114 protein-coding genes and 1 riboswitch (1 of these 115 cut by a window edge) are annotated in these 111,700 nt (G+C 61.8%); of the genes, 28 read left to right on the forward strand and 86 right to left on the reverse strand.

Annotated elements, in window-relative coordinates:
* Both K419_RS0107020 and K419_RS0107025 read left to right on the forward strand, forming a co-directional pair.
* Positions 1-341: transposase (locus tag K419_RS0107020; RefSeq protein WP_026840964.1), on the forward strand; the 341-nt coding region annotated here is incomplete at its 5' end.
* Positions 342-414: 73 nt separating this feature from the next.
* Entirely contained in the window at positions 415-1,851 is a 1,437-nt protein-coding gene (locus K419_RS0107025) for a DUF6134 family protein (RefSeq protein WP_026840965.1), read from the forward strand.
* A gap of 170 nt (positions 1,852-2,021) precedes the next feature.
* Here K419_RS0107025 and K419_RS23810 read toward each other — a convergent pair whose 3' ends face one another.
* The 12 genes from K419_RS23810 to yihA form a co-directional block, all read right to left on the reverse strand.
* Positions 2,022-2,174: a hypothetical protein gene (locus K419_RS23810; RefSeq protein WP_198013096.1), complete on the reverse strand. Its 153-nt coding sequence runs from the start codon at positions 2,172-2,174 to the stop codon at positions 2,022-2,024.
* A 292-nt stretch (positions 2,175-2,466) separates the two neighbouring features.
* Positions 2,467-3,297 carry an energy-coupling factor ABC transporter ATP-binding protein gene (locus K419_RS0107035; protein WP_035497000.1) on the reverse strand — a complete coding sequence of 277 codons (831 nt, stop codon included), beginning with the start codon at positions 3,295-3,297 and terminating at the stop codon, positions 2,467-2,469.
* 16 nt (positions 3,298-3,313) lie between these two features.
* A complete protein-coding gene (gene cbiQ / locus K419_RS0107040) occupies positions 3,314-4,078 on the reverse strand; it encodes a cobalt ECF transporter T component CbiQ (RefSeq protein ID WP_084154146.1) in 765 nt (254 codons plus the stop codon).
* 1 nt (position 4,079) lies between these two features.
* Complete coding sequence (locus K419_RS24070; protein ID WP_026840968.1) at positions 4,080-4,364, reverse strand: hypothetical protein; 285 nt, start codon at positions 4,362-4,364, stop codon at positions 4,080-4,082.
* A complete protein-coding gene (locus K419_RS0107050; protein WP_226377650.1) occupies positions 4,357-5,094 on the reverse strand; it encodes an energy-coupling factor ABC transporter permease in 738 nt (245 codons plus the stop codon). The genes K419_RS24070 and K419_RS0107050 overlap by 8 nt, the downstream gene beginning before the upstream one ends.
* A 47-nt stretch (positions 5,095-5,141) precedes the next feature.
* Positions 5,142-6,449, reverse strand: a complete 1,308-nt coding sequence (gene thiC / locus K419_RS0107055; protein WP_026840970.1) for a phosphomethylpyrimidine synthase ThiC — start codon at positions 6,447-6,449, stop codon at positions 5,142-5,144.
* The gene (locus K419_RS0107060; protein WP_026840971.1) at positions 6,446-7,828 is read right to left on the reverse strand and encodes a cobyrinate a,c-diamide synthase; all 1,383 of its coding nucleotides are present in this window, start codon (positions 7,826-7,828) and stop codon (positions 6,446-6,448) included. Before K419_RS0107060 ends, thiC begins: the two co-directional genes overlap by 4 nt.
* Before the next feature lie 16 nt (positions 7,829-7,844).
* Positions 7,845-8,441, reverse strand: a complete 597-nt coding sequence (locus tag K419_RS0107065) for a histidine phosphatase family protein (RefSeq protein WP_026840972.1) — start codon at positions 8,439-8,441, stop codon at positions 7,845-7,847.
* 9 nt (positions 8,442-8,450) lie between these two features.
* On the reverse strand, positions 8,451-9,206 hold the full coding sequence (gene cobS, locus K419_RS0107070; RefSeq protein ID WP_026840973.1) for an adenosylcobinamide-GDP ribazoletransferase: 756 nt from the start codon (positions 9,204-9,206) through the stop codon (positions 8,451-8,453).
* Between the two features lie 11 nt (positions 9,207-9,217).
* Positions 9,218-10,270, reverse strand: coding sequence for a nicotinate-nucleotide--dimethylbenzimidazole phosphoribosyltransferase (cobT, locus tag K419_RS0107075; protein ID WP_026840974.1), 1,053 nt, complete (start codon positions 10,268-10,270; stop codon positions 9,218-9,220).
* 178 nt (positions 10,271-10,448) lie between these two features.
* A complete protein-coding gene (cobU, locus tag K419_RS0107080) occupies positions 10,449-10,973 on the reverse strand; it encodes a bifunctional adenosylcobinamide kinase/adenosylcobinamide-phosphate guanylyltransferase (RefSeq protein ID WP_026840975.1) in 525 nt (174 codons plus the stop codon).
* Between the two features lie 89 nt (positions 10,974-11,062).
* Positions 11,063-11,243, reverse strand: a riboswitch (cobalamin riboswitch).
* A 37-nt stretch (positions 11,244-11,280) separates the two neighbouring features.
* Positions 11,281-11,925 carry a ribosome biogenesis GTP-binding protein YihA/YsxC gene (gene yihA / locus K419_RS0107085; protein ID WP_012532243.1) on the reverse strand — a complete coding sequence of 215 codons (645 nt, stop codon included), beginning with the start codon at positions 11,923-11,925 and terminating at the stop codon, positions 11,281-11,283.
* Between the two features lie 144 nt (positions 11,926-12,069).
* Between yihA and K419_RS0107090 the strand changes: the two genes are divergently transcribed.
* Positions 12,070-12,921, forward strand: a complete 852-nt coding sequence (locus K419_RS0107090; RefSeq protein WP_026840976.1) for an HDOD domain-containing protein — start codon at positions 12,070-12,072, stop codon at positions 12,919-12,921.
* A 2-nt stretch (positions 12,922-12,923) separates the two neighbouring features.
* Here the strand turns inward: K419_RS0107090 and K419_RS0107095 are convergent, their stop codons facing one another.
* The gene (locus K419_RS0107095) at positions 12,924-13,121 is read right to left on the reverse strand and encodes a hypothetical protein (RefSeq protein ID WP_026840977.1); all 198 of its coding nucleotides are present in this window, start codon (positions 13,119-13,121) and stop codon (positions 12,924-12,926) included.
* 196 nt (positions 13,122-13,317) lie between these two features.
* Between K419_RS0107095 and K419_RS0107100 the strand changes: the two genes are divergently transcribed.
* The 3 genes from K419_RS0107100 to glgP are packed head-to-tail and all read left to right on the forward strand — an operon-like array spanning position 13,318 to position 18,718.
* A complete protein-coding gene (locus K419_RS0107100; protein WP_026840978.1) occupies positions 13,318-14,724 on the forward strand; it encodes a sensor histidine kinase in 1,407 nt (468 codons plus the stop codon).
* A 50-nt stretch (positions 14,725-14,774) separates the two neighbouring features.
* Positions 14,775-16,142, forward strand: coding sequence for a sigma-54-dependent transcriptional regulator (locus K419_RS0107105; protein ID WP_026840979.1), 1,368 nt, complete (start codon positions 14,775-14,777; stop codon positions 16,140-16,142).
* A gap of 23 nt (positions 16,143-16,165) precedes the next feature.
* Positions 16,166-18,718 (forward strand): alpha-glucan family phosphorylase, encoded by a 2,553-nt coding sequence (gene glgP / locus K419_RS0107110; RefSeq protein WP_026840980.1) that lies wholly within the window; start codon positions 16,166-16,168, stop codon positions 18,716-18,718.
* 47 nt (positions 18,719-18,765) lie between these two features.
* Here the strand turns inward: glgP and flhB are convergent, their stop codons facing one another.
* From flhB to K419_RS0107320, 42 genes are all read right to left on the reverse strand, one after another.
* Complete coding sequence (gene flhB, locus K419_RS0107115; RefSeq protein ID WP_026840981.1) at positions 18,766-19,827, reverse strand: flagellar biosynthesis protein FlhB; 1,062 nt, start codon at positions 19,825-19,827, stop codon at positions 18,766-18,768.
* A 9-nt stretch (positions 19,828-19,836) separates the two neighbouring features.
* Positions 19,837-20,622: a flagellar biosynthetic protein FliR gene (gene fliR / locus K419_RS0107120; RefSeq protein WP_026840982.1), complete on the reverse strand. Its 786-nt coding sequence runs from the start codon at positions 20,620-20,622 to the stop codon at positions 19,837-19,839.
* Positions 20,623-20,625: 3 nt separating this feature from the next.
* Positions 20,626-20,895: a flagellar biosynthesis protein FliQ gene (gene fliQ, locus K419_RS0107125; protein WP_012532251.1), complete on the reverse strand. Its 270-nt coding sequence runs from the start codon at positions 20,893-20,895 to the stop codon at positions 20,626-20,628.
* Between the two features lie 116 nt (positions 20,896-21,011).
* Positions 21,012-21,755: a flagellar type III secretion system pore protein FliP gene (gene fliP, locus K419_RS0107130; RefSeq protein ID WP_026840983.1), complete on the reverse strand. Its 744-nt coding sequence runs from the start codon at positions 21,753-21,755 to the stop codon at positions 21,012-21,014.
* Positions 21,756-21,766: 11 nt separating this feature from the next.
* Positions 21,767-22,231, reverse strand: a complete 465-nt coding sequence (gene fliO / locus K419_RS0107135; RefSeq protein WP_226377648.1) for a flagellar biosynthetic protein FliO — start codon at positions 22,229-22,231, stop codon at positions 21,767-21,769.
* 11 nt (positions 22,232-22,242) lie between these two features.
* Complete coding sequence (gene fliN / locus K419_RS21745) at positions 22,243-22,548, reverse strand: flagellar motor switch protein FliN (RefSeq protein WP_012532254.1); 306 nt, start codon at positions 22,546-22,548, stop codon at positions 22,243-22,245.
* Entirely contained in the window at positions 22,545-23,522 is a 978-nt protein-coding gene (fliM, locus tag K419_RS0107145) for a flagellar motor switch protein FliM (protein WP_026840985.1), read from the reverse strand. The genes fliN and fliM overlap by 4 nt, the downstream gene beginning before the upstream one ends.
* A 12-nt stretch (positions 23,523-23,534) precedes the next feature.
* A complete protein-coding gene (locus tag K419_RS0107150; protein ID WP_012532256.1) occupies positions 23,535-24,059 on the reverse strand; it encodes a flagellar basal body-associated FliL family protein in 525 nt (174 codons plus the stop codon).
* Between the two features lie 495 nt (positions 24,060-24,554).
* Positions 24,555-25,439, reverse strand: a complete 885-nt coding sequence (locus tag K419_RS0107155) for a flagellar hook-basal body protein (RefSeq protein ID WP_026840986.1) — start codon at positions 25,437-25,439, stop codon at positions 24,555-24,557.
* Positions 25,440-25,546: 107 nt separating this feature from the next.
* Entirely contained in the window at positions 25,547-25,939 is a 393-nt protein-coding gene (locus tag K419_RS0107160) for a TIGR02530 family flagellar biosynthesis protein (RefSeq protein WP_012532258.1), read from the reverse strand.
* Between the two features lie 2 nt (positions 25,940-25,941).
* Complete coding sequence (locus K419_RS0107165) at positions 25,942-26,607, reverse strand: flagellar hook assembly protein FlgD (RefSeq protein ID WP_026840987.1); 666 nt, start codon at positions 26,605-26,607, stop codon at positions 25,942-25,944.
* A gap of 17 nt (positions 26,608-26,624) precedes the next feature.
* The gene (locus K419_RS0107170; protein WP_026840988.1) at positions 26,625-28,589 is read right to left on the reverse strand and encodes a flagellar hook-length control protein FliK; all 1,965 of its coding nucleotides are present in this window, start codon (positions 28,587-28,589) and stop codon (positions 26,625-26,627) included.
* Between the two features lie 168 nt (positions 28,590-28,757).
* Positions 28,758-29,252 carry a MotE family protein gene (locus K419_RS0107175; RefSeq protein ID WP_026840989.1) on the reverse strand — a complete coding sequence of 165 codons (495 nt, stop codon included), beginning with the start codon at positions 29,250-29,252 and terminating at the stop codon, positions 28,758-28,760.
* Positions 29,249-29,686 (reverse strand): flagellar export protein FliJ, encoded by a 438-nt coding sequence (gene fliJ / locus K419_RS0107180; protein ID WP_026840990.1) that lies wholly within the window; start codon positions 29,684-29,686, stop codon positions 29,249-29,251. Before fliJ ends, K419_RS0107175 begins: the two co-directional genes overlap by 4 nt.
* A gap of 95 nt (positions 29,687-29,781) precedes the next feature.
* A complete protein-coding gene (gene fliI, locus K419_RS0107185) occupies positions 29,782-31,065 on the reverse strand; it encodes a flagellar protein export ATPase FliI (protein WP_035497003.1) in 1,284 nt (427 codons plus the stop codon).
* A gap of 13 nt (positions 31,066-31,078) precedes the next feature.
* Positions 31,079-31,792 carry a FliH/SctL family protein gene (locus K419_RS0107190; protein WP_026840991.1) on the reverse strand — a complete coding sequence of 238 codons (714 nt, stop codon included), beginning with the start codon at positions 31,790-31,792 and terminating at the stop codon, positions 31,079-31,081.
* Complete coding sequence (gene fliG, locus K419_RS0107195) at positions 31,779-32,771, reverse strand: flagellar motor switch protein FliG (RefSeq protein WP_026840992.1); 993 nt, start codon at positions 32,769-32,771, stop codon at positions 31,779-31,781. The genes K419_RS0107190 and fliG overlap by 14 nt, the downstream gene beginning before the upstream one ends.
* Before the next feature lie 26 nt (positions 32,772-32,797).
* The gene (gene fliF, locus K419_RS0107200) at positions 32,798-34,369 is read right to left on the reverse strand and encodes a flagellar basal-body MS-ring/collar protein FliF (RefSeq protein ID WP_026840993.1); all 1,572 of its coding nucleotides are present in this window, start codon (positions 34,367-34,369) and stop codon (positions 32,798-32,800) included.
* A 117-nt stretch (positions 34,370-34,486) separates the two neighbouring features.
* Positions 34,487-34,801: a flagellar hook-basal body complex protein FliE gene (gene fliE, locus K419_RS0107205; RefSeq protein ID WP_026840994.1), complete on the reverse strand. Its 315-nt coding sequence runs from the start codon at positions 34,799-34,801 to the stop codon at positions 34,487-34,489.
* A gap of 18 nt (positions 34,802-34,819) precedes the next feature.
* Positions 34,820-35,257: a flagellar basal body rod protein FlgC gene (flgC, locus tag K419_RS0107210; RefSeq protein ID WP_026840995.1), complete on the reverse strand. Its 438-nt coding sequence runs from the start codon at positions 35,255-35,257 to the stop codon at positions 34,820-34,822.
* Positions 35,257-35,676 (reverse strand): flagellar basal body rod protein FlgB, encoded by a 420-nt coding sequence (gene flgB / locus K419_RS0107215; protein ID WP_026840996.1) that lies wholly within the window; start codon positions 35,674-35,676, stop codon positions 35,257-35,259. Before flgB ends, flgC begins: the two co-directional genes overlap by 1 nt.
* 110 nt (positions 35,677-35,786) lie before the next feature.
* Positions 35,787-37,895 (reverse strand): tetratricopeptide repeat protein, encoded by a 2,109-nt coding sequence (locus K419_RS0107220; protein WP_226377649.1) that lies wholly within the window; start codon positions 37,893-37,895, stop codon positions 35,787-35,789.
* Between the two features lie 147 nt (positions 37,896-38,042).
* Positions 38,043-39,050 (reverse strand): hypothetical protein, encoded by a 1,008-nt coding sequence (locus K419_RS0107225; RefSeq protein WP_026840998.1) that lies wholly within the window; start codon positions 39,048-39,050, stop codon positions 38,043-38,045.
* Positions 39,051-39,060: 10 nt separating this feature from the next.
* A complete protein-coding gene (locus K419_RS0107230) occupies positions 39,061-39,570 on the reverse strand; it encodes a chemotaxis protein CheX (protein WP_404813195.1) in 510 nt (169 codons plus the stop codon).
* Entirely contained in the window at positions 39,567-39,929 is a 363-nt protein-coding gene (locus K419_RS0107235) for a response regulator (RefSeq protein WP_015839123.1), read from the reverse strand. The genes K419_RS0107230 and K419_RS0107235 overlap by 4 nt, the downstream gene beginning before the upstream one ends.
* Before the next feature lie 110 nt (positions 39,930-40,039).
* Positions 40,040-41,068 carry a sensor histidine kinase gene (locus K419_RS0107240; RefSeq protein WP_026841000.1) on the reverse strand — a complete coding sequence of 343 codons (1,029 nt, stop codon included), beginning with the start codon at positions 41,066-41,068 and terminating at the stop codon, positions 40,040-40,042.
* Positions 41,069-41,238: 170 nt separating this feature from the next.
* A complete protein-coding gene (locus K419_RS0107245) occupies positions 41,239-41,628 on the reverse strand; it encodes a rhodanese-like domain-containing protein (protein ID WP_026841001.1) in 390 nt (129 codons plus the stop codon).
* 26 nt (positions 41,629-41,654) lie between these two features.
* A complete protein-coding gene (locus tag K419_RS0107250; protein WP_026841002.1) occupies positions 41,655-42,485 on the reverse strand; it encodes an MBL fold metallo-hydrolase in 831 nt (276 codons plus the stop codon).
* Positions 42,482-42,694 (reverse strand): YgaP family membrane protein, encoded by a 213-nt coding sequence (locus tag K419_RS0107255; protein WP_026841003.1) that lies wholly within the window; start codon positions 42,692-42,694, stop codon positions 42,482-42,484. Before K419_RS0107255 ends, K419_RS0107250 begins: the two co-directional genes overlap by 4 nt.
* A gap of 21 nt (positions 42,695-42,715) precedes the next feature.
* Entirely contained in the window at positions 42,716-43,144 is a 429-nt protein-coding gene (locus tag K419_RS0107260; RefSeq protein ID WP_026841004.1) for a C-GCAxxG-C-C family protein, read from the reverse strand.
* A gap of 100 nt (positions 43,145-43,244) precedes the next feature.
* Complete coding sequence (locus K419_RS0107265; protein ID WP_026841005.1) at positions 43,245-46,490, reverse strand: efflux RND transporter permease subunit; 3,246 nt, start codon at positions 46,488-46,490, stop codon at positions 43,245-43,247.
* A 59-nt stretch (positions 46,491-46,549) separates the two neighbouring features.
* A complete protein-coding gene (locus tag K419_RS0107270; RefSeq protein WP_026841006.1) occupies positions 46,550-47,647 on the reverse strand; it encodes an efflux RND transporter periplasmic adaptor subunit in 1,098 nt (365 codons plus the stop codon).
* Entirely contained in the window at positions 47,644-48,987 is a 1,344-nt protein-coding gene (locus K419_RS0107275; protein ID WP_026841007.1) for a TolC family protein, read from the reverse strand. The genes K419_RS0107270 and K419_RS0107275 overlap by 4 nt, the downstream gene beginning before the upstream one ends.
* Before the next feature lie 414 nt (positions 48,988-49,401).
* Positions 49,402-50,295 (reverse strand): ATP-binding protein, encoded by an 894-nt coding sequence (locus tag K419_RS0107280; protein ID WP_012532282.1) that lies wholly within the window; start codon positions 50,293-50,295, stop codon positions 49,402-49,404.
* On the reverse strand, positions 50,289-50,735 hold the full coding sequence (locus K419_RS24075; protein ID WP_026841008.1) for a hypothetical protein: 447 nt from the start codon (positions 50,733-50,735) through the stop codon (positions 50,289-50,291). The genes K419_RS0107280 and K419_RS24075 overlap by 7 nt, the downstream gene beginning before the upstream one ends.
* Before the next feature lie 38 nt (positions 50,736-50,773).
* Positions 50,774-51,592 (reverse strand): triphosphoribosyl-dephospho-CoA synthase, encoded by an 819-nt coding sequence (locus tag K419_RS0107290; protein ID WP_026841009.1) that lies wholly within the window; start codon positions 51,590-51,592, stop codon positions 50,774-50,776.
* Positions 51,582-52,046 carry a citrate lyase holo-[acyl-carrier protein] synthase gene (locus K419_RS0107295; RefSeq protein ID WP_264175600.1) on the reverse strand — a complete coding sequence of 155 codons (465 nt, stop codon included), beginning with the start codon at positions 52,044-52,046 and terminating at the stop codon, positions 51,582-51,584. The genes K419_RS0107290 and K419_RS0107295 overlap by 11 nt, the downstream gene beginning before the upstream one ends.
* A gap of 4 nt (positions 52,047-52,050) precedes the next feature.
* Complete coding sequence (citF, locus tag K419_RS0107300) at positions 52,051-53,589, reverse strand: citrate lyase subunit alpha (RefSeq protein ID WP_026841011.1); 1,539 nt, start codon at positions 53,587-53,589, stop codon at positions 52,051-52,053.
* Complete coding sequence (locus K419_RS0107305) at positions 53,576-54,496, reverse strand: HpcH/HpaI aldolase/citrate lyase family protein (RefSeq protein WP_026841012.1); 921 nt, start codon at positions 54,494-54,496, stop codon at positions 53,576-53,578. The genes citF and K419_RS0107305 overlap by 14 nt, the downstream gene beginning before the upstream one ends.
* Positions 54,496-54,972 carry a PPC domain-containing DNA-binding protein gene (locus K419_RS0107310; RefSeq protein ID WP_026841013.1) on the reverse strand — a complete coding sequence of 159 codons (477 nt, stop codon included), beginning with the start codon at positions 54,970-54,972 and terminating at the stop codon, positions 54,496-54,498. Before K419_RS0107310 ends, K419_RS0107305 begins: the two co-directional genes overlap by 1 nt.
* A 1-nt stretch (position 54,973) precedes the next feature.
* Positions 54,974-55,234 (reverse strand): citrate lyase acyl carrier protein, encoded by a 261-nt coding sequence (gene citD, locus K419_RS0107315; RefSeq protein ID WP_026841014.1) that lies wholly within the window; start codon positions 55,232-55,234, stop codon positions 54,974-54,976.
* The gene (locus K419_RS0107320) at positions 55,231-56,232 is read right to left on the reverse strand and encodes a [citrate (pro-3S)-lyase] ligase (RefSeq protein WP_026841015.1); all 1,002 of its coding nucleotides are present in this window, start codon (positions 56,230-56,232) and stop codon (positions 55,231-55,233) included. Before K419_RS0107320 ends, citD begins: the two co-directional genes overlap by 4 nt.
* Positions 56,233-56,434: 202 nt before the next feature.
* Between K419_RS0107320 and K419_RS0107325 the strand changes: the two genes are divergently transcribed.
* From K419_RS0107325 to K419_RS0107335, 3 genes are read left to right on the forward strand one after another with little or no spacing between them, the layout of a single operon-like run.
* Positions 56,435-57,148: a glycosyltransferase family 2 protein gene (locus K419_RS0107325; protein ID WP_026841016.1), complete on the forward strand. Its 714-nt coding sequence runs from the start codon at positions 56,435-56,437 to the stop codon at positions 57,146-57,148.
* 5 nt (positions 57,149-57,153) lie between these two features.
* Positions 57,154-57,435, forward strand: coding sequence for a lipid-A-disaccharide synthase N-terminal domain-containing protein (locus tag K419_RS0107330; RefSeq protein WP_318842529.1), 282 nt, complete (start codon positions 57,154-57,156; stop codon positions 57,433-57,435).
* Positions 57,413-59,035: an ArnT family glycosyltransferase gene (locus K419_RS0107335; protein WP_026841018.1), complete on the forward strand. Its 1,623-nt coding sequence runs from the start codon at positions 57,413-57,415 to the stop codon at positions 59,033-59,035. Before K419_RS0107330 ends, K419_RS0107335 begins: the two co-directional genes overlap by 23 nt.
* A gap of 170 nt (positions 59,036-59,205) precedes the next feature.
* Here K419_RS0107335 and K419_RS0107340 read toward each other — a convergent pair whose 3' ends face one another.
* From K419_RS0107340 to K419_RS0107350, 3 genes are all read right to left on the reverse strand, one after another.
* The gene (locus K419_RS0107340; protein ID WP_012532294.1) at positions 59,206-59,403 is read right to left on the reverse strand and encodes a rhodanese-like domain-containing protein; all 198 of its coding nucleotides are present in this window, start codon (positions 59,401-59,403) and stop codon (positions 59,206-59,208) included.
* Between the two features lie 75 nt (positions 59,404-59,478).
* The gene (locus K419_RS0107345; RefSeq protein WP_026841019.1) at positions 59,479-61,398 is read right to left on the reverse strand and encodes a C1 family peptidase; all 1,920 of its coding nucleotides are present in this window, start codon (positions 61,396-61,398) and stop codon (positions 59,479-59,481) included.
* Between the two features lie 101 nt (positions 61,399-61,499).
* The gene (locus K419_RS0107350; RefSeq protein ID WP_026841020.1) at positions 61,500-62,102 is read right to left on the reverse strand and encodes a carbonic anhydrase; all 603 of its coding nucleotides are present in this window, start codon (positions 62,100-62,102) and stop codon (positions 61,500-61,502) included.
* A 344-nt stretch (positions 62,103-62,446) separates the two neighbouring features.
* On the opposite strand from K419_RS0107350, the gene K419_RS0107355 reads away from it, so the two are divergent.
* Entirely contained in the window at positions 62,447-62,812 is a 366-nt protein-coding gene (locus tag K419_RS0107355) for a hypothetical protein (protein ID WP_026841021.1), read from the forward strand.
* A 130-nt stretch (positions 62,813-62,942) separates the two neighbouring features.
* The gene (locus K419_RS0107360) at positions 62,943-63,338 is read left to right on the forward strand and encodes a bacteriohemerythrin (protein ID WP_026841022.1); all 396 of its coding nucleotides are present in this window, start codon (positions 62,943-62,945) and stop codon (positions 63,336-63,338) included.
* Between the two features lie 96 nt (positions 63,339-63,434).
* Here K419_RS0107360 and K419_RS0107365 read toward each other — a convergent pair whose 3' ends face one another.
* The 3 genes from K419_RS0107365 to K419_RS0107375 form a co-directional block, all read right to left on the reverse strand.
* Positions 63,435-63,896 (reverse strand): YbhB/YbcL family Raf kinase inhibitor-like protein, encoded by a 462-nt coding sequence (locus K419_RS0107365; RefSeq protein ID WP_026841023.1) that lies wholly within the window; start codon positions 63,894-63,896, stop codon positions 63,435-63,437.
* 66 nt (positions 63,897-63,962) lie between these two features.
* On the reverse strand, positions 63,963-65,177 hold the full coding sequence (locus K419_RS0107370; RefSeq protein WP_026841024.1) for a hypothetical protein: 1,215 nt from the start codon (positions 65,175-65,177) through the stop codon (positions 63,963-63,965).
* Between the two features lie 69 nt (positions 65,178-65,246).
* A complete protein-coding gene (locus K419_RS0107375) occupies positions 65,247-65,672 on the reverse strand; it encodes a four-helix bundle copper-binding protein (protein WP_026841025.1) in 426 nt (141 codons plus the stop codon).
* A 267-nt stretch (positions 65,673-65,939) separates the two neighbouring features.
* On the opposite strand from K419_RS0107375, the gene K419_RS0107380 reads away from it, so the two are divergent.
* From K419_RS0107380 to K419_RS0107390, 3 genes are all read left to right on the forward strand, one after another.
* A complete protein-coding gene (locus tag K419_RS0107380; RefSeq protein WP_026841026.1) occupies positions 65,940-66,821 on the forward strand; it encodes a DUF362 domain-containing protein in 882 nt (293 codons plus the stop codon).
* Positions 66,818-68,398, forward strand: coding sequence for a 4Fe-4S binding protein (locus tag K419_RS0107385; protein ID WP_026841027.1), 1,581 nt, complete (start codon positions 66,818-66,820; stop codon positions 68,396-68,398). Before K419_RS0107380 ends, K419_RS0107385 begins: the two co-directional genes overlap by 4 nt.
* Positions 68,399-68,679: 281 nt before the next feature.
* The gene (locus K419_RS0107390) at positions 68,680-70,089 is read left to right on the forward strand and encodes a DUF5666 domain-containing protein (protein WP_026841028.1); all 1,410 of its coding nucleotides are present in this window, start codon (positions 68,680-68,682) and stop codon (positions 70,087-70,089) included.
* A gap of 131 nt (positions 70,090-70,220) precedes the next feature.
* Here the strand turns inward: K419_RS0107390 and K419_RS0107395 are convergent, their stop codons facing one another.
* Entirely contained in the window at positions 70,221-71,828 is a 1,608-nt protein-coding gene (locus K419_RS0107395; protein ID WP_026841029.1) for a methyl-accepting chemotaxis protein, read from the reverse strand.
* A gap of 338 nt (positions 71,829-72,166) precedes the next feature.
* On the opposite strand from K419_RS0107395, the gene ercA reads away from it, so the two are divergent.
* Positions 72,167-73,327: an alcohol dehydrogenase-like regulatory protein ErcA gene (gene ercA / locus K419_RS0107400; protein WP_026841030.1), complete on the forward strand. Its 1,161-nt coding sequence runs from the start codon at positions 72,167-72,169 to the stop codon at positions 73,325-73,327.
* On the forward strand, positions 73,311-75,335 hold the full coding sequence (locus K419_RS0107405) for a hybrid sensor histidine kinase/response regulator (RefSeq protein ID WP_026841031.1): 2,025 nt from the start codon (positions 73,311-73,313) through the stop codon (positions 75,333-75,335). Before ercA ends, K419_RS0107405 begins: the two co-directional genes overlap by 17 nt.
* A gap of 123 nt (positions 75,336-75,458) precedes the next feature.
* Here K419_RS0107405 and K419_RS0107410 read toward each other — a convergent pair whose 3' ends face one another.
* From K419_RS0107410 to K419_RS0107425, 4 genes are all read right to left on the reverse strand, one after another.
* The gene (locus K419_RS0107410) at positions 75,459-76,538 is read right to left on the reverse strand and encodes a class I SAM-dependent methyltransferase (RefSeq protein WP_026841032.1); all 1,080 of its coding nucleotides are present in this window, start codon (positions 76,536-76,538) and stop codon (positions 75,459-75,461) included.
* A 115-nt stretch (positions 76,539-76,653) separates the two neighbouring features.
* Positions 76,654-76,902: a hypothetical protein gene (locus tag K419_RS0107415; protein WP_026841033.1), complete on the reverse strand. Its 249-nt coding sequence runs from the start codon at positions 76,900-76,902 to the stop codon at positions 76,654-76,656.
* A 116-nt stretch (positions 76,903-77,018) separates the two neighbouring features.
* Positions 77,019-77,807 carry a DUF5020 family protein gene (locus K419_RS0107420; protein ID WP_035496993.1) on the reverse strand — a complete coding sequence of 263 codons (789 nt, stop codon included), beginning with the start codon at positions 77,805-77,807 and terminating at the stop codon, positions 77,019-77,021.
* A gap of 165 nt (positions 77,808-77,972) precedes the next feature.
* Positions 77,973-78,293, reverse strand: coding sequence for a PEP-CTERM sorting domain-containing protein (locus K419_RS0107425; protein ID WP_026841035.1), 321 nt, complete (start codon positions 78,291-78,293; stop codon positions 77,973-77,975).
* Positions 78,294-78,723: 430 nt separating this feature from the next.
* On the opposite strand from K419_RS0107425, the gene K419_RS0107430 reads away from it, so the two are divergent.
* Complete coding sequence (locus tag K419_RS0107430; protein WP_026841036.1) at positions 78,724-79,623, forward strand: protoglobin domain-containing protein; 900 nt, start codon at positions 78,724-78,726, stop codon at positions 79,621-79,623.
* A 110-nt stretch (positions 79,624-79,733) separates the two neighbouring features.
* Here K419_RS0107430 and K419_RS0107435 read toward each other — a convergent pair whose 3' ends face one another.
* The 3 genes from K419_RS0107435 to K419_RS0107445 form a co-directional block, all read right to left on the reverse strand.
* A complete protein-coding gene (locus K419_RS0107435) occupies positions 79,734-80,102 on the reverse strand; it encodes a DUF3135 domain-containing protein (protein ID WP_026841037.1) in 369 nt (122 codons plus the stop codon).
* 164 nt (positions 80,103-80,266) lie between these two features.
* Positions 80,267-81,505 (reverse strand): multidrug effflux MFS transporter, encoded by a 1,239-nt coding sequence (locus K419_RS0107440; protein WP_026841038.1) that lies wholly within the window; start codon positions 81,503-81,505, stop codon positions 80,267-80,269.
* A gap of 51 nt (positions 81,506-81,556) precedes the next feature.
* Positions 81,557-82,006 (reverse strand): MarR family winged helix-turn-helix transcriptional regulator, encoded by a 450-nt coding sequence (locus tag K419_RS0107445; protein ID WP_026841039.1) that lies wholly within the window; start codon positions 82,004-82,006, stop codon positions 81,557-81,559.
* Between the two features lie 210 nt (positions 82,007-82,216).
* Here K419_RS0107445 and K419_RS0107450 point away from each other — a divergent pair, with 210 nt between their 5' ends.
* Both K419_RS0107450 and K419_RS0107455 read left to right on the forward strand, forming a co-directional pair.
* Positions 82,217-82,435, forward strand: coding sequence for a hypothetical protein (locus K419_RS0107450; protein ID WP_026841040.1), 219 nt, complete (start codon positions 82,217-82,219; stop codon positions 82,433-82,435).
* Between the two features lie 115 nt (positions 82,436-82,550).
* Positions 82,551-83,474, forward strand: coding sequence for a cation diffusion facilitator family transporter (locus K419_RS0107455; protein WP_026841041.1), 924 nt, complete (start codon positions 82,551-82,553; stop codon positions 83,472-83,474).
* 55 nt (positions 83,475-83,529) lie between these two features.
* Here the strand turns inward: K419_RS0107455 and K419_RS0107460 are convergent, their stop codons facing one another.
* A complete protein-coding gene (locus K419_RS0107460; RefSeq protein WP_026841042.1) occupies positions 83,530-84,129 on the reverse strand; it encodes a TetR/AcrR family transcriptional regulator in 600 nt (199 codons plus the stop codon).
* A 171-nt stretch (positions 84,130-84,300) separates the two neighbouring features.
* Here K419_RS0107460 and K419_RS0107465 point away from each other — a divergent pair, with 171 nt between their 5' ends.
* The 3 genes from K419_RS0107465 (at position 84,301) to K419_RS0107475 (ending at position 87,430) form a co-directional block, all read left to right on the forward strand.
* A complete protein-coding gene (locus K419_RS0107465; RefSeq protein WP_026841043.1) occupies positions 84,301-85,863 on the forward strand; it encodes an acetyl-CoA hydrolase/transferase C-terminal domain-containing protein in 1,563 nt (520 codons plus the stop codon).
* 139 nt (positions 85,864-86,002) lie between these two features.
* Positions 86,003-86,410 carry a PaaI family thioesterase gene (locus tag K419_RS0107470; RefSeq protein WP_026841044.1) on the forward strand — a complete coding sequence of 136 codons (408 nt, stop codon included), beginning with the start codon at positions 86,003-86,005 and terminating at the stop codon, positions 86,408-86,410.
* A 309-nt stretch (positions 86,411-86,719) separates the two neighbouring features.
* Complete coding sequence (locus K419_RS0107475) at positions 86,720-87,430, forward strand: DUF3108 domain-containing protein (RefSeq protein ID WP_026841045.1); 711 nt, start codon at positions 86,720-86,722, stop codon at positions 87,428-87,430.
* A 125-nt stretch (positions 87,431-87,555) separates the two neighbouring features.
* Here the strand turns inward: K419_RS0107475 and K419_RS0107480 are convergent, their stop codons facing one another.
* Positions 87,556-87,864 carry a hypothetical protein gene (locus tag K419_RS0107480; RefSeq protein WP_026841046.1) on the reverse strand — a complete coding sequence of 103 codons (309 nt, stop codon included), beginning with the start codon at positions 87,862-87,864 and terminating at the stop codon, positions 87,556-87,558.
* A 383-nt stretch (positions 87,865-88,247) separates the two neighbouring features.
* Between K419_RS0107480 and K419_RS21750 the strand changes: the two genes are divergently transcribed.
* The gene (locus K419_RS21750; RefSeq protein ID WP_035496995.1) at positions 88,248-90,539 is read left to right on the forward strand and encodes a nitric-oxide reductase large subunit; all 2,292 of its coding nucleotides are present in this window, start codon (positions 88,248-88,250) and stop codon (positions 90,537-90,539) included.
* A gap of 117 nt (positions 90,540-90,656) precedes the next feature.
* Here K419_RS21750 and K419_RS0107490 read toward each other — a convergent pair whose 3' ends face one another.
* The 3 genes from K419_RS0107490 to K419_RS0107500 are packed head-to-tail and all read right to left on the reverse strand — an operon-like array spanning position 90,657 to position 92,622.
* Entirely contained in the window at positions 90,657-91,187 is a 531-nt protein-coding gene (locus K419_RS0107490) for a spore maturation protein (RefSeq protein ID WP_026841047.1), read from the reverse strand.
* Positions 91,184-91,759, reverse strand: a complete 576-nt coding sequence (locus K419_RS0107495) for a nucleoside recognition domain-containing protein (RefSeq protein ID WP_026841048.1) — start codon at positions 91,757-91,759, stop codon at positions 91,184-91,186. The genes K419_RS0107490 and K419_RS0107495 overlap by 4 nt, the downstream gene beginning before the upstream one ends.
* Positions 91,756-92,622 (reverse strand): S66 peptidase family protein, encoded by an 867-nt coding sequence (locus K419_RS0107500; protein WP_026841049.1) that lies wholly within the window; start codon positions 92,620-92,622, stop codon positions 91,756-91,758. The genes K419_RS0107495 and K419_RS0107500 overlap by 4 nt, the downstream gene beginning before the upstream one ends.
* A 429-nt stretch (positions 92,623-93,051) precedes the next feature.
* Between K419_RS0107500 and K419_RS0107505 the strand changes: the two genes are divergently transcribed.
* From K419_RS0107505 to K419_RS0107525, 5 genes are all read left to right on the forward strand, one after another.
* Positions 93,052-94,416, forward strand: coding sequence for a citrate (Si)-synthase (locus tag K419_RS0107505; RefSeq protein ID WP_026841050.1), 1,365 nt, complete (start codon positions 93,052-93,054; stop codon positions 94,414-94,416).
* A gap of 494 nt (positions 94,417-94,910) precedes the next feature.
* Entirely contained in the window at positions 94,911-95,555 is a 645-nt protein-coding gene (gene trhA, locus K419_RS0107510; RefSeq protein WP_026841051.1) for a PAQR family membrane homeostasis protein TrhA, read from the forward strand.
* A 60-nt stretch (positions 95,556-95,615) separates the two neighbouring features.
* Positions 95,616-96,785 carry a tetratricopeptide repeat protein gene (locus K419_RS0107515; RefSeq protein WP_026841052.1) on the forward strand — a complete coding sequence of 390 codons (1,170 nt, stop codon included), beginning with the start codon at positions 95,616-95,618 and terminating at the stop codon, positions 96,783-96,785.
* Positions 96,786-96,853: 68 nt separating this feature from the next.
* Complete coding sequence (locus tag K419_RS0107520; protein ID WP_026841053.1) at positions 96,854-97,477, forward strand: hypothetical protein; 624 nt, start codon at positions 96,854-96,856, stop codon at positions 97,475-97,477.
* Positions 97,478-97,939, forward strand: coding sequence for a hypothetical protein (locus tag K419_RS0107525; protein WP_026841054.1), 462 nt, complete (start codon positions 97,478-97,480; stop codon positions 97,937-97,939).
* 51 nt (positions 97,940-97,990) lie between these two features.
* Here the strand turns inward: K419_RS0107525 and K419_RS0107530 are convergent, their stop codons facing one another.
* The 12 genes from K419_RS0107530 to nuoF all read right to left on the reverse strand — a co-directional run.
* The gene (locus tag K419_RS0107530; RefSeq protein ID WP_026841055.1) at positions 97,991-98,761 is read right to left on the reverse strand and encodes a sterol desaturase family protein; all 771 of its coding nucleotides are present in this window, start codon (positions 98,759-98,761) and stop codon (positions 97,991-97,993) included.
* A 5-nt stretch (positions 98,762-98,766) separates the two neighbouring features.
* Positions 98,767-99,057 (reverse strand): J domain-containing protein, encoded by a 291-nt coding sequence (locus K419_RS0107535; protein WP_026841056.1) that lies wholly within the window; start codon positions 99,055-99,057, stop codon positions 98,767-98,769.
* 79 nt (positions 99,058-99,136) lie between these two features.
* A complete protein-coding gene (locus K419_RS0107540) occupies positions 99,137-99,517 on the reverse strand; it encodes a hypothetical protein (RefSeq protein WP_026841057.1) in 381 nt (126 codons plus the stop codon).
* 506 nt (positions 99,518-100,023) lie between these two features.
* Positions 100,024-101,478 (reverse strand): NADH-quinone oxidoreductase subunit N, encoded by a 1,455-nt coding sequence (locus tag K419_RS0107545; protein ID WP_026841058.1) that lies wholly within the window; start codon positions 101,476-101,478, stop codon positions 100,024-100,026.
* Positions 101,479-101,510: 32 nt separating this feature from the next.
* Positions 101,511-103,118: an NADH-quinone oxidoreductase subunit M gene (locus K419_RS0107550; protein ID WP_026841059.1), complete on the reverse strand. Its 1,608-nt coding sequence runs from the start codon at positions 103,116-103,118 to the stop codon at positions 101,511-101,513.
* A gap of 49 nt (positions 103,119-103,167) precedes the next feature.
* The gene (gene nuoL, locus K419_RS0107555) at positions 103,168-105,171 is read right to left on the reverse strand and encodes an NADH-quinone oxidoreductase subunit L (RefSeq protein ID WP_026841060.1); all 2,004 of its coding nucleotides are present in this window, start codon (positions 105,169-105,171) and stop codon (positions 103,168-103,170) included.
* A 129-nt stretch (positions 105,172-105,300) separates the two neighbouring features.
* Positions 105,301-105,603, reverse strand: coding sequence for an NADH-quinone oxidoreductase subunit NuoK (gene nuoK, locus K419_RS0107560; protein WP_012532342.1), 303 nt, complete (start codon positions 105,601-105,603; stop codon positions 105,301-105,303).
* A 21-nt stretch (positions 105,604-105,624) separates the two neighbouring features.
* Positions 105,625-106,128 (reverse strand): NADH-quinone oxidoreductase subunit J, encoded by a 504-nt coding sequence (locus K419_RS0107565; protein ID WP_026841061.1) that lies wholly within the window; start codon positions 106,126-106,128, stop codon positions 105,625-105,627.
* 10 nt (positions 106,129-106,138) lie between these two features.
* A complete protein-coding gene (nuoI, locus tag K419_RS0107570) occupies positions 106,139-106,537 on the reverse strand; it encodes an NADH-quinone oxidoreductase subunit NuoI (protein WP_026841062.1) in 399 nt (132 codons plus the stop codon).
* A gap of 38 nt (positions 106,538-106,575) precedes the next feature.
* Positions 106,576-107,625, reverse strand: a complete 1,050-nt coding sequence (nuoH, locus tag K419_RS0107575) for an NADH-quinone oxidoreductase subunit NuoH (RefSeq protein ID WP_012532345.1) — start codon at positions 107,623-107,625, stop codon at positions 106,576-106,578.
* A 136-nt stretch (positions 107,626-107,761) separates the two neighbouring features.
* Positions 107,762-110,227 (reverse strand): molybdopterin-dependent oxidoreductase, encoded by a 2,466-nt coding sequence (locus tag K419_RS0107580; RefSeq protein WP_026841063.1) that lies wholly within the window; start codon positions 110,225-110,227, stop codon positions 107,762-107,764.
* A gap of 105 nt (positions 110,228-110,332) precedes the next feature.
* A protein-coding gene (nuoF, locus tag K419_RS0107585; protein WP_026841064.1) for an NADH-quinone oxidoreductase subunit NuoF crosses the window boundary here: on the reverse strand, positions 110,333-111,700 show its 3' portion. Its footprint extends 414 nt past the window's final position; 1,368 of the gene's 1,782 nt are visible here — the last part of the coding sequence; the start codon falls outside the window, past its right edge; the stop codon is at positions 110,333-110,335.

Here is a 111,700-nt window from a genome sequence, read left to right on the forward strand (position 1 = left end):
CTACAACAGTTGTCTCAGACGGATTATGGGGCTTTACAGCTGTAACAGAAGCCGGTTGCACTCACGAGAAGCACATAATCAGAAAAGGCTCCACGAAGAGCCAGAAGATGGAATGTTTCACCTGGGTTAACACCATCCTCGGCAACCTCAAGAATGCCATCGTGGGGACCTACCATGCCTTCGACTTCTCGAAGTACCCACACAGGTATCTCGGCGAATATCAGTATCGTTTCAACCGGCGCTTTGATCTGGCTGCGATGTTGCCCCGTCTTGTAACAGCTGCTGCCCGTACCGGCAGGCGATCAGAGACATGGTTACGTCTAGCGGAAGATTGGCGCTAATCAGGTAAATTAAAACCTCGAGCGCGGCGAGGCCGGAGATCGCCGAAGAGCCGGACCTTCAAGGAACCCAGCCATGACTCTCCCATTAAACCTACTGCGGCTGATTTTCGCCTCGCTGCTGGTGCTGCTGCCGCTCCAGCTTTTCGCTGCGCCCCTTCCCAAGCTGACCGAACTGCCGCTCGGGGAGCGCTGGTTCAGCATCAAGCTCGGTGACGAGAGGGTCGGCTTCAGCCGGCTCACCATCACCCGGACCGATACGGGCTACCGCATCGATTCTGAGGGAAGCGTGAAGATGCGGGTGATGGGGTTCTCCAGGGAGGCCACTTCGAAGGAGTCCTACCTGGTCGCCCGGGACCTCGCGCTGCAATCGTTCTCGGCGGAAAACCGCATCGACGGCAGCCCCGTCACCATAACCGGCGAGGTCACGCCTAAGGGAGTGGCGATCGTTTCCCGGTCGGGCAGCGGAAAGAAGGAGCGGACCCTCAAGTTGAAGGGGGCGCTCTACCCCCCCCACGCGCTGAACCTTTACCCGCTCATGCAGGGGGCGCAGAAAGGAAAAAGCTACAAGCTCCCCATCTTGGACGTGGAAGCGCTGAAGGTTAAGCAGCTCAAGGTGGAGGTCGTCGGGGAGGAGACGCTTCCGCCGGGGCGGCCGGTGGTCCATCTGAAGAACGACGTCTACCCCATGGTCGACAACGATATCTGGGTCGACCCCAAAGGGAACGTGCTCAAGGAGTCGGTCCGCGACGACCTGGTGGTCACCGAGGCCGAGGACGAGGCGACTGCCCGTGCGGAACTTGCGCGCGACGCGCTCTGCAAGACGGACCTGGTGCTGGATTTCAGCATGATCCGGGTCACCCCTTCCATCGAGCGCCCCGCCCAACTGCAGAAGCTGGTACTGGAGATGACGGGCATCCCTTCGCAGCAGCCGCTTTTGCAGGGTAAAAGACAGCAGTTGGTGCGCCAGCCCGACGGCAGTGTCCTCGTCACCTTGCCAAACCCCGCCCCTGCCGCCGAAGCGCCGCCGACCGCAGCCGACCGGGAACCGGCGGATCGGATACCGAGCGATGCCCCCGAGATCAAGGCGAAAGCAGCTGAAATAAGGGGAACAGAGCAGGTCCCGGCGCGGGTGGCGAAGCTTCTTTCCGACTGGGTGGCCCGCGAGATCAAGGGGGCGGTGACCGACAGTCAGTCTCCGCTGGAAACACTCAAAAGCCGCAACGGCAACTGCCAGAGCCACGCAAGGCTCTACGCTTCCCTGGCCCGCGCCGCCGGCATCCCGACCCGGTTCGTATCCGGGATCGTCTACCAAGGGGAGGGCTTTCTCTACCATAGCTGGGCGGAAAGCTACCTCAGCGGAGCGTGGGTCCCCATCGATCCCACCTTCGGCGAGCTGCCGGCCAACCTGAGCCACATCAAGTTCGTGGATGGGGAAACGCTCGACGAAATGGGGGCACTGGCGGGGATGATAGGCAGGGTACGGGCGAAAGTGATGGAAAAGAAGTACTGAGATGGTGCAACAGGTTGGAAAGTCAGAAGCTTTGCACGCGGATCAAGTCTGATGGAAGCGCGGATCAGCGCGGATGAACCTGTAAGAACCGGAGACAAAAGAGGCATGGTAACGACGAAGCGGGGCGGCCAGTAAAGACCGCCCCGCCTTTTTGTTTTTCTATCCAAGCGTTAGGCCTGGCAGCATTCGTGTGTAGCCACCTCGCCCAGGGTTTTCAGCGCCTTCACTTCCGCCTGCTTTTTCACGCTCCCCATGTAGCACAGCGCCTGAACCGCAAGTGCAAGCGCGTAGAATGCTCCCAGCACCATGAACAAAGTCCCCATTCGTCACTCCTCTTGAGCCCGACAACCAGCCACCGGCTGCGCCTGCTCTTCATTGTAATATCCCCTCACCAGCATAGCAGCATCCGTGCCGCCGACGCATGGGGCCGTAACCGCTTAATCTTCTTGAAAGCGATGAGGAAAGGGCTCTCCTGAAGGAGCAGCAATGTTCCAAAGTGGAACTATTCAGGTGTTCCGTAGACGAACGCAAGGCCATCGGGACCGAAATAGCAAAGGGGGACAGGCACCTGGCGGAGCCGGTCCCCTATATTTGCTGCCGATATCTGCCTCGCGGCTATTTCCCCATGGCCTCCACAATTTCCCTGCGGGCTTCGCCGATGGTGAGCGGGATGCGCGCGAAGGGGAGACCCTCGTCGTGCTTCAGCTTGTAGATCAGCTCGGCTATGTGCGGCAGGCGCAGCTTGACGTTGGCGAGCTCATCGGGCGCGGTGAAGACTTCTTCAGGGGTGCCGCCGCGCACCAGCTTTCCGCGGCTCAGGATGTGGAGCTGGTGCAGGAAGATGGGGACCAGGTCGACACTGTGGGTCGCCATGACGATGGTCACCCCCTGCTCCTTGTTGAGCTTGGTCAGGAGCTCCATCATGCGGTACTCCCCCATCGGGTCGAGCCCCGCGGTCGGCTCGTCCATGAGCAGTATCTCGTGCCCCATGGCGAGAAGGCCCGCGATGCAGACCCTCTTCTTCTGGCCGTAGCTCAGGTTGTGGATCCCCTTGGCGCCGAACTCGGCCATGTCCACGTTTGAGAGCGCCTGCTCCACTCGCCTGCGCACCTCGGCCTCGGCGCATCCCATGTTGCGGGGACCGAAGGCGGTGTCCTCGAAGACGTTGCTGGCGAACAGCTGGTCATCGGGGTTCTGGAACACGAGCCCCACCTTCCGGTAGATGTCACGAGGATGCAGGCGCAAAACGTTGTCGCCGTCCAAGAGCACCTCACCCTGGTACCCCTTGATCAGCCCGTCCATCACCTTCAAGAGGGTGGTCTTGCCGGAGCCGTTGGAGCCAAGGATGCCTGTGAATTCCCCCTTCTTTACTGCCAGACGGATGTCGGAGAGGGCAACGGTGCCATCGGGGTACTTGTAGCTATGGAGGTCGACGGAGATTCTTATATCCACGCTTGATCCTTTACACGCTGCTTCTGAGGGCGATCATCGCCAGGAGAAAGAGAAGGGCGGAGGCAACCTCGGCGAGCCGCAGCGGCCGGTGCAGCGTCACCGGCATGTCGCCGTCGTAGCCGCGCTGCACCATGGCGGTGGTGATGCTCTGGCTGTTGTCGAAGGCCTTGATCACCAGCACCCCGGCCAGGGTCCCGAACGAGGAGAGGGAGCGGCGGTAGCCGACGTAACCGAGACGGTTCTTCTGCGCGTTGTAGACCACCTGCGCCTCCTCCAGAAGCAGGAACAGGTAGCGCCAGGCGAAGAGGGCCACGTCGACCAGGACCTGGGGCACCCTGAGCCAGGAGAGCGCGGCCATGAGCTCGGTGAAGGGGGTCGAAAACCCCACCACGGCAAGGAGCGAGACGCCGCCTAAGATGCGGCTGGCGATGAGCACCCCTTCCCTCAGCCCCTCCCGGTAGGCGGACAGCTCGTACCCGGCGACGCCGAACGAGAAAAGAGGGTCGCTACCGGAAAAGAACATCTTCAGCAGGATCACGGTGGCTGCGATGAAGAGCGGCTCGGAAAAGCGCAGGGCGAGGAGGCGCCACGGGCTGCCGAGGGAACGGCAGAGGGCGAGGCTAAGCACCGAAACCAACAGGGGGAAGGCGAAGCCCCGGCAGCTGATCACCATGACCAGGAGCGCGAGGGCGCAGAGGAGCTTCACCCTCGGGTCGATGCGGGTGACCGGGTGCGCGGCGTCGCAGCTATGCGCCTTCAGGTGGTGCATCGCCATCTTACTTATCCTTCTCCGTCAACTGGCGCCAATAGTAGCCGGCGACGAAGCCGCCAGCCGCTCCCGCCACCAGGAACCCGAAAAGGAGCAGGTCCCCTGAGCCGGGATCGATCAGCGGAGCAGAGGCCTCGCGTCCGTGCTCCTTGGCGATCTTCTCCACCACCGCTTCGTCCACCCCTTCCCAGGACTTGGGCGCCAGGGTGAAGAAGTAGAAAGCGAACAACAGCGTCGGGAGCAGCACCAGGTGCATCAGCAGTGTCTTCCATTTTCGTTTGCGCTCAGGCATGGACCGGGAGCTCCTTCTCGGTTATTACCCGCATCTTCACCAGGAGATCGGGGCGTTTGCGGTACAAAAGCGTCACCATACCGGCGGTGATCACCCCTTCCAATATCCCCAGCGGCAACTGGGTCGGGAGGAAGGCGAGCACCACCTTGACGAAGAGCGGCGCAAACGGCGCCTCGCCCCGGATGCCGAGGGACAGGATGAGCGCGGTCGTGGCGTAGGTCGCCCAGTCGGCCAGGATGCCGGCGACGAACCCGGAGACGGCGAGGCTACCCCCCAGGCGCCGGGTCCCCCGGAAAGCAAGCCACCCCGCCAGCGATCCCACCACCCCCATGGAGAAGGTGTTGGCCCCCAGCGTCGACAGCCCGCCGTGAGCGAGGAAGAGCGCCTGGATCAGCAGCGAGACCGCCGCGATGAGCACGCTCACCAAGGGCCCCACCAGGATGGCCGCGACCCCGGTGCCGCAGGGATGCGAGCAGGTCCCGGCGGTCGGGACAGGGATCGGCATGCAGGAGATGATGAACACCACCGCCGCCAAAAGCCCCACCAGCGGCTTGATGGAGAGGTCCTCGCGCGAGACCGAGTTCAGGCGCCTCGCCCCGAGGGCGACGAAGGGCGCGAGCGCCAGGTACCAGAAGGCGGCCCAGGGAAAGGGGAGTATCCCTTCCGAGATATGCATGGCGAAGGCCGGGGTGGCGGAGAGAAGCGGCAGCGACAACGCTAGGAGGGTCATCACGCCGCATCCCCCCGGCCCACCCTTTTTCAAAGCTCCTCTAAACATCAGATCTTGTCACCCCGGAGATCGCCGGCGAAGATCTTGCCGGCGCCGCGGGAGGCGCAAAAGTCGCCGCACATGGTGCAGGTCTGCTCGTCTTCGGGAACGCGGCTCTTCCTGATGGCGGCGGCGTCCTCGGGGAACAGGGCGAGCTCGAACTGGCGCTGCCAGTCCAGGTCCCTCCTGGCCTTGCTCATCTCCTTGTCCCGCTCCCTCCCCTTCTCGGGGTACTTGTTCATGTCGCCGATGTAGGCCGCGATCTTGGCGGCCTTCACCCCCATGCGGACGTCCTCTTCGTTGGGAAGCGCCAGGTGCTCGGCCGGGGTGATGTAGCAGATCAGGTCGGCGCCATAGCGCGAGGACTGCGCCGCGCCGATGGCCGCGGTGATGTGGTCGAAGCCCGGGGCGACGTCGGTGGCGATGGGCCCCAGCATGTAGTAGGGGGCGCCGCCGCTCATCCGCTTCTGCAGCTTGATGTTCCCCTCGATCTCGTCCAGAGGCACGTGTCCCGGCCCCTCAACCAGCATCTGGCACCCCATGTCGCGCCCGAGTTCCGCCAGCTCGCAGTTGATCAACAGTTCCTGGATCTGCGCCCGATCGCTCGAATCGTGGATGGCGCCGGCCCTGAGGCCGTTCCCCAGCGACAGCACGGTGTCGTAGCGCTTCAGGATCTCCACCACGCGGTCAAACTTCTCGTAGAGCGGATTTTCGCGGTTGTTGGCGATCATCCATGCCGCCATGCTCACCCCACCCTTGGAAACCAGGCCGCCGTAGCGGTACCCCTGCTTCCTCAGCCGCTCCAGGGTGTAGAGGTTGATGCCGCAATGCACCGCCATGAAGGCCATGCCGTCGGCGCACTGCCTTTCGATGATGTCGAAGAGCATCTCCTCGTCCAGCTTGTTGGGGTCGCCGTACTTCCTGGAGGCTTCGCAGAAGGCCTGGTAGAGGGGGACGTTGCCGACAGGGAGATCCACCGCCGCAATCACCTCGCGCCGCACCCGGTCCAGGTCCCCTCCGACAGAGAGTTCCATCAGGGTGTCTGCCCCGGATTCCTGCGCCGCGAGCCCCTTCTTCACCTCCGCCGCATAGTCGATGATGTCTGACGAGGTCCCGATGGAGGCATTCACCTTGGTCCTGAGACCCGCGCCGATACCCGCCACCTTGGGTTTTCTGGCATGGTTCCAGGGAATCACTATCTGTCCCTGCGCCACCTTCTCCCGGACGTACTCCGGCGTCAGATTTTCGTCGAAAGCCACCTGTGCCATCTGCGGGGTGGTAATGCCGGCACGCGCCGATTCTATCTGTGTCATCATGTGAGGCTCCTTTTCCGGTATGCCCTTCCCTGTTCCACGAAGTGAGGAGCCAAGTCTGGCGAGCTGCCGAAGTGTAGATGTATGTACGAGGCGAGGCAGTTTTTGCAGCGGTAACCTTCGGGCGCGAGCTCCACTCCCTTGCGAGTGACCCGGTACAGGCGCTCCACGTGGGGGGGCATCTCCTGCATCTCTGAATAGTGGAACTCGTGGCCGCGGGCGATGCTCCCTTTGCGGCCAAGCGCGCAATCCTCCAGCAGCTCCACCTCGCGGTAACCCAGCGCCTTGCGGCGCGGCAGCATCCGGGTCTGCACCGGGAAGATGCCGGCAAAACCGTGGCTTTCCCCTTCCCCGGCCACGCCCTGGGTCAGGTAGATGAAACCGCCGCACTCGGCATAGACGGGCATCCCCCCCTCCACCGCCGCGCGGATCTGCTCCTTCATCGACTCGTTGGCGGCAAGCTCCGCCGCGAAGAGCTCTGGGTAGCCGCCTGGGAGGTAAATGCCGCCGACAGCTTCCGGCAACGAGCTGTCGGCAAGGGGGGAGAAGTAGCAGAGCTCGGCCCCGCTTTGCTCCAGGAGCCGCAGGTTGTCCTCATAGGCGAAGCAGAAGGCGGCGTCCCGCGCCACCGCGATCCTCACCCGTTCCAGGCTGGCTGCAGCGTTGGCGGCGGCCGGCGCGGGATCATCCGGCAGCTCGCCATGCTCCAGGTCGAGGAGCGCGTCGAGGTAAAGGTGCTCTTCCACGACCTCGACCAGGTGGTCCAGGAAGGAGTCAGACAGCGGGTTGTCCTCCGCCGTCACCAGTCCCAGGTGGCGCGACGGGATGGCGAGGGCGGGGTCCCTGGGAAGGCAGCCGATCACCTGCACGCCCGGCAGCGCAGCGCCGAGCGCCTCCCGCAGGATGCGCTCATGGTTCGCGCTGGCGACGTTGTTGAAGATGACCCCTGCCACGTGCAGCGCCGGATCGAAGCAGGCAAAACCGTGCACCAGCGCGGCGGCGCTTCTCGCCTGGCTGCGGGCATCAACCACGAGGACCACCGGTGCGGCCAACTCCTTGGCGACCTGCGCGCTGCTCCCCGCTTCGGAGAGCCCGTCGATACCGTCGAAGAGTCCCATCGCCCCCTCGACGACCGCGATATCCGCACAGGCCGCATGGTAGAGGAAGCTCTCCCTCAGGAAGCGGGGAGCGCAGATCCAGCCGTCAAGGTTCACGGAGGGGACTCCGGTCGCCAGCCGGTGATAGCCGGGGTCGATGAAGTCCGGACCCACCTTGAAGGGGGCCACCTTCAGGCCGCGCCTTTTAAGGGCCGCCATGACGCCCAAGGTCACGGTGGTCTTGCCGCAGCCGCTGGAAGGAGCCGCTATGACGATCCGCTTCAATCGCACGCCGCTCCCTTTAACCGTTCACCATCTGCACCACGGTGTTGCCGTCGGCGTAGTAGTCGATCAGGTTCATGCAGCAGTAGTGCTGGTCGATGCCGAAAAAAGATGAAAGGGGCGCGCCGATGGCGTCCATGAGGATGACCCGGTTCACCCCCCCATGGGCCACGACCAAGACCTCCTCCCCCCTGTGTCTCGCCACGATTTCCTTCAGGGCGGGAAGCACCCGGCCGGCCAGATCCCCAAGGCTCTCCCCTCCCGGCGCGCGGAAGTGCTCCAGGTCCGCAAGCCGCGCCGCCCATTCGTCGGGGCGGTCCCGCTGGATATCGGTCACGGAAAGCCCCTGCCACTCCCCGCAGTTGAGCTCCCTGAACTGGGGCACCTTCACCGGTTCCACGCCGAGATAGGGGCCGAGAATCTCGCCGCCGCGGACGGTCCTGACCAGGTCGCTGGTATAAAGGGCGCTGATCCGGTCCGGATCGAAGCGCGGCTTCAAGAGCTGGTACTGCTCCTCTCCCCGCGCGGTCAGGCGCACGTCGTACTGGCCGTTGTAGCAATGCGAGCGTTCCACCTCGCCGTGGCGGATCAGGTGCAGGCGGGTTCTCTCCATCATCTGCGACTCCTATGCTCCCGCTAACCCCTGGCGCAAAAGGGCCAGGAGGACCAGCAGGAAAAAGATCTCGTTCAATTCGCTGGCGCAGCCGATCACGTCTCCGGTCACCCCGCCGAGCCTTTGGTGCGACCAGAGCTTCACGCACCAGGTGAGGAGAAAGAGAAAGAGCAGGCAGATTACGCCGGTCAAGCCCAGGAGAAGATACCCCGCGGCAACGGTCAAGAGGCAGGCGACGACGAGCTGGGTGAGCCCGGCCCCTCCGACGAAGGCGGAGCCCAGGCCGTCCTTTCTCGCCCGCTTGGCCCCCACCGTCATCTGCACCTGGGCGCAGCGCGCCGCCATCGGGAAGAGAAGGAGCGCCTCCCGCTTGTACTGAAGCGGCACCGCCAGAAGCGCCTGGTACTTGAGCCCCAGCCCCAGCACGAGCGCCACAGCACCGACGGCCCCGACCCGGGAATCCTTCATGATCTCCAGGAAGCGCTCCCGGGAGCCGCGCGCGGCGAGCCCGTCGGCTACGTCGGACAGCCCGTCCAGATGCAGCGCCCCCGTCGCCACGCTCATGAGCGCGATCAAGACCAGGTCCCCGACGCTTCTGGGGAGGAGCGGGGCAAGAAGGTAATCCGCCCCCGCCAGGAGCGCCCCCAAGGCGAGCCCCACCAAGGGGAAAAAGGCCATGGAACGCCCCAGGTCCTCCTCCTCGCAGCGCACCGCGAACGGCAGGGGGAGGATGGTGAGGAACTGGAACGCGATCAGGAAGAGTCTCATCGTAATCCTTCCTAGGAGGAGGCCACTCCGGCCTCTTCGAAGGTCGCCATTTCGTTGAGGACCTTGACGCCCGCCTCGATGAGCCCCATGGCCAAAGCGGCGCCGGTCCCCTCGCCGAGGCGCAGCTGCAGGTCGAGTATCGGCTTGGCACCGATCCGCTGCAGCATCATCTGGTGGCCGATTTCGACGGAGTTGTGGGCGGCGAAGACGTACTCCCTGACGTTAGGGTGCATCTCGCAGGCGATAACCGCCCCCGCGGTGGAGATGAAGCCGTCCACGACGACCGGGATCCGGTTGGCGGCAGCACCCAGGACCAGCCCGGCGATGCCGGCGATCTCCAGCCCCCCCACCTTGGAGAGCACGTCCAGGGGGTCTTCCGGGTTGGGGCGGTTCAGGTCGAGGCCGGCCTGGATCACCTTGATCTTATGCTCCAGCGCCTGATCGCCGATGCCGGTACCGCGATGCGTCACCTCGCGCACGCTGCAGCCGGCGAGGGCCGCGATGATGGCGGAGGAGGGGCTGGTGTTGCCGATCCCCATCTCGCCGGTACCGACCATGGAGATACCCTCTGCCTTGGCCCGGTCCGCCAGCGCGATCCCCACCTCGATCGCGGCCACCGCCTCCTCGCGCGTCATGGCGCTTCCCTTGGCAAAGTTGCGGGTCCCCTTGGCGATCTTCCTGATGATGAGTCCCTCGGTCGGCTCGAAATCGTAATCGACCCCGACATCGACCACCCGCACCTCGGCGCCTGTGTGGCGGGCGAGCACGTTGACCCCCGCGCCGCCGCGCAGGAAGTTGAGCACCATCTGCGGGGTCACTTCCTTCGGGTAGAGGGAGACCCCCTCCTCCACGATGCCGTGGTCGCCGGCAAAGGTGAAGATGACCTTCTTACCCATTTTGGGGGAGAGGTCGCCGGTGATGGCGGCGAAGCGGCGCGCCATCTCCTCCAGGAGCCCGAGGGACCCCGGCGGCTTGGTCTTGTTGTCCAGCTTTGCCTGCGCCTTGGTCAAAAGCGCCTCGTCTACCGGCTGGATTTTTGCCAGCGTCGATTCCAGAAGTTCCATGGTTTCCTCCATTGCAGTGAAAGTTTTGTTCTAAAACCGTTGGCAAGGAGAAATTCTGAAGACATCTGAGAAACCAACGGAGCGGAGAGAAACAAGCTGTGAGACTTTGATTCTCTCAGGCTGTTGCTTATGCTCAGATTTTCTCAGATGTTCTCCTTGCTAAATGGTTTCGTGTGCTCTACCCCTTCAGTTTCAGCGGCAGTCCCGCAAAGCAGACATGCACCTCGTCCGCCCGCGCCGCGATCAGTTCGTTCGCCTCGCCGGAGAGGTCGCGAAAGGTCCGCGAGAGCGGATGCTCCGGCACGATCCCCATCCCCACTTCGTTGGTGACGATGATGAGCGGGGTCTGCAAGCCCTTGAAGCTCTCGGTGAAACGCTCCACCCGCGACAGCGCCTCTGCGGCCCCGCCGTCGCAACTAAACAGGAGATTCGAGAGCCAGAGTGTCACGCAGTCGAGGAGGATGACGCCGTAGCGGCCGTCGTTGGCGCGGATGGTCTCCTCCACCTGCAGCGGCTCCTCCAGGGTCTCCCACTCCTCGCCGCGGCGCCCCTGGTGCCGCGCGATGCGGTCGGCCATCTCCGCGTCCCCCGCCTCGGCGGTCGCCAGATAGCCTCGCAAAGCCGGGTACGAAAGGGCGAGCCCCTCGGCGAACCTGCTCTTGCCGCTGCGGCTCCCGCCGGTCACCAGAATCACTTTGGACATAAAAAAACCCCCCTTCCGATGACGGAAGGCGGGTCAAAAATCGTCCTTTTGGATGCGATTCCGGCTTAGCCCCTCTGCCACGGAGGTTGCGACAAGCTTTCATCCTGGCAGGTTTCCTGACTCACGGGTCATCTTACTCGCCGCGCCTTCCCGATCTTGTCAGTGGCGTAGTTGCGGCTTTCATAACCGTTCACAGTTGCGGGACAGCGAGGGATTTGCACCCTCTTCCCTTTTAACCCCTCCCGGGGCACCCGGATAGTTCTTTATTCGATTGCGGTCTGTTTACTATCAGAGCCGGCGGGGAAAGTCAATCATTAACCGGGGCGGACGGCGCCGGATCGCCCGAAATTTCCGTAGTTTCCGCCGCCGCGGGGGAGAGCAGCGCGTCGATGCGGGCCCATACGGCGTCCTTTCCTTCCTTGGAAAGGGCGGAGAAGTAGTTCAGCTCCTCCTTCTTGAGCTGCATCTTCTCCATGATGACTGCGCTTTGCCGAGCGCGCTCGTTCTTGGACACCTTGTCGCACTTGGTGATCACGACGATCGGGGGGACCGAGAAGGCGCGCAGCCAGGCGAGCATCTGCAGGTCCTCTTCCGTCGGGGTCCTGCGGATGTCGAGGATCAGCACCACCCCGCGCAGGTTGCGGCGTTTGGAGAGGTAGGTCTCCATCATGGGGCGCCACTCTTTCTTGACCGCCAGCGGAACCTTGGCGTAGCCGTAACCGGGCAGGTCCACCAGCATGAAATCGTCGTTCACCTGGAAGAAGTTGATCAGCTGCGTGCGGCCGGGGGTGGAACTGGTGCGGACGAGGTTCTTCCGGTTCACCAGCACGTTGACCAGGGACGACTTCCCCACGTTGGAGCGCCCGGCAAAGGCGATCTCGGGGAGGTTACCCTCCGGGTAGTGGGCCGGTTTAGTGGCGCTTTTAATAAACTCAGTTTGCTTTACGATCAATGAGAAGACCTATCCTTATTTTTCAGCGCAGTATAGCCCCCCGCGCCCCCCCTTTCAATCATTAAATCCCCGCTTGCCTTACGCTAACGTTTTGGTATATTTTGAAACCTGACCTGCAACCGGCCAAGCGAGGACAACTCAGGCATGAACAAAGAACTCGAAACAGCGATCATGAACGCGGCGGACCTGCCGACCATTCCCATCGTCGCCATAAAGGTAATGCAACTGATCGAGAGCGAAAACGCGACGGCGGAAGAGCTGGCGAAGATCGTCTCGACCGACCCCGCCGTGGCCGCGCGGGTGCTCAAGATCTCCAACTCCTCCTTTTACGGCTGCCGCCGACAGATTCAGACCCTTTCCAGCGCCATCGTCATCCTCGGGTTCAGCACGCTCAGAAGCCTCGTGGTCGCAGCCTCGGTAAAGCAGGTCTACAAGCCTTACGGGCTCACCGAAAAGATGCTCTGGGAGCACTCCTTCGCCGCAGGCCTCGCCGCCAGAATCATCGCCAACCGCACCCGCATCGCCAACGAAGAGGAGGCGTTCCTGGCCGGGCTCTTCCACGATATCGGCAAGATCATCATGAATACGCTGGACCGCAACAAATTCCAGGAAGTGATGCAGCACTGCTATAACGAGGGGATCTCCTTCGGACAGGCGGAACGGACCATCTATCCCTTCAGCCATGACGAGGTGGGAGCGTACGTGATAAAGAAATGGAACTTCCCGGAGGTTCTCACCAGCGCCATCCTATACCACCACACGCTGGAGTTCGACGAGTTCGAGGATCCGACCGTAGTGAACCTTACCGCCATCACAGCTTTGGCCGACCTTTTCTGCCTGAAGCTCGGTATCGGGATCAGGGAACCCGAGGAGGATATAGATCTGGCGAGTTCGAAACCGGCGCAGCTGCTGAACATCGCCCCGGAGACTGTGCAGCAGCTACTGGAGACCTTCGACAAGGCGTTCCAGGATGACAAGGCCCTGTTCGTCAGCTAGCTTCAGGAGTCGGGCCCGCCGTCCCCGCGGTCCGCTCCATCTTCCAGTGAACTGCGCCGCCTCGCTTCTTCTGAGATGCTGACGCTGTCCATCCGGTCCGGTTGGCGCGCCGGCCGTTCCCGCTTGCGCTGACGTTCCTGCCCACCCGCGTCCGGGTCGATCTTGATGGTGCCCGGAATCCTGTCGACCGTGTAACTCATGAGCGCACCTCCCCCCGCCGCTGCCGGCCCTGACAAAGCCTTGCCGAACGGCATCTTAACAGCAACCAAACCCTAATGGAAGAGAATTAACCAAGTTTTTCATCCAGGCGTGCCGGTGTAGGACATTCCTCTTGCCCAGCTAGCGTGAGCGCAGTATACTTCCGAGCTTAGTGAAAACTCATACGGAAAGGATCTCATGAAACTCAATACCAAGCTGGTGATGATCATGCTCACCATGCTTATCGTGGCGACGGCGATGCTCTTCGTCCTGAATCAGGTCAGCCAGAACGACCTGGTGGGGGAGATCCAGGAGAGTTCCACCGTGGTGTCGAAGGCCATTCAGCTCAGCGTGGAAGACCTGACCTCCGAGGTCGAATCATCGCGCCTGACCGAGTACCTCCAGCAGGCGAAGAGCAAAGGGGTCAACGAGATCAACATCATCAACAACGAGGGGGAGATCATCAACTCCTCGGATCCCGCCCAAGTCGGTAAAAAACGCGAAATCAAAAAGCTGGAGAAGGGGCTGCGGGCCTCGCGCCGCGGCGGCGGCGGGGGATCGCTCAAGCCGTACGACCTGGTGGTGCCGGTCATCGTGGGCGACGAGCAGCTGGGTTACGTGCAGGTGAACCTCCTTCTCGACAACATACGCGACATCCAGCACGCCAACTTCGTCAGGCGCCTGGCTGCAACCACCATGGTGTTCCTGATGGGGATGATACTGATCATCTTCCTGGCGCGCCGCTACACCTCGCCGATACACCGGCTGGCTACAGGGGTGAAGCACGTCTCCGGGGGGGACCTGAGCGTCACCTTCCAGGGGGGGAGCGGCGACGAGATCGGGGAGCTTGCCGAGAACCTGAACGAGATGGTGGAGAAGCTAAAAGAAAAGGAACTGCTCGAAAAGAGGCTCTACGAGGCGGAGCACCTCTCCAAGGTGGGGCAGCTGGCCGCGGGGATCGCGCACGAGATCAGGAACCCGCTCAATTACATAAGCCTCGCCATCGACCACCTGAAGAGCGAATTCCTCCCCTCCTGCCCCGAAAAGGCCCAGGATCTGGAGTCGATCGCCAACAACATCAAGGAAGAGGTGCGCAAGGCGAACTACATGGTGCTCAACTTCATGAATTACGGCCGACCCTTGAAGCTGCGCCTGCAGCGGGTAAGCTACCCTGAACTTGTGGACAAGGCGATGCAACTCATGAAAGACCGGCTCGACGAAAGGGGAATCGAAGTGGTGCGGGAGATACCCGAGGACCTGCCGCCGATGCTGGCGGACCCGGAGCTGATGCGCAACTGCCTGTGCAACTTCATCAGCAACAGCACCCAGGCGATGCCGGAAGGGGGAAAGTTCACCATCGGCGCGAGCATCGCCCCCGAAACCGGCGAGTTCCGCCTCACCTTCAGCGACGAGGGGACGGGGATCGAGGCGCAGGACCTGGAGAAGGTGTTTCAGCCCTACTTCACCACCAAGGAGGCCGGGATCGGCCTCGGGCTCGCCATCACCGAACGGATCGTGAGGGAGCACGGCGGCAGCATCGCGGTTCAAAGCACGAAAGGGGAAGGGACCACCTTCTCGGTCACCCTCCCGGCGGCAACGGCGTAAAGCACCGCCCCGCTCCCAGGGCACGGGAGCAAAAGGAGCAAGGAGTCGCAATGATCGGCAGCATCCTGATAGTAGACGACGAGAAGGGGCAGCGGGACATACTCACTGCCATACTCACCAAGATGGGGTACAAGATCCAGACCGCCTCGGGCGGTGAAGAGGCGCTGCAGCAACTGCAGCACGAAGAGTTCGACCTCCTCCTCACCGACCTCAAGATGCAGGGAATTTCAGGGATGGAGCTCATGGAGCGGGTGCTGGCCGACAACCCCTCCCAGTGCGTGGTGATGATGACCGCCCACGGCACCATCGACTCGGCCGTGGAGGCGATGAAGAAGGGGGCTTTCGACTACCTCGAAAAGCCCCTGGAGCGCGAGGACCTGATCCTCACCGTGCAGCGGGCCTTCGAGCGGATCGGGCTTTTGAAGGAAAACAAGGCGCTGCACAAGAAGCTCGCCGAGACGAAAAGGCTTCCCAACATGATCGGGGAGCACCCGAAGATGCACGAGGTGGTCCGGATCATCAACAAGATAGCCCCCACCTCCACGACGGTCCTCATCTACGGCGAGTCGGGGACGGGGAAGGAACTGGTGGCGCGCGCCATCCACGACGGGAGCCCCCGCAGGGACAAGGCCTTTTTCGCCATCAACTGCGCGGCGATTCCCGACTCGCTGATGGAAAGCGAGCTCTTCGGGCACGAGAAGGGGGCCTTCACCGGCGCGGGGACGCGGGAGATCGGCCTTTTCGAGGCAGCCGAGGGGGGGACCGTCTTCCTCGACGAGATCGGCGAGATGAACATCGCCATGCAGGCGAAGCTCTTGCGCGCCATACAGGAGAAGGAGATCCGCAGGGTCGGGGGGAAGGTGAACATCCCCGTCGACGTCAGGATCATCTCCGCCACCAACAAGGACCTGGAGCAGGAGACCCGGCGCGGCAACTTCCGCGAGGACCTCTTCTACCGGCTCAACGTGATCAGGATCCCCCTCCCTCCCCTGAGGGAGCGCGGCAACGACATCGTGACGCTGGCCGACTTCTTCCTGAAGAAGTACAGCGCCTCCTGCGGCATTCCCCTGAAAGGGATCGCCAAACCGGCGCTGAAGATCCTGCTCGACTACAACTGGCCCGGCAACGTGCGGCAACTGGAATCGGTCATCGAGCGCGGCGTGCTCATGGCCGAGAGTGAGTACATCCAGCCCGAGGACCTGCCGGCCGAGGTGCACCACGAGGCCTCCCCCGCGGGGAGCCTCCCCTTCGACTTCCCGGCCGAGGGGATATCCATCGACAACCTGGAACGGGACCTGATCGTCAAGGCGATGCAGAGAACCGACTGGGTCATCGCCAAAGCGGCACCACTACTCGGTATGAGCTACAAGACGCTGCAATACCGGTTGGAAAAATTCGGCATCGGCAAACCGGAGTAGCCTCAAGTAGCCAGGAGCGCGGTATGAACCTGAGCTCAACGCTGCACAGATTTACCGTCGTCCCCTCGCTTCCCAAGGAGCTTGCTGGGCTGCAGCGCATCGCCTACAACCTCTGGTGGAGCTGGGAACCCGAAGCCATCGGCCTTTTCAAACGACTGGACCCCGAACTCTGGCGCCTTACGCGCCACAACCCCCTCGAGGTGCTGGGAAGCCTGCAGCAGGCGACCTTCGAGAGCCTGATGGCCGACGAGGGGTTCATGTCCCACCTCTCGCAGGTAGCAGAACGGCTTACCGAATACCTCTCCTCCCACACCTGGTACGAGCGGCACGGCAACTCCGGCGCCCGCATCGCCTACTTCTCCATGGAATTCGGCCTGCACGAGTCGCTCCCCATCTACTCCGGGGGGCTCGGCATCCTCGCGGGCGACCACCTCAAATCCGCCAGCGATTTGGGGCTTCCCCTGGTCGGGGTCGGGCTTTTGTACCGCCAGGGGTACTTCCGCCAGTACCTGAACCTGGAAGGGTGGCAGCAGGAAATCTACCCGGAAAACGACTTCTACAACCTCCCGCTGCACCAGGAGAAGGACAGGGACGGAAAGCCCCTGGCGTTCTCGCTGGAGTACCCGGGGAGAAACGTGCGGGTGCAGGTCTGGCGAGTGCAGGTAGGCCGCGTCAACCTCTACCTTCTGGACACGAACCTGGAGGAGAATGCCCCCGCCGACCGTGAGATCACCACCAGGCTCTACGGCGGCGATCAGGAGATGCGGATCAGGCAGGAGATCCTGCTCGGCATCGGCGGCATCCGGGCGCTGAGGCTTTTGGGGGCCGAGCCCAACGTCTGCCACATGAACGAGGGACACGCCGCCTTCCTGGCGCTGGAGCGGATCCGCTCCCTGATGGAGCAGCGCCAGCTCACCTTCAGGGAGGCGATGGAGGCGGTGAGAGGCGGCAACGTCTTCACCACCCACACGCCGGTCGAGGCCGGGATCGACCATTTCCCCCCCGACCTCCTCGACCAGTACATGGGCCATTACTACCGAAACCTCGGGCTCTCCCGCGATCAGTTCATGGCCCTGGGGATGCAGAACCACGGCAGGAGCAACGAAAGTTTCTGCATGGCGGTGCTCGCCATGAAGCTCTCGCTCCACTCAAACGGGGTGAGCGAACTGCACGGGGAGGTGTCGCGCAGGATGTGGGCGGACGTCTGGCCTGACCTCCCCGAGGAACAGCTGCCGCTTACCTACGTCACCAACGGGGTGCACCAGAAGAGCTGGCTCTCGGAGGAGATGACCGGCCTGTTGATCCGGTTCCTCGGCACCAGGTGGCTGGAACAAAGCGCCGACCAGCTCTGGCGCAGGGTCTCTCGCATCCCGGACACGGAGCTTTGGCGCACGCACCGGCGCGGCACCGAGCAGCTGGTCGACTACGCCCGCCGCAGCTTGAGGGCGCAGCTGGAGAAGCTCGACGCCTCCGCCAAGGAGATCGACGCGGCAGGCGACGTCCTGGACCCGGAGATACTCACCATCGGCTTCGCGCGCCGCTTCGCCACCTACAAGCGGGGGACGCTCCTGTTGCACGACAAGGAGCGGCTCTTCAGGATACTGAACCACCCCGAGCGGCCGGTGCAGATCGTATTCGCCGGGAAGGCGCACCCCGCCGACCACCAGGGAAAGGAGCTGATCCGCCAGATCGTGCAGCTGTCGCAGCAGCCCGAGTTCCGGCGCCGCATCGTCTTTTTGGAGGATTACGACATCTCGGTGGCCCGGCGCCTGGTGCAGGGGGTGGACATCTGGCTCAACACGCCGCTCAGGCCCCTGGAGGCCAGCGGCACCAGCGGGATGAAGGTCGCCTTCAACGGCGGCCTCAACCTGAGCATCCTGGACGGCTGGTGGTGCGAGGGGTACCGCGGGAACAACGGCTGGGCCATAGGGCGCGGCGAGGTGTACGACGACCTGGCCTACCAGAACCAGGTGGAGAGCCGCGCCATCTACGACCTTCTGGAGAAGGAGATCGTCCCCCTTTTCTACAACCGGGGGAACGACGGCATCCCGCGCGGCTGGACCGCCTTCATGAAGAGCTCGATGCAGACGCTCTGCCCGGTGTTCAGCACGGACCGGATGGTGCAGGAGTACGCAAGGCGCTGCTACCTTCCCGCCTTCGAACACTGGGAGCGGCTGAACCGCGACGACCTGAGGCTTGCGGTGGAGCTGGCGCGCTGGAAGGAGCGGCTGCACGGCATGTGGGGGGAGCTTTCCATCGTGGCGGTCCACGCCGAGATCCAGAAAGAGGTGATGGTGGGGGAGATGCTACCCATCTCGGTGCAGATCACGCCGGGGCGGATCCCGCTTTCCGAGATCGCGGTGGAGGTCTATTTCGGGGTGCTCGATTCCCGAGGCGCCATCATCGGGGGGGAGATCGTGCCGCTTACGCCGGCGGCAGACCCGGAAAAGGCAGGGCACTTCGGCGGGGAACTGGAGTGCCGCTTCTGCGGGCGGCACGGCTTCATGCTGCGGGTAATGCCCAGGCACCCGGAGCTTGGGACCGTGTACGATCCGGGGCTGATACTCTGGGGGTAGCGGGAAGGTTCAAGGAGAGGCGAAACGGAAAAGGTGGGGCGCGAGCCTCACTTTTTTTTGAGGCTGTAGACGTAGGCTAGGATCTCGGCGACGGCGGCGAAGAGCGCCTCGGGTATCTGGTCCCCCTCCTCCACCTGGGCGTAGAGCTCGCGGGCCAGGAAGCGGTTCTCCACCAGGGTGACGTTGTTCTCCCGCGCCGTGATCTTGATCTGCAGCGCCATCTGGTCCACCCCCTTGAAGAGCACCACCGGCGCCGCCATCTTGAGCCGGTCGTACTTGAGCGCCACCGCGTAGTGGGTCGGGTTGGTGACCACCACGTCGGCGGTGGGGATGATCTGCCTCATGCGGCGGCGGGCCATCTGGAACTGCTTCTGCTTCATCTTCCCCTTTATGGCCGGGTCCCCCTCCATGTTCTTGTGCTCGTCCTTGACCTCCTGCTTGGTCATCTTCAGGTTCTCCATGAAACGCCACTTCACGAAGGCGAGATCCAGCACCGCCAGCACGATCAGCACGCCGCAGGTGTGCAGCACGAGCTTGAAGGAGATGTGGCCGATGAACTGCATGATCCCCATCAGGTCCTGGTCGACGAGGTAGACGATCCCGTCCATCTCCTCGGTGAGGATCTTGTAGGCCATGTAGCCGACGATCGCCATCTTCAGGAACGACTTCGCCACCTCGAAAACTGAGTCCTTGTTGAAAAGCCTCCCCACCCCCTGTATCGGGTTCAGCCGTCCCAGGTCCCACTTCATCTTCTCCGAGCTTACCGTCACCCCCCCCTGGGTCACTTCCACCGCTATCCCCACAACGATCCCCACCAGGATAAAGGGGGCCAGCATGATGGCCAAGTAGCCGAACTCCTTGATCATCAGGGTGTGCACCGCGGCATAGGTGAGCTCGGGGCGCGCCAGGCCGCCGAAGATCTCCTGCATGCTGGTCTTCATGGTCCTCAGGAAGAGGCCGGAGCTGGCGTAGAGGGTAACCATGGCGGTGATCAGGCTCACGGCGGAGGTCATCTCGCGGCTGCGCGGGACCCCGCTCTTGTTCCTCGCCTCCTCTATCTTCTTACTGGTAGGTTTCTCTGTTTTTGAATGTTTATCTTCGTCTGCCATGGGCTTTTCCTAGGCCAAAAGCCTGAAGAGGGTCCTCATCTGATCCACCACCTGCCCGAAACTCCCCTGCAGCACCCGCACGAAGACGGGAAGGGAGATGCCGAGGATGACGAAGCCGATCCCGATGTTGAGGGGCATGCTCACCATGAAGACGTTCATGGCGGGGAAGCTGCGGGCGACGATGCCGAGGGCGACGCTGGTGGCCAGGAGCGCCACCGACACCGGGGCGGCGAGCTTGATGGCGATGATGAAGATACCGGTGCTGGTCTCGACCAGGAACTTCAGGAGCCCGCCGCTTACGTGCCAGGCCCCGAGCGGGACCACCCGGTAGCTGTCCACGATGCCGCGGATGAAGTACTCGTGCACGTTGAAGGCGAGGAAAAGCAGGGTGGCGAGCGCCCCCTGGAAGATCGCCATGGTGGGGACGTTGTTCTGGGTGGCGGGGTCGAACTGGGCGGCCATGCTGATCCCCATCTGGGTCCCGACCAGCTGCCCGCAGAACTCGACCGCGGCGAAGATGAACTGCGAAACGGCCCCCAGGGTGAGCCCGATCAGGGTTTCCTGCAGCACGAGGAGCATGAGCCCCAGCGCGTCCGAGACGTTGGGCACGGCATGGGGTTTGATGACGGGGAAGATGAGGAGGGTCATGGCGAAGATGAGCCCCATTTTGACCCGGGCGGGGACGAGCCTCGCCCCGAACATGGGGATCGCCGAGAAGAGCCCCGCCACCCGCGCCAGGACCAGGGCCAGCGGGATCAGGTCGGCGAGCGATGTCAGGGGCAGGTTCTGGAACACGCGCTAATGCCTCATGTTGGCGATCATGCCGTAGATTTCGCGGGTGAAGTCGCTCATGTACATCATCATCCAGGGGAAGAAGACCACCATCGCCACCATGACGGCGACGATCTTCGGGGCGAAGGCGAGGGTCGCCTCGTTGATCGAGGTGACCGCCTGGAAGATGCTGATGAGAAGGCCCACCACCAGGGCGCAGATGAGCAGCGGGGCCGAAAGGAGGATCACCGCCTCGAAGCTTCTTCTGCCGAGTTGGACTACCATTTCCGGGGTCATACTAAGCTCCAGTAAAGCAGATAAAGATTGAGATTAAGATTGAGAAAAAGACAAAGACCAAGACAAAGTCGACGGCCGCCTGGATAGAGCCGGCAGGAGGCGCGCACCGGGTAGGGTCACCCGAAGCTCTTCACCAGGGAACCGATGACGAGACCCCAGCCGTCCACCAGGACGAAGAGTAGGATCTTGAAGGGGAGGGAGATCATCACCGGCGGCAGCATCATCATACCCATGGACATCAAGACCGACGCGACCACCATGTCGAGCACCAGGAAGGGGATGAAGATCAAAAAGCCGATCTGGAAGGCGGTCTTCAGCTCGCTCACCATGTAGGCCGGGATCAGGGTCAGGGTCGGGATGTCGTCGGCGTTTTTGGGCCTGGGAAGCTTGGAGAGGTTGATGAAGAGCGCCAGGTCCTTCTCGCGCACCTGGGAAAGCATGAACTTCCTCAAGGGGGCCACCCCCCTTTTCACCGCCTCCTCCTGGGTTATCTGCGAGGCCCGGTAAGGCTGCAGCGCGTTGGCGTTCACCTGCTGCCAGACCGGCGCCATGATGAAGAAGGTAAGGAACAGGGAAAGGCCGATCACGATCTGGTTGGAGGGGGCCTGCTGGGTCCCCAGCGCCGAACGGAGGAACGAGAGCACCACGACGATCCTGGTGAAGGAGGTGGTCATCATCAGAAGGCTCGGGGCCAGCGAGATGACCGTCATCAGGAAGAAGATCTGCAGCACCACGGAGACGTCGGCAGGCTTCGTGACCTTGCCGACCCCGACGCTCACCGTGGGTAAGGAGAGGGGTTCAGCCAGTGCGGTACCGGCCATTACCAGGGTTGCCAGCACGAGGAGCAGCGCTCCCGCCATAAATTTCTTTCTCACGCAAAGTCACCACTTTTTTTTAACTGCCCCAGAGGCATCTTCCCGCGCGCTCCCGCGCCTGGAATGTTTTTCAGCTTGTTTCTCAAAGGGAACGGGATCAGCGTGCCGTAGCCCCGCTCTTCCACCACCTCTATCTCCTCCAGCATCTCCACCTGCTTGATCAGGCTGACCCCCTCGCCGCTGTTGCTCAGAAGGAGGTACTCACCCCCCACCTCGACCAGCATCAGCGACTTCTTAGGCGCGAGGTGCCTGGTCTCGACCACCCGGATGTAGCGCGCCCCTCCCCCCTGCGGCACCTTCATCAGGCGTCCGGCCAGGTAGTAGAGGACGAGGATGATCCCGATCACCAGGATCAGGGACCCGACCATCTGCGCGAGGCTCCCCATGAGCTCCGGGCCCGCCTCCCCCTGCTGCGCCAGCGCCGCGGCCGGCGACAGGGAAACCGCCGCTGTAATCGACAACGGGAGCTTTCTCATAGCACCTTGTCCACCCTCTCGTTGGGGCTCACGATGTCGAGGAGCCGGATGCCGAACTTGTCGTTCACCACCACCGCCTCGCCCCGGGCCACCAGCTTCGAATTCACGAAGACGTCCAGCGGTTCGCCGGCGAGCTTGGTGAGCTCCACCACCGACCCCTGGTTCAACTGCAGCACGTCGCGCACCAGGAGCTTGCTTCTACCAAGCTCCACGGTCAGCTGCAGCGGTATATCCATGATGAAATCCAGATTCTTCGGCTGGGGTACTTCCTTCTCGTCTTCCAAAGCGAGTTTTTCGCTCAATCTTCACCTCCTGCAGTCAGGGCCCGGGTTATCTGTACTGCCTTGTTGCCGCCGCTTACCCCGGCGATCCCCATGAACTTCTTGGTGCCGCCCACCTTCACCGTCAGTTCGTCCTTGCCGCTTGCCTCCAGCATGATGGTGTCTCCCGGCGTCAAGTGCAGCAGGTCCGAAAGCGAGATGGTCGCCCCCCCCATCTCGACCGAGAGGTCCATGGGCGCACCCATGAGCTCCTCGGAGAGCCGGTAGGACCAGAGCGGATCCACAGCCATCATGTCCATCTGGACGCCACGCTTCAGCTTGTCGCGGATCGGCTCGATAGTCAGGAAGGGGATGGCGAGGATCATGCTCCCCACCGTCTCTTCGATCTGGATCTTCATCGACATGGTCACCACCTGGTACTCGGGGGGGACGATGTTGACCAGGCGCGGGTTCATCTCCAGGCGGAGCAGGTTCATGGTGGCGGGGCAAAGCGGCGCCCACGCCTTCTCCAGGTCCGCCAGCGCATCCTTGACGATCTTCTCCACGAGCCTCAGCTCGATCGAGGTGAAGAGCCGGTTCATCCCCTGGGGCTGGACCCCGCTCCCCCCGAGGATGCTGTCCACGATGGTGAAGACCAAGGTGGCGTCGAAGGCGATGAGGGCGGCCCCCTTCAGGGGGTCCATCTTGTAGATCGCCATGCAGACGGGGTTCGGGAGCACGCTCAGGAAGTCCCCGAACTTGTAGGGGACCGCCTCCTCCTTCTTGATGTCCACCATCCGCCCCAGCCGGTTGGACATGGTGACCCTGTTGTACCGGATGAAGCCGTCGTAGACGATGTCAAGGTTCGGAATGGCGCGGTGCGCCTCGATGTCCAGCAGGTCGAACTGCTCGGCCTGCGGCCCCTCCTTGGCCAGCTCGTTTTCCGGGACCAGGGTCCCGTCGAAGACGGCCGCGACCAGGGCATCTATTTCTTCCTTGGTGAGAAGTTTTTCCATCGCGGATACCTTTTACTGCACCACGAAATCCGTGAAGTAAACCTTGGTTATCTTGCTGGGAGGCACCACCTTCGAGACCGCCGCCAGGATCTGTTCCCGCAGCTGGTTTTTCCCCTGCAGGTCCTGGATCTCCTGCATGGTCTTGGTGGTGAGCAAAATGAGGATGGCATCCCGAAGCGGGGCCATTTTCGCCTCCAGCTCGGGCTTCACCTGCGGGTTGGCCATCTCGAACTCGACCTTTACCTTCAGGTAGCGCAGCTCAGCGCCGTCGTAGATGTTGACTATGAACGGTTCCAGCGGATAGATAGTCGCGCCGGCTGCGGCGCCCTCTCCTTCCTTGGCGGGCGCGCCGTGCCCTCCCCCTTCCGCCTTGGCCTCGACCTTGGCGCCTTCCGGAGCCTTCTCACCCTTCTTGCCGCCGAGGAAAAGAGCCGCTCCCCCCCCGATGGCGAGTACCGCCACCACGGCGCCGATGATGATGAAGAGCTTCTTGTTGTCCTTCGGTGGGGCGTCCTGCGCCTTCGCCTGTTCGGCCATACCCGGTTCTCCTTTTAAAGCAGCTCAAGCTGGTGTATTCGGAATGAACACCTTTGCAACGGCGGTGCCAGATCGCGGCGGGAAGGGGATAAATCCGGGGGACTATGGTTTTCGCCAGGGGGCGCAGGCGAAAACTCCCCTTATTTTACGGAAGGTTGCAACGGGGATTAGCAGCGTGGAATTAACAGCGGGAAAGCGGGGGAAGTCCCGGGGAGTCAACATTTTGACCGGGCAAAAGAGTTGCCAATAACCTGACCGGGAACTGCGCAGCCAAGGCCCGGGGCCGCGGCAGGCAGGGTTTGGGCGCGCAGCAGACGCGACAAGGCGCAGAGCGGCCGGAAGCCACGGGACGCCTGCAGGTGGTGACAAGGGTAAAGATACAGGGGGTGCGGGAAGGCGAGGAGCGCGTCAGGGCTCCGACAACGCCGGCGGCGCAGCTCCAGGTGGGGGGGCGCGGCTTGCGCCGCGCCCCTTCGGTTCCTGCTGGATCCGCCGCTAACGGATCAGGTTCAGCACTTCCTGGGTCATCTGGTCGGAGGTGGTGATGGTCTTGGAGTTGGCCGAGTAGGCCCTCTGGGTGGTGATCATCTTGACGAACTCGTTGGCGAGGTCGACGGTACTCTGCTCCAGGGTGTTGGAGAGGATGGTCTCGCTGACCCCGTTGGGCTTGTTGGCTGCCTGCGAGAAAGCCGCAGTCGAGACGCCGGCATCGGTCGTCGCCTGGTACAGCGAGCCGCCGACCTTCTTCAGCCCTGAGGTGTCGGCAGCGGTTACCACGGCGATCTTCTGCGCGGCGAGTGCGGCGGCGGGGGTGGTGGCGACCCCTGCCGCGCCGGAGGTGCTGTAGTAGTTCTGGGTGATCCCGTCGGTGGCGAGGTAGGTGATCAGGCCGGTGTTGTCGATGCTCAGGACCTTGCCGAAGTCGGTGGTGGGGGCGGCCTTGGTGTTGAGGAACTGGATCGGGTTGCCGGCGGTATCGAGCACCTGGTACCCGTCCGGGTTCACCAGGTAGAGGTTGCTGTCGGTTTTGAAGGCGCCGGCGCGGGAGAGGAAGGCGTCGCTTTGCCTTGCCACCGGGGCGGCCGCGGTCGGCGGCTTCAGGGCGAAGAAGCTGTTCCCCTGGATGGCCAGGTCGGTGACGTTCTCGGAGGTCTGGGTGGAACCCTGGGAGAAGACGTTCTGCACCACCTGCATCTGCACCCCCTTGCCGATCTGGGAGTCGTTGCCGATGTTCTGGGAAAGCATGTCGGAGAAGAGGGTGCGCGCACCCTTGTAGCCGACGGTGTTGACGTTGGAGATGTTGTTGCCGATCACGTTCATGGCCTCGCCGTTTTGAAGCAGGCCGCTGACGCCGGTATAAAGTGCGGAAGTTACGCTCATTTTTTGCCTCCTCAGGCTGTTCTTGGTTTTCGGGACGCGTCAATCGGTCGGCGTCCCTTGGGCTTTCCTTCTGGAGGGCCAGCCCGTTGCAGTTTGGATCCCGGTCTCTAGAAAAAAACCGCCGAATCGATGTTGGTGAAAACGTTCCCTTTCATGCTCTGCCGGTCCATTGCGGTGACCACTGTCCGGTTTTTGACGCTGACCACCAGCGCCGCGTCCCCCATCATGATCAGGGATTCCTTCCCCCCCTTTTGCGCCACGCTGTCCACCGCCCCCTTAAGCTGCTCCATGTCGCTGTCGGAGAGGGTGATGCCGCGGGACTTGAGCCTTTCCTGCGCGTGCTGGGAGAGGCGGACCGGCTGCCCGGTCAGTTTCTGGTCCAGTACCTGGGCGAAAGGGGTGCTGCTCCCGACGCTTTTACCGGCCGGCTGGTTGACGTTTGGCCTGGGCTTGACCGGAGCCTGGATCGGTTGTGGAAACAGGATGCTGTTGTCGATCATGGCTAGGCTCCCCCGCTAACGGAAGTCACCTCGGTAAGCTTCAGCTTGAGCGCCCCGATGGAGAGCACCGGGCTCGCGCCGGACATGTCCACGCCGTCCACCTTGCCCGAAACCAACCCCGCGGCGGTGACGTTACTGCCGGAGGCGGTCTTTGCGGATACGCTGAAGCTGTAGGCGCCCGCCGCCAGCTGATTCCCCGCATCGTCGGTGCCGTCCCAGGCGACGCTCCCAACCCCGGCGCCCTTGCTGCCGCCGGAAAGTGTCCTCACCACCTTGCCGCTTTGATCGGCGACCGTTACGGTGACCTGGTCCGCCGCGCTGTCCAGCTTGTACTGGATGGTGGACGGGCTCCCCGATTTCAGTTCCAGCTGGTTTCCCTGTGCCTCCACCTGCTTGCCGATCAGGGTGACGGCGGCTAAAGTGGCCGAGTTGCTCCCCTGGTTCAGCATGTTCTGCAGGTTGCTGTTGGTGTTGTAGGCCTGCTCGACCTGGGTCAGTTGGGCCAGTTGCGAAATGAACTGGGTTCCGTCCTGCGGGTTGAGCGGGTCCTGGTTCTGCAGCTGGGTCACGAAGAGCTTGAGAAAGTCGTCCTTGTTCATGCCGGTCGACTTTTTCATCTCCGCCTGCGCCGCTGCCGTGGTCGCGGTAGATGTTACGTCTGTAACCATTTTCTTGCCTCCTGTGATCAGAATCTCACGTCCAGCAGGTTGTTGACCTCCGCCGTCAGATAATTGACTTGGGTCTCCTGCGGGGCGCCGTAACCTCCCCCCCGAGCGAACCTGGAGGCGGATTGCTGCCGCTGGTTCGCCCTCTCCTCGTAAAGCGGCTGCTGGAAGCCGCCGCTGCCGGTGGAGACGTTGAACCCGTCCATGGCGAGATCCTTGCCGGAAAGGGCCTCCTTCAGGGAGTCCAGGTTGCTCATCAAGAGGTCCTTGACCATGCGGTTGTCCGCCTGGACTTCGACCTTGAGCCGGTTGTCCTCCATGCGCACCTGGATCTTCAGCTCGCCCAGTTCCCCCGGGTTGAGCCTGATGCTCATCTGGCCGTTTCCTTTGCCGTCATGGGTCACCACACCTTCCTTCACCTGGGAAAGGATATGCTCATGCAGCGCGCTGCGGGTGGCGGTCTGGTGGGATTCGGGTGCCGCCGTTTCCGCCGTGCTCCCCTGCGCCCCTACCGCGGCGCCTTGAAGCTGGGCGTTCTGGCTCTCCTGCCCTTGCTGCTGGTGTCCCTGCTGCTTGAACTGGGACCCTTCGGCCCCGCGCAGTTGCTCGGGTGTTATTGCCGCGGTTACGACCGGGGCTCCCTTGGCGCCGGAGAGATCCTGTACGGCTGCACCGGCCGCCGCCGGTTGGCCGGCGTTCTCGGCTCCCTGAACCGGGACGCGCTTCTCGTCCCCGTGCTGCAAATCCCTTCTAACCGCCGTCCTTTCGGCGGTCTGGGCCGCCTCCGGGCGGGATGCCTCGGGGTTTGCCCCCTGCTGCGGATGGATTACCTCGCCCTGGACCTTCGCCTTGGGGGCGGCCTGCGCCGTCACCTCGGCAGTCCCGGGGTTGCTGCCGGTCGTTGCCTGTTGCTCCTGCGTTGCATCCGGCGCCGGTTCACCTACCGGGGCCGAGGCGGCACCCTTGAACTGCGTTGCCACGAACCCCGCTGCCGCTGTCGTCCCGGCTTCGGGAGCCCGGGTTGCCATCGCCTGTGCCGAAAGTTCAGGATGCGCAGCGCCATCAGGCTGAGGCGCTTTCGCCTGCTGCGCCGCTTCTGTGGCGCCGGTCAAGGCTCTCCCTTTCCCCTGCGGGAGTTCCGCCTGCTCTGCCTTCTGGCCGAGCTTCATTGAGGCGGGCTGCTGCAGCTGACCCGCTTCCGGGAGCACCGCCTTTTCCTCCTGTGCAGCGGCTATCTGCGCCTCAGGCCGCTCCACCGCCTGCCGCTCGAGAGCCTTTTGCTGCAATCCATCCAGCTGAGTGAGCGCGTTGGCGCCCGCTGAGACCTGAGCCTCGGTACCTCTACGCTCCCGGGCGGCCTCCACCTTTCCTGCGGCTACTTCCAGCCCGCGCGGTACTGCGCCCGGTTCCACTGCTGCCGCCTTGGGGGCGGGTTGTGCCACCACTGCTGCTGCCGCCATTTCCTGCCCGGCCGGCGTGGGCGAAGCCGCCTGCACCGGCGCCTCTTCATCCCCTTCGCCGTCCGTAGTGACGGTTTCCAACTCCGGCAGCGTCTTCCCTGCCGTCGCCACTTCTGACGCAGCCGTTTCCGCGCCGGCAGGGGTCGCCCCCTGTTCCGGTTTCGCCGCCAGGCCGCTCTTCAGCGCCTGCCAGGTCATCACCAGCTGCAGCCTGGCACCGCCGGTCGCGGACCTTTGCCCTGCCAGGTTCGCGGCGGATCCTTCCTGCGCCGTTTCGGGCAGGACGAGGTTTGCCGCGTACATCTGCTCCGCAACCTCCTTTTTAGCGGCGCCGTCTTCCGGCTGCGCGGCAGGAACTGCCGTGGCCGCAGCTCCCTTTTCCCCGGAGCCGGCCGGTTGCATCCCCTGCAGCAGCTGCTGAAAGAGGCCGCCCCCTTCCCCCGCCGTCGCGGCGGTTCCCGATCCCGGCGCCGATGCGGCGGCCGGTACTGCTTCTGTTGCCAATGTTGCGTTTGCTATCATCATGGTTCTTTCACCTCCTCTTTTTCCGACATAAGCGGGGCGCTTTCCATCGCCCACGCTGAAAACCGATACTTGCAAGCCGTCGGCCAGCGAAGAGCCCGATTCCGAATCACCCATACCAGGTTTACCGGTTGTTCCCGGACTCCTCTTCCCTGACTGACGGCTTTAGATCTATTGCAGGTTCAGGCGGGTCCACTCCAGCACCCTGGGCTGGGTGAGTAGCGGGATCAGCTTGACCGCCGTCTTCTGGTCCATGAGGTTCAGCATCTCGATCACGATCTTGTCGTCCAGCTTGTTCAGGAGGTCCGCCGCGTCCTGGGGCTTCAGCCCCTTGTAGATCTTGATCATCTTCTTGTAGCGTTCGTCGTCCTGCTTCTTCTTGGCGACCAGCGACTCCTCGATCCCCTTCTTGGCCAGGTTCAGTTCCTTGACCCGGGAGTCCAGCTGCGCCGAAAGCTGTTTCAGCGCCGCCTCCTTCGCCTGCAGTTGCGCCTCCTTCTGGGCCAGTTGCTGACGCTTCGCCTCCAGGGCGGCGGCGTCGTTGGCGGGCGGCTTCGCCGGCACCGTTCTCACCTCGGCCGCATCGGCCCCCGGGCCCATATGGAACCCTCCGAAAAGGTTCAGCGCCAGGAAAACCAGCGCCAGCGTGAGCAGCACCTTCGTCACTTCTGCCCCCTCTGCACCGCTATCTCGTCCAGGAAAGCCCGCTCCTTGTAGAGCTGCTCCATCCTCAGGTCGCGCATCTTCTTCTCCTTGAACACCTCGAGCGCCTTCTTCTCCTTGGAGGCGACCAAAAGCGCCTCCCGCTTCTCGTGCACCGCCTTCTCCAGCGTGGTCAGGGATTCCCTCAGCTGCTGGATCTCGTGCGCCTTGCGCCTGGTGAAGTCGCCGTAGAGCTGGAGGTCCTTCGCCTCGATCCCCCCCGCCTGCCGCTGGGCGCATTCCTGCGCGAGCCGCTCCATGAGCGCCTTCTCGCTCCTGAGCCTTTCACGCGCCGTCTCGTGCTGCTGCTTTGCCGTCGCAAGTTCCAGCTGGTGCATCTTTTCGACTTCCTTGCGGAACTTGAGCACCTGTTCCAGCCTGAATTCCGGTCCAGCCATGGCCAACCCTCCCCTTACACCAAGCCCACCTTCTTGCCAAACATCTTGCTAAATCCACCTTGTTCCTGCAGGGTTCGAGCCGAGCCGGTCTCGATTCATTCGAAAATCCGCTCCAGGGCGGCTATCGATTCCTCGAAGTTCACCTCGTCCCCCACGTCCTGCTTCAGATAGCCGATCATCTGCTCCATCTTGGCAACGGCATAGTCTATCTTCGGGTTGCTCCCGCTCTTGTAGGCGCCGATGTTGATCATGTCCTCGGCCTGCCGGTAGGTGGCCAGGAGCTCCTTGAACCTCCCGGCGAGCGCCTTGTGCTCCTTGGTGGCTACGTCGGACATGACGCGGCTGGCGCTGTTCATCAGGTCGATCGGGGGGTAGATGTTGCGCGCCGCAAGCTCGCGGGTCAGGATGATGTGCCCGTCCAGGATGCTCCTCATGGCGTCGGAGATCGGCTCGTTGAAGTCGTCCCCCTCGACGAGAACCGTGTACAGGCCGGTGATGCTCCCTCCCTGGAAGTTGCCGGTCCGCTCCAAAAGCCTCGGCAGCGCGGCAAAGACTGAAGGGGTGTACCCCTTGGTGGTGGGAGGCTCGCCGATGGCAAGCCCCACCTCGCGCATCGCCATGGCGAACCGGGTAGCCGAGTCCATCATCAGGAGCACCTTCTTCCCCTGGGCCTGGAAGTACTCGGCTATGGTGGTCGCTATGTACGCCCCGCGCATGCGGACCAGGGGGGGCTGGTCGCTGGTTGCCACCACCACGACCGATTTCCTCAACCCCTCCTTTTGCAGGTCCTTCTCGATGAATTCCCTGAGCTCCCTGCCGCGCTCGCCGATCAGGGCGATCACGTTGACGTCGGCCTCGGTGTAGCGGGCGATCATACCCAAAAGGGTCGACTTGCCGACGCCCGAGCCCGCCATGATCCCGACCCTCTGCCCCTCGCCGCAGGTCAAAAGCCCGTTGATGGCGCGAATGCCCAGGTTCAGCGGCTTCCTTATGGGACGCCTTTTCATCGGGTTCACCGGGAGCGCGTAGATGGGGTATTCGTCGGCGACCTCTATGGGACCCTTGTCGTCGATCGGCTGCCCCAGCCCGTCGATCACCCGCCCCAAAAGGGCCGGTCCCACACCCAGCGCCGCCTTCTCGCGCCGGACCGAGATCACCGAACCGAGCCCTACCCCGCGCAGCTCGCCCAAAGGCATCAGGAGCGTCTTGTTCTCACGGAAGCCGACCACCTCGGCGGGGATCGGGGCGTGCCCCTCGGAATGGACCTCGCAGACGCTCCCGACGGCGGTCTCGGGGCAATACCCCTCGATGACGAGCCCCACCACCTGGGTCACCTTGCCGTGGAAGCGCACCGGCTTCGCCCCTTCGACCACCGGCATGTAGCGCGAGAGATTAATCACCAGGTTCCACCTCGCGCTGGGCGTTGCGCTCCTCGCAGAGCCTGCGGAAGATCTCCTCCAGTTGCGCCTCGATCCCGGCCTCGATGTTGCCGCGCACCGTCTCCACGATGCAGCCGGCGGGGGGGAGGATGGGATCTTCCCTCAGGGTGATGCGCTTTCTTTCCCGGGAAAGCGCCTCGAACTGCGGCGAGTAGGCCACCACCTGGTACTCCTCGGGGTTCAGCCGCACCAGGATCTCCCCCTCTTCCGAGGCGAGTTCCAGGGCCCCCTGCACCAGCCCAATCACCATCCCCGGGTCGAGCGTCAGCTCGCGCATCATCACCTTGCGGGCGATCAGCACCGAGAGCTTCAGGAGGTCTTCCTCGGCCTCGCGCAATAACTGCCCCCTGAGCGTTCCGATGGAGAGAAGCCCCTGGGCCAGCGCCTCGCCGACCTTGGCCAGATCCTCCTCGGCCTGCTGCCTCCCCTTCTTGAAACCTTCGGCGTGCGCCTGCTGGATGCGCCTCACCGCCTCCTCCTCCGGGATGCAGGGGGGAGGGGGCTCCGGCTCCTCTTCCAGCTCGGGCTCGGGCTCGGGCTCCGGGGCTCCCAGCCGGACCGCGCGGAACTCCTCCTTCTCCGGGGCCGGCGCCAGGGGGGCGCCCAGCGGTCCCAAGAGAAACGGGGACGATTCGCAACCCCTTCTGATGATCTTAGACGAGGACATCTTCCGCCCCGCGTCCCGCGATGACCACCTTCCCTTCCTCCTCCATCTTCCGGACGATCTTGATGATCTCGCTCTGCGCCTTCTCCACGTCGGAGAGGCGCACCGGCCCCATGACCTCCAGGTCCTCCTTGATCATCTCGGCGGCGCGGCTGGAGATGTTGCGGAAGATCTTGTCCTTCACCTCGTCCACCGAGGTCTTCATGGCGAGCGTCAGCGTGTCGTTGGATATCTCCCTCATGATGGACTGGATGGCGCGGTCGTCCAGCTTGAAGATGTCCTCGAAGGTGAACAGGTGCTTCCTGATCACCTCCGCCAGCGGCGGGTTCATGGTGTCGAGCTTGTCCAGGATCTTCTTTTCGCGGCTTCTGTCCAGGTGCGCAAACATGTCGACCACCTTCTCTACGCCGCCGACCTTGAACCGCTGCACCCCGCCCAAAGCGGTGAGCTCGACCCGGATCACCTCGTCGATCTCGGCCAGGATCTCCGGGGAGACCTGGTCCACCTCGGCGATCCTGATCACCACCTCGGCCTGCAGCTCCTGCGGCAGGAGGGCTATGATCTCGCTGGTCTGCTTGGGTTTCAACTTGGCAAGAACCACGGCGATGGTCTGGGGATGCTCCTGGGAAAAGAAGTTGGCGATGGTGCGCGCGTCCATGGTGGAAAGGATGTCCGCCATGTCGCCGATGCCGGAGGTGCGGATCTCCTGCAAAAGCGTCTCGGCGCGCAAGGGCCCCAGCGCCTTCTCGAGGATCTTCTTGACGAACTCCTCCCCCTGCGAGAAGAACCCGGTTTCCGGGTTGGTGATATCGGTGAATTCGGCCACCACCTGCGCGATCTCCTCGCGCGGCACGTGCCCGAGCTTGGACATGCTCTGGCTGATCCTCTTGATGTCCCCGTCGTCCATGTGGGAGAACACCTTCGCGGTCGCCTCGGGGCCCAGGTACAAAAGGAGTATGGCGGACTTCTCCGCTCCGGTCATGCGGGCACCTCTCTTATGGCTTTCATCTAGTCCTTGCGCGTTAGCCAGTTCTGAAGGATCTGGGCTGCCTGGTAGGGGTCCTGCTTCACCTTCTCGACCAGCTCGAGCTGGGTGACTCTCATCTTCTCGTGCTCGACCTTCTGCATCTCGAGCATCTGCTGCTGCTCCGCGTCGTCCTGGATGGGGAGGAAGTGGTGGGCCGCTTTCTCGATCTTGAGCATCTTCATGAGCGGACGGATCACGTAGAAGAGCAGCGCCAGGAAAGCGAGCCCGATCAGCCCGTTTTTGATCAGCGTCTGCACGATCGGTGCGTCGTACCAGGCCGTCTGCTCCCCACCCTGGTCCCCGGTCTCCTGGAAGGGGATGTTGGCCACGGTGACCTGGTCGCCGCGTTCGGCGTTGAAGCCGACCGCGCTTTTCACCAGCGACTCGATCTTCTGCATCTCGTCGGGGCTCCTCGGCTGGTACTTCGGGGTGGCGCCCGGCTTGGCCCCCGGCGAGAGCTCGTACTTACCGTCCACGAGGATGGCCACCGACACCTTGGAGAGCGACCCCACCGGCTCGATGATCCTCGCGGTGGAGCGGCTCACCTCGTAGTTCAGCGTCTCGTCGGTCTTGGAACCGCCGCCGGTGGTGGCCCCCGCGGCACCCTGGGCGCGCCCCATGTTGGACTGGACGCCGGGGACGCCGCTGGCGGTGCTGCTGGTCCCCCCCTTCTCCTCGCTTCTTTGCTCGCTTCTCACCGCAGCGCTTTCCGGGTCGTAGCGCTCCTCGTACTTCTCGACCTGCTTGAAGTCGAAGCTCGCCGAGACGCGCGCAACGGATTTCCCCGAGCCTACCACGCGGTCCAGAAGCGACTGCAGCTTCTCCTCCTCCGTCTTCTCGAAGGCGCGCTGGGTGTCCTGGCGGGCGCCGGCCACCTTGCTGGTCGGGTCGTTGGGGGAATGGGAGGAGAGGACCTTGCCCCGGGTATCCAGGACGGTCACCTGCTCCGGGTCCATCCCCTCGATGGAGGAGGCGACCAGGTGCACGATCCCCTGCACCTCCCCCTCCCTAAGCTGCCGGTTCGACTTCATCTTGAGCACCACGGAGGCGGTGGCGGGCTTTTCCTGATCCTTGAACAGCGCCTTCTCCGGCAGGGCCAGGTGCACCCGGGCCGACTCCACGCCGGCGATCTGGGCGATGGTGCGCCCCAGCTCGCCCTGCAGCGCGCGCTGGTAGTTGAGCTTCTGCACGAACTCGGTCATGCCGAAGTTCTTCCGGTCGAAGATCTCGAAGCCGACGCCCCCCCCCTGGGGGAGCCCGTCGCTGGCCAGAGAGAGCCGCAGGTCGTAGACGTTGTCCGAGGGGACGAGGATCGCCTTGCCGTCCGGGGATATCTGGTACGGGACCTTTTGTTCCTTCAATTTTTTGACGATCTCGCCGGCGTCCTCCTGGGTCAGGTTGGCGAACAGCGGACGGTAGTCGGTCTTGTTGGCCACGGCGATCAGCGCGGCGAAGCCGAGCAGGGAGGCGAGCGCCACCCCGCCTACCACGAGCCGCTTGGCGGTCGAGAGGGCGAGAAAAGGTTCCAGCAGTTTTTTAAGGCCTTCCGGCATGGTGTCTCCAAAAACTACAGATCAAGATTGAGATTGAGATTAAGAGAAAACCTTTCAGGCACCAGCCCAACCAAGGTTTTCCTCAATCTTAATCTTAATCTCAATCTCAATCTGCCTCTAGACAGGCATCCTCATGATCTCCTGGTAGGCCTCTACCGCCTTGTTCCTTACCTGGGTGAGCATCTGGAAGGAGATGCTCGCCTTCTCCACCGCCAGCATCACCTCGTGCAGCCCCTTGGACTCGCCGGTGGCAAGCCCCTGGATCGACTGGTCCGCTGTTTTTTGCAGCTCGCCCACCTTTCCGACCATCTCGTCCAGGAAATTGCCGAAGCTGACGGTGGGGCTTTGCTGTACCCCCGCAGCGCCGGTTGCCCCGGCGGCGAGAAAGGCCTCGGAGAGGCCGCTGACCTTGGTAAGTGCGGAAATTTCCATCTAATGCCTCCTGAATGTCTAGCGCATCAACTCGAGCGTCTTCAAGGCCATGCTCTTGGACGCCTGGGTCGCGGTGATGTTGGCTTCGTAACTGCGGCTGGCCGTGATCATGTCCGCCATCTCCTCCACCACGTTGATGTTGGGGTAGGCGACGTAGCCGTTCGGGTCGGCGTCGGGGTGTCCCGGCTCGTACTGCAGCCTCGGGGGACGCTGGTCCTCTTTGATCTGGGTCACCTGCACGCTCCTGGCGCTGGCGGCCTTGGAGAGGGCGGCACCGAAGGAGGCTCCTTCCTTGAGCGGCGTGGCGGTGAATACGGCGTCCTTGCGGCGGTACGGCCCACCCTCCGCGGTCCGGGTCGAATTGACGTTGGCCAGGTTGCTGGAGATGAGGTTCATCCTGGTGCGCTCGGCGGCGAGCGCCGTGGCGGAGATGTCCATCGAGGTGAAAAAGTCCATTATAAGGTACCCCTGATAGCCTGTTTCAGCCCCTCGAACTTCTTGGCGAGGAGCTGAACGGTGGCGTTGTACATGATCTGGTTCTCGGCCATGCGCCCCATCTCGCTTTCCATCTCCACGCCGTTGCCGTCCGGGCCCATGTTGCTCCCGGTGACCTGGACCAGGTCACCCTGCACCCGGTCGAGGGAGACCGACGCCCCCTTGAGCAGGATGTGCCTCGGGTGCGGCGTTGCTGTCGGGGTCGCCCCCTGCTTCAGCGCGTCCTTGAGCCTCCCCTCGAAGGAGAGGTCGCTCGGGGCGTAACCGGGGGTCTCGACGTTGGCGAGGTTGGAAGCGATCACCGACTGCCTCTTGGCCCTGAGATCCAGGGTCTTGCCCAAAAGTTCCACCGTATTTCCGAAAATTCCTTGTACCGGCATGGCTACCTCCTTGTGGCAAGGCTCTGACAGCAAAAGCCGTACCATTGTCACAGCCGTGTGTTATCGGGCGTTTAAGCGCGCAGCGGGGCGCAAAGTCATCTTTTTGACAGTCAGGGAAGCTCCTTGGAGATCTTCATGCGCCACTTGAGGTCACTGAGCGCCTCGCCGGCGAGTTTCCCCCAGGTCCCCCCGGAAGCTGCCGCCTTCTCCCAGCTCGCTTGAGCCTTGGCCACCTCCCCCTGCTGCAGGTAGAGTTCGCCGGCCTTGTACTTGAACTGCGCGGCACCCTCTCCGGCTGCGACCCTACCCCCGACCTCGCAGGCCGCCAGCGCCCCGTCGTAATCCTTGCAGACGGCAAGCGCACCGGCCAGGGTGAAGTAGCCGTCGGGAAGAAGCGGCGAGTCCTCCCTCACGTTCTGGGTGAACCGGGCGAGGCTCCTCACCGCGCCCCTGTGGTCGCCGGCGGCCAGCTGCGCCTTGCCGAGATAATAGTCGCTGTCGGGAAACTGCGCCTCCCTTCCCTTGGCGGCGAGGAAGCGAAGCTCAGCACCCGCCGCCGGCAGGTCCCCCTTCTCGAAGGCGATCCGCCCCAGCTGCTCCTTGACCCTCGCGGCGCGCGCGTCGGCCGGGAAGCGCTGCAGGAACCTGCGCCCCACCTCCTCAGCCTGCGCTTGGTTCCCTAAGGTGGCGGCGTCGTCCACCACGCGGGAGAGCATGAAGGGGGCGCCCGCCGCGGCCCAGTTCTTCTCGTCCAGGTAACCGAAAAGCTCCATCTCCTGGGTCAGCTTCCCGGTCCGTTCGAAGGCCTGGGAGAGCCTCTCGGGGAAGGCGGGGTCGCTGAAGCACCGGGCGAGATGCTCCCGGTTCTCCCGCGCGAGCTGCACCAGGGCCTCGTCCTTTCCTGCCGCGGCGAGCTCACGGTAGGAGGGGAGCAGCAGCTCCTCGCGCATCTGTTTGACGATGGTGCTGAAGATGCCGCGCGGGTAGCGCCGGTCGTAGCTGATGGCGGCCTCCAGCGCCTCCCGGGGGGGGGCGTAAAGGGCCAGTAGAAGCGCCGTCTTGAAGAGCGCCTCGTCCCTCGTGTCGAAGTCGCCCGGCGCCTGGTAGATCCCCTGGTACTTTGCCAGAAGTTCCCGGTAGCGGTCACGGGAAAGGGTGAAGAGTTCCCGGTCGGCAAGCTTCAGGCGCGCCCTCGCCGCAGCGGCGCTCCCCGGCGCGTGCACGACGACGCTTCGGTACAAAGCCGCCGCCGCAAGCTTTCTCCCCTGCCGCTGCGACAGGTCCGCCAGGCGGCTCATCAGCTCGCTCTGATAGGGGGTGCCGACGTAGCGGTCCATGAGCTGCAAGAGCTTTCGACGCCCGGCGGCGAAGTCGCCGCTTCGGGCGAGGGCATCGGCATAGGATTGCTGGATGTCGGCTGCCTGCTCCAGGTATTGCGGCCAGGCCGCCTCCCCCTGCTTGAAGGCGCCCAGCGCCTCCTTGACGCGCCCAAGCCCTAACTGCGCCTCCCCGAGCCGGTAAAAGGCGAGCGCCCGCGCCCCCCGCGGCTTCCCCAGGAAGGTGGTGAAGACCCCTGCAGCAGCCTCGGCCTGCTCCTCGTAAAGGAGGCTCTCCCCCTGCTGGAAGAGCGCCAGCTCCTCGGGGGCGAAGAGCTCCTTCAAAAGCTTCGCGTCGGTGGGGGCGAAGGGGACCCCTCCCGGGTCCGACTCGAAGGCGCGCACGAACTGCTCGGTCCCGGCGAGGATCGGCTCGCGCCCCGGCGCAATGTCGACCCTTCCTGCCCGCTTCACCCCAGGCCCGATGTCGAGCGAGAGGACCGAAGGGTTGCCGTAGGAAACCGCCTGTACCCCCGGCTCCGACTCGCGCACCGGAATGGAGAGGCTCAGGACGCCGGCTCGCAGCTCGGTGAAGATGCCGGAGAGCCTGGCGTCCGCGTAGCCGCGCAGCTTCCTGAAGCTCGGGGCGTCGGCCCCCCTCACCTCGAGGCGGACCCGTCCCGGAGAGAGCCTGAGCGTGTAATCGGGGGGGGACTGGAAATAGAGGTTGATCCTGGTGAATTCCTGGTGGGGACGGACAGCGATACGGCGCAGGCGGTTCTCCTGCTGCGCCTCCGCGCGGCCGGGGAGCGCGCAGGCGACAACGAGCAGGAACAGCAGGGCGAGCCCTGGGCGGGGTGTGCGCAACGTGTAGGTCATAGCGGGGAGCAAGGCAAAAGGCATGCCGTTATCTCACTCCTGCGAGCCGGAACTTAAGTGTTTGGAATAAAAGTGGTTTTAACTGCGATACGGATCCGGTCGGGGGAAGAGGGGGTCCTGCGCGGTCCGGCAGTCAAAAAAACTGCCGGCCGGGATGTTTTTTTGACTCGGCTACGGGGTGTGCAGGATCTCCCCCACCTTGGAGTTCAGCTCCTGCGGATCGAAGGGGGGCATGAGGACACCTTTCACCCCCGCCTTGAGCGCCTTGAGGACCGAGCTGCGGGTCCACTCCGGCGCGCAGAGCACCACGGCGCCCCCTTTGCGGTCCACCATCGGGACCACCCTCTTGCAGATGGCGAGGTCGCGGTCCGTGGTGTGCTTTAAGGTGATGAAGGCGATCTTGACCTCTCCCTGGGAGAAGAGCCCCGGGAGGTCTGCGCCAAGCGGCGCGTCGATGAGGTTGAGGCCGGTCCCGGCGAGCCCCAGCACCAGTTCGTGGCGCGACTCGTCGTCACCCAGCACCAGGATGGAGTCGGCTACGGCCTCATCCTCCGGCGCCTCTTCGGCCGCCTCCTCCGCCACCTCCTCGGCCGGCTGTTCGGGCTGCGGGTCGAAGAGATTCGCCAGCGGGTGCGGGACCATGATGTCCAGCATGCTCATCTCGTGCCCCTCGATCTCCAGGGGGGCGCGGTACATCATGTACTCGCCGTCGGGAAAGGGGGCTTCGTCGCTCAGTTCGTCCGTTCCGGGAACGTACTTCTGCGGCGGGAGGAGCTTCAGGTGCACCTTCTCGGGGAGGTTCGGCTGGAACACGGAATTGAAAGAGCCGATGATCTGGTTGGCGATTTCCCCGAAGGCATCCACGTCGTCCGGCTCCTGGATGCTTAGCCTGCGCTTCTCCTGGATCCTGGGCCCGGGGATGCCGAGCAGGATGGAGCTCATCACGATGGTGTCGCCCAGCGAGAAGAGGAGGTAGAAGCGCCCGGGATAGGCCTCGCGCGACTCGACCCCGACCACGTAGATGGGGTTGTCCTCGTCCCCCAGGTAGCTCTTACGGTCCGTGTTCAAGACGTCGGAAGCTGCCACCGTCATGCTCTGGCCGAGGAGCATGCTGCTCTCCTCGCCGGCCTGCTTCATGGCGGCGTCCAACATGGATTGTAGCTTTTCGTATGCAGCCATCGCCTACCGCCTAGATTTCCTTTCTCAGCTTCAGCCCGACCAGGAAGCGGTCACCCTCGTTGGTGAACGGGATGATGACGCAGTCGCTGTCGGCCATCGAGTTGACCGTATAATCCTCGCCCGAGATGACGGTCGGGATGGAGAGGTTGATGTCCAGCCCCCCCTTGGAGAGTATCTGCTTCACGTAGCCCCCCAGCATGTTGGCGATCTCGCCCAGGGCGTCGTTCACGTCCTCCCCCACCTCCTCCACGTCCATGCCGAGCATGTTGGAGGTTATGCGCAGGGCGAAGTTCCGCGGGCAGTGGATGGAGAGGATGCCGGTGTAGGTGCCGGCCAAGCCGACCATCCCGGTGACCGAGCAGTGGAACGCGGTGACAGGCTCCTTGATGGGGTAGCTGTCCTCAAGCGCCATCATCACCATGGTGTCGAAGACCTCCTTGGTGGCGTTGATCACGTAGCCCGCCAGGTCCGCCTCCTCCAGATGTGTCGCGTGCGCGATTTCCTGGTTCAGCGACATCATAACAAGCCTCCCAGCTTCTCGTTGAGCTGATCGGGCGTGAAGGGCTTCTTGATGGAGTCGCTCGCGCCGTTGGTGATGGCTTCCTTGAGTATGTCCTCCCCCCCTTCGGTGGTGATCATCACGATGGGGGTCTTGACCCCTTTGGCCCTGACGCTCTTGATGAACTCGAGGCCGTCCATGTTCGGCATGTTGATGTCGGAGAGGATGAGGTCGATGCTCTTTCCTTCCATGGCGGCGAGCCCCTCGATGCCGTCGCCCGCCTCGTAGATGTCGTCCACGGCAAGACCGGCCTGGCGCAGGCTGCGGGAGATGATCTTTCTCATGGTCGAGGAATCGTCCACTATTAATACGTTGCCCATGTTTTGCTCCTCCTTGGCTGATAGGTGGTATCGGTCGCAACAGCGTCTTTTCGCTGCTGTTTTAGGCTCGATGCTAGGCTAATCGGTTTCTTGGCCCTGAACTTTAACGCTTAAATGACTTCCTTTTCCTCCCGCAGCGGCAAAAGGACGGAGAAGCGGCTCCCCTTGCCGGCCGTGCTCTCCACGCCGATGCTGCCGCCATGGGCTTCCACAATCGCCTTGCTGATGGTGAGGCCGAGGCCCGTCCCCTTGAAACCGTGCGCGCCCTGAGCCCGGAAATACTTGTTGAAGATCCGCGGCAACTCCTCGGGCGGAATCCCTATGCCGGTATCGGCGACCTGTACCCGGAGAAACCCGTCCCGGACCTCGCTGCTGAAGGTAATGGTGCCGCGCCTGGGGGTGAATTTCACAGCGTTGCCGATCAGGTTGGCGAAGACCCGGCTGATCTGCTTCGAGTCGAGTTCCAGCGGTGGTATGTCGTCGCAGAGCTCGCTTTGGAAGCAGGAGCCGTGCACCGCCGCCTCGCGCTCGCCGTCGCGGCTGCAACCCTCCAGCAAGGGGCGGATGTCGCAACGGCAGCGGTCGATCGGCAAAAGGCCCGCCTCCAGCCGGTAGGCGTCCAGCACGTCGTCGATCATGGAGAGCATCTTCACCGAACTCTTGTCCATCTCCCCGAGGAACAGGTGCAGAGAGGCGTCGATCTTCGCCTTTTCCCCCACAAGCGCCTGGATGTACCCCATGATCACGGTAAGCGGCGACTTGAGGTCGTGGGTCATCATGGCCACGAACTCCTCACGCTGCCGCCTCTCTTTTCTTTCAGCAGTTATGTCGCGCAGTTGGTACAGCTCCCCCCCGCCGCATTCGGCCGGCAGGACAAAGGAGCGGACCTGGACCACAGTCCCTTCTAAGCTCATCTCCACCGGGGCGTCCAGCGAGTCCTCGCTCAATACACGGTAAAGCGGGGTACGCAAGGGGAGCATGTCGACCCTGCGCCCTTGCACCTTGCCGCGCTGGACGTGGAGCAGCTCTTCTGCCTTGCTATTGACGAGGCGCACCTTGCCGGTGTCGTCCAGATGCACGACGCCGCAGTCGATCCGCTCCAGCAGCATGGCTGCGTTTTTTTCAGGTTCCACCTGCATGGCACCTCCGCCTGGACCTTAAAACCGTCCTTGGCTTATCGGAAATAGGTGTGCATATCTTGAGCCAAAAAGGCCTGCAAAATTCTACCAGATTGTGGAGAGGTTCCAGGGGAATGGGAAGAAGTAGCGGGGAAGAAAAAAGAGGACCGCCGGGTCGCCCCGGCGGCTTGTCAGCGGGAAGAGCCGGTCTGCAGCGGGAGCCCGTTTTTGTACCATCCCACCAGGCCGTCGGCCATGTTGTAAACGTCGCGGTACCCCTTCGAGGCAAGGAAGCTGGCTGCGCTCTGCGAGCGGGCACCGACGGCGCAGTACACCAGCACCGGCCGGTCCCGCGGGATCTCCTGCACCCTCCTGCCGAGGTCCCCCAGCGGTATCAGGAGCGATCCTTTCAGGTGTGCCTGCCGGTACTCCTCTGGGGTGCGGACGTCCAGGACCACCATCTTGGCGTTCTTCGCCAGGAGCGCACGGGCCTGGGCGGAGCTGACGTTGACCGCACCGGTGGCAAAGGAGGGGGCAACGGCAAAAAGCAGCAGGGAAAAAAGTACGGCAAAGACTCTCATAATCGATGAACCCCTTCGTTGTTAATTTATTCGACTTCGAGCAGGTATCCTACCTGCAGAGGCTTGAATCCGCCAGGGAATTCGCGGGCGAGCCGCGCCGCCGCGTGGAAACCGGTGCAGTGGCCGGGGGAGACCTTCTTCACCTTGTACTTCTTGAGGGCCTTGATGGTGGCATCGATCTGGGACTGGGAGGAGAAGGCGAGATGGCATCCTCCCACCACTCCGTAGACCTCCCCCACCCCAGTCTTCTCCCGGGCGAACTCGATAGTGTTGACCACCCCGGCATGGCAGCACCCCAGAAGGAGCAAAAGCCCCTTCTCCGTCACGATGACCAGGGACTGGTCGTCCGGGACGGTGTCGCGCCGGCAGCCGGCTAAGTCGCAGAAAAGGCCGGCGTCCCCCTCCTCGAAGCTCGAAAGTCTGGGCACCTCCCCGGTGAGGAACACCCCCGGAAGGATTTCCCTGAAGGCGTCCCCGTAGGAAAAGGTGGCCCCCAGGCCGGCAAGGAAATCCTCTGAATAGGGTATGCCGACCGAGCGGGTCGCCCCCTCGCGGAACACGTAGCGCCTGGAGAAGACGTCGGGATGCGCCAGCACCTTTTTGGGGCCGGCCGCCTGCAGGAGCGGCCAGAGCCCTCCCGCGTGGTCGTAATGCCCGTGGGAGAGGACTACCTGCTCGACGCTCTTAAGGTCGACGTTCATGCGCTGGGCGTTGTGCAACAGGGTTTCCCCGGCGCCCGTATCGAAGAGGAGCGACTCTTCCCCCTGCTGCACCAAGGCGGCGAAGCCGTGCTCGCCGAGGGTGCCGGAGAGCGGCCCGGCGCTGTTGTCGCAGAGAATCCTGATCCGGCAGCTCACCTGGACGAAGCCTGCGGCGGTAGCTTCGGCACCCCGAGCTTTTTCAGGATGGTCATCATCGGGCACCATTCGGTGAATCCGGACTGCAAGAGGTTCAGCCCGATGAAGGCGGTGAACCAGAGCCACCGGGGATCATGGTAATGGGCCAGGGCCAGCGAGATGAGGGTGAAGCTCCCGGCAATGAGCCTTAAAAGCCTGTCGATGTACATGGCGTTCCTCCTATCGTGCGCCTAGGCGCAGCTACCCTGCTGCAGCAGTTGCGCCACCTTTCCCGCCACCTCGGCGGTGAGGGTGGGGCACCCTTCCTTTCCTTTGGCCGAGAGTACCTTGCAGCAGGTGACGCGGTACTGGGCCTTGAACCAGCGGTGCAGCTCACGGGTCAGCTCGGAGGCCTTGCGCCGGTCCGCGTCCAGGACGAGCCCCAGCGCCATGGTGCCGCCCGCCACGGCCCCGCAGATGCAGCCGGAGCCGGAGCCCCCGCCGAACCCGGCGGCGAGCCGCACAACCAGGTCCCCCGCTTCCGGGGCGAACTCGTTCTTCACGGCCGCGAGCACCGCCTCGGCGCAATGCATCTTCCCCGAGCGGTAGAGCGCCTCGGCCTGTGTGGCGACCTTGCCGGCCACCGTTTGATCAAATTGTTCCGCAACGTTTTGTAACAAGAAGCCTCCTTTACGACAGGTGAAGGTCGGGAGGGTAAACCCCGGTCCGCCTCGCTGCACCAGCGTTACATCTTAATATACATATCTCCCACTTCTCAACCTAAACCTGAACCTCGACCTCTTTTTCCGCCTCGCTCCCCGCTTCGCCACCTTTTTTGTGTTTCTCCTTCCAGGACTCCACCATGAAGTACAGGATGGGAATGGTGATACGGGAAAGGGTGGTGGAGGCGATCTCGCCGCACATCATGGCGAGCGCCAGCCCCTGGAAGATCGGGTCGAAAAGTATCACGAAACTCCCCACCACGACCGCCGCCGCCGTCAGCAGCATGGGGCGGAAACGTATCGCCCCGGCGTCTATGATGGCCTCGTCGAGCGCCATTCCCTCACGGCGACGCAATTCGGCGAAATCGATGAGGATGATGGAATTCCTGACGATGATCCCGGCGAGCGCGATGAAACCGATCATGCTGGTGGCGGTGAAGAAGGCTCCCATCAGGGCGTGCCCCGGCAGGATGCCGATCAGGGTGAGCGGGATGGGTGCCATGATCACGAGCGGCGTGGTGAAGTCCCGGAACCAGGCCACGACGAGGACGTAGATGAGTACCATGACCGCCGCAAACGCCACTCCCAGATCGCGGAAGACCTCGTAGGTTATGTGCCACTCGCCGTCCCACTTGATCCCGGGGCGCTCCTCGCTCCAGGGCTGCGTTGCTGCGCGCTGCTCGATGCGGTAGCCGCCGGGAAGCGGTATGTTGTCGATATCCTTCTGCATCTTGAGGATGGCGTAGACCGGCGCCTCGATCACCCCGGCGACGTCCCCGGTGACGTAGACCACGCTCTTCAGGTTCTTTCGGTAGAGCGATTTTTCCTCCACCCCCTTCACCACGCGCACCAGCTCGGAGAGCGGGACGTTACCCTTCGTCCCTGCGAGGTAGATGGAGGAAAGCGAGGCTATGTCGCTTCTGGAAGCAAGCGGCAGCCTCAGGTTTATGTGCACCGGTTCCTTTTCCTGCGGGGCGTGCATGATCCCCACGTCCGTCCCCCCTACCGCCATCTTCAGGGTCTGCACCACCTGGGCCGCGTCGACCCCGGAGAGAGCGGCCTTCTCGCGGTCAACCTCGAAGCGCAGGTTCGGCTGGTCGTCCTCCTGGTACCAGTCCACGTCGACGACACCCGGGGTAGAGGCGAAGATCCCCTTGATCTTTTTGGCGATCTCCACCCGGCTCTGCTGGTCGGGGCCGTAGACCTCCGCCACCAGGGTGGAGATGACCGGCGGCCCGGGGGGGATCTCGGCCACCTTGATGCGCGCGCCGTAGCGGTCCGTGATCGCCTTGAGCGCGGGGCGGATCCTTCTGGCTATGTCGTGCGACTGCCCCTTTCGCTCGTCCTTTCCTACCAGGTTCACCTGGATCTCGGCGACGCTCGGCCCTTTGCGCAGGTAGTAGTGGCGCACGAGGCCGTTGAAGTTGAAGGGGGAGTTGGTCCCGACGTAGCTCTGGAAGTCGGTCACCTCGGGGACCTTTCTGAGCGTCTCACCCAGTTCCGCCACCATGCGGGCGTTCTCCTCCAGCGTGGTCCCCTCCGGCGCGTCCACGATCAGCTGCAGCTCGCTCTTGTTGTCGAAGGGGAGCATCTTGACCGTCACCGCCTTGAAGTAGATCAGCGAAAAGGAGAGGAGCAGCAGGAGCACCACCGTGGTCAGGAAACCATAGCGGACCTTCTTGTCGTGCAGAAGCCTCCCCATGAGGCGCCGGTAGAAGCGGGTCATCCAGCTTTCGTCGGGCGGCGCCTCGCTGCCGTAGTGGGACTCACCCTTCATGAAGCGGTAGGCGAAATAGGGGGTGACGATGAGCGCGATCAAAAGCGAGAAGACCATCGCCATGGAGGCCCCCACCGGGATGGGGCGCATGTACGGCCCCATGAGCCCACCCACGAACCCCATGGGGAGGATGGAAGCGATTACGGCCAGGGTAGCAAGCATGGTCGGGTTGCCGATCTCGTCCACCGCCCGCACCGCCGCCTCCAGCGGCTTGAGTCTCGTCGTCGTGAAGTAGCGGTGGATGTTTTCCACCACCACGATGGCGTCGTCCACCAGGATCCCGATGGAGAAGATGAGGGCGAAGAGGGTGATCCGGTTCAGCGTGTAGCCGATCCGGTTGAAGATGAACATGGTGAGGGCGAGGGTCACCGGAATGGCGATGGCCGCGACGGCGCCCGCACGCCAACCCATGAAGACGGCGATGAGGATGGTGACCGAGATGGCCGCGAGGAACATGTGGAAGAGAAGTTCGTTGTTCTTGTCCTTTGCCGTCTCGCCGTAGTTCCTGGTCACCGTGACCTGCATCTCGGAGGGGATGATCTTACCCTTTTGGAACTCGACCCGTTTCAAAAGGTCCTCGGCTACCCAGGTGGCGTTGGCCCCCTTCCTTTTGGCGATCGATATGGTCACCGCCGGGTAATCCGCCGCTCCCCCCTTGAGCCCCTTATGTGCAGCCGCCGGGCCCAGGCCGAAGAAGACGTAATCCTTCGGCTCCTGTACGTCGTCGGTCACCGTCGCCACGTCCGAGAGGTAGACCGGGCGGCCGTCCTTCACGCTCACCACCAGCCTGCGGGCGTCCTCCGGGGTCGAGATGAAGCTTCCCGCGTCGAGTTTGTAGTCGCGGTTTCCGGAGGAGACGGCGCCTGCGCGCTGGGCAACGTTCCCCCGCTCCAGGGCGCCCATGACCGCGACAGGCATGAGGGCGTAGGACGAGAGCCGGGCGGCGTCCAGGCTCACCTTCAATTCGCGCGAGACTCCCCCGCGGATTTCCGAGTTGGCGACGTTGTCCACCTTCTGCAGGTCGTCGCAGAGTTCCCTCGCCACCCTTCTCAAGGCATGGTGGTCGTAGCGGTCCGACCAGAGGGTAAGGGAGAGGATGGGGACGTCGTCGATCGATTTCGAGACCACGAGCGGCTCCGCGGCGCCGGGGGGGAGGAAGTTGCGGTTACTCATCACCTTGTTGTAGAGCTTGACGAGCGAGTTCTCCATATCCTCGCCCACCAGGAAGCGGACCGTGATCATCCCCATGCCCGGCTTGCTCACCGAGTAGAGGTACTCGACCCCCTTGATCTCCCAGATCTTCTTCTCGAAGGTGTTGATCAGGCGCTCCTCCACCTCCTTGGGCGAGGAGCCCGGCATGGGGAAGTAGATGTCCACCATGGGAACCACGATCTGCGGTTCCTCCTCGCGCGGCGTGGCGACGATCGAGTAGAGCCCCAGCAGCAGCGAGGCGGCCACGATGAGCGGCGTCAGCTTGGAGTCTATGAAGGCGCGGGCGATCTTCCCCGCGAAGCCCAAGTTATTCATCTGTTTCTCCAGTGGTTAACAACAAGCCTTCGTTGCGAGCAGGGGCGACAACTCCCGAATCACTGCACCCGCGCGCCGTCTACCATGCGCTCCATCCCCTGGGTGACCACCTTTTCGCCGGCGGCAAGCCCGGAGATCACCTCGACCCGGCCCTCCAGGTTCCTCCCCAGCCGGATCAGCCTGAGCCTCGCTATCCCTTCCGGGGATACCGCCCACACGGAGGTGAGCGAGCCCCGCTCCACCACGGCTTGGGCAGGGACGGCTACTCCCTGCCGGGAACCTGTCTTGAAAAACGCCTTGCCGTAACTGCCGGAGCGAAGCGCACCGGTGGAAAGGTCAAGCTTGACGGTGAAGGTGCGGCTGGCCGGATCTACGACAGGCACCACCTCGGAGACGGTCCCGAGCGCGTGGACCCCCTCGACCGACACCGGCACCCGATCTCCCTGCCTCACCTTGCCGAGCAGCCCTTCCGGCGCGGCAACTTCAAGGCGGAACCCGGTCTCCTTCTCCACGGTCAGAAGCGGCGTTCCCGGAAAGACGGTCTGGCCGGCCTCCGCCTGTTTCGATACCACCACGCCGGAGATAGGAGCGGCCACCCGGCCATAACCGGCAACGGCGCCTGCCGCTCTTGCGCTCTGGCGCGCCTGCGCGAGCCTTGCCTCGGCACGGGCGACGCCTTGCGCCGCCACCTCCTGCTCGGTCCTCCTGGTGTCCAGTTCCTGCCGGGTCAGCGCCTGTTGCTCGAAGAGCCTGCTGTAGCGCTCGAAGGTGACATCGGCGAGCTTCTTCCGCGCCTGGGCCTCGGAGAGTGCGCGGGACGCCTCGTCGACGCCGGAGGCCGCTCCCGCCGCCACCGCGCCGCTTTCCACCGCCTCGATGGCGACCAGAAGCTTCCCCTTGCCGACCCGGTCCCCTTCCCGGACATAGACAGCGGTCACGCTGCCCGAAAGCCTGGCGGAGATGGCCGCGCTGGAGCGCGCCCGGACCGTGCCGACCGCCTCCTGCACCTCGGGGAGCTCCTCGGCAGCCACGCCGGCGACCGTCACCCCGGTAACGACCGGCGGCGCACTCTGCTGAACGGCATGCTCCTCTTTCTTCCCGCAGCCTAGAGCCGACGCTATCATGAGGGCGAGAACTGCGGCCCGGTAGCTTCTCATTGGATGACCTCCTTCAGAAATACCCCCGCACGGAAATAGACCTCGCCGGTTGAGGCAAGGAGGTTGTTCTCCACCTCGACCAGGCCGGCGCGGGACCGGTTCAACGCCGCTTCGACATCCATCAACTCTACCAGCGGGGAGAGCCCGTTGCCAAAGCGCAGAGCCACCAGGCGCACACCTTCCTCGGCGTCCTGCACCGCCCGCCGTGCGCTCTCCAACCTGAGCAGAGCCTCCTGGCGCCTAAGCACGCTCTCGGTTACCTGGAGCGCCACTTCCCTGCGGTCGTTTTCCAGCACCGCCGCTGCAGCCTTGCGGGAAAGCTCGGCTTTCGCCTTCTCATGCGAGCGCCTGGCACCGTCGAAGAGCTCCCAACGCAGATTCACCCCCACGTTCCAGGAATCCTTGTCCATCCCCAGCGGGAGGTCGCGGTCGTTTACCTGATAGGCGCCCCGGGCATAAACGGTAGGGAGATAGGCATCCTTTGCCTGCCGTACCGCGAGTTCGCCCAACTGCACTGAGGTCTCGTCCGCTTTCAGGTCCGGGCGGCTTTGCTGGGCCAGTGCCACCAGGTCCCGCTGGGCCAGGACCGGTTCCTTGATTTCGGGGAGTTCGCCTATATCCAACGCTCCACCCTGCTCGCCGCCGGTCGCCAGGTTCAGCCTCATGCGTGACAGCAACAGGTCGTTTTGCGCCGACACCAGCCGCTGCTCCGCCTCGGACAAGGCCGTTGCGGTGCGCAGCCGGTCGGACTTGAGCCCCAGGCCGTCCTTTTCCCGCAGCCCGGCCAGGCGGTCGTGCTCCTTCGCGTTGGCCAGCGCCTGGTCGGCGATGCTGCGGTAGGCCTGGGCGCGCCGCACCCCGAGATAGGCGAGGTAGACGCGGAAGGCAACCTCCTCGCGCCTCCCCTGGAGGGAGAGATCCGCCGCCTGGGCGCTCATGTCCGCCATGCGCACGCCGTTTCCGATCCCCAGATCGAAAAGCGGTTGCTCCAGCGAGACCGAGGTGCGGAAATCCGCGCGCGGCGACGGGTTGTTGAGGGTGTCGGCGGCAAAGTCGCCGGAAGGGTTGATGCGCCCCTCGTCCAGCTTCATCATGAAGACGCTCGAAGGGGTATTGGAAAGAACCACGCCACTTTCGGCCTGAACGCGGGGAAGGTACCGGCTCTTCACCACGGCAACCTCCTGCTCCGCCGCGCCCCGCTGGAACGACGCCGCCTTCAGCAGGTTGTTGCTCTCGAGGGCCCGGTGCACCGCCTCGCGCAGGGTGACCGTCTCCCCCAAGGCAGGCGCCGCGAGGAGTGCGAAGTACATCACGATCAGCGGCATTATCTTTCGGCTCACCAGGCGTCCCTCCTTGGAACCATTTAGTTCTTGAATTAATATATATGTGAAGCTGAATATAAATACTCCACCGGGGTATGTCAAGGCAATTTCTGTTCAGCCGTCATCTCCCGGAGAGCTTCCCACCGCAACGGCTACTAACCCTGCTCCGCATCCGCTTCCGGATAGCAGCCCTATCTAGAGTGAGAGGCACCTAGAGCCGTCAAAGATGCGTCTGTCCCGGTCATTCAGAAAAATACCAAGTGTAGCAGGTCGGCCCTCTTTGTCTTTTCGCAGAAGGACTTGATCTCTCGTTAAACCTATGCAGAAACTTCCCTGTATCAAAAAAAACCGGCGCCCATCGATAACGATGGACGCCGGTCGCCTTCTTTCATAGTAAAGCTGCTAAGCCAGTGGCTTCGGCTCTTATCCTTGTTACGCACCCGCCTGTGTCAGCAGGTAGCGCCCCACCCAGTTCTTGGAGAACTGGAAAGCGGTGCGGCCGCAGCGTTTGGTCTTGTCGTGCGACCACTGGATAGCATCGAGTTCCAGCTCCTTGGTCCAGGGGATGGTGAGGTTGCGGGTCGCCGCCTCACGCTCGACGCACTGGCGCACCGCGTCGATGTAACGGTCCTGGGTGAAGACGTGGAAGGGAACCCAGAGACCGAAGCGGTCGGAAAGGGAGACCTTCTCCTCCATCGCCTCGCTCTGCTGCAATTCGCCGTTCACGTATTTGCCCCCCAAAAGGTCGGTCTCGTACTGGGGGAGCAGGTGGCGGCGGTTCGAGGTTACGTAGATCAGCACGTTTTCCGGCGCCGAATAAACGGAGCCGTCCAGCGCGCTTTTCAGCATCTTGTAGGAAAGCTCCCCCACCTCGAAGGTGAGGTCGTCGCACAAAAGGATGAAGCGGTACGGCTCGTTCTCGACCGCGCTGAAGATCTCAGAGAGATAGATCAGGTCTTCCTTCTCCACCTGGATTACGCGCAGCCCCTCGCGACCGTACTCGTTCAGGAGCGCCTTCACCATGGAGGACTTGCCGGTCCCGCGCGAACCCCACAAAAGGGCGTTGTTGGCCGGGAGCCCCTTCAGGAACTGGCGGGTGTTGTTGATCATCACCTCTTTCTGCTTCTCGCAGCCTAAGAGTTCTTCCAGCCTGGTGTTGTCAGTCACCTTTACCGCCTCGAGGTATCCCGAGAAGGAATGGCGACGCCAGTTCGCGGCGTGGCACTTGGTCCAGTCCACCGCTTTCACGGCCCTGGGGAGCAGCATTTCGACAGAGCTGAGCACTCGCTCAAGCTGGGCAACGACCTCCGGTTTCAGATTCAACATGTGCTGTTTCCATCCTGTGTGTGGTGGCGACGGGCCGCGAAAAAGCGTACCGGGCCGAAGTGATCTTTCCTGCAGCTGCCGCTAAGGCGCGGGACGCCGGGTAAAAAGTCCAACCTGTATACGTCATTACACGCCCCGCTGTCAATTAAAACAGCGTTCAATTTGGCCAACATGATATGGGAAACTGCGGGCAAGAAAGGGGTGCGGGGAATTGCGGCGGGAGGAAGCTCGGTCCGGTAGGCGATGCCGCCCCCCTCTTCCCGCAGCATGGCGAGTTGCTCCGGGCTCAGGTTCCTGAGATAGCCGTCGCCGCAAACCAGATCCAGCACCGACACCCCCTGGCGCAGGTACGGCTCCAGCAGTTTGGCAACGGCTGCGGCTCGCGCCGACTCCCACGGATGCCTGCAGGCCTGGGCGCCGCTCATTTCCCTGAGATCCATCGGGCCTCCCTGGAACAGCAGATTGCAGCAAAGGAAAACTAGGAAGCGGCGAGACCCAGCTCGCCGGTGTGGGCGAGCCAGGCGAAAGCGAGGGCAAGGAGGTCGGCGACCCCTCCCATGGTGAGATTGCGACTGATATACGCCTCGTTCCTTTCGGCGAGAAAGCCAAGGAAGTCGCCGCGCTGCAGCACCAGGAGTTCCAGCTTGCGCCCGTCCTCCCTGACCGTCGCGAGCCCTTCCCTGCCGCAGCGGTGCAGGGACGTGCTGTCCTCGACGGTGGCCATCAGGCGCCCAAGCATGGCGTAGACTGCGGTGCCGCGGTTCCCTCCCCTGGCGATCTCGTGCCTGAAGGCGGGGAGTGCGGCGCCGAAGAGCGAGGGGAACCCCGCCAGCGCCTCCCCCATCACCCCCTGCGCTTCGGAACTGTTGCGGATGCGGCTTCCGTTGGTCGGCTGGGGGTGCGGACGGTCGAAGAAGCACTTGGCCAGGCGCCCGACGGCGGCGCTGAGCTCCCCCTCGTCGCGGCGCGCCACCTGCGAGCCGGCGCAAAGGAGGAGCCCGGAGAGGAAGATGTACCCCTTGTGGCAGTTGGTCCCCGCCCTCTGAAGCATCGCCGCCTCCGCCGCCACCCCGAGCCGTACCTGGGCGGCCAGTTCCTCCCCCCGAGCGAGGCTGTCGGTAACTTCGGCGAGATAAGCGGAAACGATCATCAGGGAGGTTTCCATCCGGCGCAGCGTGAGGTCGCGATGGGAGCCGGAATCGTTCAGGTCGACCAGTCCCGGCTTGGGGGTGAGGTAGAGCTCCATGAAGGCGCCGCGCACCAGGTTCAGGGACAGCGTGGGCAGCTCAGAGCGCATCGATGATCCTCCGGGCGCGCAGCATCAGCTCCTCGCTTTGGTGGCGCCTGGCATGGATGCAGGCAAGGGCGGGTTCGGGGCAGATGAGGCAGGTGCGGGGCGCGATATTCAGCCCGGCCCTGGAAACGGGGCGGCCGGCATGGTCGTAGATGTCGAGGTCTAGAAGCCTTCCCGCCGGGTGCATCGACTCCAGGGAGATCCCCAGCCGCTTCACCTGTGTGGAGGGGAGGCGGGTGCGGTAGATGCCGAAGGGACCCAGGTCGTCGCATCCGCGCACGACGCCCGACGTCTTCAGCACGCCCAGAAGGGCCTTCTCGCCCCATTGGAACAGGCGCTCAGCCCGTTCCCCGGTCTTCTCCGTCCCCGGCAGGTTCAAGGAGAGCATCACCGTGGCCGGGAACGGGGTGGGGAACATCCCGTCCATAAGGGCCTGCCGGCAGTCTCTCGCCTCCAAGAGGCTATTCCTTAACGCGTCTAACGGCATCTATGATGCTCCCGTCCCGGTACTCGATCACCGCCACCACCTGGTCCTCGAACTGAAGCGGCCGCGGGGTGCCGGTCACCCGGCAGATCTCCCGCTGCAGCTCGCCGATCTCCTTGACCGGCAGCTTCCTCCTGATCAGCTCCTCCTTGAGCTCGGGGTGCCGGTCGTTCACCGCGATCCCCCGCTCGGTCACCACTACACCTATGGTTTCGCCGGGGGTGGTGACGGTGGTGACCCGGTCGCGCACGATGGGGAGGCGCCCGCGAATGGAGGGGGCCACGATGATGGAAAGCTTGGCACCTGCCGCCGTGTCGGAGTGGCCGCCGGTGTTGTGCAGCAGATAGCCGTTGGACTCGGTGTTCACGTTGACGTTGAAGGAGGTGTCCACCTCGGTCGCCCCGAGGATCACGCAGTCGAGCCGGTTCACCACGGCGCCTGCGTTGAAAGGGTTCGCGTACATGTCGGCGCCGATCTCCTGGTGGGCGCGGTTTCGGGCAATCGATTTCACCGCCTCCTGGTCGAAGCACTGCACGTCCATCAACGCGCCGAAGAGCCCCTCTTCCAGCATCTCCACGAAGTAGCCGGTGATGCCGCCGCAGCCGAAGCTCCCCTTGATGTTGCCGCGGTGCATGGCGCCTCTCACCTTGTCCGAGACGGCGAGGGAGATGCCGCCGCTGCCGGTCTGGAAGGAGAAGCCGTCCTTCAAAAGGCCGGAGGCCTCGATGACCTGGGAGGCGAAGCTGGCGATCTGGAGCCCTACGGGATCCGTGGTGATCCTGGTGGTGGTGGAGACGATCTTCGCCGGATCCCCCAGCCGGTCCACGGTCACCACGTAGTCCACGAGGGTCTGGGGGATGCTGACCGGCACCACCGGGAAGGGGACCAGGTTGTCGGTGACCGCGACGACGCAGGCGGCGTGCAGGGCGTCGGTCTGGGCGTATCCCAGGCTGCCGCAGGCGGAGGGGCCGCTGTAGCCGTTCATGTTGCCGTACTCGTCGCAGCAGGGGGCGGCGATGAAGGCCACGTCCACCTGCACCGACCCTTCCATGATGGCGCGGGCCCGGCCGCCGTGGGTCCTGACCACGATGGGGCAGGAGAGCTCCCCCCGGCTCGCCATCTCGCCGATCAGACCATTCACGCCGCAGTGGAAGCCGGCGATGACGCCGCTTTTGATGTGGGGGATGATCTCGGCGTGCACCGGGTGCACCGAGGAGGAGGCGATCCAGATGCCGCGGATCCCCATGCCGGCGATCTCGGCCACCAGCCGGTTCAAAAGGAAATCGCCGTTACGGAGACTGTGGTGGGTGGCGATGGTCATGCCGTCTTTCAGGCCGCTCGCCTCGATCGCCTCCCTGAGGCTGGAGAGGAGCTTCGAGGCGCCGGGGTTGACGCGCCTCAAGCGCCGGGCGGCGACCTTCCCACTCGGGGTGATCGAGTAGGGGTCGCCGTAGGGGACGAGCTTTCTCCCCGCGTAACTTTCCGGAATCTCGCGTCCCAGGCTATTGAGCGCCATGTATCGCCTCCTCGTCTATCAGGGTGTCGACCATGCCGTGGGCGTACGCGGTCCTGAGCACACGCGCCGCCCGCTTCACCACCGGGGCGTCCACCATCTTTCCGCCAAGCGAGATGACGCCGGTACCTAGCTGCCGCGCCCGCTTTATCGCCTCGATCACCTGCAGGGCGTAATCCACCTCGTGCTGTTTGGGGGCGAACACCTCGTGCACCACCTCGATCTGGCGCGGGTTCACCAGGCACTTGCCGGTATAGCCGAGCCTCTTGGCCAGCTCGGTCTCGGCCCTAAGCCCCTCCATGTCCCCCACGTCGGCGAAGATGGTATCGAGCGCCTGGATCCCGTTCGCTTTCGCGGCCCAAAGGACCCGGGTCCTCGCGTTGAAGAGCTCCTCACCGCCGCGGCTTCTCTCGATTTCCATGCTGGCCGTGTAGTCCTCGGCGCCGAAGGCGAGCGCGAAGATGCGCTGCGAGCTCCGGGCGATCCCCACCGCGTTGATGACGCCGAGCGCGCTCTCCAGCGAGGGGAGGATGCCGAAGCGCCCGATCTCCACCTCGAGCTCTTCCTCGAACTCGGTCAAAAGCGTGTCCAGCCGCTCCACGATCTCCGGGGTGTCGGCCTTGGGGAGGCGGATACCGTCCGGCATGGCCGGGAGCACCACCTTCAGGTCCTCGTACCCCCAGCGGGTGTCGAGCGGGTTGATCCGGACCAGGAGTTCCTTGTTGCGGTCGGTGTACTGCATGAGGAAGCGCTTCACCAGGTGGCGCGCCGCGTCCTTTTCGGAGAGCGGGACCGCGTCCTCCAGGTCGATGATCACGGAATCGCAGTTGAAGATGGGGATGTTTTGCAGCATGGAGGGCATGTTGCCAGGGACGTACAGAAGCGAGCGCCTGAGCTTGTAATCCGCCATCAAGGTGCCTCCTCGTCGATGTAGATGGTGGGGATCCCCCCCACCTTGGAGACGTGGCGTTCGACCCCCGAGACGTCCAGTTCGGTGAGGACTATTTCGCAGGTGGCGAAGACCTCGGCGTCGTAGAGATGCCCCCCGACGACCTCGCCGGAGGACTTGGACATCATGATATGGAAGTGGCAGTCGAGAAGGTCGCTCTCGCCGGGGACGATGTTCCCCTGCAGCCCCAGGAGCTCGCACGGCCCCTCGATGTCGTGGATGGTGATGCGGGGCTCGGTGATGGGAAGCCTGGCCCCGGTCTTGATGCCGCGCAGCCTCACGTTCTTCACGCTCCCCAAGGCCGAGACGATCATGGCGTAGCGCACGTCGGTGAGGTGCGCGAACTGCAAAAGCCTCGTGGTGAGGCTTTCGCCCGGGGTGATCTTGATGATGAAGCGCCTGCCGTTGGAGCACTCCTTGTACCAGAGACCTTCCATGTCAACCCTCCGCCCGCATCAGGGCCGTTTCCAGGCGCGCCTCGATGGCGTAGTCGAGTGCGCCGCGGTCGGTGATGCGGACCTCCCCCGCCTCCACCCCATGCTTGGCCAGCACCTCGTCGACCTTGGCGCGGATGAGATCCCCGAACTGCTTCAGCACCGTCGACTCGATGGTCACGGTGAGGGTCTCGGCCGGCTCCAGAAACACCATCAGGTCGCTCGATTGCAGCGTTCCCGCCTGCACCTTCTTCATGATCTTCATTTGTCCCCCCCTTTGTCCCAGATCTTGATCCCCTCGCTGGAGAGGAGAAAGTCGAGCGTGCTCACCGGCACCAGCTCGGCGATCCCCTCCAGCTCGCCGCGCGCCAGCATCTCCCGCACCCTTGAGGCGCTCACTGCCGCGCCGACCGCGCTCTTTCTTTCCAGCTCCCGCACCCCGATCCCCATGGGGGGGAGGATCCTGTGCATGGCGCGGTTATATTCCGCCGTGGTGCGGCTGAACGGCTCGGAGCCGATGAAGCGGGTGGCGATATGGAAATAGGGTGCGATGCGGGTGGCGAAGAGGAGCAGGTCGAGCTCCATCTGGATGGCGCCCGCCGGGTCGTCGCATTTCAGGAAATAGGTGGGGAAGGTGACGCTGGAGACGGCGTACCAGGAGGTATCGAGGACGGTGACGTTTTCGAGATCGGCGGTCCCTTCCTGCACCATCCGAAAGCGCGCCGGGAAGGGGAACAGCGAGCGCTCCTCGCGCACCACGAAGAGGTAGAGATGGTCGACGCTGGAAGCTGCCTCTTCCACCAGGTAGCGGTGCCCCACCGTGAAGGGGTTGCAGTTGGCCACCACGGCGCCGTTGCTGCCGGGGAAGACCTGCCGGCTGTACCGGGCCAGGTAGCGTCTCAGCCCGTCGCCGTACTCCAAAAGCGCGGTCTTTCCCGAGGCGACCAGGAGGTTGAAGTTGAGCGACTCGAAGCTTGGGACGAGTGCCGGCGAGGTGAAGACGAAGAAGGAATCGATCCCCTCCTGGTAGCCGCGTCCCACCAGCTCGGTCACCACCTCGTCGAGGAGGGTCCCACCCTGGTGCGAAGCCGCCACGACCAGCATCTTGAGCACGCGCCCCTGCCTGGCGCCGACCGCCACCAGCCGCCCGGCCTCGAACACCCCGACCAGGTCGCCGTAGGGAAGCTCGAAGCGCAAGCCGCTTTCGGCTACCAGCGCCTGCGCCTGTTTCAAATCGTCGGTGGATAGAAGTGAAGTGACCATGCCGGAAAGACTAGCACCATTCCGCGGTAAACCAAATGGTGTATACCGCAAAACTCCCCATCTTCCCGCGGACCTGGGAGTTTTGTCACGGTTATCGCCAGAGGTGAGAAAAATCTAGAATTGTCGGTGGAGGTTGTGCTATTTTGCCGAGTTGCCGATTTCCACGCAAGGCAGTAGTAAACGACCAAGAACCGAGGACTTAATGAGCACGATCTCCATCGTCATACCTGCACATAACGAGGCAGGCAACATAGGAACGCTGGTGCAGGAAATTCTGGCCACCCGGCTTGAATGCGAGATCGTCGTGGTCGACGACGCCAGTACCGACGAAACCCACCAAACGCTCCTCGCGCTGAAAAGGACGGTCCCCTCGCTGAAGATCGTCCAGCACGACCGCTCCTACGGCCAGAGCGCCGCCGTCGCTACCGGGATCAGGCATGCCAGCGGAGAGCTCATCGCCACCATGGACGGCGACGGGCAAAACGACCCCGCGGACATCCCGAAGATGGTGCAGGCGCTCGTCAAAAGCGGCGACAAGAACCTCAAGATGGTCGCCGGGTTCCGCAAAAAGCGCGACGACGCCGCCTGGCGCATCATCTGCTCCAAGATCGCCAACGCCTACCGCCGCTTTTTCTTGAGGGACGAGACCCCCGACACCGGCTGCGGCCTCAAGGTGTTCTACCGCTCGGCGTTTTTGAATCTCCCCTTCTTCGACCACATGCACCGCTTCCTCCCGGCCCTGATCAAGATGCAGGGGGGCAAGGTGATCTCGGTCGAGGTGGGGCACCGCGCCAGGACCCACGGCGTCTCGAAGTACGGGACGCTGAACCGGCTCGGGGTCGGCATCGTCGACATCTTCGGCGTCTGCTGGCTGCGCATGAGGGTCAAGAACGTGAAGATCACGAGGTGCGACTGATGGTAATGTCCGAAAAAGTTTGGGTAGGGATAGGGCTTGCCGGCCAGTTCTTCTTCACCATGCGCTTCGTGGTGCAGTGGATCGCCACCGAAAGGAACCGCCGGAGCGTCATCCCGGAATCATTCTGGTACTTCAGCATCTTCGGCTCCCTGATCCTGCTGGTGTACTCGCTCTACCGCAAGGACCCGGTCTTCATCCTGGGGCAGGCCTTCGGCACCACGGTGTATCTGCGCAACCTCTTCTTCATCCACAAGGAAAAGAAAGATGCCTCGAGCGCCGCAAGCTAAGGGGCTCTGGCTCCCCTTCCTGATCCTGGCCGGGACCTGCCTCCTTTTCTCGCTGGCACTCCCCTTCTTCCCCGTGGACGAGACCCGCTACCTCTCCGTGGCCTGGGAGATGAGGGTGCACGACTCCTTCATCGTCCCGATCCAGAACGCGCTCCCCTATTCGCACAAGCCCCCCCTGCTCTTCTGGCTGATCAACCTGGACTGGCTCCTCTTCGGGGTCAACGAGGGGACGCTGCGCTTCATCCCGCTCATCTTCAGCCTTTTCAACGTCTGCCTGGTCTACCGGATCGCCCTGCAGCTCTGGGAGGACCGCAAGCTCGCGCTGAACGCCGCTGTCATCCTCGGCTCCACCTTCTCTTACCTCCTCTGGTCCTCGGTGATCATGTTCGACGTGATCCTCTCCTTCTGGGTCCTCGTCGCCGTACTGGCCTTCATCCGCGCCGGCAGGGAAGGGAGATTCGCCGATTTCGCCTTGGCGGGCGTGGCCATAGGAGGGGGCATCCTCACCAAGGGGCCGGTGGTGCTGGTCTACATCCTGCCGGTGGCGCTCTTCGCCTTCTGGTGGCAGCCCAAGGGCGAGGTCACCCCCAAGTGGTACGGCTTCGTGCTCCTCTCCCTGCTGATCGGTATCGCGGTGGTCCTCGCCTGGCTCGTCCCGGCGGCGCTCACGGGGGGGGAGGTTTACCGCAAGGCGATCCTGTGGGGGCAGACGGTAAACCGTATGGCCAACTCGTTCGCCCACAAAAGGCCTCTTTGGTGGTATTTCCAGTGGGTCCCGGCCCTTTTGGCCCCCTGGATCTTCTTCGCCCCCCTCTGGCGCGGCTGCCGCCGCCTGACCCTGGATGCCGGAACCAGGCTGGTGCTCACCTGGATCGTTGCCGGCTTCGTAGTCTTCTCCTTTTTGAGCGGGAAGCAGGTGCACTACCTCATCCCCCTGATCCCCGCTTGCAGCCTGCTGGCGGCGAAGGCGATCGCCAGCTCTGAGGATTCCCCAAGGCGGTTCCAGCTGCCGATTGCCATCTTCTACCTGGTTCTCGGCGCAGCCATCGTCGGGCTCACTTTCCTGAAGCAAAGGGACGCGCTGCAATATTTCGATCCCGTCGAGCTGAGAATCGCCGCTGCCGGCCTCATGCTCCTCGGCGCCGCGCTCTCATTCCCCAAGCCGCGCGACGTCTCGGCGGCACTCAGGCTGGTAGCCGTCTCAGCGCTCCCCTTCTGCGCCCTGGTGGTGGTCGGCTGCCACACCTTCTCAGGGCGCTACGACCTCCACCCGGTATCCGCGGCGGTACTAAAGAAGCAGCAGGAAGGCTACCAAGTGCTGCACCAGGGGAAATACCACGGCCAGTACCATTTCATGGGGCGGCTGCAGTTGCCGCTGGTGGAGCTGGAGGATAGCGAAGAGATCCGGCGCTACGCAGAGACTCACGACAAGGTGGCGCTGGTAAGCTACACGCCCCCGGGCCAGGCGGTGCAGCCTGAAGAGGCCTTCTTCCGGCAGCCGTTCAGGAGCAAGCAGGTGGTCCTTTGGAACAGCCGGGGGATCATGCAGAACCTCGACGGCGCCAAAGCCGCCGCACCCCCGCACCAAGGGGAGCAATAAAAAAAGGCCCGCCAACTTCAGTTGGCGGGCCTTTTCCATTACATGGCGAGGGTGAATCACCGGTACCCTGCTTCCTTCCACGCGTTCAGCCCGCCCTTGAGGGCCGAAACGTTGCGGTATCCCTTCTCCTCGAACTCAGCTGCCCGACCGGCAGACGTGTGTTCCTGCGGTCACTGGCAATAGAAGATCAGCTCCTTCTCCTTCGGTATCTCGGAGAGCCGTGAGTTCAGCTCCCCCATGGTCATCGCCTTCTCCAGCCTGATCCCCCCGCACATCTCCTCGCTGTCGTAGGCGCAGACGAAGAGGGCCTCCCCTCCCTGCACCTTCCTGCGCGCTTCCTCAATCGAGATCCGTTTTGCCTCTGCCATGTCATCCTCCTTTGGGCACGCTGAAACCAGACCGTGAAAGAGTAGCAGAGAAAGCCACTGCGTATAGGGGAGCAATCATCGCGAAAGGTTCGCCCGCCTCTGGCGCGAGGACGACTTGGTGACCTCGAAGCTGAACTCCCCCTTGAGTTCCGCTTTCCCCAGCATGCGCGCGAGGGTCGCCTTGACCGTGGCCTGGTCGTCGTCGAAATCCCCATGGTGGCGTGCCGTGGAATAGTCGCAGGGGGAATCCTTCAGGTCGTTCGGGGCTCTCACCCAGTCCGCTTTCTTTGCGGAGAAGAGATCCCTGAGCCTTGAGTCGCGCTCGATGCAGCGCTCCATCCCCAATAGCGGCACGCCGTCCTTGAAGATCGGGATGTGCGGCTCGGCCTCGAAGGCGTTCGACACCAGGTACAAGAGCGACTTGTTGTAGATGCGCGCGCAGTTGTCGCACTGCTCCGCCTTGTCGTTCAAGGTGAAAAGGGTGAAGCGCCCGATGTGGCCGCAGTCGATGGAAGGGAGATAGCTCTGCTTGAAGAGCGCCGTGGTGCATGCCGGCGCCCAGAGGGTGCAGCTCCCGATCGGGCGCCCCATCTTGGCCAGCCCCTCGACCACCGGGGCGTGGAAGATCGATCCGGCGCTGTGGCCGACCAGGTGGATCTCCACATCGGCGGGGAGCCTATTGATCTGCTCGAGGACCACGCGGGCGCCTCCCTCATAGGCGGTACCGGCCGCGAGCGCGTTTTGCTTCATCTCGCTCCAAAGCGGCTTTCCGGCCAGCCGCGCCACCGGCTCCAGTGCGTCGTCCAGGCGGTCCAGCATGAAGTCCTTACTGTCGTCCAGGAACCCTTCCGATCTCCGCTTGTGCATGGCATCGGTGAGTATGTTGCAGATGGTGGTGAACATGTCGCTGTGCCAGACGAAGGCCAGGGGATATATCTCCGCCTTCAGGAGCTGGGTGCAGTATTCGGCCACCCGCTGCACCGCCGACGCCTCGTCCACAAGGCCCCCGTGCGCGTAAAGGAGCAGCCTTTTCTTGTTCCACCCCGCCGTGAGCGCAGGGAAGTCCCTGGCGAAGATGTCCTCCACGTCGTGGCTGGTGGTGCCGTAGCTTCCCCCCGGCCGCAGCACCCCGTTGTTGCCGATGCTGACGATATGGCGGCGCAGCTCCGTGCTGGAGTAGGCGCCGGAATGGCTGATCGCGGCGGAGCTCCCGATGGCCGCCGACTCCGGCGCATGGAGGTTCATCGGCACCCCCAGCCGCGCCACCCAGACGTCGTCTCCGTTGGCAAGCCAGTCGTCATAGCCGATGCGGGCGAAGCCACCCTTGCCCCAGTCCTTCCCCCAGGAGTTCTGCATCCAGAAGCCGTCCTCGTCATAGCCCACGATGGCGAAGGCGTGCCCCCCGATGATGGTGTCGGATCTCTTGATCACCCCGTCGGAGCCGACGCGTTCCCAGCCGCTGTGGACGCTCGACGTGGCGAAGAGGATCCCGACCTCCGCCAGGGCGCTGTGCATCGCCACCAGGTCCTTGTGGTTCACCCGGAAATAGGCCCCCAGCGAGCGCTTGGGAGCATCCTTCAGCGCCTCTTCGCTCAGGCGCCCCCCCTTCTCGCACAGGCCGGTGGCGCAGACCCCGTGCTTGTGCCACCCCTTCATAGCGCCCCGCGCGCTCGACCCCTCGTACTCCTCCCCGGGCCACTCGTCGTAGCGCTTGGCCAGCTGGTACAGCATCCAGGGGCTGACGCTGACCTTGTCCGGGATAACCCTGCGTCTGCGCAAAAGGTAGTTGACGCTCGTGGCCAGGCCGAACCCCGTACAAGCCCCTTCGGTCCCCTGGTCCAGGATGGGAACCTCGTATTTGAGGTAGCTTTCCAGCTCCATCCGCATCGGGACCTCCAACAGCGTCGGCACGAACATCCTGTCCCTGAAATCCAGCGTGTCCGGCCTGACGTACAACTTGCGTCCATCCTTCGTCACCAGTTTCGGCTTGCTCATGGCGCCCTCCTCCGTTGTTGGTACCCCCCCAGAGCCGGCAACCGCGATGGCGCCCTTTGGGCGCCTGACTCAACCCGACGCTCCGGCCACCGCCCAACCGGTCACTGCCCCGCGATGGAATTCTTCACCACCTTGATCTCGCCCGAACTCATGTCGTACACCCAGCCGTGGATTTTGAGCTTCTTGTCCGTCATTGCCTTCCGCACGAAAGGATATTCCTGCAGATGCTCCAGTTGCAGCCTTACGTTCTCCTCGACGATCAGGTTCATCCGCTGTTCGTGCGGCATGTCGATGTGCAGCGCGTTGATCTTCTCGTCCACCCGTGCCTTTGCCTTATAGGCGTTGTTCAGCCAGATGGGGATGTACTTGTCGTCGCCGTCCTCCTCCAGGAGCGCGTTGATCCCGCCGCAGCCGTAATGACCGCAGATGACGATGTCCGGAATCTTCAGATGGTTAATGGAGAATTCCAACACCGCGCTCAGGTTCCAGTCGTTGTTGGCCACGATGTTGCCAACGTTGCGATGCACGAACACCTCCCCCGCCCTGGTCTGGGTGATGGTGTTCACCGGCACCCGGGAATCGGAGCAGCCGATCCACAACACGGTCGGTTTCTGGTCCTTGGCGAGTACGGTGAAGAACTCCTTTTCCTTCTCGAAGGTCTCCGCGACGAAACGCTTGTTCCCCTCCAGCAAGGTAGCGATCATGACATTTCCCCCCCATACACCGGACGCCTCAGCAAAACGGCTGCAAACTCAGGCAAAGAACCCGGCGGGAAGAGAACTTCCCGGGGAAGGTTCCTCATGAGCTATGCAGTCTGGTGCTATTAAGGTACAAGCTGATCGGGAAATGTCCAGCGAAGCAGGAAGGCAAAGTAGCTGATTTCCTGACATATTCGTTTTCTCCCGAGGTAAGTAAGCCCCGGGTCCGGCGCCTTTTTGCGCGGGATTAAAAATAGCGTCGAATCGTTGAGGAAGGGGCCGACACTGCTAAGATAACCTTCGGCTTGTGCAACAAAGCATGTCGCGACTCGAACCAAAGGAGGGATACGATGAGGCTTTCCCGAAACAGCGACGAACCGCTCAACTACGCGGTAGACCAGCAGTCGAACCTCACCCCGCAGTTGCGGCGGATGAACCTGAAGCTTGGCCTGGAGACGGCGCTGGGGGTCGTTTCCGACCCTCCGGCCACGCTGCTTTTGGGCGGGGCAGTCGCCTTGCTCCTCAAACGCAGGTTCGCGCTCGCCTCTCTCTGCGCCGCCGGATTTCTGCTCCGGCAGACGATAACCAAGCGCCCGACCGTGCCGAGGTGGCGCCTGCTCACCGCCAGGCAAATAAGAGAGATCGAGTTCGAGCGGAGCGTCATTAAGGCACAGCGTGGCGACTACGGCAACCTGGAGGTCATCGCCTTCAAGTGACCCGGCGCAAAGGGGACAGGCTGCTTTTGGGTCTGGGAAAGTTGCCTGTCCCTCTTTGATTTCGCTACAGTCTCGCCGCGGCTGCGCCGATACGGTCGGTGAGGAAACCAGCCAAGGAAGGAGCGACGACATGTTAGTTGAATGGGACGGGACACTTGAACTCGGTGTTAAAGAGATCGACGAGCATCATCGCAAGCTGATCGAGATATTGAACCAGTGCTACCAGGCGCTGATGCTGAACAATCACACGCGTCAGCTTAAAGAGGTCGTACAGGAGTTGCAGGATTACACGCAGTACCACTTCGGGACCGAAGAAAGGATCATGAGCGAGCTCGGCTATCCCGCAGCGCCGGCGCACCTGGAGGCGCACCGGCAGTTCATCGCCTCCATCGCCGAATTCGACCAAAGGGCCAGTGCCGGGGAATCCTTCGTCGCCATCGAAGTGCTGTCCTTGCTGCAGGAATGGCTGGTGGCGCACATCCTGAGCACCGATCGGGCTCTGGCCGACTGCATCAAGCCCGGCTGACCAGACGAAGGGCGGCGCAAACACGAAAGGGGGACAGGCTACTTTTCCAATGGAAAGGCAGCCTGCCCCCCTTTTTTAGTTCGCGTTGCCGGCGGTTCAGGAAGCACCGTCGCTTTCGGAGCAAAGACCGGTCAGCGATGCCTCCGCCTTGATGTGCTGGTCCATCGCCACATCTAGCTGCCCTTTGCTGGCCGTACCGGCGAGATCGAGCACTACGTCGAGGGCGTAGAGCCTGAAGATGTAGCGATGGGTGCCGGAAGGCGGACAGGGGCCGCCATACTGGTTGTGCCCCCAGCTGTTTTTGCCTATCACCGACTCACGCGGCTCGGAATGCTCGACAAGTTTCCCGATGTTGGGCCGGATGTTCCAGACTATCCAGTGCACCCACAACCCGTTGGGGGCATCCGGATCCTCCATAACCAGCGCCAGCGACTTCGTCCCGCGCGGGACGTGCTCGATGACCAGTTCTGGGCTGATGTTTTCCCCGTCGCAGGTGAACCTAGGCGGGATCTTCTCGTTGTCCCGGAAGGCCGGGCTGATCAATCGCATCTTTTCCATGTCTCCCCCCCTTATTGTTTGTGCTGCACCTTTCATCCGCACCGCAACACCTGCGGCGCCAGCTCGTTAACGGTCGCCCCTCTGCGGCTGGGGCACCCCTGCTATCTTCATCTCTACGATCAGGTCGTCGACCTGGGCGAAAAGCTCGGTCGCCGAACCGGTCGGCCTTAAAAGCTCCAGGGACCATTGCCCCTCGGCCGTGTTCCCGCCGACCGGACTTGCGTTGGCATGGGAGACCATGCCGCAGAACTCGGAACGGCGCACCGAGCGCCGGTTTTCCACCCGCCCTAACAGGCAGGCGGGGAGCCGCGACTGGTCCACCTCCACCTTCTGCCCCCCGCGGACAAAAAGCGCCGCCTCGGGAAGCCTCAGGATCAGGGACCAGGGGACCGTCCCAGCCTCCCCTATCAGCGACGCGCTCACTCCCCGCAACCGGCAGTTGTCGAAACCCTGGAACAGTTCGGAAGGGACCTGCAGCTTCACCGAAAAGCTGTCCCTGGCGTGCCGGAGCTGCCCCCAGGCGTTGCGGTTCATAAGGGCGCGCACCGAGAAGGCCCTGGTGAACGACTGCTCCCAGCGCTGGTATTTACCCAGCCATTCGAGCGTGTTGCGGGTCCAGATGGAGAAGCTGGTGATCGAGGCGCTCAGAGTTTCCGCCCAGGCGGTGAGGGGGGAAGGGTCGCCGTCATAGCCGTAGATCAACCGGATACCGTCCTCCGCCACGCTGATCCGGTTCACCGCCTCCTCGTAATCCCGGCAGACCCGCTTCAACACCAGATCCCGCTGTTCGTCCAGCGCAAACGGGCGGCCCGGTCCCGCCAGGTCCCTTTTTCTGCGCACCGACTCGGCCCGCAGTTCCAAAAAGGTGGTGATCTCAGCGGCTGGGGGCTCTCGCAGCTCCTCGCCCTCTCCCTCCTCCGGCTGTTGCTCTGCCTCCAGCTGCGCCTCGCGCTGCTCTTCGCCGCGGCTAGCCTCCTCCCCGGGCTGAGGCTCGGCAGTCGCCTCGGCGGCCTGCGGCTCCTGCGTCGCCTCCTGCGCGGGTTCCTCCACTGTCTCCCGCTTCCGGTCCAGCTCGATCTCCTTCTCCAGGATGTCTAGGTCGTTGCTGTACCCCTGCCAGGCGCGGTCCAGGGATGCGTACTCTTTGAGATCGGCCAGGCACCGGTCCAAGAGGGTCGCCGCCTCGCAAAGCAGCGCTTCGGCCTGCCACGGGCTGAAGTTGGCGGCTAGCATAGCCGGGTCGGGACGGTAGGCTGCCACGTTGCACGCCAGCTTGGTCATAGGATCACCTCCTGTTCACCGGCGAAAGTTGAACCGCGAAGGGGGCGGCCTGCGCCGCCCCCCAATTCTTTACAACAGGCTGGTCCTGCTCCCTTCGGAGAGGCGGGAAAGCATCTCCTGGCAGATCTTTTCACAGTTGAGGCAGGATGCGCGGCAGATCCTGCAGTGCTGGTGCATTTCGGAGTGCACTTCGCATTCCTGGGCACAGGCCCGGCAGGCGATGGCGCAGCTGTCCAGTTGGGCCCGCAAAAGGAGCGGCGCCGGCTCGGTCTGGCGCGACAAAACCCGCGCCGTCGTCTGGCAGATGTCCGCGCAGTCGAGGTTCAACCTGATGCATCTGGCCAACGTCTGCACCTGCTCCTCCCCGAGGCAGGCATCCGCGCAGGAGGTGCAGACGTCGGCGCATTCGACCAAGGCATTGACGCATTCGGTGACGACGGTGAGATCCAGGCTGGTCCTTTTCGGGTGGGCGTTCAGCATATCCATTGTTTTCATTGAGCTTCTCCTGTTAATGGTTGGTTTGGCCGTGAAACAATTAGCCAATTCTAACCATCCAACGGAAGAATTCAACGAATAAACCTGTAAAAGCTCCCTTTTCCTGAGCGGGTCGGCTGTCGCTTTAGCCGCCGCGCCCGCCGCCAATCCGCAGATACGCTGGGTCCGCAGCGGGGCCACGCATTTTTTCCGCCCGGATTGTCATGGCGCGATTTGTTCCTATAATGAGAGCTGGAAAAAATCACGCCAACCTGCTCCGGAGGCTCTATGGAAAGAAGAAGTTTCATCAAGCTGCTCGGTCTTTGCTCGATCTTGCTGCCCGGTTCGCTGCGGGAACTTTTCGCCGCCCAGGGTCCGGTGGTAGCCGTTTCCCAAGGAAGCGACCATGCAGCCGCCGCGCGCAAGGCGATCGCCGCGCTGGGGGGGATGCCGCGCTTCGTCAAGGCGGGGCAGACCGTCGTGGTCAAGCCGAACATCGGCTGGGACCGGGCGCCGGAATTCGCCGCTACCACCAATCCGGCCGTAGTGAAAGCCCTCGTCGAGGAGTGCCTGAAGGCGGGGGCCAAGAAGGTGAAGGTCTTCGACCGTACCTGCAACGACGCCCGGCGCTGCTACGCCAGTAGCGGCATCGAGGCGGCACTGAAAGGAATGAAAAACGTCGAGGTGAAGCACCTGGAAGAGGAGCGCTTCAAGAAGCTGGCGTTGAACGGCAAGGCGCTCAAGGATTGCGAACTCTACGGCGAGGCGATTTCCGCCGACGTCTACATCAACGTCCCGGTGGCAAAGCACCACGGACTGAGCCGCCTCACCCTGGGGATGAAGAACGTGATGGGGATCATGGGGGGCAACCGCGGCTCGATCCACAAGAACCTCGACCAGGCGCTGGCCGACGTGAACAGCCATTTCAAGCCCCAGCTCACCGTAATAGACGCCACCAGGATTCTTACCGCCCACGGCCCCCAAGGGGGGAACCTGGCAGACGTGAAGGTCCTGAACCAGGTGATCGCCTCCACCGACATGGTCGCGGCCGACGCCTATGCCACCACGCTCTTCGGTCTGAAGCCCTCCGACATCGCCGTCACCAGGACCGCCTACCAGCGGGGGCTGGGGGAGATGAACCTGGACCGGATCAGGGTGGTCAAGGCATGAAGCTTCCGCGCACCCCCCGCATCTCGCAGCTTTTCTTCCTCCTCCTCTTCCTGATCCTTTTCCTGATGACCGAGTACCGCGGCAGCGACCGGATCGTCGCCGCGGTGAACGGCTTTTTCCGGGCCGACCCGCTCACCGCCGTGAGCAGCATGCTGGCGGTCAAGGGTTACCTTCCGCTGCTCTTCCCCGGGCTCCTGGTGCTGGCCCTCTCCTTGATCCTCGGGCGTTTCTTCTGCGGCTGGATCTGTCCACTGGGGACCCTCCTCGACCTTGCGACCGGCAGGATCGGGAAGCTCGGCCCGGTCAGGGCGCTTCAGGGGAGCGCCAAGTACTGGCTCCTTTTCCCGTTACTCTTCGCTTCCCTTTTCGGGCTCAACCTGGCCGGGCTTTTCGACCCCATCGCCATCCTGTTGCGCGCCCTCACCTTCTTCTTCCATCCGCTTTTGGGCGAGACGGCGCGCGGCGGCTGGAAATCCCTCTACGGCTTGATCGGGGACCGCCGGGACTTCCTCGACCCCGGCTACCACCTGCTGCGCGACTACCTCCTCCCTTTCCGGGAGACGCTCTACCCCCTGGCCTTCCTATCCGCGCTACTCTTCTTCCTGGTCCTCTTCCTGGAGCGCTACGAAAAGCGCTGCTGGTGCCGCCGGCTCTGCCCCTTGGGGACCCTGTTAGGCCTCGTCTCCCGCTTCGGCCCACTGCGGCGGGTCCCCGCGAAGCTCTGCCCCGACTGCCGCGCCTGCCGCGAGCATTGCCCGACCTCCTTCGACCGCGAGCTGCTGCAGATGGACGAGTGCATTCTCTGCCTTCAATGCGCGCTCAACTGCCCGTCGCAGCGGGTCTGCTTCGATTTTAGGGGGATGCGGCCTGAGGCGGGACCGGTAATGGAGCGGCGGGTTCTGCTGGGAGGGCTTCTAGGAGGCTTCGTCCTTGCCAGGACCTTTCGTTTCCGGGAGCCGGAAGCCAAGGCGAGGATGCTGCGACCTCCGGGGGTGCGGGCGGAGGGGGAATTCCTGGAGAAATGCGTGCGCTGCGGGGAGTGCATGAAGGTCTGCCTGAGAAGCGCCCTTTACCCTGCCCTCCTGCAGGCGGGGCCGGAAGCGCTCTACACCCCGGTCCTGGTGCCGCGGCTGGGATACTGCGAGTACAACTGCACCCTCTGCGGCCAGGTCTGCCCTACCGGCGCCATACCCGACCTTGCCGTCGGGGCGAAAAGGCGCGAGGTGATCGGCAAGGCCGTCTTCGACAAGAACCACTGCCTCCCCTTCGCCAAAAGGGTGGACTGCATCGTCTGCGAGGAGCACTGCCCTATCCCGCAAAAGGCGATCCGCTCCGAACTGGTGGAGCTGACCGGTTTCCAAGGGGAGAAGCTGCAAGTGAAGCAGCCGTACGTGGTGAGCGAGCTCTGCAACGGCTGCGGCATCTGCGAGAACGTCTGCCCGCTGGAAGCAAAGTCCGCCATCGAGGTATTCGCGGTGAAGGACCGCACCCCTCTGCCCCCTCCCGCCGACGCGCCGTCCGCACCCGCACCCCCCTCCCAGCCCGGCGGCGCCCCTCCCGATCCCTATGGGAGGTAACGGCTGATCCGCCTCCCCCCAATCCTTTCCTTGGCCCGGGCAACCCGCCCAGCGCCTGCGCCCCTAATTCCCGCACAACTCGCCGGTAATCGAGCTTTGGCTTTTGTCGTTAAGAAAGACATCCTCTTTATCCCTCCTGCCCCAAAACTTTCCCCCTAAGTAGTTGTTTTAGCTCAACCCCACGTGGCGGCACCACTTTGGCCTGCCAGTTGCTCATTTAGGTTATGAAAGGTCCTATGGACCCGTATTTTGAGCCTGTGGCTACCACAAGGAGGATCGACATGAAAACATCCATCAGCAGCCTGACCACATCGTTCGTAATAGCAGCGCTTGCGGTACTCTCCGCCTGCGGCGGAGGGGGCGGCGGCAGTAGCGCCCCCGCGGGGCCTGCCGTAAGCAAGGGGGTCATCACCGCCAAGGGGAGTGTCTTCGTCAACGGCATCAGGTTCAGCACCACCGGCGCAACCATAAGGGTGGACGACAACCCCGGGACGGAAAACGATCTGAAAGTCGGTATGGTGATCAAAGTGCGCGGAGTGAGCGACGACGCGACCAATACCGGGACCGCGACGCTCATCGAGGCGCGGGACGCATTGGAAGGGACCATCAGCTCCGTCGACGCTGCAGGCAACACCATAACCGTGATGGGGCAAGTGGTTAAGATCGAGGACAACGTGACCCGGTTGAATGACGATGACACCGTCAAGGTCTTTGCCGGGGCCAATTTCGTGGTGGGGGACCGGGTCGAGGTCGACGGTTTCCCGGACGACAACGGCGGGCTGAGGGCCACCAGGGTAGCCAAGAAAACCACCGGGGAATTCGAGGTGAAGGGTTACATCAATAGCCAGGGCGCCAATTCCTTCACCCTGAGCCTTACTCCCGGCGGCGCCGCAACCCTCACCGTCAACTTCGCCAACGGCGCGCTGCCGGCAGGCGCGGTAAACGGCTCGCTGGTAGCGGTCAAGTCGAGCGCAGCGCCCGTGGCGGGCGCCATAACCGCTTCCCTCATCAAGCTGGAGGAGAGGTTAGGTGCAGCCGGCGAGAAGGTGGAAGCCGAGGGGGTCGTCACCAGCGGCACCGTAGCTGACTTCATGATCAACGGGCAACGGGTGATCACCAACGCCTCTACCGTTTTCGTAGGAGGCGTAGCAGCCGATTTCGCCGTTGGCGGGAAACTTGAGGCCGAGGGACCGCTCGATGCGGACGGCACCATCATCGCCACCAAGATATCTTTCAGGAGCAACATCAGGCTGCAGGCAACCGCCACAGCACTCAATGCAACTTCGCTCACGCTCCTCGGAAAAAGCGTCGCCATCAACCAGCTCACCAGGGTGGATAACGGCCCCATCGTCAACGGGGATTACCTGGAGGTCCGCGCCGGCCTGGACCGGGACGGCAACCTTCTCGCCTCCCGCATCATCAAGAAATCGGCATCGACGCAGGCCTTTCTGCAAGGGCCCGTCACAGCGGTAGATGCAGGCGCCGGGTCCCTCACCATCCTGGGGACCGCGCTTACCACCAACGGTCAGACCGAGTTCCGGATCAGCACGAACTCGAGCGAGGCCGCGGTAGGCGCCGCAGCTTTCTTCGCGGCGATTACCCCCAACGTCACCGTCGTCAAGGTCAGATGGGACAACTTCACCGCGTTAACTAATGCAATAAAGCAGGCCGAGATCGAGCTCGGCAAGTAGTGCCGCAAAAAAGGGGGGGGGGCGTCAATGCCCCCCCATCCGTTGCCTCTCTTTTCCCACCGCCGCACGCCCATCATCCGTCGCGCTCGGGCAGCAGGACCGCTGCTCTTTTTTCCACTGCGCTCCCCTCGCTACAGTTTGAACTGCTGCACCAGCCTTTGCAGCTGTTCGGCAGTCCCGTTTAGTTGATGCGCCGCGGTCGCGGATTCGTGGGCTCCCGACGCGGTGTCCCGCACTACCTGGGATATCTGCTGCATGCTGCTGGAAATCTCGCTGGTGGTGGCGGTCTGCTCCTCCGCTGCGGTAGCGACCTGGTTCACCTGCATGGCGACGTCGTGCACCTGCTCCAGGATTTCGCGCAGGGCGTCGCCGGACTTGGCCGCCTCCCTGGTTCCCGCCTCCACCTGCCCGACCCCCTGCTCCATGGCTGCCACGGCCCCCTTGGTCTCCCTCTGGATCGCCTTGATCATCTCGTCTATCTCCCTGGTGGCCCGGGTGGTGCGCTCGGCGAGGGCGCGGACCTCGTCCGCCACCACCGCGAAGCCCCGCCCCTGTTCGCCGGCGCGGGCTGCTTCGATGGCGGCGTTCAGCGCCAGGAGATTGGTCTGGTCCGCGATGTCCTCGATGGTCACGATGATGGCGCCGATCTGATCGCTGCGTTCACCAAGGGTTTCCACCGTCCGGGCCGATTCCTGGACCTTGGCGGCGATCTCGCCCATGACCGAAACGGTTCTTTCCACCAGGCTTGCGCCGCCGCTGGCCGATTCGGCGGCAAGCTTCGCTCCCTCGGAGGCTTTCTGGCAGGTGAGAGCTATGTCCCCTGAAGTCGTCGACATCTCCTCACCCGCCGTGGCGACGGTCGAGGATTGCGCCGCGACCTCCTCCGCGCCGTTGGCGATACGTTCCGCAGTCGCGCTCAGCTGTGCGGAAGCGGCCACCACCTGGTTGGAGGTATCGGAAATATGATTGATCATCTCGTGCAGTCTCCCGATGATCCCGTTGAACTCCCGGCTCATGATGCCGAGTTCGTCCTTGCTGTCGATCTCCACCCGCCTGGTCAGATCCCCCTCGTGCACCGCGGTCATGACCACTCTCATGGCATCGATGGAGCGCATGATGCTCCTCAGCAACAAGAGCCCCACTACCATCAGCAGCAGCAGGCCCGCGACTCCGGCCACAACCGCCTCCACGATGGCCATCCTGCGGTCCGCGTCGAACTCCTCGTCAGCCGCGTCCATCTCCTTTTGCATGGAAGCGACAATTTTGTCGACTCCCACCTCGACCTTCGCGACCTTTTCATCGATTTGAGCGTCGAGCGCGCGCAGCTCCGGCGTGACGCCGTCGGTCGTCTTCAGGAGAGGAAGCATCTGCCCCTCGAACAGGTTCACCACATCGTTGAGAGCGGCCTTGACGTCGGCCGCTATCTGCTTCTCCTCCGCTGTATCGACGGACGTCTCTACGGCTGCGATGTTTTTCAAGACCTCCGTCTTTGTCTCATTCCAGCTCTTCGCGGTCTCGTCGAGGTTCCGGTTTATCTCCGCGTCGGCGATGATGCGGTACAACGCGAGCCCCCCCATGGAGGCCTCCTTGGCCAGGACTGCGTCTTTTGAGCGTTTCGCCCCCTCATCCTGAAGCCGGCCGAGCTTTGCTATGTTGCTGTACTCGAAAGCAACGATGCCAACTACGGTGAGCAACAAAACCACGAGATTGAGTATGATCTTGGACCTGATGGTGGACATATGGCCTCTCCTTTGTCACTTTCACTTAAAAAATCTTCAGTCACAACAAACGATATCGGTGCATGGCAGTACCACTGCATGGGATATAACGAAAACGGATTGCAACAATCTCCCGACTATCTTAAAATCACGGGGACTGTCAGATCTGAGCGTGGCCATGGGAAAAGATCAAGTCGCCAAAGCAAAATGCGATGGAGTCAGATGATTGGCTCATACCAATCTGACAGCCGTCTTGTTGGCAATGCCTGTGAAATATTGTTGTAGTGACCGGCGGTTCGAAGCAGACAGTGCGCCTTTGGTCGACAAACAATGAACAGCGGAGCAGGGGAGACGGGAGCATGGCGGAAGGTCTCGAACTGAGGAAATTTCTGGCCCCCGAGTTTATTTTCGGCGCCGGAGCGCGGCAACTGGCCGGCAGGTACGCCAAGAACCTCGGCGGGCGCAAGATACTGGTGGTATCGGACCCCGGGGTGGTCGAGGCGGGGTGGACCAAGGACGTCACCGACAGCCTGGAGGCCGCCGGTCTTTCCTATGTCCTCTTTACCGCCATCACCCCAAACCCCAAGGTCGAAGAGGTCATGGCCGGGGTGGCGCTCTACCAGGCGGAGCGCTGCGACCTGCTGGTCACGGTCGGCGGGGGAAGCCCCATCGACTGCGCCAAGGGGATCGGCATAGTCAGCACCAACAAGAAGCACATCCTGGACTTCGAAGGGGTGGACATGGTGACCTCCCCCATGCCGCCTCTGATCTGCATCCCCACCACCGGGGGAACCTCCGCCGACGTCTCCCAGTTCGCCATCATCAGCAACCCCATGGAGAGGGTCAAGATCGCCATCATCAGCAAGTCGGTCGTCCCCGACATCGCCCTCATCGACCCGGTCACCCTCACCACCATGGATCCCTACCTGACCGCCTGCACCGGGCTAGACGCCATGACCCACGCCATCGAGGCCTTCGTATCCACGGCCCGCTCCAGCATGACCGACCTGCATGCCCTTGAGGCGCTGCGCCTGCTCTCGGCGAGCCTCGTCCCCAGCATCCGCAACCCCGATGACCTGAACCTGCGCGGCGACGTCATGATGGGGAGCCTGCAGGCAGGGCTCGCCTTCTCCAACGCCATCCTCGGGGCGACCCACGCCATGGCGCACAGCCTGGGGGGCGCGCTCGACCTGGCGCATGGGGAGTGCAACGCCATCCTGCTGGACCACGTCATAGAGTTCAACTTCGCCGCGTCGCCGGAGCGGTTCGAGCGGATAGCGCAGGTCATGGGGCTCGACCTGCGGGGCCTCCCTCTCAAGGAGAGGAAAAAGGCTCTCTTGCGGCATGTCAGGGAGCTGAAGGCGCAAGCGGGTGTGGCCCGGACCCTGGCCGAGGTAGGGGTGGGGTTGAGCGACCTCTCCCTTTTCAGCGAGCATGCCCTCAATGACCCCTGCATGGCGACCAACCCGCGCCGCCCCTCCAAGAGGGACATCGAGGTCCTGTATGAAGAAAGCCTCTGACCCGCCCCAACCAGATCCCCAGGACGTCCTGGCGGCGCTGCAGCAAAAGCTCGCGGGGCTCGGGGAATCCTCGATGCGCAAGAGCTACTACCCCGAACTGCAGGAGCGCCTTGAGGAACTGGAGCGGTTCAAGGCCTTGCTGGATCACAGCAACGAAGCCATCTTCCTGATCGAGGTCTCCACCGGGCGCATCGTCGACCTGAACGACTCGGCCAGCCGCCAGACCGGTTGGAGCCGCGATGAGCTGCTGCAGCAATCTCTCTTCGATCTCTCCGAACTGCGGCAAAGCTCCGCCGCGGAAGCGCTGATCCGCTCCCCCGAGGAGACGGGGAGCGTCCGGATGCTCGCCGTCACCGAACTCCACCGCAAGGACGGCGGGCGTTTCCCCTCAGAAATCACCCTGAACCGGATGCAGTTCCGCGATAATTCCTACGTGCTGGCGGTCGCCCGCGACATCACCCAAAGGAAGGCGATGGAGGAGGCGCTCAGGGAGAGCGAGGAATTCCTGAAGAACATCGTGGACCACATCCCTGCGCTGGTCTTCGCCAAGGAGGTGCAGGGACTGCGCTTCGTCACCATCAACAAGGCGTGCCAGGAGGTGTTCGGCTTGAGCAGGGCGGAGGTGCTCGGCCGCACCAACTACGACCTCTTTCCCAAGGAGCAGGCCGACTTCTTCACCGAGATGGACCGGGAGACCCTCGCCAAGGGCGAGCTGGTGGAAGTCCCGGAGGAGACCATCAGCACCGGAAAAGGCGACCGCATCCTGCGGGTGAAGAAGATCCCGCTCTTCGACAACCAGGGGAATGAGCGTTTCCTGCTGGGGATCGCCGAGGACATCACGGAACGGAAGCAGCTGGAGGAAAAGCTGCTGCAATCGCAGAAGATGGAGGCGATCGGGCAGCTGGCCGGCGGGGTGGCGCACGACTTCAACAACATCCTGATGGTGATTCTCGGCTACGGGAGCATCCTGCTCAACGAGGGGGCGCTGCCGGCGCGGCAAAAGGGGCAGGTGGAGCAGATCATGAACGCTGCGGACAAGGCGGCGAAACTCACCTCCGACCTCCTCGCCTTCAGCCGAAAGCAGGTGATCAAGCCCGCCACCATGAACCTGAACGACATCATCCTGCACGTGGAAAAGTTCCTCTCCCGCATCATCGGCGAGGACGTCCAACTGAGGGCGCGGCTTACCCCGCGCGAGCTGCAGGTCGACGTCGACCGGGGGCAGATAGAGCAGGTGCTGATCAACCTCGCCACCAACGCCCGCGACGCCATGCCCAAGGGGGGGCTGCTCACCATCGAGACCTCGTCGCTGCAGATCGACGAAGCCTTCGTCCAGGCCAACGGCATCGGCGCCCCCGGCCCTTACGCCGTCATCTCCATCTCCGACACCGGCGTCGGCATGGACGAACAGACCCGCAGGAGGATCTTCGAGCCTTTCTTCACCACCAAGGAGGTGGGGAAGGGCACCGGCCTCGGCCTGTCCATCGTCTACGGCATCATCCAGCAGCACAGCGGCTTCGTGAACGTCTACAGCGAACCGCAGCTAGGGACCACCTTCCGCATCTACCTCCCCTTCAGCGCAAAAAGCGCCGAGAGGGCGCTGGAGCCCCAAGCCCCCGACACCACTCCGGGCGGGACGGAGACCATACTCGTGGTGGAGGACGAGCCGGACCTGCGCCTGCTTTTGCAGAACATCCTTTCCGGCGCCGGGTACCGCGTGCTCCTGGCCGAAAACGGGCAGGTGGCAGTCGAGCAGTACGCGGCCGGGGCAAGGGGGGAGATAGCGCTGGTGCTGATGGACATGATCATGCCGGGAATGAGCGGCAAGGAAGCCTGCCACGCCATCCGCGCCATCGAACCCGCAGCCAAGGTGCTTTACACCAGCGGCTACACCATGGACATCATCAAGAGCCGCGATCTGTTGGAGGAAGGGACCGAACTCCTCATGAAACCCGTCCGCCCCCTGGAGCTTTTGAAGAAGGTGCGGGAGATGCTGGACAGGTGGTGAACCAATTGACAATTGACGATTGACAACGGGTTTGCTTTTGACTGGTCGCAGCGTCAAAATTAGCCGCCGGCGGGACAGGGGTAGTTGAAATACCATGCGGCACTGCTGCGGTAAAGCTGGGGGTCAGCTGCGGCAGCGCAAAAGGAAGAGCTTGTCGGCGTAGTGTTTCGCCTTGGTTAGTTCCTCGCTTGAGAGCGCGGCGGCGTGGACGGGCTTTTTGAAGCGGCGCAAAAAGCCGCGCTCGTCGCGGGTGAGCGGCGGGTTTTCCTGTCCCAGGCGCCCCGGTATCGGCAAGGGCGCCAGACGCGGCCGCGACAGCGCCCCCGCGAGGCACGGGTTGAGCCGGAAAGATCCCCCCTCCCCGCACCCACCCTTTACATCCTTCCCCAGGTAGAGCACGAAGTTTCCCGGCGACTCGCGCCGTGCCTCCAGCTCCCGGATCCTGGCCGCCTCCTGTTCCGGATCGGACAGGGCGCCGCTATGGGCGAACAGAAGCGGCTTCAGCCCGCTCTTTCCCACCAGCTCCAGGAAGCGGTCGATCTTGAAGCTGGTGGCTAAGGGGTGGAGCAGCGCGTCGGCGAGCCCCGAGCGCGACGACACCTCCTGCGACTGCTCGAAGAACTCTCGCAGGCGCGATCCTTTCCTCGCCCGGGCCACCATCTGCCGCACCTGTTCCGGTGTGCGCACCTTTAATAGACGCAGCGCCCGCCGGATCGAGTCCTCCTCGAAGCGGGTATAGGTGCTGTAGACCATCACCCGCAGTATCCCCCCCTCTCCCAGCCTCTGTTCCAGGGCCCTTAGCCCCGCCAGCGGATCTTCCAGGTGGTGCAGCACGCCGTAGCTGTCGATGAAGCCGAACGGCCCCGGCGCGGTCAGAGGGTCGAGCAGGTCCCCCGCCACGAACTCGGGGTGCGTGATGCCGTGCAGCAGGCAGTGCAGCCGGGCCCGGCGCAGGCTTTTTTGGGAGAGATCCAAGGCGGTGATGGCGCTGTCGGGGTTGGCAAGGGCGAAGGGATAGGGGGCGAAGCTGCCGCAGCCGGCGATGAGGATGCGGCGCAGGCGGTCGGGGGGAAGTTCCCCGTTGAACCTGGCCCAGAGGGTGTCCAGGTTGTTGGCGTAGGTGTCGCAGCGGCGCACCGAGGCCAAAAGGGGGTAGTCCGGGTAGGGGTAAAGCTCGTAATGGCGGCGCACGCTTGCTGGCATGGCGGGCACTCTAGCAAGTTACAGGGTTCAGGGCAAGGGCCGTGTGGCCTGTCTGGTCTGTCTGGCCTGGCCGACCTGGCCGAGGGGGACAGGCACCTTGCGGAGCCAGTCCCCTTCAGAAGCTGAACCGGTTCACCATGGTGGAGAGCTTGGCGACCTGCGCCTCCAGCTCCTTCGCCGCCATGAGCGAGTCGGCCGCGCCGGAGGCGTTCTTCTCGGTGACGCCGGTGATGTGGGCCGCCCTCGCGTTGATCTCCTCGATCCCCGCTGTCTGCCCTTCTATGCTGGTCAGTATCTCGTTTCCCGTGAGATCGACCTGGAAACTACGGGGACGATGCTCCCCCTGAGACTTTGAAATACACAAAGCCAATCGCAGTGAAGTCTTGGTTGCAAGCTCACAATTAAAAAGGCCCACAGGCGTTTTGCCTGTGGGCCTTTATCTTTAACAGTATGGTCGGTACGACGAATGGGATCAGCTTGCTACAGCACCCATTTCACCATGACCTGCGGCGCGTACTCGTTGATGCCGCTGAAGCCGTACTTGTTGCGCCAGTAGATGAACTCGGTCCCGACGTAGAGGTTGCCGGGTGAACCCCAGAGCTTGCCGGCGTCGAGCAAAAGGCGCGGCTGGGCGTCGATGTTGAAGGCGGAGTTCCCTTCGCCACCCGCGATATCGACGAACCCTTCGCAGACGAAGCTGGCCTTGCCGATGTTGAACGGCACCTGCCACACCGGGGTCACCTGGTAGGTCACACCTTCTTTATCCATGCTGTTGCGTACGTAAAGGTTCAGGTCCGCGAAATTGAACTTGGGGAGGTTGAGGCTGAGACCTAGGCCGTAGAGGTAGTTGTGGAATCCCCCTCCGGAGGGGTAGGTTCCGACCTCGAGGGTGCCGGCCAGGAGCACGTCCTTAATAAACGGAGCGGAAAGGTCCAGCCCGGTGATCTTGCCGATGCTGAGCCTCGGGGAGATCTCGCCGTACATTGCGATCTCTTTCTCGGTGGGGTTGGTAATGTCCAGGAAGAGGAAGTTGTCGCCGTACTTCCAGGCATCGGCGTGCTCGATGGTGATGGTCGCCTGGTTGTTGTCCTTCTCTTTGGTCGAGGCGATCCTGAAGTTGTCGCCCCACAGGTACTGGAGGTTCGTCTCCTGCCACAGTGCGGCGCCGGCGCACGCCTTCTGGGGCGCGGCAAACGGCAGCAGCAGGGCGCCTGCAAGGGTAAGGGTTTTAATGCTGCGGGACAGGGAATTGCGGCTGGATCTTTTCATTCAGGTGCTCTCTCCTTTGGATTCCATGCTTACGCCTGCGGCAAAAGGCGGCTGAAATTAGCATATTTTCCGTTTGAGTTCACCTTTTTTTGGTCACATTAAACAAAGCCTCGAGTTAGGCCGGCTCCCCGGGGGCGGAGGCTGAAAAAAAAAGGCGCTGGGATGCTACCGCTTCTTGGAACGGCGCCGGTTGATCCTCCTCGCGATGAAGAGCCCGACGAATCCAAGGGAGAGAAGCGCGATGGTGGCAGGTTCCGGCGCCAGGATCCCCGTCGGCTGGAGCTTGGTGGCGCCAATGGGAACCGAGGGGGCGTAAGAGTCGGGAGTTTTCCCCGGCTCGGTGAAGTCTGTCTTCGTGTCGAGCGCTTGGGCTATCTCAGGAGCAGAGGCAAGTTCTTGGAGATCCATTTCCTGATTGACGGTGAAGGGTGCTGCTGACGCGGAGGCCGCCGTAAGAAGAAGGACGGCAACGACGAAACTTTTCATTTCAAAAAACCCTCCTGGTGCGTTGGAATTAGAACCGGAGGGTATGAGCAACTGTTGCGCATAAAATAACAATATTTAATTATCAAGCACTTGCCAGTTCCCACGGCGGTTGGCCCTCGTCGTGATTCTGTGATTCCGACAGGTTATGACGGAGCTGCGGCGGCAAGAGCGCCGGAGAATCAAAAGGTTGAGGGCCGCGGCCGACGGCGAGGCTGTATGTCGGGAATCTTTACAGGCTGTTTTGGCCACCAAGAGGAGACCAGCCTTGCCGGCACCAGAACCAACGCGCCAAGACCAAAGCGGCAGCGACTTTAGATGCCTTGTTCATTCGTCACCAGTATACACAGGTGGTAAAAGCCATGAGCCATGCTAGTATTTACGCCTGCAAGTACTGGTTGAAATAAGGGAGTCAAAGCAACAGGAGCGTCAAATGCTGACAATGCAGGAAATAAAAAGCCACTATTACTTCACCGATACAGATGCGAAGCTTTTAGAAGAGTTACTTCCCCTGGCCGAGAAGAACTGCGAGGCTATGGTTGAAGAGTTCTATGGCTACCTTCTCAAGATACCGGAGACGGCAGCTTTCCTGCGCGATCCCAAAGAACTGCAGAAACTGCGCAAGACCCACGCGCAGTGGTTCCTCTCGCTGTTTTGCGGCCGTTATGACAACGGCTATATGATCACGCTGCAGAGCATCGGGCAGGCGCATGTCCGCATCAAGGTGAGCGCGCACTACGTGAGCGCCGCCATGAACGTGGTGCGCAGGTTCCTCATCGAACTGCTCCAGGCCAACTTCCCGGAGATCGAGAGAAGGCGCAAATACCGCATCGCGGTGGAAAAGATCCTCGACATAAACCTCGACATCATGAGCACCTCCTATCAGGAGGAGGAGCTGCGCAAGGTGTTCGTTTCGCACCGGCTGGAGTCAAAGCTCATCCACGCCGCCGAGCGTTTCACCTATGGCCTGAACCTCGTACTGGTCGTCGCGCTGATCATCGTTTCCCTGTCGGTGGTGGGGTTGTTCTTCTGGGACTTGGTGCACGTCTTCAGCGGGAGCATGGAGAAGGGGATCCTGTCGGCACTCGGTTCTTTGCTCATCCTATGGATGATGATCGAGCTGATGGACAACGAGATCAAGACGCTGAAGGGGGGGAAGTTCAACATCCTCATCTTCATCGGCGTGATCATAGTGGCGCTGATACGCGAAATCCTGATCTCGACGCTGCGCCACGACGCGCTGGAAACGCAGGCCTTTTTGGCGGGGACCCTGCTCATCCTGGGCATCGTCTACTTCCTGGTCGCCAAAAGCCAGAACGTCAACGCCCACTAGGGCCGCGCCCTTGGCCCGGTTGTCAACGATCTGCGCCTAAAAAAGGAAAGGGCACCTTATCCGGGTGCCCTTTCCTTTTAGCGTCTTTTCAGCTGCGGCTGGTTTTCGTCTCAACCCACATACTTCAGTTTCCGCGGTTCCTTGCCGCTTCCAGGTTCCGCCTTTTCCCCCGTCACCGCCTGCACCAGCTTCTTGCAAGTGGAGACCAGCTTGGACAGCTGCCCATCCTCGCCGTAGATCTTGCCGTAGAAGATGTTCTCCATGGCGTGCATCCTCGCCACCGGCGTCTTCGCCTTGCGGAGCTGCATATCGATGGTCCATTGCAACTGCTGCAGCTTCAGGCTCTGCTCGGGCGTTCTCGCCGTGCAGGCATTCTTGATGGCCTCTTGGGCAAGCTGATCGAACAGTGCAGGATTTTCCTGGTACAGCTTGCGCAGTTCTGCCGGAGTGTAAAGGCTCAAAACAGATTTAGTACTCATGGCATCCTCCCTCGTACCCCTGACTCAGTATCGGGTGTCGGGATAACACGTGCAGAAGCATTTATTTTTTCTAACTGTGCCTGAATACCAAAATTAAATCCAGCAATTTTCGAGGGACGCCGGTCATTAATTCATTACCGGCGGCTTTGCCGCGCGGCGCGCTCTTACGCGGCGCTGGTACATACGACCTCCGGGGCGCTCCCCGCACCCAGCACCGCCGTCAAACCGAGGACGCCGCACACCGCCATGACCGCGGTCATAGGGAGGGCGCTCCCGTCGTGGAAACCCCCCACCAGCGCCCCGGCGGACGCGCCCAGCGTGTACTGGATGGTCCCCAAAAGCGCCGAGGCGCTTCCCGCCGCCTTGTCGAATGGCGCCATGGCCAGCGCAGTCAGGTTCGGGTACAAGAGCCCGGTCATGCATAGGCAGATGAAGATGAGGACGGCTTGGGCAGGGAACCCGCCGACCCCGGTGGCGCCTGCCGCGGTGAGCAAAAGCGCAGCGGCCGCGCTGACCAGGAATGCCGCGGACGCTATCTGCTGCGGAGAGAAGCGGCGCAAGAGCCTGCGGTTGACTTGCGAGGCCCCGATGAGGCCGCAGGCGTTCACCCCGAACAGGAGCCCGAACTGCTGCGGGGAGATGCCGTGCAGCTCGATGAAGATGAAGGGGGCGCCGGAGATGTAGGAGAAGTTCATGCCGGCGACGCACCCGATTGCGACCGCGTACCGGAGATAATGCCGGTTTTTCAGCAGGTGACCGTATACCTTCACCATGCCTGCAAGGCTGCGGCGCTGGCGCCTCTCCGCCGGCAAGGACTCAGGCAGCCCCACGGCGGCACCCGCCAGCGAAACGACGCCGAAGAAAGCCAGGAACCAGAAAATACCCCTCCACCCCGTAAGCAAGAGCAGCTGGCCGCCGGCGATCGGCGCCAGGATCGGGGCAACCCCCATGATCAGCATGAGCAGGGAGAACATCCTGGCCGCCTCGGCGGTGTCATAGAGGTCGCGCACCACCGCCCGGGAAATGACCATCCCGGCGCCCCCTCCCAGCGCCATCAGCACCCGCCAGAACAGCAGCTCCGCGCCGCTGTGCACCGCGGCGCACCCAAGACAGGAGACGACATAGAGGGCGAGCCCAGCCAGGAGCGGAACCCGCCTTCCATAGCGGTCGGCGAGCGGCCCGTAAAAGAGCTGCCCCGCGGCGGACCCGAAAAGGAAAGCAGATACCGAGAGCTGCACCGTGCTGAGTGGTTCCCCGAGATCCTTCGCCATCTGCGGGAAGGCGGGGAGATACATGTCGATGGACATGGCGCTGAAAGCGGTCAGCGCAGCCAGGATCAGTACGAACCCGGCCAGTTGGCGTTTGCTCATGTCCCTAGGGTGAAGGGAAGCGGTACGCTTCATACTTTCAAGCTCCTTTAGTTGCTGTAGGCAACTAATGTCAGAAAAAAATGATTACCTGTTCAGGTTAGCGCAGGCACGACGCAGGACGTCGCGGCATAGGTCGAGGTCGCTCTCGCTGATGCCCCGCTGTGCCTCTTCAAGGATCCCGCGAGCCAGGTCCGTGGCCTGATCCATCAGGAGCTTACCCTGCTCGGTCAGGTAGAGCAGCCGCTCCCTGCCATCGCCCGGGCTCGGCAAACGCACGATCAGTCCCCGCGCTTCCAGCCCCGCTGCCAGGCGTGCCATCGTGGTCTTGTCCTTGGCAGTCTTCTCGGCGATAGCTCCCTGCGGGAGCCCGTTATGTTCCCACAACTGCACCAGGAGCGAATACTGCTCCGCGGTAATGGGCAGGTCGTGCTGCGCCAGGACCAGGTTGAAGCGTCGCAACACCACCCGCGACAGGCGGGAGGCAAGGTGTCCCAGTGATTTGTCCAGCCGGTATTGTGACCTTGAATTCTTCATATAGTTGCAACCTACAACTTGTTGAACCGCCGGTCAATGAAAATCCGGCGCGGGGCCACGGCCTTTGCGCATAGTCACCATTAAATAAACCTATTGCGCAAAAGGCCTCCTCGGTTTATATTCCCGCACCGCTTACGTGGAAAAACCCCCACCGTACGCGTTGCGAGATTTGCACTGACGACGGTCAATTCAACACAGGAGTGAAAGTAAATGCCCGACTGCGAGCTTCTTTCCGGTTGCATCTTCTTCAACGACCGGATGGCAAACATGCCTTCTACCAGCAACGTTTTCAAAATGATGTACTGCTACGACAACTTCGAAGGGTGCGCGCGCTATACGGTCCGCAAGGAAGCTGGCAAGGAAAGCGTGCCGGAAGACCTCTTCCCGAACCAGATCGATAAGGCGAGGGAGATCCTCGACAAGCGTTGACATTTATTTACGGCAGATGTATTGAAAATCAGGCAAAGGCCACGGCAGTCCCGGGGCCTTTTTTTCATGCCGAAGCGGCCGGGTCCACGCGACCCCGGCCGCAGGAAGGGTAAAGATGGTTTCTAAAGAACATGACGCTATGAAACGGAGAGCGGCGCGCTTCTCGGTGCTCTCGAACTCCTTGCTGGTGGCGGCGAAGCTGGTGGTCGGCCTCGTTTCGGGTTCCGTCTCGGTGCTTTCCGAGGCGATACATTCGGGGATAGATCTCATCGCCGCCGTCATCGCCTGGTACTCGGTGAGGGAGTCGGGCAAGCCCGCCGACGAAGATCATCATTACGGCCACGGCAAAATCGAGAACGTAGCCGGCACCATCGAGGCCCTGCTCATCCTCGGCGCCGCCTTCTACATCATCTACGAAGCGGTCCACAAGCTGCAGACGGGCGTGGTCGCTATCGAGAACCTGGGGCTTGGCGCCGCGGTAATGGCGGTCTCCGCCATAGCCAACTACCTGGTCTCCAGGCACCTGCTGAACGTGGCCGCCGCCACCGACTCGGTAGCGCTCGAAGCCGACGCGATGCACCTGCGCACCGACGTCTACACCTCGGCCGGCGTCCTCGCGGGATTGATCCTCATCAAGCTGACCGGGATCGTCCTGCTCGACCCTATCGTCGCCATCCTGGTCGCGCTGATGATCGTCAAGGCCGCCTGGGACCTCACGAAGAGCGCCTTCTTCCACATCCTGGACGTGAGGCTGCCGGAGGACGAGGAAGCAATCATCCACGACGTGCTCCAGAACCACCGCGAGCACATCATCGAGTACCACAAACTGCGCACGCGCAAGTCGGGCCACATCCGGCACATCGACATGCACCTGGTCGTCCCAAAACAGATGACCGTCGAAAGCGGCCACGCGCTAAGCCACGAGATCTCCGAGGATATCGAGAAAAATCTCCCCTACAGCCACGTCCTGGTCCATATTGAACCTTGCCCCGGCGGCTGCGAGCGTTGCGCCGTCGAGTGCCCGAAAGTCAGCAAGTGACCTCTGCTCCTGAGGGTGCGAAACGACCGCAGGCAGCACCTCGCCATCGGTCGGGTCATACGCTTGAGGCGCCGATCCCCCGCGTGAAGATGTCCAGGTACTGCTGCACCAGCATTTCGTCCTTTTCGGGGGAATGGCTGATCAGGTTCCTGGTCGCCAGGCTGCTCAGGAAGAAGTAATTCACCATCCCCGCCAGCGCCAGGGCCGCGTTGGTGGGATCGACATCCTCCCGGAACTTCTTCTGCCGGATCCCCTCCTCGATCGCCCCCGCCATGGTCACGATGACCTCGTCGATTACCGGCATCACCAAGGGCTCGAAAAACGCCGTCGGGTTGGTCAGTTCGCTCGTGTAAAAGCGGAGCAGGTACGGGTTGTTTCTGTGGCGCCCGAAGGTCCAGAGCAGATAGCTCTTTACCATCTCCACCGGGTCCGTCACGCGCTCCCTGATCTCATGGATTTCCTTGAAGCAGGCGAACTGCTGCTGCAACACCGCCTGATAGAGCCCTTCCTTGCTGCCGAAATGGTAGGAGATCATCGAGATGCTGGTCCCCGCCGCGAGCGAGAGCTCACGGATGCTTACCCCCTTCAGCCCCCTCTCCGAAAACAGCTGCGTCCCCACCTCCATAAGCTTCTTGTGACATTCCGTTTTTTCCATGATGACTCCGGCAGACTGGGTATTGGCGCGTAGACAGTAGCAAAATCGCAGGGGAAATACCAATTTTATTGCAATCAAAACAGCGTGCTGTTATGTTGTATTCGAACGAACGTTCGATTCCTATCACCATGGAAGCTATGCCACAATAGCTCGTCAGGAGGGTTCCGGAAGATGTCCGAATTGCACAGCAGAATCAGGAAATCCAGCCTTCGCGGCAGGATCAAGACCGTCGATGAAGTGATCCCGATGTTCAAGAACGGGATGAACGTAGGGTGGTCCGGGTTTACCCCCGCCGGTTACCCGAAGATGGTCCCCATTGCCCTGGCGGACCATGTGGAAAAGAACCAGTTGCAAGGAAAGCTGAAGTTCAACCTGTACATCGGCGCATCGGTCGGGGTCGAGACCGAGGACCGCTGGGCGTCGCTCGACATGATCGACCGCCGCTGGCCGTACCAGACCGGCAAGAACATCCAGGCCGGCATCAACGAAGGGCGCATCAGGATGGGTGACAAGCACCTCTCCATGTTCGCCCAGGACTTGGGCTACGGCTTCTACACCAAGCACAACGACGGCCGCCTCGACATCGCCATCATCGAGTGCTCGGCCATCACCGAGAACGGCGAGCTGGTCCTCACCGCATCCTGCGGCGCCGTCCCCGAGATCGTGCAGATCGCGGACCAGATCATCATCGAGATCAACACCTCGATCCCGAGCTTCGAGGGGCTGCACGACATCGTCGAGCCGATCGCTCCGCCCAACCGCCTCCCCTACCTGATCTGCCGCGTCGACGACCGTGCCGGTTCCCCGTACGTCCGCGTCGATAACGACAAGATCGTCGCCATCGTCGAGTCCAACCGCCCCGACAACGGCCGCGCCTTCAGCGAGCAGGACGACACCTCCGAAGCCATCGCCAACAACATCATCGACTTTTTCTCCCACGAGGTGAAGGTGGGAAGGCTGCCGAAAAACCTGCTGCCGCTGCAGTCCGGCGTCGGCTCCATCGCCAACGCGGTCATCGGCGGGCTTGCCAACGGCCCGTTCACCGGCCTCAAGGTCTGGACCGAGGTGCTGCAAGACACCATGCTCGACTTCTTCGACTCCGGCAAGCTCGACTTCGCCTCCACGGTCTCGCTTTCATTCTCGGTCGACGGTTTCAAGCGCTTCTACGACAACTGGGACAAGTACAGCGACAAGGTGATGATGCGTCCGCTCTCCATCGCCAACCACCCCGAGCCGATCCGCCGCCTCGGCTGCATCGCGATGAACACCCCGGTGGAGTTCGACATCTACGCCCACGCGAACTCCACGCTGGTAGGCGGTACCCGGATGATCAACGGCATCGGCGGCTCCGGCGACTTCCTCAGGAACGCGTACCTCTCCATCATGCACACCCCGTCGGCGCGCCCGACCAAGACCGATCCGACCGGCATTACCTGCGTCGTTCCGCACGTGCCGCATGTCGACCATACCGAGCACGACCTTGACGTGCTGGTCACCGAGCAGGGTCTTGCCGACCTGCGCGGCCTCGACCCGAAAAGCCGCGCCAAGCTCATTATCGAGAAGTGCGCGCACCCCGATTACAAGCCGCTTTTGCAGGACTACTTCGAGCGCGCGGCAAAGGACTGCCTGGCACGCAAAGCAGGGCACGAGCCGCAGCTTCTGGACCGCGTCTTCAAGATGCAGGTGAACCTGGCACAGAAAGGGACCATGAAGATCGACAGCTGGGACATCTAGTTTCCGGGCATCGCGAATAAGGACGGCAGGGGGCCTCAGGCCACCCTGCCGTTTTTTTTTGTGCGCAGCATCAGCAAAATGTTTGACGGGCGTAAGGTAAAAGAGTTAAAACACCACCGACTTAGAGGGAGGGTGCCCAATGGCTAGCAAGATCGATCCGGCGACCGTGGAATCCGGCAGCGCCATATCCATGCTGAAGACGCTGAACATTCACCTGAAGGAGATCGGGCCGACTTTCGCCTTGATGGAGGTGACGGTCTCCGATATCCACAAGAATTACTTTGGCGGAGCGCACGGCGGGCTGATCGCGGCCCTTATCGACACCGTTTCCTTCTTCCCGCAACCGCTGCTCCCCTCCGGCAAGCCATGCACGACCACCAACCTCAACGTCACCTATGTGAGACCCGCCGCCGTCGGCGACCTGCTGACCGCTCGCGCTGAACTGGTGCACCTGGGACGCAGGATGGCGAGCGTCACGGTGACCGTTTCCAACCAGCATGGCAAACTGGTGGCGCACGGCACAACCACCCTGATGATCGAGCCGTAGAGCCGTCTACTTCGAACCAGATCTGGCCCTGAGGGAATGTCATAAGCCAAAGAGGGAATCTGAATCAGCAGCTCCATTTCAGGTTGTACGCGTTGTTACCGTTTTCAATCGCCTCTGGTGACCTTAGTTCCGGATACGGCTCCTTATTTCGATACCCGTACATCCTTTGCCGGACTCCCACAAAAGTATTTCCCTCTGCCTTTGTCTCATCCTGGACAGTACAGGAGCAGCTCAAGCTGTATATCGGAAAAAATTTATCAACTGCAATTTCTACTTTCATCTTCCGTATACAATGGTAAACTTCGCAGGATGAAATTTCTCGCCCTTTTAATACAGTCCATACTGCTTGTCACGATATGGTGCTCCCCGGCCGCCGCGATAGGTCCCGAGAGGCTGGTTTACGACGTCAGCTGGTCCGGTTTGAACGCCGGAACAGCCGTACTCGAGGTGGCAGCCCAGGGTGACGACTTCCGCATCCTCAATACCATCGCATCGAATTCCTTCGTTTCGGTCTTCTTTCGCATCGATGACAAGACCGAATCGACCGTCTCCCGCTCGGTGAAACCGAAGTCGTTCAAGGAGAAAATAAGCGAGGGGAAGTTCCGCGCCCATAGGGAAGCGACCTTCAACTTCACCACCCACCAGGCCGAGAGCAAGGACCTGCTTACCAACGCAGTCAAGCGGGACGCGATAACCGCAAGGACTTACGACAACCTCTCCAGCATCTATTTTCTGCGCTCGCTGCAGTTGGCGCCGGGACAGTCGATCTCCTTCGAGATCTACGACACCAGGCATCTATGGAAAGCCGAGGCGAAAGTGGGGCATCGCGAGGAGATCACCACTTCTTTGGGCAAGTTCAAAACCATCATGGTAACGTCGCAGCTGACGCGAGACGGCATCCCCGCCAAGGTCGGCAACCCTACCTTCTGGTTCACCGACGACAACCAGCACATCCCCGTCCGCATCAAGACCCAGCTGAAGGTAGGCGAAATCACCCTCACCCTGGCAAAGGAAAAGTAGCCGCAGCAACCGCAGCAGGAAGCGCTGCCGACGGCCGGAAACAAAAAGAGGGGGAGCTTTGACTGCGTCGCGGTCAAGGCTCCCCCTCCTGTTTTAGGTACTAACGGCGGCGATTGCTTTGAATCTTAGTTGCGTCTGCCGTGTTTGTCGTAATGCGACATGGTCGTATTAAGCAAGCTGCAGAGCTTGCAGACGTCCCCTCCGGATCTGGGGAAAAGTTCAAAATAGGTGGGCGCTTTTGGTTTTTGCAGGAGGTGAGCGCAGGAGACCAGCATCAACAGAGCAACGGCAATAGCGTGATATCCAAGGAGGGCGCTGTCGTTGCTGTAGATTTCCAGGAAGGAATCGTACCAAGAAGGCATACTGAAATTAGCGTTTATCGTGCCGAGTGTTTCCATGACGACCGAGCCGATCCTGCTTGCTAAGACATGCATAGCTGTTCTCCTAAGCGCTTTAAACCTATTGATTTTACAATGAAACTGACCCCCTGACTGCTTCTACTGTTTCGTCCAATGCGGGCGCCGTCGCAATCTGTTTTACCGTCCTCGCTTCCTTCTGTTCTGCAATCTGTTTATTTCACTAGACGTATATCGGCGTACCCCGCGAAAAGTAAAGACTTTTTTTCTCTACCACGAATTTTTCTCATCTCCCCGGTCATTCTGCCCCCCCTACCCCCTTTTTTCGCCTAGTGAACTCCCCACAGCGGCGCAATGAATAACCCCTTGCAATCGCTTGCATCACCGGGAAGGCAACCTAGAATATCCTCGTAGCGCATTAGAGAAGACACACAATACGGTTGACAGATCAGGAGGTCGGTATGCATGAACGCGAGCAGAACATGGTGCTGGGAAAAGGATGGCTCATCGCCGCTGTCCTCACTTTCATCTTCGGGTTTGCCGTCCTGGGCTACCTCGCCTTGCGGAACAACACAGACGGACCGCCCATACCCCGTGAGGTCAGGACCGCCGACGGGAAGGTACTTTTCACCGGAAACGACATCAAAGAAGGCCAGCACCTGTTCCAAAGGTACGGCCTGATGCAGTACGGCACCATCTTCGGGCACGGGGCCTACCTCGGGCCCGATTTCACCGCACAGTACCTGCGCATCAGCGGGGAAAAAGCCAGGCTCTCCTACACCGAGCAGAGGCTCACCCCGGCAGAGGCGAGCGAGAGGGTGCGCTCCGAGGCAAAACAGAACTCTTACGATCCCGGGCAGAACGTGATCACCTACACGCCATCCCAGGCAGCGGCTTACGGCGAAATGATCTCCTACTACCGCGACTGGTTCGGCCCCTCCTCGACCCAGCAAGGGCTGCGGCGACCCTACCTGAAAGACCCGGAAGAGGTCCGCAAACTCACCTCCTATTTTTCCTGGGCAGCCTGGGTCTGCTCCGCGACGCGCCCTGGCACTAACCACTCCTATACCAACAACTGGCCCCCCGACAGCCTTGCCGGAAACCAGCCGACTCCTGGCGTCTTGATGTGGAGCGTGATCAGCCTGGTCGCCCTTCTCTGCGGGACCGGCCTCATCCTCTTCGTGTTCGGTCGCTTCGAGTGGCTGGGCTGGCATGCCACGGACACGGAACTTGCCGCTACGCACCCCGTCCCCGAAGAAGTCGCGCTGACCCCGTCGCAGCGTACCGTCACCTGGTACTTCCTGGTGGTAGCCCTGCTCTTTTTGCTACTGGGGCTCCTTGGCGGAGTCAACGCCCACTATCACGTCGAGCGGGCCGGGTTTTACGGGCTCTCGCTTGCCGAATGGCTCCCCTACAACCTCTCCAGGATGTGGCATGTCCAGCTGGCGCTCTTTTTCGTCGCTTCCAGCTTCCTCGCCATGGGGATCTTCCTTACTCCCATGATCGCCGGCAAAGAGCCGCGGCATCAGGACAAGCTCGCCCTGATCCTTTTGGGGGCGCTGGTCGTGGTCGTCTTCGGGTCGATGTCAGGTGAAGCCGTCAGCCTGCAGGGGCTTCTCGGCACCAACAGCCCCTGGTTCTGGATGGGTTCCCAGGGATGGGAATACCTCGACCTCGGTCGTCTTTGGCAGATCCTTTTGACCGCCGGGATGCTGATCTGGTTGCTGATCCTCGTCCGCGGCATGATGGACCGGTTGAAGGGCGAGCACCCGGGCAACATGCCGTGGCTATTCATCTACAGCGCCATTTCCATACCTCTTTTCTATGCCGCCGGCATGTTCTACGGTAAGGGGACCCCCTTCAACCAGATCGAGTTCTGGAGGTTCTGGGTGGTCCACCTCTGGGTCGAGGATTTCCTGGAACTCTTCACCACCATCATGGTCGCCTACGTCTTCATGCTGCTCGGCGTGGTCAGGGTGCGGGTGGCAACGACCATCGTCTACCTCGATATCATCCTCTACTCGCTAGGGGGTGTCATCGGGACCATGCACCATCTCTATTTCAGCGGAACTCCGGAGATACACATGGCGCTGGGCGCCTTCTTCTCCGCCATGGAAGTAATCCCCCTGCTGCTCCTCACCTACGAGGCCTGGAAGTTCATGCGGCTCGGAGCGCCCGCGGGAGGTTCCATGTTGAGCACAACGGCCGAGATGTTCCCGCACAAGTGGGCCGTGATGTTCCTGATAGCCGTCGGATTCTGGAACTTCCTCGGGGCGGGCGTCTTCGGCTTCCTTATCAACCTCCCCATCGTCAGCTACTACGAGATCGGCACCCAGTGGACCGCCAATCACGGACACGGCGCGATGATGGGGGTCTACGGGATGCTCTCTCTCGGGTTCTTCATGTTCGTGGCCCGCTACTTCCTCCCCCTGGACAAGGCGAGCAACACCGCCATGGGGATCGCCTTCTGGTGCACGAACCTCGGGCTTGCCCTGATGCTGTTTATAAACCTCTTTCCCGTCGGGATGCTGCAGATCAACCAGATCCTCGCCACCTCGTACTGGGAAGGGCGCGAGCCTGCTTTCTTCATGCTCCCCATGGTTCGGATCTTCGAATGGCTGCGGTTGCCCGGCGACGCGCTCTTCATAATCGGCGTCTTGCCGGTGGTGTATCTCGCCGTCCGCATGTTCCTGAACCGCAATCGTGGAGTCGTGAGGCCCGCGGAAAAAACGCAGGGGAAAGTAGCCCCCTGACCGGCGCGAGAGGGAGAACCGCCCCAGGCGGTGCACCATTCCGTGGATCCAGCAACAGAACTTTAAAAGGCCGCCTCTAAGCAGAGGCGGCCTTTTTCATTGGAGCAGATCTGCAGATCAGAGCAGCCACTTAACCACGGCAACAGCCACGACGATGCCGATGAAGTCGGCGGTCAGGCAGACGGGAACCAGGTATCTGGTCTTCTTGATTCCCACGGAGCCCAAGTAGACCGCCAGCACGTAAAAGGTCGTTTCTGCGCTTCCCATGATGACCGCCGTCATCTTGGTGGCCACGGAATCGGGACCGGTGGTCTTCACGATGTCGGTAAAAAGCGCCGTAGAGGCGCTCCCCGACAGCGGCTTGATGATGGCCATGGAAACGACTTCGATGGGGACCTCGGCGAAAGAGAAGAGCTGGTAGAAGCCATTTCTCACAGCGTCGAAGGCGCCCGAGGCCTGAAAGCCCTTGATGACGATGAAGATGGTCAGAAGGTACGGGAAGATGTTCAGGATGATCCCCGGTCCTTCCTTCGCCCCCGCTACGAACGAATCGTAGACGCGAACCTTTTTGAAGGTGCCGTACCAGATGGTGAACAGTATGAACAGCGGGATGATGAGCAGCGAGAGGTAATTGATGCCTTCGATCATTTGAGCACCTTCCTGAACGAGAACAGTATCACTAGCGCCGTCAGCGCGGATATCACCGTGGCGATCAGCACCGGGAGCACTACCCCTGCAGGGTTCACGGCATTGTAGCTGGCCAGTATCCCGATGACCGAGAAGGGGATCAACTGGATGCTGGCGGTGTTGAGGACGATGAAGGTCATCATCTCGAAGGTGATGGTCCCCTTCTCCTCGTTCAGGGTGTCGAGCTCCTGCATCGCCTTGATCCCCAGCGGCGTCGCCGCGTTGCCGAGGCCGAAGAGGTTCGCCAGCACGTTCAAGGTGATGGCGCTGATCGAGGGATGGTCGCCGGGAATATTACGGAAAAGGCGGGAGATAACCGGCCTGAACAGGTGCGCGATGCGGTAGATGAGTCCTGAATCCTCCAGGATCCTAGTGATCCCCATCCAGACCGACACGATGCCCAGCAGAAAGAGCGACACCTCGACCGCTGACTTTGCGCCTTCGAAGATCGACTTTGTGAACGCGTCCAGGTTGCCGGTGAAGATGGCGAAGACGATGCTTACGGAGAAGAGGATCAACCACACCGCATTCATGACCGCCCCCCCGGAAGCGCCAGCTTCCTTATCACCAGTTGCTTCTTCTGGGTGTTGAGCTCCACCTCGGCTCCCACAGGGAGGGTGATCTTGTCGGGGACATGGCCGATATTGGGGCAATGAACCACCGGAAAGTTCAGTTCCATCTGCGAGGCGAGGATCTGGTAGACCTCCCTGCTCTTGAGGCCGCCGAAATCCCCGAGGATGATGCCCCTGACCCCCTTGAGCTTTCCGGCAAGAATCCACTGGGTCAGCGCGCGGTCCACCTTGTGCAGCTTTTCGTCGATCTCCTCCAGAAAGAGAATCGAGTTCTCCGTCTCCATTTCCCACTCCGTATTTATCAGCGCGGTAAGCGTGACCAGGTTGCCCCCCTTGAGAATGCCGGCGGCAGTGCCGTGACGGTACACCTTCACCGGTGCCCCCTGGAACAGGTTCTTCTCCGGGTAGCCCCTCACCGCGTTCATGAAGGAGCCGACGGTGAATGCGGTCGGATCCTTCAGGCTGGCCACCATAGGCGCGTGTAGCGTCACCATTCCGGTCCGTTCGTGAATGGGATTCAAGAGCGCGGTCAGGTCGCTGAAGCCTGCAATAATTTTCGGGTGATTCTTCAGGTGATCGAAGTCGATAAAGGGGAGCGATTTCATGGCGCTGTAGCCGCCGCGCAGGGCGAGGATCATGTCGGCGCCGGAATCGGCGCACGCGCGATGGATCTGCTCAGCCTTCTCTTGAGGCGAGGGGAGCACGGTCTGGAAGTGTGGGTTCAGGACGTTGAAACCAAGCTTTGACAACTGCTTGATCCCCGCGGTGAACTCCCGCTTCTTCTTGATCAGGTAGCTAGGTGAAATAATATAGACATTATCCACTCAAAACCTCTCCAGTTGAAAGTACCCTTGCCAAGCAAGCCTTTTGAGGCGGCTTCACCGCATCCGACTGCCGGCAACTCCCGGTATTCTTACATTCTCGCCTCGTTGACCGCAAGGGCAAAAAGCCCCTACCTTGCACCAGCCTCGCCTTCTCCAACGCAAAAGGCTCATAGATGCCATACCTCCTGGCCATCCTCCTGTATCTGATTCTGCGGATATTCTCAGAGCGGAGTCCATTGCTTTCACCGCGTACTCTTAAAGTTGCAGCAAAATATGCCTTAAACTATTTACATTGGAAAATTTTATTATATCGTATGTGTGGTGGCTGAGCCGCCTGGCGCGGGCTGACACGAGGGGTGCCAAAAGCGTGTTAAATCTGTCACGGGCGGACCTTCGCCCTAACCTTAAACGAAGAAAGGAGAACAGGACATGACACAGCTGAAAGACAGGCTAAAGGAGAAGATCGAGGCACACCGTCCCCGCATCGCCCGGCTGACTAAAGAGTTCGGCTCAGTCATAATCGACAAGGTAGATATAGCGCAGTGCATCGGCGGCGCCCGCGATATCAGGTCCCTTGTTACTGACATCTCCTATCTCGATCCGCAGGAAGGGATCCGTTTCAGAGGCAAGACCATCCCCGAGACTTTCGAGGCCCTCCCCAAGGCCGCCGGTTCCGAGTATCCCACAGTGGAATCTTTCTGGTATTTCCTGCTCACCGGCGAGGTTCCGACTCCCGAGCAGGTTGCGGACGTTGAGGCCGAGTTCAAGACACGGCAGCAGCTTCCGGAATACGTGTTCCAGGCCTTGCGCGCGCTCCCGCTGGACAGCCACCCGATGGTGATGCTCTCCTCCGGCATCCTTGCCATGCAGAGGGATTCCAAATTCGCAGCCTTCTACAGCAGCGGCAAGTTCAACAAAATGACCGCCTGGGAACACGTTTACGAGGATGCGAGCGATATCGTGGCGCGCATCCCGGTACTGGCAGCTTTCATCTACAATCTCAAGTACCGGGACGACAAGCAGATCTCCATCGACCCGAAGCTGGACCTGGGTGCCAACTTCGCCCAGATGATCGGGCAGAGCGAGCAGTACAAGGACGTGGCGCGCATGTACTTCATCCTCCACTCCGACCACGAGTCGGGCAACGTCTCGGCCCATGCCACCCACCTCGTCCACTCTGCCCTGTCCGATCCCTATTACGCATATGCCGCAGGTCTCGCCGGTTTGGCCGGCCCTCTTCACGGCCTGGCGAACCAGGAGGTACTGGGGTGGATCCTGGAATTCCAGAAGAAGCTGAACGGCGCCGAGCCTACCACGGAAAACGTCACCGCAGCTCTTTGGGATACCCTCAATGCCGGGCAGGTGGTCCCCGGTTACGGGCATGCCGTGCTCAGGAAAACCGACCCGCGCTACATGGCTCAGCGCGAGTTCTGTCTGAAGACCACGGGGCTCAAGGACGACAAGCTCTTCAAGCTGGTTTCGATGATTTTCGAGACCGCACCGGGCGTTCTTACCGAACATGGCAAGACGAAGAACCCGTGGCCCAACGTCGATGCGCAATCGGGCGTAATCCAGTGGTATTACGGGCTGAAGGAATGGGATTTTTACACGGTGCTCTTTGGAGTGGGGCGCGCACTGGGGTGCATGGCGAACATCACCTGGGATCGTGGCCTTGGCTACCCCATCGAGCGGCCCAAATCCGTCACCACCGACATGCTGGAGACCTGGGCTGCCGCCGGAGGCCGGGATATCGCCGCCCCCGCTTCCCCGCAACCGCCAAAGCCAATGGCTTAAGCGCAGTATGCATAAACAAGGAGGGGCGACCTGTGCCAGAAGTTTTCTGTCCTGTCCAGGTCGCCCCCCTTGTTGTTTAGCTGCCTATTCCGCTGATCCGTTTGCCGGATAAAATCCACCCATTTCAGTTGCCAGGGTTTCTGACACATCTGGGTTCAAGTCCGATGTAGCACCTATACCCTGGACAGCACTCGTCGTTCAAGGTGCTGCAAAGCTCGCCCTCTTTTAGACACTTCCTCTCGGCGGTGTCTAGAAACGCCGGGGACTTTTCCTGTACGCCTGCGCATCCTGCGTGGAGCAGCAGCAACATTCCGAACAATAGTTTTGATAACGCTCGTACCCTACCGGCTTTCATCATCTGAGCCTCCTCGGTCAGCGCGGACAACGGCAACTCTAGTCCAACTGACGTGACAATTGATTCTCGCACAACTTGGCCGCAATGCAGCAACTCTCTACGCCGGCAGCGCGCTGCAGATGGTGAGGAAGTAATTTCGATGGAGATAATCAAGCGTCAGCAGTCAGCAGAGGAAGAAATCGCCAACAGCATCAGCCATGCTGTCGGATTGATCGCGGCCATTGCCGCGACCCCGCCGCTTCTGTCGAAGGCTTTCAGCTATGGAGAGACCGGGTACGCCGTCGGTACCGCCATATATGCCGCAACCATGGTCCTGCTCTACCTTGCCTCCTCCGTCTACCACGCCATGCCTCCGGGGAAACTGAAGGAGTTGTTCAAGACCATAGAACACTCGGCGATCTATCTGCTGATAGCCGGGACCTACACACCCTTTTCGCTTGGTGCGCTGCGTGGCCCTTGGGGATGGACTCTTCTGTTTCTGGTTTGGACTTTCGCAACCGTCGGGGTCGTCTGGAAGTTCTGTCAAAAGATGCCACGCCCGATAGCGTCGACGATCTTGTATCTGGCTATGGGCTGGCTCATCATCGTCGCTGCGAAACCCCTGTTCACCCTTGTGCCGCTGGCCGGCCTTCTGTGGATAGCGGCTGGCGGCGCGGCATACACGTTAGGCGTTGTTTTCTTCGCCTACGATTCCCGCCTGCGCTTCGGCCATTTCATCTGGCACCTGTTCGTCATGGCGGGCACCGCCTGTCACTTCTGTGCAATAACCTGGTACGCCTTGTGACCCGCGGCTTCAGGATGCCGCTTTGCCCTACTACGATCGGTTGAAGATTCCCACCTCCGTTTGCGAAGCAATGCTGCCGAGACTCTGCTCCGCTGCGCGACGATACCGTCGTCAGAGCAGATCATCTCCGCCATCAAGAAAGTCAACCCGACCCGGCTCTGCCTGTCAGAGGACGACAGGCAGCGGGGCTATGATCTTAAGAACCGATTGCAGAACCTGCTGCTGCAACATTACGGCGAGGCGTTCGAGCTTATCCCCCACCCTTGCAGCCCCGACGTGGTCCTCATCAAGCACCTGTTCCTCCCCAGCATCGACGCTTGCCATGCGAACCTGAACGCGCTTTCGCCGCAAGCGCTCGACTCTGTCCCGGATCCGGGGGGCTATGCCCGCGAAGTCAAGGGGAACATGACGAAGGTATCACGCAAAAAAATCGACCCGAATCAACGCGCGGCTGCCCCGGCCGAGCAGGAGCTGGCCGGAATGCGGCTGAGTGCCAACTCCGACCTCAATGCTTTCTCCAAAGGGATCAGAATGCTCTTTGAAGAGATGGGAGCTTACCAGACCGCTATCGACACGCTCCAAGCGCAGACTGCTCGCGTACTGCAGGACAAATCGATTAGGGAACTTCTGGCACTCGCCTACCATGGAAACGGGTCCTTGGCCGAGGCCGGTGCCGTATTCGACTCCATTCACCCCGCCGATCTTGGCAAGGATGCCCTCTACGCCTACGCGAGCCTCTCCTGCATGAACGGGAATCACAACTTCGCTCTCAGGTTGGTGCACATGGCTGAAGAGAAGCCAGGTTTTATCGGTGGACTGGACGGTCTCAAAATTGAGATCGAGAAGGCGCTGAGTACCGAGGCGGAACCATTGCAGGACGAGGCAGCGGCGACGTTCGCCCGCGGCGACCTCGACCTGGCTCGAACCCTCGCGCAGGAAGCCCTTAAGTCCAGCAAAAACCTCCATAAGGCCCGCAGAATCGTTGCACTCACCGAATGTCTCCACCTGCAGTCGGAGATTTCCCGGCTGTGGCAGGCGGTGGAACAGCAAGCCGACCGTAAATCCAGAATTCGGCTCCTGTCGAAGCTGCAAGAGATCGACACTCATAACGTCGGTAAAATTGAGGAGCAGCTGCAGAGCGAGAGGGATTCCGAACGCAAAGAAGAGATCGCAGAGCACCTTGCGGCCCTGCAACTTGCCCTGAAGGAGGAGCGTTGGCCCGACTGCTAGGACGAGATGATGTGGCTTTCATGCCGGCGTGACGCCGCTTACTGGCAGGTGCGATAGGAGATCCTGCCGTGACTGAGACAATCGACGCCGAGGTCGAAGCCACGATGAAAATAGAGGCTGAGGCGATGGATCTATGTCTGTCCGACACCCTTGAAGTTGATTTCAGGCGGGGAAATAGCCCCTTGACCCTTCACTGGATCACTGAACGTCACACCTGCCTCAAAAAGGATCCAGAAACCATCATCGTTATAGACCTGAAGGAGATGACAGCGTGGCGGCTGAAGTCGCAGTTGCTACCAGGGCTCGATTTTATAGACTGCATCACCGAAACGAATCAATTTCTATTTCTTGATCTGGAAAGAGAAAGGTACTGCAGAGCAGTTTTGGACGGTGTTGATAGTAGATTCACCTCCATATTCAGCTTCCCACCCGACGCTTTCGACGGAGAGGACCTTTATTACGAAATCCTGTTTATGTCCGAAAGCAAGGAGTGCGAATATTATTTATCGCTTTCCGATCCCGAAGAACACTTGAGCCGCAGGGTAGCGAGGTTCTCCATCAACAACAGCAGGAACAACATGCATCGATGTTCCTTCCCGAGCAAGATGCTAGACATCAAGCGCCTCGCAGATCCCGATTCTTTCGCCATTGCCACGGAGGACGAACTGATGCTGTGCAGCCGGAGCCTGTGATTGTCAAACCGGATGAAACTACAGGCGCGCATCCTTGCGGTCGATCGCCACAGCCAGGTTGTCTACCTGCTTCTCAATGGCTTGTTGACCACTCACCATTTCGACTTAAAGCCCATAGGCGGTTTCGCTGACGCATTAAGCATTTGGCTCTTTCCTCCCGAGGCCTTGTTCGGACTTAATCCTGAGACAGACACGGCCTTTTATCTCACCGCATCTGGAAAGGGGTTCTTTTACAACCTGGGCAGCAACATGCTAAGCGGTCTTGTCAGCACCTCGTCCGTAGTTTTCACAGCACCCCCCACTGCTGCGTTGTATTTCCTGGAATATGACAGGTCTGCCGCTTCCATACGTCTTAGGGACATAAGCCACAGCCTTGGAACATTGTTGCAGTGGAGGGAAGTTTTCACTTCAGGGCAAGCATTTGAGGAATTCTCGAAACCGTTGGAGAAACTCTTTGAGTGAGTAGACGTGGTGCAAGAGATGTGCGGTGCCTGAAAGACTTCGCCGGATCTGCTAAGACTTGCCCGTGAACGGCTGGACAAGAAGGTGAAACAGGGTCAACCTCGCCGGGTTGCGGAAGTCGTTCAATCCAATGGTCATCCCTTCATGTCCTTTCTCGGGTTGAGGCCGGTACGTTCCGCAAAGGCGGTCCCACCAGGGGAGGTTGAAGCCAAAGTTGCTGTTCGTTTCCCTGGGGATCACTGAATGATGCACACGGTGCATGTCGGGGGTCACCACGAAGAGGCGCAAGTACTTGTCGACTGCGACCGGAATGGCGATGTTCCCATGGTTAAACTGGGAGGTTGCATTCAGTAGAATCTCAAAGACGACAACCGCCAGGACCGGTGCCCCAATCAGAGCTACGGCGGCCATTTTGATGCCGAGAGAAATGACGATTTCGAAGGGATGAAAACGGTTTCCGGTGGTCACATCAATGTCGAGGTCGGTGTGATGCATCCTGTGGAGGCACCAGAATACCGGGACGAAGTGGAAAAGCACGTGCTGGAGGTAGATGACGAAATCAAGCGCGATGATGGATAGGAGAACCTTCAGCCAATAGGGCAACCCTCCCGGTTGGTGGGTCATTACGGCCATGCCGACCGGGAGCAGCGGCAGGATAATGCGGGCAAAGGCGGTGTCGACGGCTACTATTGCGAGGTTGGTAAACCAGCGCCTTCTTTTGCTGTCTGTAAGCACGCGACGAGGCGCCAGGATTTCCCAGGCGGCCACGACAGCTAAGGTACCCAGGAAAAAGGCCAGGCGTATGATGTCTGCGTTCGCCATGCCGGTTATCCCTTCCCCCACATGGCGGCGTCCATGAACTGCTGCCGGAGGCGTTCTTCCGGGTTCTGTTCGTAGAACTCCTCTTCTGTGAAGGAAAACTGGTACTCGGTGATGTAGTCCTGTAGCACCTTGTTGGCGGCGTTCACCTTTCGGATAGCATCGGGGTCACCTGAGCTCCCGAGGTCCGGATGATGGCGTTTTACCAACTCCCGATGCCGAGCCTTGATCTCCGCTAGGGTAGCTCGTTCACCCAGCCCTAGGATCCTCAACGCTTCCTGCAGATCGGCGTAGATCATCGTATCACCTCAGCGCACGTTCGAGCGGTCCTCAACTCCCATCAACACACGGTATCGCAAGTCAAAGAGACCACGCTGTCTACTCAAGCGTCTTCACATCAACGACAAAGTACTCGGACTCTCCAAAGCAGGTGGTGGGAATGCCCTTATGTTGCTCGTAGGTAAGCGACACCTTTTTGCCCAGCGATGAATTGAGTTTTGAGACCACAGCCTTGTCACGAACAGAGAAGAGGAACCTTTCCGGAATCGCACCAGGGACCGGCAGCATCTGCAGTTCACCTTCCCACGTCTTGCACACCCACCCCTTCTCGGAAAATTTCTGAACGTACCCGACCCTGTCACCCTTCGAGAAGTTCCAGTGAAGCGCCGCATAAACATACGCCACGGCAAGAACGATAACGGCAATGAATACTCCCACCAGTACCTTAATGGCTTTGTTTCCGATTTCAGCAGCAGTCACTTTTCCCTCCGTTAATTCAGCTTAAGATCGATTAAAATACCCTGCCTGCCCCCCGCTGCGCGGCGCGTCTCCGCACTGAGAGGGCGTCTCTGTGCAATGTTACCAGATCGGTATGCAAATTTGTTAATTCCTGACGAAATTAAGCAAATCCCAGATGGAAATAGCCTATTTCCATCTGAGAATAGCTTATTTCCAATTCGGAATAGCATATTTCCATTTGGGAATAGCTTATTTCGATTTGGAAATAGCTTATTTTGTCGCCGGAATAGTTAAATCGATTTCACAATAGCTTATTTTGTTCGCCGGAATAGTTAAATCGATTCGGGAATAGCAAAATTGACACATGAATAGTCAAAACCGAAATGGAAATTGCACAAACGCTTTCGGCATTGTGCAATTTCAAATTGGCTTTGAATAATCAGGGTCAGACCGGCAGGGAGTGGAAAACGCAGAGAGGGCACCCGTTGCCGGGTGCCCTCTCTGATCTTGATTGTTGTCTACCTGTCTTAGAACAGTACTGCCTTCTGCGCCAGTGCGAGGACGGTGCCCGGAACCACGCCGAGTGCCAGGGTCGCGCCTACCGAAAGGAGGAGGCAGAGGGCGATGGCCGGGGTAGCGCCTGCCCAGTCGAACTCTTCGGTCGGATCCTTCATGTACATGAACACCATCACGCGGAGGTAGTAGTACAGGGAGGCTGCGGAGTTAAGCACGCCGATGATGGCCAACCAGAGGTAGCCGGACTTGATGGCTGCGGAGAATAGGTAGAACTTCCCGATGAAGCCTGCGGTCGGCGGTATGCCGGCCAAGGAGAACAGGAAGATGGAGAGGATGGCGGCCAGAAGCGGCTTCTTGTGGCCGAAACCTGCCAGATCCTGAACGTTGCCGTTGGACTCGCCCTTCTTGCCGATCAGGACCACGACGGCGAAGGCGCCGATGTTCATGAACGCATAGGAGAGCATGTAGAAGAGGATGCCTGCCGCGCCTTCCGCGTTGGTGGCGGTGAAACCGACCAGTGCGTAACCTGCGTGGGCGATGGAGGAGTAAGCCAGCATTCTCTTCACGTTGTCCTGGGACAGAGCGATGATGTTACCGACGGTCATGGTGAGGACTGCCAGGATCCAGAGGAGCTGGCCCCACTCAGCTTTGAGCATCGGGAAGGCGAAGATCATCACCCTTAGGAAGGCGGCGAAGCCGGCTGCCTTGGGGCCTGCGGACATGAACGCGGTGACCGGGGTCGGAGCGCCCTGGTAGACGTCCGGGGTCCACATATGGAACGGTGCAGCTGCAACCTTGAAGCTGAAGCCTGTGGCGATGAGCAGCATGCCGACCACGAAGAGCGGGTTGCTCGCCACACTGGGGTTCCCCATGACGAAAGCAGAGATGGCCTGGATCTTGGTGCTCCCGGTGGCGCCGTAGGTGAGCGCCATGCCGTAGAGCAGGAAGCCGGTGGAGAAGGCGCCAAGGAGGAAGTACTTGAGGCCCGCTTCGTTCGACTTCACGCTGGCGCGGTTGAAGCCGGCCAGGACGTACAGGCAGATGGAGAGCAGCTCGAGACCGAGGAAGATCACCATCATGTCGGTCCCGGCAGCCATCAGCATCATGCCGACGGTGGCGAAAAGGATTAGGGGGTAGAGTTCGCCCTGGTTGCACTCTTCCTGGGCCATGTACCTGTCCGAGATCAGGACGGCAAGACCGGCGGAGACCAGGAAGATGATCTTGAAGAAGGTGGCGAAGTTGTCCTGCACCACGGCGCCGTTGAACGCTGATACCGACGGCCCCCACCCGTTGACCACGCTTGCCGCGGTAACTGCGAGGCCGATGATGCTCAAGTAACCAAGGTAGGCCTTGTTGTTGCCCGGCACGAAGACGTTGACGAGCAGCAGTACCATGGCGATGCATGAGAGTAGGATCTCAGGCATGACCACTGCCAGGTTTATGGCCGGCATAGCAATTGTTTCCATCTATAATCCTCCGTCAGCTAGTTCTAAGCGGTCTATTTTACTTCTTGGGTTGCGGGGAGAGCCGGATGCCCTTCGGGAAGGCCCGGAACTGCTACGTGCCCTGCCGGAAGCTGCGGCGCGGCCGGTGCTGCTACTTGTGCCACCTGCTTCTGCACCTTGGTGTGCGCGATCAGTTTATCGATCGACGGAGCCATGGAGTCGATAATGGGGCGCGGGTAGACGCCCAGGAAGAAGATGAGGAACAGAAGCGGAAGCATGATCGCTACTTCCCTTGCGTTCAGGTCCTTCAGAGTCTGGTTTTTCGGGTTCTTCAGCTCGCCGAACATGACCCTCTGGAACATCCAGAGCATGTACACGGCGGAAAGGATGACGCCGGAGGTGGCGATGATCGCATACCAGCGGAGGCTGCTCTCGAAGGAGCCCAGGAGCACCAGGAACTCGCCGACGAAACCGTTGGTCCCCGGCAGGCCGATGGAGGAGAAGGTGACGATCATGAACATGGTGGCGAAAACGGGCATCTGCTTGGCGAGGCCACCGAAGTCGGAGATCTGACGAGTATGACGGCGCTCGTAGATGAATCCGACGATAAGGAACAATGCGCCGGTGGAAACGCCGTGGTTGAGCATCTGCAGCATGCCGCCGGTGACACCCTGGGTGTTGAGGGCGTAGAGGCCGAGCATGACGAAGCCCAGGTGCGCCACGGAAGAGTAGGCGACCAGCTTCTTGACGTCCTGCTGTACCATCGCGACCAGCGAGGCGTAGATGATGCCGATGACGGACAGGGTTGCGATGAGCGGGGTGAACTGCGCGCTTGCTTCAGGGAAGAGCGGCATGGCGAAGCGGACGTAACCGTAGGTACCGCATTTCAGCATGACGGCGGCCAGGATGACGGAGCCTGCGGTCGGCGCCTCGGTATGTGCGTCAGGCAACCAGGTGTGCAGCGGGAACATCGGGACCTTGATGGCGAAGGCCAGTGCGAAGGCCAGGAACATCCACATCTGGGTGGTCGGGTCGAGGTTCAGTTCCCAGAAGCGGATGATGCTGAAGTCGCCGCCGCCCGCCTTGAAGTAAAGGGAGATCAATGCGACCAGCATGAGGAGCGAACCGACCGCGGTGTAGATGAAGAACTTGACTGCAGCGTAGATCCTGTTCTTGCCGCCCCAGATACCGATCATGAAGTACATCGGGATCAGCATCACTTCCCAGTAGATGTAGAAGAGGAAGAGGTCGAGCGAAATAAAGGTTCCGATCATGCCTACTTCGAGCAGCAGGAGGCAGATCATGTACTCCTTCACCTTCTCTTCAACCGCCGTGTAGGTGGAGAGGATGGAGATCGGCATGATGAAGGTGGTGAGGATGACGAGCCAGAGGCTGATGCCGTCGATGCCCAGATGGTAGCTCATCTGGAAGGGGCCGGCTGCGATCCAGGGCACGTTCTCGATGAACTGGAAGCCGCCGATGTCGGTCCCAGGCGCGTTGTACCCCGTGATCAGAGGCAGCGAGAGGACGAACGTCACCACCGTCACCGCCATGGCAACGGTACGGAGCACGCCGTGGCTGTTCTTGTTCACAAAGAGGAGGAGAATCGCCCCGATCAGCGGTGTGAAGGTTAATATGCTCAGTAACGGTAGCTGGTTCATTTACTCTGCTCCTTTTACTTACAGGTCAAAATTATCTTAAGTCTGAATCTTAGCGGAAGAGATACACGCCGACGATGACCACCACGCCGATCACCATGGAGAAGGCGTAGTTGTGAACAAAGCCGGTCTGCACGTAGCGCAGGATCCCGCTGAAGCCGCGGACGACCGCCGCTACCCCGTTCACGATGCCGTCGACCACCACCACGTCGAACCCTTTCCAGAGGAAGTTGCCCAGGGCCTTGCAGGGGTTGACGAAGACGAAGTCGTAGATTTCGTCGATGTACCACTTGTTGTACACGGCGCGGTGCAGTACCGGGAAGGTAGCCACGAACTTCTCGGGGACGCTCGGAGCGATCAGGTAGAGACCTGCCGCCAGGCCGATGCCGGCGCAGGCGATGACCACGGAGGTGCCCATCAGGCCCCACTCGACGGCGTGGCTCGGGTGAGCGCCGTGTGCGTGCTGTGCGACGTATGCGTTGGAGTAGGCGAAGACCGGCTCCAGGTAGTGCTCGAAGTAGTTGGGGAAGCCGCCCAGCACGTCGCCGAGGATCTTGGGGACGCCGATCCAGCCGCCGACCACGGAGAGGAAGGCGAGGCAGACGAGCGGCACGGTGATGACCCAGGGGGACTCATGCAGGTGGTGGAAGGCCTTTTCGGAGAGACGGGTCTGGCCGAAGAAGGTCATGAACACCAGGCGGAACATGTAGAAGGCGGTGAGACCGGCGGCTACCGCGCCGCAGCCCCACAGGGCCAGGTTGGCGCTGCCGTGGTGCGGGTTGGCGAACGCCTGCCAGAGGATCTCGTCCTTGGAGAAGAAGCCGGCGAAGCCCGGGATACCTGCGATGGCGATGGTCGCGAACAGGAAGGTCAGGAAGGTGATGGGCATCTTAGACTTGAGCCCACCCATGTTTCTCATGTCCTGCGGGTCCGCGTCGGAGTGCTCGTGGTGCAGCGCGTGGTGCATGGCGTGGATGACCGAGCCGGAACCGAGGAACAGGCAGGCCTTGAAGAAGGCGTGGGTCATCAGGTGGAACACGCCGGCGCCGAAGGCGCCCACGCCCATGGCCAGGAACATGTAGCCCAGCTGGGAAACGGTCGAGTAAGCCAAGACGCGCTTGATGTCGTTTTGCGCGGTGCCGATGGTCGCCGCGAAGAGGGCGGTGGCGGCGCCGACGCAGGCGATGACCAGGAGAGCCGTCGGGCTCTTGATGTAGATGAAGTTCATGCGGGCGATCATGTAGACGCCGGCGGTGACCATGGTGGCCGCGTGGATGAGGGCGGAAACCGGGGTCGGACCTTCCATCGCGTCCGGGAGCCAGGTGTACAGCGGGATCTGCGCCGACTTACCGGTTGCGCCCAGGAAGAAGCAGAGGCAGACGGTGGTAACCACGGCACCCGGGACCAGGAGATCGGCGCTCTTGGCCAACTCGACGAAGTTGATGGTCCAGACGTTGTGGTTGACCCCCAGGTACCAGAAGAGGGTGAAGACGCCGAGCAGGAAGCCGAAGTCGCCGATCCTGTTCATCACGAACGCCTTCTTGCCCGCGTCGCCGGCCGACTTCTTGTGGAAGTAGTAGCCGATCAGGAGGTAGGAGCAAAGGCCCACGCCCTCCCAGCCGATGAACATGAGGAGCAGGTTGTTGCCCGACACCAGGCAGAGCATGGAGAAGGTGAAGAGGTTCAGGTAGCAGAAGTAGCGGTAGAACCCTTCTTCGCCGTGCATGTAGCCGATGGAGTAGAGGTGGATCAGGAAGCCGATCCCCGTTACGATCATCAGCATGGTGGCGGAGAGCGGATCGATCAGGAAGCCGATGTCGGCTTTTAAGGTCCCTGACTGGATCCAGGTGAAGATGGTCTTTTGGAACACCCTCTCCTCACCCGGGAGACTCAGGAGCTGGAAGAGGATTCCGCAGGCGACCAGGAAGGAGCAGAAGACTGCCCCGGCTGCGATCCCACCGATGACCGTTTCGTTTTTGATCTTCTTGCCGAGTAGGCCGTTGATGACCGAGCCGATGAGAGGGCACAGTGGGATCAACCATACTAAATCAAACATCCCTGACTCCTTTATATCTATAGTTCTTGAATTTCTTCAGCGGAGCGGCTCAGAAAGCCGCGATCTAATCACATCTGCAACCAATCGCGGCGGAAACGCCGCTCCTACAACGCTCGGGCAACTTTCGCCCTAGAGCTTCATCAGGTTGACGTCTTCGACGTCGATCGACTCGCGGTTCTTGAAGAAGGCGATCATGAGGGCGAGGCCTACGGCTGCCTCGGCGGCGGCGACGGTCATGACGAAGAAGACGAAGACCTGGCCGTCGATGTTCCCCAGGTGCCTGGAGAAGGCGATGAAGGTGAGGTTCACCGCGTTCAGCATCATCTCGATGCACATGAAGATGACGATGGCGTTTCTCCTCGTCAGGACGCCGATGGTCCCGATGGAAAAGAGAATGGCCGAGAGTATCAGGTAGTTTTCGATCGCTAGCATGTCAGTACCCCTTCTGTAGCGTTAAATTTTCTTTTTGGCCAGGATCACTGCGCCGACGATCGCGGCCAGAAGCAGCACCGAGGTGATCTCGAACGGGAGCAGGAAGTCGGTGAAGAGTGCCTTGCCGATCAGCTCGACGTGGCCGACGCTGATGATCTGCGCCTTGTCCATGGTGCCGGTCGCGCCGGTCATGGAACCCTTGGAGAGGAACCAGACGGTCTGGAACAGCGCGAACAGTCCCAAGACGCTGCCCGCGAACACCGCATGGCTGCCGCGCTTGCCGCTCTCCGCCTTCACGTTTAGGAGCATGATGACGAAGATGATCAGAACCATGATGGCCCCGGCGTACACGATCACCTGGGTGGCCGCCATGAAGGGGGCATCCAGCATGACGTAGAAGGTCGCCAGGCAGAAGAAGGTCATCACCAGCGAAAGGGCGCTGTTGATCGGGTTTTTGCAGGTGACCACCAGGATGCTGGAAATAACGGCCACCGCAGCCACGACGAGAAAGAAGATGGATTCCATTGCTGCTCCTTTATTTCTTTTCTAAGAGTCTCTCTTTGGTAAAGGTGAAGTCGGCGCGCGAGTAGTTGGCGAGCTCGAACTGTTCCGTCATACGGATGGCGTCAACGGGGCACGCCTCCACACAGTAGCCGCAGAAGATGCAGCGCAGCAAATCGATCTCGTATTTGGCTGCATATTTGTCGTGATTCTGGTCCTCGCCGGCTTCGACCGTGATGCACTTGGCCGGGCAGACCGTGGGGCAGAGATAGCAGGCAACGCACTTCGCCTTGTCGTGGGATACGTTCAGCGCATGCAGCCCGCGGAAGGTGTTGGCGATCTGCGGCCGCTCGGTCGGGTACTGCAGGGTGACCGGCTTTTTGAACATATGTGATAAAGTAATCTGAAGACCTTTAATGAGCGGCATTATCATTTGCAGCACCTCGCCTTGTAGTGTGTTTCTAGAAGAGACTACTTGTTGAAGACCATGACCCAGACGCCGGTGGCGACCACGTTCAACAGGGTCAGCGGCAGGAACACCTTCCACCCCAGACGCATGAGCTGGTCGTAGCGGTAACGCGGGTAGGTTGCCCTGATCCACATGCAGCAGAAGATCAGGAAGTACACCTTGGCCACGAACCAGAACCAGCCGGGGAGGAACGCGGGGCCGTGCCAGCCGCCCAGGAACAGGGTGGTGGTGACCGCGCAGACGGTGATCATATTGGCGTACTCAGCCATGAAGAACATGGCGTATTTCATGGAGGAGTACTCGGTGATGAAGCCGGACACGAGCTCCGTCTCCGCCTCGGGAAGGTCGAACGGGGTCCTGTTGATCTCAGCCAGCGAACAGATGAAGAAGATCACGAAGGCGAGCGGCTGCTTGAAGACGTACCAGGCGCCGTTGGCCTGGTCGGCAACGATCTTGTGCAGCGACAGCGACTCGGAAAGCATGAAGACGGCGATGATCGCGAGGCCGGCAGCGAGCTCGTAGGAGATCATCTGGGCCGCGGAACGAAGCCCCCCCAGGAGCGAGTACTTGGAGTTGGAGGCCCAACCCGCGAGCACCACGCCGTAGACCCCGAGGCTGGCCATGGCCAGGATGTAGAGGACGCCGACGTTGATGTCGAAGACCTGCTGCCCTGCCTGGTCGTAGAAGGCGGCGATCTGCAGTGGCACCGTGTAACCGGCGATGGTCACCGGGGCGCCAAAGGGGATGACGGCGAAGGATATGAACGCCGGGATCAAGGCGACCAAGGGAGCGATCAGGAAGGCGAACTTGCTTGCCTGAGTCGGGACGATCTCCTCCTTGAAGAACAGCTTGACGCCGTCCGCGATCGGCTGCAGCAGGCCGTGCCAGCCGGTCCTCATGGGACCCAGGCGTACCTGCATATGCCCGATTATCTTGCGCTCCGCGTAGGTGGCGTAGGCCACGGTCAGGAGCACGAAGACAAAGGCTACGAGCACTTTGGCAACCATGGCTATGTAGTACGCGACCGGCAGTCCTAAGATTAGCGTATCCATCTGATAGTCTTCCCCTCTGTTATGAATTTTGAGCTGTTAGCCGATGTATCTAAAGGGTCTCAGTTTTCCGCTCCCCATTGCTCAAGGGGGGTGGAAACCCCCTCATAAGAGGGGGGAACTAAGTTGTTGGCTGTGGTTACTTCTTGGTAACGGTGACGTAGGTGACTGCGGCGCCGTCGGTGATGGTGTTGACGCTACCTTCGCCGAAGTGGTACGGGGCGAACACCGTACCCTGCGGCACGCGCTTGCCTACTTTTGCCGCTACCTGGACGCTGCCGGTGCCTGAGGTCACGGTGACCATGTCCCCTTCGGCGATCTTCAGGCTGGCGGCGTCCGCCGCGGAAAGCTCGGCGTAGGCGGTCGGGCAGACGTACATCGGGCCCTCGCCGAAGCGGGAGAGGGTACCGGAGTGGTACAGGGCGCTGCCGGTGACCAAGGCTAGCTTGCCGGCGACCGGTGCGACCGCCTTGGCTGCCGCCGGGACCAGCTTGGCGGAGACCGCCACCGGAAGTACCACCCCCTCGTCGCCGAGCTTGCCCTGGGTCAGACCCTGGTAAGCGGGGACGGTGGAGGCGATCTCGGTGAAGATTTCTGCCTGGTTGTTGTAGCGAGCCCCGCCGATAGCGGCGGAGAGCGTGTTGAGGATTTCGAAGTCGGTCTTGGCGAGCCCTACCGCCGGTACCGCTTTCCGCACCATCTGGACCCTGCGGCCCAGCGAGGTGAAGGTACCGCTCTTCTCGGCAAAGGAGCAGGCCGGAAGCACCACGTCTGCCAGCTGCGCGGTCTCGGTCAGGAAGAGGTCGGCGACGACCATGAACTCGACGTTCTCCAGCGCCTTCTCGATCTTCTGGCGGTTCGGGTAGGAGACCACCGGGTTCTCGCCGGCCACGAACAGGGTCTTGATGTTGCCGTTGCCGCACCCCTCGATGATGGCGGAGGCGGAGAGGCCGGTCGATTTCGGGTAGATGCCGAGGTCGGCAGCGCCCTGGCTGTTGTTCTTCTCGCCCATGATCAAAAGGCCGGCGCCTTCCTTGCCGATCTTGCCGGTGAGGATGGCGAGGTTCGCCGTCGCGTTGGCGAGAGCCGCGTCGTGTCCCGGGTAGCCGAGGCCGATCGGGAGGATGATCAGCGCCTTCTCGGCGGCTGCGTAATCCTTGGCGAGGGTTGCAATCTCGTCGGCGGAAACGCCAGCCTTCTCTGCGGTCGCGTCGGCTACGGCCGCCTTCAGTTCGGCCAGACCCGCGACGCCTTCAGCGGCGAGGCCCTGGTCGATGACCGACTTGCAGAGGGCGTTGAAGAGCGCAACCTCGCTGCCGGGGGTGTGGACCGTGGTCTTGGCGCCCGGGAGGCGGGTGAGCTTCCCTTTCTTGTCGGAGACGATGCGCAGGTCGATCCCTTTGCGCTTGACGCCCAGGTTGATCTCGAAGCCCACCACCGGGTGGGTCTCGTAGGCGTCGCTTTTCACCACCAGAAGAAGGTTCGACTTCTGGATGTCGGCGATCTCGGAGGGAGATGCGGCGACGCCGAAGCTGGCCTTGGCGCCCTTGGTGAGGGCTGCGTGGGCATAGCCCGCGGAGTGGTCGATGTTGTCCGTGCCGATGGTGCCGCGGAAGAGCTTCTCAAAGAGGAAGAGCTCCTCGTTGGTGAGCCTCGGGGTGGCGAGAGCCGCTACCGAAGTGGGGTCGCTCTTGCCGGCGGAAAGGCGGGAGGTGACCACTTCGAGCGCCTCTTCCCAGCTTGCTTCCTGGAGCTTGCCGTTTTTCTTCACCAGCGGTGTGGTGAGACGCTTGTCGGAGTTGACGAACTGGTAGCCGAAGCGGCCGCGGGTACAGAGCTGGCCGTTGTGGAAGCCCTGATTCTCGTCATAGACGGTGGTCAGAACCTTGCCGTCCTTGGTCCCCAGGGTGAGCTGGCAGCCGGTGCCGCAGTAGGAGCAGACCGACTTGGTCTTGTTGAGCGCCCACCAGCGAGCCTTGAACTTGAAGGGGCGGGAGTTGAGCGCGCCCACCGGGCAGACCGAGACGCAGGAGCCGCAGAACTCGCAGTTAAGCGGACCGTCGAACTCGGTACCCATCTTCGCCTCGATGCCGCGGTTGATGAAGGTATAGGCGCCGTAGGAGACGATCTCGTCGCAGATCCTCGCGCACTTGCCGCAGTGGATGCAACGGTTCATGTCGCGCTCGATGAGCGGGTTGTCGTAGTCGATCTCGTGGTTGAACTTCTCGTCCACGAACCGGTTGGTGTTCACCTGGTATTCGAAGGTGAGGTTCTGCAGGTCGCAGTCCCCTGCGGCGTCACAAACCGGGCAGTCGATCGGGTGTTTGAGGAGCAGGAGCTCGAGCACGAGCTTCCTGGCTTTCACGATCTCGTCGGTCGTGGTCTGGACGATCATCCCCTCGGTGACCGGGGTGGTGCAGGCAGGGATCAGGCGCCCCTTCATCTGCTCGACCTCGACCAGGCACATGCGGCAGCCGCCGAACGGGTGCAGCTTCTTGTCATGGCAAAGGATCGGTATCTTGATGCCACACGCCTTGGCGGCGTCGTAAATGGTGGCGTCTTTTTCTACCGCAACCTGTTTTCCGTTTATCGTAAGATTTACCATCTCGACCTCTGTCTCCGTGAAATCGGTTCAACGTTCAATGTTCAACGTTAGAGTCGGCTCGTTCCGGGTCCACCTCGAAGGGCGAACCCGGAACGTTGAACCGTTTTATTCAATGGCCATGAAGCGGCAGGCGTCGTAGCAGGACTTGCACTTGGTGCAGTTTTCCTTGACCAACTCGGCCACCTGTCCCTTCTCCCACTTGATGGCGTTGGACGGGCAGGCCCTGAGGCAGGCTCCGCACTTGACGCACTTTTCGGGAACCACCTGCCAGAGCAGGAGCTCCTTGCAGGAGTTGGAGGGGCAGCGCTTGTCGATGATGTGGGCCTCGTACTCGTTCCTGAAGTACTTGACGGTGGAGAGGATCGGGTTCGGAGCCGTCTGCCCCAGACCGCAAAGCGACGCCTTCTTGATGGTCGCCCCCATCTCCAAAAGTGTGTCGATGTCGGCCATCTCGCCGCGACCCTCGGTGATCTTCTCCAGGATGTCGAGCATGGCCTTGAGGCCGATACGGCAGGGTACGCACTTGCCGCAGGACTCCATCTTGGTGAAGGTGAGGAAGAAGCGGGCCACGTCGACCATGCAGGTGGTCTCGTCCATGACGACCAGGCCGCCGGAACCCATCATGGCGCCGGCCTTGATCAGAGAGTCGTAGTCGACCGGGGTGTCAAGCACCTCGGCCGGGATGCAGCCGCCGGAGGGGCCGCCGGCCTGGACCGCCTTGAACTTGCGGTTGTTGGCGATGCCGCCGCAGACCTTGTAGATAACGTCCCTGACCGACATGCCGGCCGGAACCTCGACGAGACCGGTGTGCTTCACCTTGCCGGTGACCGCGAAGATCTTGGTACCCTTGGTGGTGTCGGTGCCCAGCGCCGCGTACCACTCGAAGCCCTTGTTGATAATGTGGCGGACGTTGGCGAAGGTCTCGACGTTGTTGATGTTGGTCGGGAAGCCCCAGAGGCCCTTGACCGCCGGGAAAGGCGGACGGGGACGCGGCATGCCGCGCTCGCCCTCGATGGAGGCCATGAGTGCCGTCTCCTCGCCGCAGACGAAGGCGCCGGCGCCCTTCTTGATCCTCATGTCGAAGTCGAAGCCCCACCCCTGGATGTTCTTGCCCAAGTACCCCTTCTCGTAGCAGGTGTCGAGCGCCTTCTGGAGACGGTCGATGGCAAGCGGGTACTCGGCGCGGACGTAGACGTAGCCTGCGTCGCAGCCGATGGCGTAGGCAGCGATCATCATACCTTCGATGACGCAGTACGGGTCGCCTTCGAGGATGGAGCGGTCCATGAACGCGCCCGGGTCGCCCTCGTCGGCGTTGCAGATGAGGTACTTGTGGTTCCCGGGAGAAGCGGCGCAGAAGGACCACTTCATGCCGGTGGGGAAACCGCCGCCCCCACGGCCACGAAGACCGGACTTCTTGACCTCGTCGATGACTTCGGCCGGCTTCATTTCCTTGACGCACTTCTCGATGGCCTT

The organism is Citrifermentans bremense R1 (genome assembly GCF_000426865.1).
GTDB lineage: Bacteria > Desulfobacterota > Desulfuromonadia > Geobacterales > Geobacteraceae > Geomonas > Geomonas bremensis.

Bases quoted from the DNA above. Each gene is read 5' to 3' on its own strand.
- K419_RS0107370 (WP_026841024.1), bottom strand. From the start codon at position 65,177: ATGACCAAGCTGGCGTGCAACGTGGCAGCCTACCGTCCCGACCCGGCT.
- K419_RS23810 (WP_198013096.1), bottom strand. From the start codon at position 2,174: ATGGGGACTTTGTTCATGGTGCTGGGAGCATTCTACGCGCTTGCACTT.
- glgP (WP_026840980.1), top strand. From the start codon at position 16,166: ATGAACCTGAGCTCAACGCTGCACAGATTTACCGTCGTCCCCTCGCTT.
- fliJ (WP_026840990.1), bottom strand. From the start codon at position 29,686: ATGGCTGGACCGGAATTCAGGCTGGAACAGGTGCTCAAGTTCCGCAAG.
- K419_RS0107430 (WP_026841036.1), top strand. From the start codon at position 78,724: ATGCTGACAATGCAGGAAATAAAAAGCCACTATTACTTCACCGATACA.
- K419_RS0107265 (WP_026841005.1), bottom strand. From the start codon at position 46,490: ATGAATAACTTGGGCTTCGCGGGGAAGATCGCCCGCGCCTTCATAGAC.
- K419_RS0107225 (WP_026840998.1), bottom strand. From the start codon at position 39,050: ATGGCTGCATACGAAAAGCTACAATCCATGTTGGACGCCGCCATGAAG.
- K419_RS0107465 (WP_026841043.1), top strand. From the start codon at position 84,301: ATGTCCGAATTGCACAGCAGAATCAGGAAATCCAGCCTTCGCGGCAGG.
- K419_RS0107375 (WP_026841025.1), bottom strand. From the start codon at position 65,672: ATGAAAACAATGGATATGCTGAACGCCCACCCGAAAAGGACCAGCCTG.
- K419_RS0107445 (WP_026841039.1), bottom strand. From the start codon at position 82,006: ATGAAGAATTCAAGGTCACAATACCGGCTGGACAAATCACTGGGACAC.
- K419_RS0107170 (WP_026840988.1), bottom strand. From the start codon at position 28,589: ATGATGATAGCAAACGCAACATTGGCAACAGAAGCAGTACCGGCCGCC.
- K419_RS0107160 (WP_012532258.1), bottom strand. From the start codon at position 25,939: ATGATCGACAACAGCATCCTGTTTCCACAACCGATCCAGGCTCCGGTC.
- K419_RS0107530 (WP_026841055.1), bottom strand. From the start codon at position 98,761: ATGGCGAACGCAGACATCATACGCCTGGCCTTTTTCCTGGGTACCTTA.
- K419_RS0107190 (WP_026840991.1), bottom strand. From the start codon at position 31,792: ATGTCCTCGTCTAAGATCATCAGAAGGGGTTGCGAATCGTCCCCGTTT.
- thiC (WP_026840970.1), bottom strand. From the start codon at position 6,449: ATGATGACACAGATAGAATCGGCGCGTGCCGGCATTACCACCCCGCAG.
- fliQ (WP_012532251.1), bottom strand. From the start codon at position 20,895: ATGACCCCGGAAATGGTAGTCCAACTCGGCAGAAGAAGCTTCGAGGCG.
- K419_RS0107455 (WP_026841041.1), top strand. From the start codon at position 82,551: ATGGTTTCTAAAGAACATGACGCTATGAAACGGAGAGCGGCGCGCTTC.
- flgC (WP_026840995.1), bottom strand. From the start codon at position 35,257: ATGGACTTTTTCACCTCGATGGACATCTCCGCCACGGCGCTCGCCGCC.
- K419_RS0107235 (WP_015839123.1), bottom strand. From the start codon at position 39,929: ATGGGCAACGTATTAATAGTGGACGATTCCTCGACCATGAGAAAGATC.
- K419_RS0107535 (WP_026841056.1), bottom strand. From the start codon at position 99,057: ATGATCTACGCCGATCTGCAGGAAGCGTTGAGGATCCTAGGGCTGGGT.
- K419_RS0107410 (WP_026841032.1), bottom strand. From the start codon at position 76,538: ATGCCAGCAAGCGTGCGCCGCCATTACGAGCTTTACCCCTACCCGGAC.
- K419_RS0107100 (WP_026840978.1), top strand. From the start codon at position 13,318: ATGAAACTCAATACCAAGCTGGTGATGATCATGCTCACCATGCTTATC.
- K419_RS0107505 (WP_026841050.1), top strand. From the start codon at position 93,052: ATGACACAGCTGAAAGACAGGCTAAAGGAGAAGATCGAGGCACACCGT.
- K419_RS0107165 (WP_026840987.1), bottom strand. From the start codon at position 26,607: ATGGTTACAGACGTAACATCTACCGCGACCACGGCAGCGGCGCAGGCG.
- K419_RS0107255 (WP_026841003.1), bottom strand. From the start codon at position 42,694: ATGTACATCGACAGGCTTTTAAGGCTCATTGCCGGGAGCTTCACCCTC.
- cobS (WP_026840973.1), bottom strand. From the start codon at position 9,206: ATGAGACTCTTCCTGATCGCGTTCCAGTTCCTCACCATCCTCCCCCTG.
- K419_RS0107050 (WP_226377650.1), bottom strand. From the start codon at position 5,094: ATGACCCTCCTAGCGTTGTCGCTGCCGCTTCTCTCCGCCACCCCGGCC.
- K419_RS0107335 (WP_026841018.1), top strand. From the start codon at position 57,413: ATGCCTCGAGCGCCGCAAGCTAAGGGGCTCTGGCTCCCCTTCCTGATC.
- citF (WP_026841011.1), bottom strand. From the start codon at position 53,589: ATGGCGCTCAATAGCCTGGGACGCGAGATTCCGGAAAGTTACGCGGGG.
- K419_RS0107440 (WP_026841038.1), bottom strand. From the start codon at position 81,505: ATGAAGCGTACCGCTTCCCTTCACCCTAGGGACATGAGCAAACGCCAA.
- K419_RS0107230 (WP_404813195.1), bottom strand. From the start codon at position 39,570: ATGATGTCGCTGAACCAGGAAATCGCGCACGCGACACATCTGGAGGAG.
- fliP (WP_026840983.1), bottom strand. From the start codon at position 21,755: ATGGCGGGAGCGCTGCTCCTCGTGCTGGCAACCCTGGTAATGGCCGGT.
- K419_RS0107420 (WP_035496993.1), bottom strand. From the start codon at position 77,807: ATGAAAAGATCCAGCCGCAATTCCCTGTCCCGCAGCATTAAAACCCTT.
- K419_RS0107385 (WP_026841027.1), top strand. From the start codon at position 66,818: ATGAAGCTTCCGCGCACCCCCCGCATCTCGCAGCTTTTCTTCCTCCTC.
- K419_RS0107150 (WP_012532256.1), bottom strand. From the start codon at position 24,059: ATGGCCGAACAGGCGAAGGCGCAGGACGCCCCACCGAAGGACAACAAG.
- cobU (WP_026840975.1), bottom strand. From the start codon at position 10,973: ATGTCCAAAGTGATTCTGGTGACCGGCGGGAGCCGCAGCGGCAAGAGC.
- K419_RS0107220 (WP_226377649.1), bottom strand. From the start codon at position 37,895: ATGCCTTTTGCCTTGCTCCCCGCTATGACCTACACGTTGCGCACACCC.
- K419_RS0107240 (WP_026841000.1), bottom strand. From the start codon at position 41,068: ATGCAGGTGGAACCTGAAAAAAACGCAGCCATGCTGCTGGAGCGGATC.
- K419_RS0107425 (WP_026841035.1), bottom strand. From the start codon at position 78,293: ATGAAAAGTTTCGTCGTTGCCGTCCTTCTTCTTACGGCGGCCTCCGCG.
- fliG (WP_026840992.1), bottom strand. From the start codon at position 32,771: ATGACCGGAGCGGAGAAGTCCGCCATACTCCTTTTGTACCTGGGCCCC.
- K419_RS0107245 (WP_026841001.1), bottom strand. From the start codon at position 41,628: ATGAGAGTCTTTGCCGTACTTTTTTCCCTGCTGCTTTTTGCCGTTGCC.
- fliE (WP_026840994.1), bottom strand. From the start codon at position 34,801: ATGGAAATTTCCGCACTTACCAAGGTCAGCGGCCTCTCCGAGGCCTTT.
- K419_RS0107475 (WP_026841045.1), top strand. From the start codon at position 86,720: ATGAAATTTCTCGCCCTTTTAATACAGTCCATACTGCTTGTCACGATA.
- K419_RS0107495 (WP_026841048.1), bottom strand. From the start codon at position 91,759: ATGAATGCGGTGTGGTTGATCCTCTTCTCCGTAAGCATCGTCTTCGCC.
- nuoH (WP_012532345.1), bottom strand. From the start codon at position 107,625: ATGGATACGCTAATCTTAGGACTGCCGGTCGCGTACTACATAGCCATG.
- K419_RS0107065 (WP_026840972.1), bottom strand. From the start codon at position 8,441: ATGATGGAGAGAACCCGCCTGCACCTGATCCGCCACGGCGAGGTGGAA.
- K419_RS0107380 (WP_026841026.1), top strand. From the start codon at position 65,940: ATGGAAAGAAGAAGTTTCATCAAGCTGCTCGGTCTTTGCTCGATCTTG.
- K419_RS0107325 (WP_026841016.1), top strand. From the start codon at position 56,435: ATGAGCACGATCTCCATCGTCATACCTGCACATAACGAGGCAGGCAAC.
- K419_RS0107480 (WP_026841046.1), bottom strand. From the start codon at position 87,864: ATGCATGTCTTAGCAAGCAGGATCGGCTCGGTCGTCATGGAAACACTC.
- K419_RS0107340 (WP_012532294.1), bottom strand. From the start codon at position 59,403: ATGGCAGAGGCAAAACGGATCTCGATTGAGGAAGCGCGCAGGAAGGTG.
- K419_RS0107545 (WP_026841058.1), bottom strand. From the start codon at position 101,478: ATGGAAACAATTGCTATGCCGGCCATAAACCTGGCAGTGGTCATGCCT.
- K419_RS0107290 (WP_026841009.1), bottom strand. From the start codon at position 51,592: ATGCGCTCTGAGCTGCCCACGCTGTCCCTGAACCTGGTGCGCGGCGCC.
- K419_RS0107280 (WP_012532282.1), bottom strand. From the start codon at position 50,295: ATGTTGAATCTGAAACCGGAGGTCGTTGCCCAGCTTGAGCGAGTGCTC.
- K419_RS0107365 (WP_026841023.1), bottom strand. From the start codon at position 63,896: ATGGAAAAGATGCGATTGATCAGCCCGGCCTTCCGGGACAACGAGAAG.
- K419_RS0107550 (WP_026841059.1), bottom strand. From the start codon at position 103,118: ATGAACCAGCTACCGTTACTGAGCATATTAACCTTCACACCGCTGATC.
- nuoL (WP_026841060.1), bottom strand. From the start codon at position 105,171: ATGTTTGATTTAGTATGGTTGATCCCACTGTGCCCTCTCATCGGCTCG.
- K419_RS0107405 (WP_026841031.1), top strand. From the start codon at position 73,311: ATGAAGAAAGCCTCTGACCCGCCCCAACCAGATCCCCAGGACGTCCTG.
- nuoK (WP_012532342.1), bottom strand. From the start codon at position 105,603: ATGCTAGCGATCGAAAACTACCTGATACTCTCGGCCATTCTCTTTTCC.
- K419_RS0107310 (WP_026841013.1), bottom strand. From the start codon at position 54,972: ATGGAAGGTCTCTGGTACAAGGAGTGCTCCAACGGCAGGCGCTTCATC.
- K419_RS0107350 (WP_026841020.1), bottom strand. From the start codon at position 62,102: ATGATCGCTACCTTGCTGGAGGGGAACAAGCGTTTCGTCGCGGAGACC.
- fliI (WP_035497003.1), bottom strand. From the start codon at position 31,065: ATGCCGGTGGTCGAAGGGGCGAAGCCGGTGCGCTTCCACGGCAAGGTG.
- trhA (WP_026841051.1), top strand. From the start codon at position 94,911: ATGGAGATAATCAAGCGTCAGCAGTCAGCAGAGGAAGAAATCGCCAAC.
- K419_RS0107355 (WP_026841021.1), top strand. From the start codon at position 62,447: ATGAGGCTTTCCCGAAACAGCGACGAACCGCTCAACTACGCGGTAGAC.
- K419_RS0107330 (WP_318842529.1), top strand. From the start codon at position 57,154: ATGTCCGAAAAAGTTTGGGTAGGGATAGGGCTTGCCGGCCAGTTCTTC.
- K419_RS0107395 (WP_026841029.1), bottom strand. From the start codon at position 71,828: ATGTCCACCATCAGGTCCAAGATCATACTCAATCTCGTGGTTTTGTTG.
- ercA (WP_026841030.1), top strand. From the start codon at position 72,167: ATGGCGGAAGGTCTCGAACTGAGGAAATTTCTGGCCCCCGAGTTTATT.
- K419_RS0107460 (WP_026841042.1), bottom strand. From the start codon at position 84,129: ATGGAAAAAACGGAATGTCACAAGAAGCTTATGGAGGTGGGGACGCAG.
- fliF (WP_026840993.1), bottom strand. From the start codon at position 34,369: ATGCCGGAAGGCCTTAAAAAACTGCTGGAACCTTTTCTCGCCCTCTCG.
- K419_RS24070 (WP_026840968.1), bottom strand. From the start codon at position 4,364: ATGCCTGAGCGCAAACGAAAATGGAAGACACTGCTGATGCACCTGGTG.
- K419_RS0107320 (WP_026841015.1), bottom strand. From the start codon at position 56,232: ATGGTCACTTCACTTCTATCCACCGACGATTTGAAACAGGCGCAGGCG.
- K419_RS0107345 (WP_026841019.1), bottom strand. From the start codon at position 61,398: ATGAGCAAGCCGAAACTGGTGACGAAGGATGGACGCAAGTTGTACGTC.
- K419_RS0107095 (WP_026840977.1), bottom strand. From the start codon at position 13,121: ATGAGTTACACGGTCGACAGGATTCCGGGCACCATCAAGATCGACCCG.
- K419_RS0107565 (WP_026841061.1), bottom strand. From the start codon at position 106,128: ATGGAATCCATCTTCTTTCTCGTCGTGGCTGCGGTGGCCGTTATTTCC.
- nuoI (WP_026841062.1), bottom strand. From the start codon at position 106,537: ATGATAATGCCGCTCATTAAAGGTCTTCAGATTACTTTATCACATATG.
- cobT (WP_026840974.1), bottom strand. From the start codon at position 10,270: ATGGAACTTCTGGAATCGACGCTGGCAAAAATCCAGCCGGTAGACGAG.
- K419_RS0107435 (WP_026841037.1), bottom strand. From the start codon at position 80,102: ATGAGTACTAAATCTGTTTTGAGCCTTTACACTCCGGCAGAACTGCGC.
- flgB (WP_026840996.1), bottom strand. From the start codon at position 35,676: ATGCCGGTACAAGGAATTTTCGGAAATACGGTGGAACTTTTGGGCAAG.
- K419_RS0107470 (WP_026841044.1), top strand. From the start codon at position 86,003: ATGGCTAGCAAGATCGATCCGGCGACCGTGGAATCCGGCAGCGCCATA.
- K419_RS0107105 (WP_026840979.1), top strand. From the start codon at position 14,775: ATGATCGGCAGCATCCTGATAGTAGACGACGAGAAGGGGCAGCGGGAC.
- K419_RS21750 (WP_035496995.1), top strand. From the start codon at position 88,248: ATGCATGAACGCGAGCAGAACATGGTGCTGGGAAAAGGATGGCTCATC.
- K419_RS0107360 (WP_026841022.1), top strand. From the start codon at position 62,943: ATGTTAGTTGAATGGGACGGGACACTTGAACTCGGTGTTAAAGAGATC.
- K419_RS0107090 (WP_026840976.1), top strand. From the start codon at position 12,070: ATGAACAAAGAACTCGAAACAGCGATCATGAACGCGGCGGACCTGCCG.
- K419_RS0107490 (WP_026841047.1), bottom strand. From the start codon at position 91,187: ATGATCGAAGGCATCAATTACCTCTCGCTGCTCATCATCCCGCTGTTC.
- K419_RS0107390 (WP_026841028.1), top strand. From the start codon at position 68,680: ATGAAAACATCCATCAGCAGCCTGACCACATCGTTCGTAATAGCAGCG.
- K419_RS24075 (WP_026841008.1), bottom strand. From the start codon at position 50,735: ATGGATCTCAGGGAAATGAGCGGCGCCCAGGCCTGCAGGCATCCGTGG.
- flhB (WP_026840981.1), bottom strand. From the start codon at position 19,827: ATGGCAGACGAAGATAAACATTCAAAAACAGAGAAACCTACCAGTAAG.
- K419_RS0107155 (WP_026840986.1), bottom strand. From the start codon at position 25,439: ATGAGCGTAACTTCCGCACTTTATACCGGCGTCAGCGGCCTGCTTCAA.
- K419_RS0107270 (WP_026841006.1), bottom strand. From the start codon at position 47,647: ATGAGAAGCTACCGGGCCGCAGTTCTCGCCCTCATGATAGCGTCGGCT.
- cbiQ (WP_084154146.1), bottom strand. From the start codon at position 4,078: ATGGCGATGCACCACCTGAAGGCGCATAGCTGCGACGCCGCGCACCCG.
- K419_RS0107305 (WP_026841012.1), bottom strand. From the start codon at position 54,496: ATGGCGGATTACAAGCTCAGGCGCTCGCTTCTGTACGTCCCTGGCAAC.
- K419_RS0107580 (WP_026841063.1), bottom strand. From the start codon at position 110,227: ATGGTAAATCTTACGATAAACGGAAAACAGGTTGCGGTAGAAAAAGAC.
- K419_RS0107450 (WP_026841040.1), top strand. From the start codon at position 82,217: ATGCCCGACTGCGAGCTTCTTTCCGGTTGCATCTTCTTCAACGACCGG.
- K419_RS0107025 (WP_026840965.1), top strand. From the start codon at position 415: ATGACTCTCCCATTAAACCTACTGCGGCTGATTTTCGCCTCGCTGCTG.
- fliM (WP_026840985.1), bottom strand. From the start codon at position 23,522: ATGGAAAAACTTCTCACCAAGGAAGAAATAGATGCCCTGGTCGCGGCC.
- citD (WP_026841014.1), bottom strand. From the start codon at position 55,234: ATGAAGATCATGAAGAAGGTGCAGGCGGGAACGCTGCAATCGAGCGAC.